This is a genomic window from Methylobacterium sp. E-016 (assembly GCF_022829745.1).
Classification (GTDB): domain Bacteria; phylum Pseudomonadota; class Alphaproteobacteria; order Rhizobiales; family Beijerinckiaceae; genus Methylobacterium.
Genome location: NZ_JAKSYF010000113.1, coordinates 1 through 110,867, shown reverse-complemented (window position 1 = coordinate 110,867; position 110,867 = coordinate 1). Strand labels below are relative to the sequence as shown.

Here is a 110,867-nt window from a genome sequence, read left to right as displayed (position 1 = left end):
CCTCAGCCTCGGGGAAGGCCGCGTCCGGCACGGCGAAGCTGTCGAGCCCCTGGCCGAACCGGTCCTGCAGGTAGGCGTCGGTGCGGCGCTCCATCGCCTTGTCGGACTCGACCGTGAGCGACAGCGAGCGGCCGACGTGCCAGTGCACGACCTCGCCGTCCTCGACGATCGCCACGCCGTCCTTGAGCACGAGCTTGGCGCTCGCAAACATCGCGGTGCGGTTCCTGTCCTCGCGGTAGACCGCGATGTCGGCGCGCGCGCCGGCGCGCAGGTGCCCGCGATCGGAAAGGCCGAGGAGCTTGGCCGGCCCCGAGCGGGTCAGCTCGGCGATCTCGGAGAAGGAGTATTCGCGCTCGATCTCGGGCAGCGACGAGCGCTCGCCGACGACCTTGGGCAGCGTCGCGATCTCGCGGTCGCGCTCCTCCTTGTCCATCAGCAGGTGGATGATGCGCGGATAGGCGGTGAACGGGCCGCCGTTCGGGTGGTCGGTGGTCAGGATCGTGCGCTCGGGCTCGTTCGAGAGCAGCATGATCTCGAGGCCGATCGCCCATTGCAGCGAGCTCGTCGGCCCGCGCGGCTTGTACAGGAACGGCACCACGCCGCCGCCCTCGGCATCGCCCGCGTTCAGCACCCACTTCTTCGGGTTGGCGCCCTTGCGGCCGCCGAACTGGCGCAGGATGTCCATCGAGACCGTGACGGTCTGGCCGAACACCACCTGCCCGATGTCGAGGGTCGCGTTCGGGTTCGCGTGCATTGCGTCGACGATGCGGCGCGCCGCCGAGCGGAAGCCGCCTGTGCCCGGATTCGCGGGGTCGGCCGCGCCGTAGGCGTAGAACTGGGCGTGGGCGAAGTGGATGCGCCGGCCCTCGGCCGCATCCAGCGTCTCGATGAAGCTGTCGTCGGCGCCGGGCAGCCCGAGGTTGTTGCAGTGGACGTGCAGCGGGTGCGGCACGCCGATCGCCTCGACCGCGTCGAGGAGCGAGCCCATGATCTTGCGGGTCGAGAGCCCGTAGACCGGGATCTCGTCGTCGAGGCTGAGCTTGAGCACGCCGTCCTTGAAGGCCGAGGCGCCACCGGCGTTGATGCACTTGACCCCGAGCGCCCGGCTTTGCGCCACGTTGAGCGCCACGAGGTCGCGGACCGCGTCCCGGCTCTCGCCCGCGCGCAGCAGCTGCAGCAGCTGGTCGTCGTTGCCCATCACCGCGAGCGCGCCGCGGTCGAGCAGCGGGATGTCGGCCAATTCGAGCTGCGTCGCGAGCGCGTGGGTCGGCGGCATCGCCGGCTCGACCGCCGTGGTGTAGCCCATCTTGGCGTAGGCCGCGCCGATCCAGGCCGCCGCGCCGCCGGCATGGGCGAAGGGGTGGCCGTTCGGCGCCGTCTCGCTGACGTAGAGGTCGGGCAGCAGCAGCCGCGAGGTGATGACGTTGCCGCCGGCGATGTGCGAGTGCACCTCGACGCCGCCGGCCATCACCACGCAGCCCGTCGCGTCGACGGTGCGGTCGGGGGTCCGCTCGGAGGGGGCGACGACGCGGCCGTCCTCCACCCAGACGTCGCCGACGCCGTCGCGGCCGGCCGTCGGGTCGACCACCCGGCCGCCCTGGATCCGGATCAGCATCAGGAATCCTTCCCAGCGAAATGGTGTTCGATGCGGGCCAGCACGTCGGCGGCCGAAGCGCCGCCCCCCGTGCCGGGTCGGTAGGTGAGGGCGGCGCGGCCCTCGTTCCAGAGGACGCCGCTGGCGCTCGCGCCGGGCACGCCGACCGCGATCACGACCTCGGCGGTGCCGGGGGCGGCCTCGAGGCTGCCCGCGCCGACGATCGCGATCGAGGGCAGGGCGCCGAGCCAGTCGGGGCGCGCGGCCGGAAGCGTCGAGAGCCACAGCGCGGCGTCGGCCTCGCCGGTCGAGACCTGCCGCGCGGCGTCGAAGCGCCAGGGATCGTGCTCGGGGACCTTGCGGCCGAAGCCGGTGCGCGGGGCTTGGCCCGTGGTCCAGGCCGCGACCTGCACCACCGAGCGGTCCTGGTCGGGGCCGCCGAGCGAGAGCGCGAAGCAGCGCGTGATCTCGTTCACGTCGCGCACCAGCCCCTGCACCGTCTCGACGCCGAGCTCGCCGAGCTCGGCCGGGTCGTAGAGCACCGCGCCGTACCGGGCGGCGTAGAGCGCGCGGGCGATCTCGTTGAGCGGGGTGGCGTCCTTGAGGTGCCCCTTGGCATGGGCGCGGAGCAGGGCGAGGTCGGAGGCCAGCGCCTGAGCGGATGCGCCGGCGACGGCGAGCACCTGGCGGTCGGCCCCGGCCGCGAGTCCGCGCACCGGCTTGCTGCCGCGCAGGGCCGAGGCAAGGGTGCTGGTGCCGGCCTTGGCGCCGACGACGAGCACCACGTCGGCGCGCCCCTGGACCTCGGCCGGCGTCGACGTCATCGCGCCGACGCGGCTGAGCGCTCCGAGGTCGGCGTAGGTGCCGGCGGCGCCCTGCGTATCAAGGGAGGCGCCGATCGTGCCGGCGAGGCGGTAGGCAGCGCGAATCGCGGCGACGTCGGCGTTCAGTCCGGCGAAGACCGATGCATGCGCGGCGGCGAGCAGAGCGGCGGCGGCCGCGATGGCGCCCTCCGCATCGGTCGCGTCACCCTTCACCCAGGCTGTCATGCGTCCTCACCCGAACCGTTTCTTGAGGCGTCGCAGATCGTCGCCGTAAGACCGGGGAGGACGGCCGAAGGACCGTCGCAGCCGGAATGGCCTGCCCGGACGGGATGCGATCCCGACCCGGCGGCACTCGGAATGCCTGCGCTGGAGGGCACGTTTGCATCGCTCGGACGCCGCAGGCAACCCTGTCGCCGCGATTTGCGGCCGCTTCGCCCCGACAGGCGGTTGCCCGGCGGGGCGCCTCCATGGGAGAAGCCGGCTCCCGCGGGGACCGATTTCCCGAGAGGTCCGCCGCGACGGCAGGATGAAGCGGCGTGGCGAAGGCGGAGGGGATCGACGTGTCTGAACCCGCACGCGGCCGCTCCGAGGCCGCCTCGCGCTCCGTCCACGTCCACGCGCCGGCGCGCCTGCATTTCGGGTTCCTCGACCTGCATGGCGGCCTCGGCCGCCGCTTCGGCAGCATCGGCCTGGCGATCGACGCCCCCGGCGTCCGACTCACCGCGAGCGCCGCCGACGGGCTGTCCGTCTCGGGACCGGAGGAGGGCCGCGTCCGCGGCTACGTCCACGCGGCGGCGAGCCATCTCGGCGTCGCCGAATCGGTCGCGATCCGGGTCGAGGAGGCGATTCCGGCTCATGCCGGGTTCGGCTCGGGCACGCAGCTCGCGCTCAGCGTGGCCGCGGCCCTGGCCCGCCTCTGGGGCAAGCCGTTCTCGGCCGAGGATTTCTCGAACGCGCTCGATCGCGGCAACCGGTCCGGCGTCGGGCTGTCGGCCTTCACCGAGGGCGGGTTGATCGTCGACGGCGGACGCGACGCCACCGGAGCGCCGCCGCCGGTGATCGCCCGCCTGGCCTACCCCGACCCGTGGCGCGTCGTGCTGATCCTCGACCGCGACGCCACCGGCATCCATGGCTCGCGCGAGCAGCGCGCCTTCGCCGAGCTGCCGCGCTTTCCCGAGCGCCAGGCCGCCGAGATCTGCCGGATCGTGCTGATGCAGGTGATGCCGGCGGCGGTGCTCGCCGAGCCGCAGGGCTTCGGCGCCGGCATCACCCAGATCCAGCGCCTGATCGGCGACCACTTCGCGCCGCACCAGGGTGGGCGCTACGCCAGCCCCGCCGTCGCGGAGGCGCTGCGGACGATCGCCGACCAGGGCGTCGCCGGCTACGGCCAGAGCTCCTGGGGGCCGACCGGCTTCGCGCTGATGCCGTCGGAGGCCGACGCCCGCGCGCTCGTCGCCGGGCTGGACCGGCCGGGCCCGCTGCGCTTCCTCATCGCGCGGGGCCGGAACACGGGCGCCGAGATCACGACCGCCTGAACCGGCACGCTTGACCGCGGGCGTCGATTGCGACTCTCAACGACACCGACCGACGATCCTCGCACCAGACAGGGAATCCCCATGGCCCGCTCGATCCTGCACATGCTGACGCCGCTCAAGCACATGAGCCCGTTCGACGTGAACATGGCCGTCGATGCCGGGTTCGAGACCATCGTCACCTACACCGACGTGACGCTGCCGGACGTGGTCTCGCTCACGCAGGATTCGATCTTCTCGCGCGCCCCCGGAGACGGCGTCCGCACCGGCATCTTCATCGGCGGCAAGAACGCCGAGGACGCCCTCGACATGGTCGACCGGGCCAGGAAGGCCTTCGTGCCGCCCTTCGCCAACCACCTGTTCGCCGACCCGGCCGGCTCCTTCACCACCGGCGCGGCGATGGTGGCGCAGGTCTCGCGGGCCTTGCGCCAGAAATTCGGCACCGGCCTGAAGGACAAGCGCATCGTCATCTTCGGGGGCGCCGGCGTCGTCGCCTACGTCGCCGCGGTGATCGGCGCGCTCGAAGGCGCCAGGACGGTGCTGGTCGGCCATGACGGCGAGGAGCGGGTCTCGAAGATCGCCTTCACGATGAAGTGGCGCTTCGGGATCGAGGTCGGCGCCATCGACGGCACCACGCCGGACGACCGCCGCAAGGCGATCGCGGATGCCGACGTGATCCTTTCGGCCGGCCCCGCCGGCATCCCGATCCTCTCGGCCGAGGATCTGCGCGCGGCCCCGAACCTGCTCGTCGCCTCGGACGTCAACGCGGTGCCGCCGGCGGGCATCGCCGGGATCGACGTCAACGCGGTGGACGTGGCGCTTCCGGTCGGCAAGGGCGTCGGCATCGGCGCGCTCGCCGTCGGCAACGTGAAGTACCAGACGCAGAAGCAGCTGTTCGGGCGGATGCTCGCGGCCGAGGCGCCGCTCTGCCTCGATTTCCGCGACGCCTACGCCCTCGCCGTCGAGATCGCCGGCTGAGACCGGCGAGGCCGGCGGGGCGATCATGGCCGGCGCGGCGATCCTGATCGCGGCCCAGTCGGGGCGGGCCCTGGCCGAGGCCGCCCGCCGCGCCGGGTTGCGCCCGTTCGTCGCCGACCTGTTCGCCGATTCGGACACCCTGGAACTCGCCGCGGCGCATCGCCCTCTCGAGGGCCGGTTCGGCACGGGACGGCTCGCGGAGACGGTGCTCGCCCATCTCGACGCGCTGTCGGCGATGGCCGGCGGTGCTCCGCTCGGCGTGGTGCTCGGCAGCGGCTTCGAGGCCGCGCCGGCGCTGATCGCTGCGATCGCGCGGCGCCATCGCCTGGTCGGCGCGGGGGCCGAGACCGTGTCCGCGCTGAAGGACCCGCTGCGCTTCGCGGCCCTGTGCGCGACGCTCGCCATCCCGCATCCGGCGGTGACGCGGGCGCGGCTCGACGACCCGAAGGCCTGGCTGCTCAAGCGGGCCGGGGGCTCGGGCGGGAGCCATATCCGCGCGGCGACAAGCGGGCCGGCGCCGGCGGGCGCCTATTTCCAGGCCCGGGTCCCGGGCCGCGCCTTCTCGCTCAACATCCTGGCCGACGCGTCGGGCGCGCGCATCCTGGCGCTGACCGAGCAGTGGAGCGTGCCGTCTACCCTACGCCCGTTCCGCTATGCCGGCGCGCTGGCGCCGGGGCGGCGGGAGGCCTCCGCGCTGCCGGAGGCCATCGTCGCCGCCGTCGCGGAGGCGGCCGACGAGCTGGTCCGCGCGACCGGGCTGCGCGGGCTCGCGAGCGTCGACTTTCTGTCCGACGGCGAGGCATGGTGGCTGACCGAGATCAACCCGCGCCCGGGCGCCACCCTCGACGTGCTCGACCGGCGCGGCGTGCCGCTGCTGCACGCGCATGTCGAGGCCTGCCTCGACCACGCGCCCGAGATCGGGCCGGCGCCGGAGGATGCGGCGGCCTCGCAGATCTGTTACGCGGCGCGGGATCACGCCGTCGTCCCGGCGGTCGCCTGGCCGGACCACGTGCGGGACCGGCCCCGCGCCGGTACACGGGTGATGCGGGACGCCCCGCTCTGCACGGTCCTGGCGGGGGGGCCGGACGGGCCGGCGGCACGACAAGAATTGGGGACCCGGATCGCCAGCTTGCGCGACCGGCTGTCCGAGGAGGAAACGCATGAGCACCAACCAGCCGAGCCTGAACGCCATCGCGACGCCCCTGGTGGAGCGCTTCGTCGCTGACGCCGACGTTCTGCGCCTGTCCGTGACCCAGGCGCCGGGCGGCGCGCGCATGGTCGATGCCGGCGCCTCGGCGCGCGGCTCGATCGAGGCCGGCCGCCGGATCGCCGAGATCTGCCTCGGCGGCCTCGGTACCGTCTCGATCAGCCCGTCGGGCCCGATCCCGTCCTGGCCGTACTCGGTGGTCGTCCACGCCGCCGACCCGGTGCTGGCCTGCCTCGGCAGCCAGTATGCCGGCTGGTCGCTCGCCGACGAGGACGGCGATTCCGACTTCTTCGCCCTCGGCTCCGGCCCGGGCCGCGCCGTCGCCGTGGTCGAGGACCTCTACAAGGAGCTCGGCTACCGCGATTCGGCCACGAAGACCGCCCTGGTGCTCGAGGCCGCCGGCGGGCCGCCGGCCAGCGTCGTCGCCAAGGTCGCCGAGGCCTGCTCCCTGCGCCCGGAGGACCTGACCTTCATCTTCGCGCCGACCCAGAGCCTCGCCGGCGCGACACAGGTCGTTGCCCGCGTGCTCGAGGTCGCCCTCCACAAGGCGCACACGGTCGGCTTCGACCTGCACCGGATCGTCGACGGCATCGGCTCGGCGCCGCTGTCGCCGCAGCACCCGGACTTCATCAAGGCGATGGGCCGCACCAACGACGCGATCATCTACGGCGGCCGGGTCCAGCTCTTCGTCGACGCCGACGACGCGGAGGCCAAGCAGCTCGCCGAGCAGCTGCCCTCGACCACGTCGAGCGACCACGGCGCGCCCTTCGCCGAGATCTTCTCGCGGGTGAACGGCGACTTCTACAAGATCGACGGCGCGCTGTTCTCGCCGGCCGAGGCGATCGTGACCTCCATCCGCACCGGCGCGACCTTCCGCGGCGGCAAGCTGATGCCGGAGCTGGTCGAGGCGTCGTTCTCGTAGCGGCAGTCGAGGCCGGCTTTCACGACACGAAGGCCATCGCCCGCGGCTCTCCCGGGGTTTCCCCACCATCGTCATTCCGGGGCGCCGCAGGCGAGCTCGGAATCCAGATCCGCCGTGGCGGCAAGCTCGGGCACCGTCGGCGCCTCTGGATCCCGGGCTCCGCTTCGCGGCCCCGGGATGACGGCGTGGAGCGGGAGGGCAATGCGTGTCGGCGGAACCGGCGGCTTGAACCATCCTTGGGGTGACCGACAGAATGCGCATCGCGCTCGCGGCCGACAACGGCAATTGGCACAAGGCCCGGCTCCTGGCGGCGCTTCGCGCGCAGGGCGTCGAGCCGGTGCTGTTCTCGCTCGCCGACGTGGCGATCGTCACCGGCGGCGGCGAGCCCCTCCAGGTGCCGGGCTTCGCCGGGACGCTGCCCGACGGCGTGCTGCTGCGGACCATCGCCGGCGGTACCTTCGAGGCCACGACGATGCGTCTGGGCGTGCTGCATGCGCTGGTGGCCTCGGACGTCACCGTCTGGAACGGGCCGGTCGCGATCGAGCGCTCGGTCGACAAGGCGGCGACCAGCCTGATGATCGCCCGCGCCGGCCTGCCGACGCCCGACACCTTCGTCTGCTCGAAGCGCACGGCCGCCGCCGAGATCGTCGCGCGCGAGGCCGGCCCCGGGCGTCCCCTGGTGCTGAAGCCGCTGTTCGGCTCGCAGGGCGAGGGGCTGCAGCTGATCGAGCGGCCGGACGACCTGCCGCCGGAGGATGCGGTCTCGCGGGTCTACTACCTCCAGCGCTACGTGCCCCGCAGCGACGGGCTGTGGCGCGACTACCGCGTCTTCGTCTGCGAGGGCAGGGCCATCGCCGGGATGATCCGCGAGGGCGACGGCTGGATCACCAACGTCCACCTCGGCGGCCGCCCGCTGCCCTGGGCGATGCCGGCGCGGGCGGCCGAGCTCGCCGAGGCCGCCGCCGCCGCGGTCGGCGTCGACTACACCGGCATCGACCTCGTCGAGGACGGGGAGGGCGGCTTCCTCGTGCTCGAGGTCAACTCGATGCCGGCATGGTCGGGGCTGCAAAAGGTCTCGGAGGTCGACATCGCCGGGGCGGTGGTGCGCGGCTTCCTCGCCGCCGTCCGGTCCGCGCGCCGGCCGCGGCTCGTGGTCGCCTGATGCGCCTCGCGCCGGAGGCGATCGCGGCCTCGTACCAGGCGGCGTGCCTGGCCGAGCTCGACGCCCTGAAACCCGGCAACGTCCACGCCTACGCCGCCGGCCATCGCATGGCGGTGGCCGATTTCATGACGAGCGCCGCGGTGTCGGCGCCCGCCCTGGCACGCGGCGGAGCCGGGCTCGGCGCACGGGTCCGCGACGCGGTCGCGGCGACGATGACGGCGGTGGGACAGAACACCAACCTCGGCATCCTGCTGCTCTGCGCGCCCCTGGCGCTGGCCGCCGAGCGCGGAACCACCGTGGCCGAGGTGCTGGCCGGCCTCGAACCGGCGGATGCGCAAGGCGTCTTCGACGCGATCCGCCTCGCCAACCCGGGCGGGCTCGGCCGGGCCGGACGGCACGACGTGGCCGCGCCGGCCCCGGATTCCCTGGTGGCGGCAATGCAGGAGGCTGCCCCGCGCGACCGCATCGCCCGCGCCTATACCGACGGCTTCGCCGACCTCGTCCGGGTCGGCCTCCCGGCTCTGGCGGCCGCGCGCGAAAAGGATCTCGAACCGGCCTGGTGCACCACCGCCGTGCATCTCGCCTACCTGCAGGCGTTTCCCGACAGCCACGTGGCACGCAAGCACGGCGCCGACCGGGCGGAGGCCGTGCGGTCCGAGGCCGTGGAGGCGCTTACAGGCCTCGACCTGCGCGCCCGGCCTGTGGAGCGCCTGCTGGCGCTCGACGCGGCATGGAAGGCCGCCGGGATCAATCCCGGCACCAGCGCCGATTTCACCGTCGCCACGCTGTTCTGCGATGCCCTCGCATCCGCGGGCGCCCGCGTCGCGGACCCTGTGGGCGTCCTCTGAAAAAGTTCCCGCCGTCAAGCGCCGGGCCGCACTTTTAATATCGATTTCAGCGCGTTGCCATGGGTTGTGACGGGCCGGACCGCGCTGTAGGGTCCGCGCCGCTATCCGGGCTAACCGGCCCGGCTTTTCCAAGGCCGGGCGTCGCGAACAAGGATGGCTTCCGGCCGCGCCCGACTCGACGGGCCGCGGTCCTTGAGTTTGGAATCCAGGGAGAAAACCCGAATGGCAAAGATCACCAAGGTCCAGGTCGGCGAAGCCCTCGTCGGCGACGGCAACGAGGTCGCCCACATCGACCTGATCATCGGACCGCGCGGTTCGCCGGCCGAGACCGCCTTCTGCAACGGCCTCGTGAACAACAAGCACGGCTTCACCAGCCTGCTCGCGGTCATCGCGCCGAACCTGCCGTGCAAGCCCAACACCCTGATGTTCAACAAGGTGACCATCAACGACGCCCGTCAGGCCGTCCAGATGTTCGGCCCCGCCCAGCATGGCGTCGCCATGGCCGTGCAGGACGCCGTCGCCGAGGGCATCATCCCCGCCGATGAGGCCGACGACCTGTTCATCCTGGTCGGCGTGTTCATCCACTGGGAAGCGGCCGACGACGCCAAGATCCAGAAGTACAACTACGAGGCCACCAAGCTGTCGATCCAGCGCGCCGTCTCCGGCGAGCCGAAGGCCGCCGCGGTCACCGAGCAGCGCAAGTCCGCGACCCACCCCTTCGCCGCGAACGCTTAGATCGGGGACAGTCCTGGGCAGAGCGCGCCTCCGCCCGCACCGCGGGGCCTGCTCCAGCGACTGGCCTCTATCTTCCTCGGACGATAGAAACACGAAGGCGGGACGGCGAAAGCCGCCCCGCCTTCTTTCGTTCGTCGCGTTCCCTTGCGATCCGCCTGCCCCGGGCGAGCCAGATCCGGGCACGCCGACCCCGACCACCCCGACGCGAGGCCCGGCATGAGCGAGACGAGCAATACCTTCAAGAAAGCGCCCAAGCGCAAGAAGGAGAAGGCCCGCACGGTTTCCGTCTCCCCGGAGATGCGGCAGGCCTACGCCGACCTGATCACCGAGAAGGCGACCAAGCAGGAAAGCTACGGGCGCCACCTGCCGGGGACCGAGACGAAGCGTTAGCGCGGACGGTACGCTGCACGACCGGCTCGAACCCTCGTCGGGTCGCCCGTCGCGGACGTGCGGTGCGTCCCCTCTCCTGACCCCCTCACGGGGGCCACCCTCCCCCGCAGAGGGGGGAGGGTGGGCACGGGCGCCTCGACGCGATGCGTGACGATGGCCCGAACGGGAGCGTGCCACGACGCGCCGCGCGCGAATCCCAGGGCCAAAGAAAAACCCGCGCCCCCTGAGGGACGCGGGTCTTAAAGCTTCGAAGAGTTCGCGTCAGCCGCGCGGAAAACCCGCCGCCTCGATCACGTCCTCGACCGTCCGCAGGCCGGCGCGCGGAGAGTTGACGAGGCAGGCCATGTTGCCGGGCGGGTGCTGGTTCTTCCACATCTTGGTATGCGCCTGCGGGATCTTCTCCCAGGGGAACACCTCGCTCATGCACGGGTCGACCCGGCGGTCGATCACGAACTGGTTGGCGGCCGAGGCCTGCTTGAGGTGGGCGAAGTGCGAGCCCTGGATGCGCTTCTGGCGCATCCAGACGTAGCGGGCGTCGAAGGTGATGTTGAAGCCGGTGGTGCCGGCGCAGAACACCACCATGCCGCCGCGCTTCACCACCAGCGCCGAGACCGGGAAGGTCGCCTCGCCCGGGTGCTCGAACACGATGTCGACGTCGTTGCCCTTGCCGGTGATGTCCCAGATTGCCTTGCCGAACTTGCGGGCTTCCTTGGTCCAGGCGTTGAACTCCGGCGAGTTCACCTTGGGCAGCTGGCCCCAGCAGTCGAAGTCCTTGCGGTTGATGACGCCCTTGGCGCCGAGGCTCATCACGTAGTCGCGCTTCGACTCGTCCGAGATCACGGCGATGGCGTTGGCGCCGGACGCGGCGCAGAGCTGGACGCCGAACACGCCGAGGCCGCCCGAGGCGCCCCAGATCAGCACGTTCTGGCCGGGGCGGACGGTGTGCGGCGCGTGGCCGAACAGCATGCGGTAGGCGGTGGCGAGCGTCAGCGTGTAGCAGGCGGCCTCCTCCCAGGTGAGGTGCTGCGGCCGCTTCATCAGCTGGCGCGACTGCACCCGGCAATACTGGGCGAACGAGCCGTCGGGAGTCTCGTAGCCCCAGATCCGCTGCGAGGACGAGAACATCGGGTCGCCGCCGTTGCACTCCTCGTCGTCGCCGTCGTCCTGGTTGCAGTGGACGATGACCTCGTCGCCGACCTTCCAGCGCTTCACCTTGGCGCCGACCGCCCAGACGATGCCGGACGCGTCGGAGCCGGCGATGTGGTACGCGGCCTTGTGCACGTCGAAGGGCGAGATCGGCTCGCCGAGGCCGGCCCAGACGCCGTTGTAGTTCACGCCGGCGGCCATGACGTAGACCAGGACCTCGTCGTCGCCGATGTCCCAGACCGGCAGCACCTCGAGCTGATGCGAATCCTCCGGCGGCCCGTGGCGCTCGCGGCGGATCGCCCAGGCATACATCTTGGCGGGCACGTGACCGAGCGGCGGGATCTCGCCCATCTCGTAGAGGTCCTTGACCTCGCCCGTCCCGGCGCTGGCCGGTTGCAGTGCCGCGCTGGCAGCCATCGTCTCTCTCCTGAATCCGTTTCGTGCCCGCTCGCGGTTCTGACGACGCCGCGGTTCCGGCCTAGCGCTATAACGGCGAAGGATGAGGCGTCCAAGGGTCTGCAAGTCGTCCGAAAGGCCAGGAGTACGGTGTCCGACAAGAAAAAAGGCGCCGGCTCATGCCGACGCCTTCTGGATACAAAATTAACTTGGCGGCCACCCAAAAACTATTCGGCGGCGGCCTTGCTCGTCTCGATGCCGAGACCTTCCGCGACCCCGCGGCCGAAGTCGGGATGCACCCTGTACCAGTGCCCGATCATCCGGTCCTGGATGTGGCGCGGCGAGTCGCCCATCGAGGTGACGATGTTCTCCACGAGCCGCTTGCGCTCGCCGTCGTCGAATACCTTCGTCCATAGGTCCCGCGGCTGGCCGTAGAGGTCGGCGTCGTCGCCCGGCCAGCCGTAGCGGCCGGCATCCCCGGTGATCCGCAGCGGCGGCTCGGCCACCGACGGATCCTCGACCGGCCCGCCGAAGGAGTTCGGCTGGTAGTCGACCTGCGCGCCGTGGTTGCCGTCCGTGCGCATCGCGCCGTCGCGATGGTAGGTCTGGACGGCGGCCTTCTTCGCCTGGTTCACCGGGATCTGCTGGTAGTTGATCCCGAGGCGGTAGCGGTGCGCGTCGCCGTAGGAGAGCAGGCGGTTCTGCAGCATCTTGTCCGGCGAGAAGCCGATGCCGGGCACGACGTTCGAGGGCTCGAAGGCCGACTGCTCGATTTCGGCGAAGTAGTTCTCCGGGTTCCGGTTGAGCTCCATCTCGCCGATCTCGATCAGCGGATAGTCGCCGTGCGGCCAGACCTTGGTGAGGTCGAACGGGTTGATGCGGTAGGTATCGGCGTCGAGCTCGGGCATCAGCTGCACCGAGACCTTCCACTTCGGGAAGTCGCCCTTCTCGATCGCGGTCGAGAGATCGGCGGCCGAGTAGTCCGGATCCTCGCCGGCGATCTTGTCGGCTTCCGCCGCAGAGAAGTTCTGGATGCCCTGCTGGGTGTGGAAGTGGAACTTCACCCAGTGCCGCTCGCCAGCCTCGTTCCAGAGCGAGAAGGTGTGCGAGCCGTAGCCGTTCATGAAGCGGGCCGACTTCGGCGTGCCGCGGTCCGAGTACAGGATCATGACTTGGTGGATCGCCTCGGGGGAGAGGCCCCAGAAGTCCCAGCGGCGCCAATGGGGTTTCAGGTGGGTGCGCGGATCGCGCTTCTGGGTGCGGATGAAGTCGGAGAACTTGATCGCGTCGCGGACGAAGAAGATCGGCGTGTTGTTGCCGACGAGGTCCCAGTTGCCTTCCGAGGTGTAGAACTTCAGCGCGAAGCCGCGCGGATCGCGGGCGGTGTCGGCCGAGCCGGATTCGCCGCCGACCGTCGAGAAGCGCGCCACCATCGGCACGTCCTGCCCGACCTCGGTCAGCACCTTGGCACGGGTGTACTGCGACAGGCTCCGGGTCAGCCGGAAGGTGCCGTAGGCGCCGTAGCCCTTGGCGTGGACGACCCGCTCCGGGATCCGCTCCCGGTTGAAATGCGCCATCTTCTCGATGAGATGGTAATCCTGCATCAGCACCGGGCCGCGGGTGCCGGCGGTGAGCGAGTTCTGGTTGTCGGAAATCGGGTTTCCGAACGCCGTCGTCAGACGGGGCGAGGTGTCTGCCATCGTGCAGGGCTCCTTTGATTGGTGATCCGCGTGGTCGGGCGCGCACGCCGCGCGTCCAGGTCCGAATGCGGCCAGCCAACGCGCGTCGAGCGGTTTGGAACCGTTCGAAACCGCGGCGGTGCCACCGATCCCCGTCAAATTTCCTTGATGTCGACCCTGAGATTTTTGCGGGCGCCTTGCCGTCCGGTGACGGGCGCCGGCCCTTCGCATGAGATGACGGCCCGCGACGGCTTCGCTACGGTGCGCCGCAAGGGGCGGGGCGAGCGAGCCGCGCGACGAACGGATCAGCGGAGACGGGTGACATGAGCGCGAGCGCGAGCGTCGACGGGGTGAAGCGCGACAAGCCTTGGATCATCCGCACCTATGCGGGCCATTCGAACGCCAAGGAATCGAACGCGCTGTACCGGGGCAACCTCGCCAAGGGGCAGACCGGCCTGTCGGTCGCCTTCGACCTGCCGACCCAGACCGGCTACGACCCCGACCACGAGCTGGCGCGCGGCGAGGTCGGCAAGGTCGGCGTCTCGATCGCCCATCTCGGCGACATGCGGACGTTGTTCGACGACATCCCGCTCGTCCAGATGAACACCTCCATGACGATCAACGCCACGGCGCCGTGGCTGCTGTCGCTCTACCTCGCGGTGGCGGAGGAGCAGGGCGCGCCGTTCTCGGGGCTGCAGGGCACCACCCAGAACGACATCATCAAGGAGTATCTGTCGCGCGGCACCTACGTGTTCCCGCCGGCGCCGAGCCTTCGGCTGACCAAGGACGTGATCCTGTTCACGACCAAGGAGGTGCCGAAGTGGAACCCGATGAACGTCTGCTCCTACCACCTGCAGGAGGCCGGGGCGACGCCGGTGCAGGAGCTGTCCTACGCGCTCGCCATCGCGATCGCGGTGCTCGACACCGTGCGGGACGACCCGAACTTCGATGCCGAGAGCTTCCCGGAGGTGTTCGGGCGGATCTCGTTCTTCGTGAACGCAGGCCTGCGGTTCGTCACCGAGATCTGCAAGATGCGCGCGTTCTCCGAGCTGTGGGACGAGATCGCCCAGGAGCGCTACGGCATCGACGACCCGAAGAAGCGGATCTTCCGCTACGGCGTGCAGGTGAACTCGCTCGGCCTCACCGAGCAACAGCCTGAGAACAACGTCCACCGCATCCTGATCGAGATGCTGGCGGTGACGCTGTCGAAGCGGGCGCGCGCCCGTGCGGTGCAGCTGCCGGCCTGGAACGAGGCGCTCGGCCTGCCGCGCCCGTGGGACCAGCAGTGGTCCATGCGGATGCAGCAGATCCTCGCCTTCGAGACCGACCTGCTCGAGTACGACGACATCTTCGACGGCTCGAAGGTGATCGACGCCAAGGTCGAGGCGCTCAAGGTCGAGACACGGGCCGAGCTTGAGCGCATCGGCGGGATCGGCGGCGCGGTCGCCGCGGTCGAGACCGGCGCGCTCAAGCGGTCGCTCGTCGAATCCAATGCCCGCCGCATCTCGGCGATCGAGGCCGGCGACCAGATCGTCGTCGGCGTCAACAAGTGGCAGCAGGGCGAGCCCTCGCCGCTCACCGCAGGCGAGGGCGCGATCTTCACCGTGTCCGAGACGGTCGAGATGGAGGCCGAGGCCCGCATCCGGGACTGGCGCGCGAAGCGCGACGACAACGCCGTCGGCAAGGCGCTCGAGGAGCTCGAGGCGGCGGCGCGCTCGGGTGCCAACATCATGCCGGTCTCGATTGCCGCCGCGAAGGCCGGCGTCACGACCGGCGAGTGGGGGACGCGCCTGCGTGAGGTGTTCGGCGAGTACCGCGCGCCAACCGGCGTCACTCTTCAGACCGTTTCGTCCGGTGCCGCCGAGGAGGCCAAGCTGCTGATCGCCGATCTCGGCGAGCGCCTCGGCGAGCAGCCGCGCCTCGTCGTCGGCAAGCCCGGCCTCGACGGCCACTCGAACGGCGCCGAGCAGATCGCGCTGCGCGCCCGCGACGTCGGATTCGACGTGACCTACGACGGCATCCGCCAGACCCCGGCCGAGATCGTCGCGAAGGCGAAGGAGACCGGCGCCCACGTGGTCGGCCTCTCGATCCTCTCCGGCAGCCACGTCCCGCTGGTGCGCGACGTGAAGGCGAAGATGCGCGAGGCCGGCCTCGACCACATCCCGCTCGTGGTCGGCGGCATCATCTCGCCCGACGACGAGCTGGTCCTGAAGAACATGGGCGTCTCGGCGGTCTATACGCCGAAGGACTACGTGATCGACACGATCATGATCGGCATCGCCAAGGTGGTCGAGCGCGCGATCGACAAGACCAACCGCACCGACGGCGCCGCGAAGGGCAAGGACGCGGCGGCGCAGGTCTATTGAGGCGCGAGGCCGCCGGCTGCAGCGACACGCGCGCACCCGACGGCTTCACCCGGGCGGCCCGGGAGCGTAGAGCGGCACCATGCTCGCCCCCCTCATCGCGGTTCCGCTCGCCGCGGCCCTCAGCGCCGGCCTGATCGTCCGGCTCCGGCCGCTGCTGGTCCGCTACGCGCTGGCCCGCCCCAACGCGCGCTCGAGCCACACCGAGCCGACGCCGCAGGGCGGGGGGATCGCCGTCGTCGCGGCGACCCTCGCGGTGACGGGGCTGCTGCTCGCCGCGCCGGATGCGGGCCGCGACGTGCTGGTGCTCGGGCTCGGCGCCGTGGTGCTCGCCCTGGTCGGCGCCGTCGACGACATCCGCCCGCTGCCGGCGTCGCTTCGCCTCGTGCTGCAGGCCCTCGTCGTCGCCGCCCTGGTGGCGAGCGTCGACGGACGGCTGGTGCCGACCCTGCCGCTCGCGGTGGAACGGGTGCTCGCGGTGCTCGCCGGGATCTGGTTCGTGAACCTCGTCAACTTCATGGACGGGCTCGACTGGATGACGGTCGCCGAAACGGTGCCCGTTACCGGCGCGCTGATCCTGCTCGGCGGGTCCGGCGCCTTGCCGCCGGCGGCGATCCTCGTCGCCGCGGCCCTGCTCGGGGCGATGCTCGGCTTCGCGCCGTTCAACCGGCCGGTGGCGAAGCTCTTCCTCGGCGATGTCGGCTCGCTGCCACTCGGGCTGATCCTGGCCTGGCTGCTGTACCGGCTCGCCCTCGCGGGCGGCCTCGCCGCGGCGATCCTGCTGCCGCTCTACTACCTCGCCGACGCCACCCTCACGCTGATCCGGCGCGCCGCCCGGCGCGAGCCGGTGTGGCAGGCGCATCGCAGCCACTTCTACCAGCGGGCCACCACGAACGGCATCGCGGTGACCGGCGTCGTCGGACGCGTGCTCGCGCTCAACGCGTGCCTGGCCGCGCTCGCCGAAGCGACCTTGTTTTGGCCCTCGCCGGCCATCACCCTCGGTGCCCTGGCGGTCGGATGCGGTCTCGTCGGATCGGTGCTGGTTCGATTCGCGCGGGCGCCGGCCAAGCACGGAGTGACGACGTCTTGAGCCAACTGATCGCGCTCACCGGGGCGACCGGCTTCATCGGCCGGCACGTCATGAGAGATCTGACGGCGCGCGGCTACCGCGTCCGCCTGCTGCTGCGGCGGCCGGTGGACGCGATGCCGGAGGGTGCCTCGAGCGCCATCGTCGGCGACCTGACCCGGCCGATGAACATGGCGGCGGCGCTCGCCGGCGTCGATGCGGTGGTGCATTCGGCCGGCCTCGCGCACGCGATGTCGGGCGCACCGGAGGACGATTACCGCACGCTCAACACCGAGGCGACGCGGCGCCTGGCCGAAGCCGCCGCGCGGGCGCGGGTGCGCCGCTTCGTGTTCCTGTCATCGATCCGTGCGCAGACCGGCCCGACCGCCGCCGGGACCGTGACGGAGGCCGACGATCCGGCTCCCACCGACGCCTACGGCCGCTCCAAGCTCGAGGCCGAGCGGGCGCTCGACGCGATCGGCCTCGATTGGGTCGCCCTGCGGCCCGTCCTGGTCTACGGCGCCGGCGTGAAGGGCAACATGGCCGCGCTGGTGCAGCTCGCCCGCTCGCCGTATCCGCTTCCGCTCGGATCGCTGGCCGGCCGCCGGTCGCTGGTCTCGGTCGAGAGCGTGTCGGCGGCGATCGACACGGTGCTGCGGACCGACGCCGCGCTGGACCGGCCGCTGGTCGTCGCCGACCCCGACGCGCCGACGCTCCCGGAGATGCTGACGGCCCTGCGCGCCGGGCTCGGCCGACGGCCCGGCCTGGTTCCGATACCCTCGGCGGCGATCGGGCTGGCCTGCCGCCTGACTGGGCGAGAGGCGACCTTCTCGCGGTTGGCCGAGAATCTGGTCGCGCGCAGCGACGGTTTGGCGGCCCTCGGCTGGGCGCCGGCCGGCACGACGCGGGACGGCCTCGCTCGGCTCGCGCGCCTGTCGGCCTGATCGGCGGATCAGTCGTCCCGGCAGAACGACGGCGCGGTGCCGTCGTCGATCATCCCGCAGCCCCGGGCGATCTCGGATTCGATCAGGGCGCAGGCATTGTCCGCGTTGCAGGGCGGATGGGTCGCCGGGGAGACCGACATGCAGCGCTCGACCAGCCGCTCGGCCTGACGCGCCCCGACGGCGGCGCGGCAACTTTCGGCGCTTGCGGATAAGGCCCCGGGCAGGACGATCGCGAACGCCGCAGCGGCGACGATGGAGCTTCGGCGAAGCGATGCGGCGGCGCGGGACGGCATGATCGAAGGCAGGCCTCGGCCGAAAGAACGCCCCGGCCGCGAGGCCGGGGCTCGATCCTACGACACCGAGGCGATGGCGTCAGCGGCGAACGTCGATCACGTCGCCCGAGCGGCTGTCCACCACCACCGTGATGTCGTCGCCACGACGATCCGATCCGCGAACGATGATGCGCGGCCCGCGGCGGTCGACGTTGTCGACGTCGGCGAGGCCCTCGCGACGGGCGATCCGGATCGCCTCGCCGCGGCTCAAGTCGATGTCGTCGCGGGGCCCGCGGTCGCGATAGCCGGGATCGACGCGAACGCCGCCCGGTCCGATCTGGATGCCCTGCGCCGAGGCCGGCGCAGCGACGCCGAGCCCGGCCACGCCGAGACCGGCGACCATCGTGAGGCCTGCGAGAAACGTCTTCGTCCGCATGAATTCGTCCTTCCTTCGGCACACTCCCTGTACGGAAACTGCGCTCGGTTCGGTCGTCGCCTCAATCGGCGGGGCGTCGAATGGTTCCCGACCGGGAAAGCTCGCGAATCAACAGAGGCCGGCGTCGGCGGTTCCGAGGGCCGGCGCATCCGGGCTCGCCGGCGCCGCCGCGACCGGCTTGTCGAAGCGCTCGCGGAAATGCGGGATCGCCGCCTCGAACACCGCCTCCGCGGCGGCCCGGTCGCCGGCCTCCACCGCCTCGCGCAAGGCCGCCGTCCAGGCATCGAGCCGGGCGCGGTCGGCGAAGACCGGCTTGGCCGCCATCACGCCGTCGATCCCGTCGAGGCTGACGCGGGGCTCCTCGCGCGCGAACAGGATCTCGTTCAGGCGCTCGCCCGGCCGTGCGCCGGAGAACACCAGCTCGATCTCCGCGCCGGGCTCGAAGCCGGCGAGCCGGATCATGCGCTCGGCCAATTCGGCGATCTTCACCGGCTGGCCCATCTTGAGGACGTAGACCGCGGCGCGCTGGTCGGCCGCGCCCGGCGCGAGGCTGCGCGCCTCGCGGTCGGCATGCGAGGCCGCGGTGAGGACGAGGTCGGCCGCCTCGCGCACGGTCATGAAGTAGCGAACCATGTCGGGGTGGGTCACGGTGACGGGGCCGCCGCGGGCGATCTGCGCCTTGAACACCGGCACCACCGAGCCGACCGAGCCGAGCACGTTGCCGAAGCGCACCGCGATCAGCCGTGTCGGGTGGCCGGGGATCGCGGCCTGCTCGGCATCGCGCGCCTGCGCCACCATCTCGGCGAAGCGCTTGGTGACGCCGAGCTGCGACACCGGCTCGATCGCCTTATCGGTCGAGATCATCACCAGCGCGCGGGCGCCGGCCGCCACCGACGCGTCGGCGACGTTGATCGAGCCGAACACGTTGGTCTTGATGCCCTCGCTCCAGTCGCGCTCGAGATAGGGCACCTGCTTCAGCGCGGCGGCATGGAACACGTAGTCGGGCCGGAATTCGGCGAAGACCGCGTGCAGGCGCTCGCGGTCTCGGATGTCGGCGAGCGTCCCGCCGACCTCGGCCTGCGCGTTGAGCAGCGCCGGCTGGCTCAGGATGCCGTGCAAGGCCGGCTCGGAGCTTTCTACCACCATCAGCGCCGAGGCGCCGAAGGCGAGCGCCCGGGCGCAGATCTCGGAGCCGATCGAGCCGCCGCCGCCGGTCACGAGCACGCGCTTGCCGGCGAGGAACCGCTCCAGCCGCGGCCTGTCGATCGCGACGGTGGGGCGCAGCAGCAGGTCCTCGATCTCGAGCGGCGCGAGCTCGGCGTCGCGCATGCCGTCGCCGAGGCTGACCACCCGGGCGAGCGGCAGGCCGAGCCGCCGGGCGCGGGCGATCAGGTCGTCGGGCTCGGCCTCGGGCGCCAGCGCGCTCGGGGTCGCGACGAGCCGGCGCACCGGCTGCCCGCGGGCGGCGAGGTCGCCGACGACCCGCTCCAGGTCGGCGAAACCGCCGAGCACGGCGACCTCGCGCATCGTCTGCCCGGCCTCGTCGGCGCGCGGCGAGAGGATGCCCTTCGGCGCGAGCTTGCGCACCGAGCCGGATTCGATCGCGCGCAGCAGCGTCTCGATGTCGGCACCGCGGCCGAGCAGCAGCGTCGGCACCGTGGCCGAGCGCGCGCTCGACTGCTTGGAGCGGGCGTATTTCAGGTAGCGGAAGGCGAGGCGCGTGCCGCCGAGCAGGAAGATCTGTAGCACCCAGTACAGGACGATGGCGATCTTGCCGAAGAAGTAGAACCCGTACAGGTCCGACGAGACCAGGACGTAGTCGAGCACCAGCAGCCCGAAGGCGAGCACGCTCGCGGCGCGAACGATGCCGGCGAGATCGGGCAGGGAGGCGAAGCGCCACTTGGTGCGGTAGAGCCTGAACCGTCCGTAGACGAGGCCGGCGACGACGAGGAACGGCGGCAGCAGGACGGGAAGCGCGTGCACGCGTTCGGCGAGGGCGTCGCCGGTGAAGCGGAACACGAAGGTGAGGACCACGGCCAGCGCGGTCGCCACGAGATCGTGGACCACCATCACCGCGGTCTTGTAGGTGCGCTGCTGCATGATGTTCCGCGGCGGTATCGGCTCCGCCTCGGGCGGTGTCAACGCGATCGGTCAGCCGGTCGGGCGGACGGCCCGCGCCACCGCATCGTCGGCCTGGTCGATGTCGGGCGCGTCGATCCGGCGATAGCGGGCCTGGATCAGGCCGAAGGCCCCGAACGCCACGTGGCCGGCCGCGACGATCGCGAGCAGGATCCGGCCGTAGGGCTGGGCGCGCAGGGCCTGGAACGCCCCGGACAGGCCCTTCACCTCCGACGAGGCCTGATACCAGGCCGCGACAACGACGAAGCCGCCGATGATCAGGAACGCGATGCCGCGGGCCGCGTAGCCGAACCGGCCGACCGGCTCCGCCCAGGCCTGGCGCGCCGCGTCGAGGGCGAGGCGCTCGGTCACGTCGCCGCGAACGGCCTTGACCAGGAAGCCGACGCCGCCGCCGGCGACGCCGAGGCCGATCAGCGCCACGGCGAAGCGGCCGAAGGGTTTGGCCAGCAGCCACGCGGTCCAGTCCTGCAGGCCGTCGCCGTCCGACTGCAGGCCGAGCCCGAGGGCGAGGCTCGCGGCCGTGAGCCCGAGGCCGGCATAGATGCCCGCGCTGACGAGGTGGGCGCCCCGCACCACGAGCCCCTTGGGCGAGGTGCCGCGCCGGTCGGCGTCGGTCACCGCCTCGACGAGGCGCCAGGCGGCGAAGCCCCAGAGCCCGAGGGCGATCAGGCCGACGATCCAGGGGCCGAGGGGTCCGAGCAGCACGAAGCGGAGCGCGTTCTCGCTGTCGCCGGCCTTGCCGCCGGCCCCGACCGCCGCGAGCACCGCCAGCACGCCGACGACGCAGTAGACCGCGCCGCGGGCGCAGAACCCGAAGCGCGCCAGCCGCTCGATGGTGTTGCGCCCGGCGAACACGGTGGACGGACCTTGGGCCGAGCCGGTCACGCCGGCTCGCGTTGCGGCTTCCCGGCCAGCGCCACGTAGAACCCGAGCCCGTCCCCGGCCGGGAGCGTCTGCAACCGGTCGACGAGGCCGCGGCGCTTGGCGTCCAGCAGCAGGCGGCCCGCCGGTTGGAACAGGGTCTCGCCGCCGCCCTCAGGCGGCGGATCGAGGCGGATCGCCACGGTCTTGCCCTTGGCGAAGCGGCTCCGCTCCAGCATCTCGTTCAGCGACGCCTCCGCGGTCGCCCGGTTGGCGCCGCGCAGGTCCATCACCGATTCCGCATCGGTGACGCCGAGGCCGCCGCGCAGCTTGTCGGCGTAGAAGTCTTCGAAATGGGGCAAGGGCTGCGACCTGGTGGGTGTTGGCTAGAACGACAGACCGGCGAAGACGGTTGCGACGGGCGAGGCGCTGCCGAACTCGGGAAGCTCGATCGCGCCGTCGAGGCCGAGCGCCTGCTTGCGCCGGGCGTCGCCCTCCTGCCGGCGCCAGACCTTCACCCGCGGCTCGTCCTGATACACGATCAGGAAGACCTGCAGGCTCTCGACGGCACGGTAGAAGTCGGTCTTGCGGCCGCGGTCGGCGCTCATCGTCGAGGGGGACAGCACCTCCGCGACGAGGATGGGATCGGACGCGTAGCCGTCCGGCAGCATCGGGCCGCAACGCACCACCACGTCGGGGATCGGCGCGAAGTCGTCCATGTCCCGGCCGACGACCGCGATGCCGGGGACGACGCGGCAGCCCCGCACATCGGCGAGGTCGCCGAGGCGACGGATGAGGTTGGAGACGATGGTCTGGTGCCGCTCGGTCGGTGGCGACATCAGCACCGGCTCGCCGTCGAGCAGTTCCCAGCGCTCGTCGTCCGGGCGGCCGGCGACCCAAGCCCGGTAGTCCGGGACGCTCATGCGGTCGTCCCGCTTCGCCGCGACTGCCATGCGGGCCTCTCCGAACTGCCTGGGCGAGCGTACCATAGATGGGTCCGCCCGCGACCGGCGTCAGCCGCGGGCGTTCAGAATTCCACCCGGGCGTAGATGTCGGCTACAGCGAGCGTGCCGCCGAGCTCGGGCAGGTCGATCACGTCGCCCCGTCCCAGCATCCGCATCGCCCATCCGGCGTCGCGCCGCCAGACCTCGACCCGGGCATCGTCCTGATAGACGATCAGGAAGACCTGTAGCGCCGCGACCGTGCGGAAGAAATCGGTCTTGCGGCCGCGATCCATGCTCATCGTCGAGGGGGACAGCACCTCGGCGACGAGCAGCGGGTCGCGGGTGTAGCCGTCGCGGGGCAGCGGGCCGCACTGGACCACGATGTCGGGGATCGGCGCGAAGTCGTCCATCTCCGCGCTGAGCACGGCGAGGCCGGGGAGGGCGCTGCAGCCCCTGCGCTCGGCGAGTTCGTCGAGGCGCCGGACCAGGTTCGCGACGATGCGCTGGTGACGCCCGCTCGTCGGCGACATCAGCGTCGGTACGCCGTCGAGCAGCTCCCAGCGCTGGTCGTCCGGCTTGGACGCGACCCAATCCTGGTATTCGGCGACGCCCATGCGCGCGTCGCGTCGTCGGGCAACGGCCATCGCGGCCTCCTCCGGTGAGGCCGCGATGGTAGCAGTCCGGGGCCGGTCCGCAACGGCGCGGACGCTCGGGTTCAGCCGTGCACGAGCACGTTGCGGAACTGCCAGGGGTCGCTGGCGTCGATGTCCTCCGGGAACAGGCCCGGGCGGCCGGCGAGCGGCGTCCAGTCGGTGTAGACGCCGACGACGGGGCCGAGATACGGGGTCTGGACTTCGAGGCAGCGGCGGAAGTCCATCTCGTCGGCCTCAACGATGCCGGCCTCGGGGTTCTCCAGCGCCCAGACCATGCCGGCGAGCACCGCCGAGGTCACCTGAAGGCCGGTGGCGTTCTGGTAGGGCGCGATCCGGCGCGTCTCCTCGATCGAGAGCTGCGAGCCGTACCAGTAGGCGTTCTTTTTGTGGCCGTAGAGCAGCACGCCGAGCTCGTCGATGCCGTCCTCGATCTCGTTCTCGTCGAGGATGTGGTGCTTCTCCTGCACCTTGCCGGCATTGCCGAACATCTCGTGGAGCGACAGCACGGCGTCGTTGGCCGGGTGGTAGGCGTAGTGGCAGGTCGGGCGGTAGGCCGCGCACTCGCCCTCGGGAACCGTGTAGTAGTCCGAGATCGAGATCGCCTCGTTGTGGGTCACGAGGAAGCCGAACTGCGACTGCGCAGTCGGGGTCCACGAGCGCACGCGGGTGTCGGCGCCGGGCTGGAGCAGGTAGATCGCGCAGCGCGAGCCCTTCTCCTGCTCGCGGGCGTTCTCGGGCATCCAGGTCTCGTGCGTGCCCCAGCCGAGCTCGGCCGGCTGGTTGCCCTCCGAGACGAAGCCCTCGACCGACCAGGTGTTGACGAACACGCCCTGCGGCTTCGGATGCTTGGCGCGCTGGGTGTCGCGCTCGGCGATGTGGACGCCCTTGACGCCGACCTCGCGCATCAGCGCGGCCCATTCGGCGCGGGACTTCGGCTCGGGCGTGGTCACGCCGGTGTCCTTCGCGATGTTCAGCACCGCCTGCTTGACGAACCACGAGACCATGCCGGGATTGGCGCCGCAGCACGAGACCGCGGTGGTGCCGCCGGGGCTGGCGGTGCGCGCGTCCAGGATGTCCTGCCGCAGCGCGTAGTTGGTGCGGTCGCCCTGGCTCTTCTCCTTGTCGAAGTAGAAGCCCGGCCACGGCTCGGCGACGGTGTCGATGTAGAGGGCGCCGAGCTCGCGGCACAGCTCCAGGATCGCGCGCGACGAGGTGTCGACCGAGAGGTTGACGCAGAAGCCCTGGCCGCCGCCCTCGGTGAGAAGGGGCGTGAGCACGTCGCGATAATTCTCGCGGGTCAGCGCGACCGTCTCGAAGCGCAGGCCGTGCTTGTCGGCGAGAGACCGGTGCGAATCATCCGGATCGATCACGGTGAAGCGGGCACGGTCGTATTCGAAATGGCGCTCGATGAGCGGAAGCGTGCCGCGACCGATCGATCCGAACCCGATCATCACGATGGGTCCGCTGATGCGGCCGTGGATCGGCCCCCTGGTCGGCCCTTGGTTCGGCGTGTCGGTCATGGCTCGGGCGGTCCTTCGGATGTGCGCGGCGCGCAGGGGCGGCTCGGGTTAGGCGGCCGATGTGACGATGGGGCGACAGGCCGGGCTCGTCCGCGAACGGGCGTCCGCGACGGCCCCCCGGCCCGGGCGCCGATCCCGGTCGGCGATCGATCGCGGCGCAGGGTATGTCCGGCCCTAGTGCCGCCTCGTGCCGTGAGGGTCAACCGCGCAACGCCCGCGCGGTGAGCAGAGTCGTTGACGAAGTGTTGCCGCGGCATGCGATGACTGCATGCGAGCCCCACCAAACCTCGTGTTGCGTGCATCGCACAACGCTCTCATGCTGCACTGCGAAATCGATCACGATCCGTGCCGGATCATTGATCGAACGGAGTCCGCCATGCTGTCCGTCCTCACCGCCCGCGTTCCGGTACCCGCCGACGAGCCGCAGGACCGCGATCCCGGTTTCCTGACCCTCGCCTTCACGGTCGTGCGGGTCCTCCGGCGCGAGGGCCGCAGCGCCTTCGAGCGGCGTTGCGCACGCGCCGCCGGGACGCTGCCGCACGCTTGATCCTGTTGCGGCGCCGGTCGAATCCACCGGCACCGGATTGCGCAGCCTCGGCTTGACCGCTAGGCGGCTTCCTCAACGCCACATCGGCCGAGGGGGCCGTTCTTCGCATGTCGCCGATCCGCGCATCCCGCCGTCCCGCGATCCTCGCCGCCGTCCTGATCGCGCTGTCGATCGGCACAGTCCCGTGCGCCGCACAGGAAGAGGCGCCGGAGGCTCCGCCCGAGGCCGCGCCGAAGGTCAAGCCGAAGCCGCGCCCGCCCGCGCCGAAGCCGGCCCCGAAGGCGACGCCGGCCGCCGCCCCTGCCGCGCAGGCCGCGCCTGCCAAGACCGCGGCGGTCTGGCCGGCCGGCGCACTCTCCATCACCGAGAATTACGGCGACTGGACGCTGAGCTGCAGCCGTGCCGAGCCGGCGACGTCGTGCATGCTGATGCAGTCGCAGGGGGACAACAAGACTGGCAAGCGCCTGTTCGCCTTCGAATTGCAGGCGCCCAAGGACGGGCGGTCCGAGGGGCTGATCCTGATGCCGTTCGGCCTGGCAATCGACCCGGGCATCACCTTCAAGCTCGACGACGTGGTGCTCGGCAAGGGCGCGCCCTACATCTCGTGCGGGTCCGAGGGCTGCCTAGTGCCGATCAGCTTCCCGACGCTCGCCACCGACGCGATGCGGACGGCCAAGACCCTTCAGGTGATCGGGGTGAAGTCCGGGACCAACGATCCGCAACCGATCGCCGTGCCGCTCGGCGGGTTCGCGCCGGTCTGGGACCGGGCGATCGCCCTGAGCAACTGACGCGCGGCGACCAAGGCGACGCGCGGGACATCGACCCGCCGTGCCACGGCACCGGCGAGCGAGACGACGAGGAGAGGCCGAGCATGCGCGACCCGATGATCCTGGCGGCCCTGCTCGCCTGCCTCGCCGGCCCGCTCGCGGCGCAAGAGTCGAGCCCGCCCGGTGCGCCGCCGGACTCGATGCCCGACGCACCGCCGATGGACAAGAAGCGGGTCATGGCCGCGCGGCTCGCCGGGCTGGTCGGCTTCGCCAACACCTCCTGCCCGGACATCCAGGGCGATCCCGCGCTGCTGAAATCGGCCGTCGAGCGCCTCGGAATCGATCCGCAGGACCTGGAGCAGGGCGAGCTGGCGGCGATCTCGCGCTCGTATGTCGAGACTTATCGCAAGGACGTTCCGGCCAATTGCCAACGCGCGATCGAGACGTTCGGCCCGTCGAGCCGAATCGTCCCGAACCTGATCGTCAAGCGCTGAGCGTCGCGCGGCCTCCCATCGGGAATGCCGTTGGGACGTCGGCGGCGACCACGATTAAGCGCACGTTAGCCGCAATCCGGCAGTGTCGGCCCTCAGCGGCGTCGGAGCGTTGCGTCCCTCGTCCGGGGCGCCCGCCGCCCCGGGTGCGGCGTATCGATGGGCGCGAGGCTTGAGACGGGACCAGGGGTCCGCCGCACGCCCCGCAGCGCGGGCCTCGCGCTCGCCGTCCTGATCGGCCTCGGGCTGCCGGCCCAGGCGGCGAAGCTCCTCGCCGTCGCCGGCACCGATGCGCAGGGCTATGCGCGAATCGCCTTCACCTTCGACAGCGCGGTCTCGATCAAGGCGCGGCTCTCGAACGGCGTGCTGGTGCTCGGCTACGGCGAGCGGACCGAGGCCGGGCCGGAGCGGCTGGTCTCGCAGCTGCCCGATTACCTCACCGCCGTCCGGCGCGATCCCGACGGCAGCGGCCTCCGGCTCGCCCTGCAGCGGACCGTGCGCGTCAACGTGCAGGAAGCCGGCGAGAAGGTCTTCGTCGACCTCCTGCCCGAGAGCTGGACGAGCCTGCCGCCGCCGCTGCCCCCGGAGATCGTCGCCGACCTGGCCCGGCGTGCGCGTGCCGCGGAAGCGATCCTGAAATCGCGCAACCCCGCACCCGTGCGCCGGCCGCTCGGCGTCGAGGTCGCGAAGCTGCCGACGCTCACCCGCCTGACGGTGCGGCTGCCCGAGGGCGCCGAGGCGACCGTCGGCCCGGAAGGTGGCGCAACGCGGCTGCGCATCCTGGGGGCCTACAGCTTCGACCTGTCCGAGACCCGTGGCCGGCTGCGCCAGGACATGGCCCGCCTGACCGCGTCGGCCGACGATGCCTCGGCCGGGCTCGTGGTGGCGGCGGGCGATGCTTTCACGGTCTCGACCGACCGCGACGACGACACCGTGGTGTTCGACATCGTCGCCAAGAAGGACGCCGCCGCCAAGGCCGAGGCGGCTGCCAGGGCGGAGCAGGCTGCCAAGGCCGAAGCCGCGAGCAAGGCCGAACCTGCGACCAAGCCCGAACCCGCGAGCAAGGGAGAGCCGCCGAGCCGGGTCGCGCCCAGGACCGGGGATGCCAAAGCCTCCGCCACGGCCGATGTTCCGGCGGCCGCCGGACCACCGGGCACCGCGGCGCCGAACCGGCCACCGGCGCCCGAGCCGCCCGAGCGGCAAGCCGGGTCCGGCCTCGTCTTCCCGTTCGCCAAGCGCCCGGCGGTCGCATTGTTCGAGCGCGGCGGGGTCGCGACCCTGGTCTTCGAGACCGGCGAGCCGGTCGCCCTCCCGACCGGCGGGTCGGGCGGCCTGCGCGCCCTCGGCGAGCCGGTGCGGACGGGTGCGCTGACGGCGTTGCGCTTCGCCGTCCCGGCCGGGACCTTGCTCGATCTCGTGCCCGTGCGTGCCGGGTCCGCCGCCGGCGCCTGGGAGCTGACCGCGGGGGACGACCTCGGCCCGAGCGACACCCTCGCGCCGACGCGCCTGCCCGACGCCGCCGGGCACGGGCGCGTCGCGGTCGGCCTGCCGCAACCCGCCAGCGCGGCATGGCTCGATCTCGACGGCGAGCGCATCGCCGTCGTCACCGCGCGCAGCTGGAAGCCCGCCGGCATCGCGAAGCGCCAGCGCTTCGTCGATTTCGAGCTGCTGCCGAGCCGCTTCGGCCTCGCCGTGCTGGCTCAGGCCGACGACCTCACCGTGCGTCCCGACCTCGACGGCGTGGTCATCGGGCGCGAGGGCGGCCTCGCGGTCTCGTCCGTGGCGCGGCCCCCCGAAGCGCCGCTCGCCGAGGCCTCGAACCTCGCGATCCAGCGCGAGCCCTGGGAGCAGGCGCGCCTCGGCGACGTGCGCGAGACGATCCGGGCACAGTTCGGCGCCTCGATCGCGGCGTCCGCCGGAACGCGCGGCCCGCTGCGGCTCACCCTCGCGCGCACCCAGCTCGCCAACGGCCTCGCGCCCGAGGCCCTGACCACCCTCGACGCGGCCTCGGCCGACGACCCCCTGGTGGCGAGCGGCCGCGACACCGCGATCCTGCGCGCCGCGGCGCTCGCCGCGATCGGCCGAAATGCGGAGGCGCGTCGGGTGCTCGCGACCGAGGCGCTGCAACGCGATCCCGAGGCAGTGCTGTGGCGCGCGGTCGCCGACGGGCAGGCGGGACGCTGGCACGACGCCGAGGCCGGCTTCCAGCGGACCTTGCCGGTGATCGAGCGCTACCCGCTCGCCCTGCAGGCGACGATCCGCACGCTGGCGGCCGAATCCGCGCTCGAGACCGGCGACCTCGACACCGCATTGCAGCGGGTCGCGCGGCTCGCGACCGCCGAACCGACACCGTTGGAGCGGGACCGCGTCACCCTGGTCCGGGCCCGCGTCGACGAGGCGACCGATCGGACCAAGGCCGCGCTCGACGCCTACGATCGCCTCGCCGAATCGGGCGAGCGACCGGCGGCGGCGGCGGCGGCACTGCGCGGCACGCTGCTCGCGCGCGAGACCGGCAAGATCCCCCCCGAGGAGGCGATGGACCGGCTCGAGCGGCTGGCGATCACCTGGCACGGCGGCGAGATCGAGAACGCGATCACCGCCGGGCTCGCCCGGCTCTACATGGCGGCCGGGCGCTATCGCGAGGCCTTCACCGCCGTGCGGGCCGCCGATGCCATCGGCTCCGATGCACCCGAGACCCGCGCGCTGCACGACGAGGCGATGGCGCTGTTTGACGAGCTGTACCTCTCGCCGCGGGGCGATTCGCTCAGCGGGATCGACGCGGTGGCGCTGTACTTCGACTTCAAGGACTTCGCGCCGATCGGGCGGCGGGGCGACGCCGTGGTGCGTCGGCTGGCCGAGCGGCTCGTCGGCCTCGACCTGCTCGATCCCGCCGCCAACCTGCTCCAGTACCAGATCGACAACCGCCTCACCGGACCGAGCCGATCGAGCGTCGCGACGCAGCTCGCCTCGATCCGTCTCATGGACGGCAAGCCGCTGATGGCGCTGGAGGCGATCGAGGGAACCTACCTGCCCGAGCTTCCCCGCGACCTGCGCCGCGCCCGGTCGCTGCTGCGCGCGCGTGCCCTGTCCGACCTGTCGCGGACCGATCTCGCGCTCGAGACGATCGAGGGCGAGGCCGGCCCGGACGCGGCGCGGCTGCGGGCGGACATCCTGTGGTCGGCGCGGCGCTGGCGCGAGGCCGGGGAGGCGCACGAGGCCCTGCTCGGCGACGCTTGGCGCTCCGGCAAGGTGCTCGACGACGCGGCCCGCGCCGACGTGATCCGCGCCGGCATCGCCTACGACCTCGCGGTCGAGCCGATCGGGCTCGAGCGGCTGAAGGCCAAGTTCTCGGATGCGATGGCCGACAGCGCCGATGCCCGCACCTTCGCGCTGCTGACCAGCGCCGACGCGACCAAGAAGCCGGGGTTCCGCGAGATCGCCCAGAAGGCGACGAACGCCGAGACCCTGGCGGCCTTCCTCGCCGAGTACCGCAAGCGCTACCCGGACGCCTCGCTCCCCGCCCGCGGCGAGCCCGAGAAGCGCGCGGACGGGCAGGCGACGCCGCCAGGCTGAAGTCGAAAGCCTCCCGTGATCCACGGATCATCGCGGGAGCCCGGTTCACAGGCGGGACGTGGTTCGGTGTCGAGGCCGTCCGCGTCAGCTTCCCCCGTAGCTCTGCACCAGCGACCCGGCGACGAGCGTCCAGCCGTCGACCAGCACGAAGAAGATCAGCTTGAACGGCAGCGCCACGGTCGCCGGCGGCACCATCATCATGCCCACCGCCATCAGCACCGACGCGACCACGAGGTCGATGATCAGGAACGGGACGAACAGCAGGAAGCCGATCTCGAAGGCGCGGCGCAGCTCCGAGATCATGAAGGCCGGCGTGACGATCTCGAGGCCGACCGCCTCGGGCCCGGAGGGCACCGGCACCTTGGCCATGTCGAGGAACAGCTTCAGGTCCTTCTCGCGGACGTTCTTCAGCATGAACGCCTTGAACGGCGCCGACGCCCGCTCGAAGGCCTGCCCCTGCGTGATCTGGTTGGCGAGCAGCGGCTCGATGCCGGCGCGGTAGGCTTCGCGCCCGGTCGGCGCCATCACGAAGGCGGTGAGGAACAGCGCGAGGCTGACGATCACCGTGGTGGGCGGCGCGGTCTGGGTGCCGAGCGCCGAGCGCAGGATCGACAGCACCACCACGATCCGCGTGAACGCGGTCGCCATCACCAGGACCGAGGGCGCCAAAGCCAGCACGGTGATGAGCGCGACGAGCTGCAGCGCGCGCTCGCTGGCGCCGCCCGCCCCGAGATCCACGGTGAGGCTCTGCGCGGCGGCCGGACCCGCGCCGAGCGCGAGCGCGAAGACGGCGAGCCCGAGACGACGCGGGATCCGGAAACGAGGATGGATGTCGGCGGGCTTCATGGCGGCGGCACCCTGGGGCGGGTTCTCGGGCCGTGCAAGCCTGGAGGACGGATCGAGCCTTGCGGACGGGCCGCGCGCGCTCATGGCGTCGGCGAGCCCACGGTGCCGCGGCGCGATTCGAGGTTCTGCCACACGATCAGGGAGGGCAGGCCGAGCACCACGTCGGGGACGCGCTTGGCGAGCGACAGGGCGATGGCGGTGCCGGGATCGATGCCGAACAGCGCGCCGACGATCACGAAGCCGCCCTCCTGCACGCCGAGCCCGCTCGGGATCGGGAAGGCCGCCGACTTGATCGCCTGGCTCAGGGCCTCGATCATCAGGACCTCGGACACGGTCACGCCCTCGACGCCGATGCAGGCGAGCACGATGGCGATCTCGGCCGCGCCCAGCGTCCAGGCGAGGGCGTGCAGCAGGACCGATTGCAGCAGCCGCAGGCGCCGTCCGCGGCCCCAGACCGCATCGAGCGCATCTTGCACGCTGCCGCCCTCGCCGCGGGCCGGCTCGGCCTCGCGCACGAAGCGCCGCGAGAGCGCGCCGAGCTTGCGCTCGACGAAGCGCGCCGCACCCGTGCGCTGGAAGGCGAAGAAGGCGGCGAGCACGAGGCCGGCGACCGCGAGCGCCCGCAGCACCCAGCGCGCGAGCTCGGCGGCCGGCTCGCCCTCCACCTGCATCAGCAGGCCGGCGCCGAGCAGCGCGAACAGCGCCTGCGTCCCGACCTGGAACAGCATGTCGGCGAGGATCGAGGCGGCGGCGAGCGGCCCGGCGACGCCCCAGAAAGTCAACAGCCGGCCGCCGACCACGTCGCCCCCGACGGAGGCGACCGGCAGAAGCACGTTGATGCCCTCGCGCACGAAGCGCAGGGTGGCGAAGGCGGGAAGGCCGGCCGGCGACAGGCCGTCGAGGATGCGCTGCCAGGCGACCGCGCAGATCGTCACGATGGCCGCCCGCATCATCACGACGGCGGCCAGGCCCAGGAACCCGATCCGGCCGAACGCGTCGGCGACGGCTCCGAGGTCGTTGGTGGCGACGAGCCAGACGGCTAGGCCGAGGCCGAGCACGGTGCCGGCCAGCGGCAGGCGGCGCAGGATCTCCCGCGCGACCCCGGGCCGGCCCGCGCGGGAGGCCCCCGGCGCCGTCACGCGGCCGCGTCCCGATCGTCTCCGGCCTCCGGATCGTGCGACGGCGCGGCCGGTCTCCGGCACGGCAGCAGCTGGGCGGCGATCTCGGCCGCGGGCGCCGTCGGGTCGATCAGCAGGATCCGCCCGCCCGCGACGCTGGCCCCGGTGGCGACGGCGACGAGGCGCTTCGGGCAGGGGCCGAGGCATCCGGTCTCGACGATCCGAAGCTTCGCCCCGGGCCGGGCCTGCTTCAGGCCGGCCTTCACCCGGTCGCGGATCGCTCGCTTGGGCAAGCCCTGGCGCTTGGCGCACTTCGTGCAGACCGCCACCACCTCGGAGAACTTCGCCTTCGCCGTTCGGACGGGTCGGGCAGGTGCGACGTCGGCGGAATCCGTTTTCATCGCACATCGGGTAGGACGGGGACGGGCGGCGCGCAACCGCGGCGGATCGTGCCGGCCGCCGCCGGCCGCGCACCGCCGACGCCTTAAAAAGGGCCGAAAAGAACTGGATTGCGGCACCGCTCCGATCGCGAGCGGGCCTCGTCTCGAAAGCGAGCCGGCGAGGTCGCACGGCGCGGCCGTCTCCGTCACGGCGCGGTCGAACGAGCAGAGCGCAGGAAACCGGAACGGATGAGCGTCGACGAGGTCAGGCAAGGCGATCGGCTCCGCGGCCTTCTGCAGGTCGCGCAGCGGTCTGTGACCGAGCTTCGGCGCGGTGCCGAGACGATCGAGCCGATCCGCGATCCGGCCCGGCGCTCGCTGGTCCAGCGCACCCGCGAGAGCCTCGCCTGGACCCGCCTGCCGGGCCTCGGCCCGGTCGACGTGGAGCCGAAGAGCTACGTCGCCCGGCTGGTCCAGCGCTTCAGCCTGTTCGTCCTGCTGCCGACCGCGGTCGTCGGGTTCTACCTGTTCGCGATCGCCTCGGACCAGTACATCGCCGAGGCGCAGTTCGCCGTGCGCGGCAACGTCGAGCCGATGGAGAACGTGTCGCTCGGCGAGTACACCAGCCTGATTCAGAAGCACAACAGCCAGGACAGCTACATCGTCCGGGACTTCATCAACAGCCAGGCGATGGTCGACGCCGTCGAGAAGAGCCTCGGCGTGTCGCAGATGTTCTCTCGCAAGGAAGCCGACTTCTGGGCGCGCTATCGCACGCCGCAGCCGATTGAGGAGCTGACGAAGTACTGGCAGGAGCACGTCCAGGCGCGGATCGACGCGATCTCGGGCGTGATCCAGCTGTCGGTCCGCGCCTTCACGCCGGAGGACGCCCTGGCGATCGCCAAGGACGTCGTCGCCCGCTCCGAGGTGCTGATCAACGAGATCTCGCGGCGCGCGCAGGCCGACATGGTCAAGCAGGCCGAGATCGATTCGGCGGCGGCGCAGGAGCGGCTGCGCAAGGCGACGCTGGACATCCAGCGCTACCGCAACCACTGGGGCATCATCGATCCGATCAAGTCGGCGGAGGGCACCCTGCTGACGATGATGACCCTGCGCAAGGAGAAGCTGAAGGCGGAGAACGACCTCCAGGTGCTGCGCGGCTCGAACCTCGACGAGAAGTCCCGCTCGATCCAGGTCCTCGCCGCGACGGTGGCGGCGATCGACGGCCAGATGAAGACGCTGCAGGACCAGCTGACCACCGACGGGGGCGCCGCCGGCGGCGCGACCATGACCAACGCGCTGCTCGAATACGAGGGCCTGATGGTCGAGCGCACCATCGCCGAGAAGCTCAACGAGATGGCGAACACGCTGCTCGACCGGGCGCGCGTCTCCGCCGGCAAGCAGCACATCTTCCTCACGGCCTTCGTGCCGCCGATGATCCCGACGGATTCGCTCTATCCCAAGCGCTGGCGCCAGCTCGCGGTGCTGTTCTTCTGCTTCGTCGTGCTGTGGAGCTCGGTGTCGCTGATCGTCGGCGGGATCAGGGACCAGCGGATCTGAGCGGGCGCAGCGCCCGATAGGGCCGGCCCGCATCCGGGTCCGGCCGCCCCCCCCTCGAGCGGACCCGATCGCACGCCCATGCCGGACTTCTCCGACCTCGTCGCCCAGGCGATCAAGCCGACCATGAACCGGGCCGAGCGCGAGGCGGTCTACGGGGTGGTGCGGCAGGCGGTGCTGCGCCTGCGCGAGCGCGAGGGCATGGCGCCCGACGATCCCCGCCTCGCGATCCAGCATCACCTCGTCGAGGAGACGATCCGCGACGTCGAGGCCGACATCGCGCGCTTCGAGGCGATGCGGAAGCTCGACGCGGCGCTCGCGGCGCAGACGCTCGCCCACAACGACGGCGGATCGGGGCGCCGCCGCTGAGGCGATACGCCGTCGCTCCCGCGTTGACCGGAGCGTTGGCCCCCTGTTTGCTGGTGGGACCTGCCGGCCGCGACGACCGGAGCCGAAGGCCTACCGATCCATGCCGTTGCCGCACCCGTCCGCCGAACCTCCGATCGCCCGCGATGCCCACGTCCGCGGCGCGGCCGCCGAGGACCGATTCACGGGCGGCCTGCCGGAGATCCGGCGCTTCGCCGACGAGATGACCGCCTGGCGGCACGACCTGCACGCCCATCCCGAGCTGCTCTACGACGTCACGCGCACCGCCGGCTTCGTCGCCGACAAGCTCGCGGCCTTCGGCTGCGACGCGGTCGAGACCGGCATCGGCCGGACCGGCGTCGTCGGCGTGATCCGGGGCAGGGGAAACGGGGCCGGACACGGCGCGGGTCAAGCCGCCGCCCGCACCCTGGGCCTGCGCGCCGACATGGACGCCCTGCCGATCCAGGAGGTGCGCGACCTCGCCTACCGCTCGACCGTGCCGGGCAAGATGCACGCCTGCGGGCACGACGGGCACACCGCGATGCTGCTCGGCGCCGCGAAGTACCTCGCGGCCACCCGCAACTTCGACGGGACGGCGGTGCTGATCTTCCAGCCCGCGGAGGAGGGCGGCGGCGGCGGCGAGGCGATGGTCGAGGACGGGCTGATGGAGCGCTTCGGCATCGATGCGGTCTACGGGATGCACAACATCCCCGGCCTCGCGCTCGGATCCTTCGCGATCCGTCCCGGCCCGATCATGGCCTCGACCGACCGCTTCACCCTGACGATCGAGGGACGCGGCGGCCACGCCGCCCTTCCGCACAACGCGATCGACAGCGTCGTGGTGGCGAGCCACGTGGTGATCGCCCTGCAATCGATCGTGTCGCGCACCATCGACCCGCTGCAATCGGCCGTGGTCTCGGTCTGCGCGCTCGAAGCCGGCGAAGCCTTCAACGTGCTGCCGCAGACGGTGACGATGCGCGGCACCATGCGCGCGCTCTCGACCGCGGTGCGCACGGCGACGAAGGCGCGGATCGTGGCGATCGTCGAGCAGGTCTCGGCCGGGTTCGGCGCGGTCGGCAGCGTCGACTTCGGATCGAGCTACCCCGTGACCGAGAACCACCCGGCGGAAGCCGCCTTCATGGCCGACGTCGCCGCCGGCCTCGTCGGCGAAGCGCGGGTCGACCGCGCCGTCGCGCCGATGATGGCGGCCGAGGACTTCTCCTACATGCTCGGCCGGCGCCCCGGCGCCTACCTGTTCCTCGGCAACGGCGACAGCGCCGCGCTCCACCACCCGCACTACGATTTCTGCGACGCCGCCGCCCCGCTCGGCGCCTCGCTCTGGGCACGGCTGATCGAGACGGGGCTGCCGCTGGCGGGATGAGACGTGGACGCGCAAGCGTCTCCGGGTCGCGGCTGTCGACGCGGGATGACGAGAGCGCCGCCATTGCTCGATCATCGCGGTCGCGGCGACCGTCGCCGACACGCGCGCTGGTGGAAACCTCGGCGCGCAGGCGCGTGCAGCCTCGTGATCACGCGGCGTAAGGATGTCGGGCATGCGGCAAGCCTGCATCGCGGGCGTCGTCCAGGTTCGCGAGCGGACCGTCGACCGCTACGGCCATCCGGTCGGCGACGAGACTTGACGCTGTTCGCCGAGACCGTACGCGAGGGGACGGGGTCCGATGCGCTCCTCGTCCGTCCCGGCGGCGAGGCGTTCGCCGCGCTCCTGCCCGGCTGCGACCGGCAGCCGGCGCTCAGCCGCGACGCGGCGATCGCGCGCCGGTTCGCTGCGGCGCCGGCGGGGGCGGACGGCCTCGCGATCCACGCCACCGTCAGCGGCGGGCTCGCGGCCCCGGAGGGCCGCGGTCTCGCCGAGAGGCTCGCGAGCGCCGACGGCGCGCTGTACCGGGCAAAAGTCCTCGGTGGGAACCGCATCGAGGCCGCCGGCCCGGAGGCGCTGGCCGCCGCGGCCTAGCGGCCCGGCTCCGGCCCGCGACGAGCCCGGCAGGCGAGCCGACGACGACGTGGGCCATCTTCCCCCACGAAGATCCCGCGTGTCACGCCGCCGGGTAGCGCTCCTTGAGCAGCGCGTAGACCAGGCGCGCGGTCTGCACCTCACCGCCCTCCGGCCGGCCGGGCTTGGCCGAGGGGTTCCAGCCGTAGAGGTCGAGGTGGACGTGGCGCTTGGTGCTCGGGGCGAAGCGGCGCAGGAACAGCGCGGCGGTGATCGCCCCGGCGAAGGGGCCGCCGGAGACATTGTTGAGGTCGGCCACCTTCGAGGCGAGCAGGCTCGCATAGGGCGCGTGCAGCGGCAGGCGCCAGACCGGATCGGCCGCGGCGCGGCCCGCCGCCTCGAACGCGGCGGCGAACGCGTCGTCCTCGGTGAAGAACGCCGGCAGGTCGGGGCCGAGCGCCACGCGGGCGGCGCCGGTGAGCGTCGCGAAGTCGATCAGCAGCTCGGGCGCGTCAGCATCGGCGAGCGCCAGCGCGTCGGCGAGGATCAGCCGGCCCTCGGCATCGGTGTTGCCGATCTCGACGGTGAGACCGGCGCGGCTGCGGATCACGTCGCCGGGGCGGAAAGCCTCGCCGGAGATCGCGTTCTCCACAGCCGGGATGAGCAGGCGCAGCCGCAGGCGCAGGCCGGCGCCCATCGCCATGTCGGCGGCGGCGAGGGCTGCGGCTGCGCCGCCCATATCCTTCTTCATCAGCAGCATGCCGGCCGACGGCTTGATGTCGAGGCCGCCGGTGTCGAAGGCGACGCCCTTGCCGACCAGCGTCACCCGCGGCGCGTCGGCCGGCCCCCAGGTGAGGTCGATCAGCCGGGGCGGCCGGGTCGAGGCGGCGCCGACCGCATGGACCAGCGGGAAATCGCGCTCGAGCTCGGCGCCGGCGATCACCGTGATCGTCGCCCCGTGCCGCTCGGCCAGCGCACGCGCCGCCGCCTCGATCTCGGCCGGGCCGAGGTCGTTGGCCGGCGTGTTGACGAGGTCGCGCCCGAGCGCGACCGCGGCGGCGATGCGATCGGTGTCGGCGGCGTCGATTCCCTCCGGCGCGACGAGGCAGGGGCGCTCCGGCCCGGCGGGGCGGTAGCGCGAGAAGCGATAGGATCCGAGCAGCCAGGCGAGCGCCGCCTCGGCCGGCGCCTCGGCATCCGCGAAGGCGTAGGTGCCGGGCGGCAGCAGGCCGGGGAGCTTGCCGGCGAGAAGCCGATCGTGGCCGGCCGCGTCGGTCTCGCCGAGGCCGAACAGCACGCGGGCGAGCGTCCCGTCGGCGGCGGGCAGCAACGCCACCTGCCCGGGCTTGGCCGCGAAGCCGATCGCCCCCGCATAGGTCCGCTGCGCGGCGTCGAGGCCGGCTTCGATCCTCGGCCACCCGTCCTTCGCGACCAGGGAGATCGGGATGCCGGAGGTTCCGGCCGGCAACAGGGGCGGAAGGGACGGTGCGGTGTCTGTCATGCGGTCCTGGCCGGGCCGGGCGCTTAACCCCGGGTTAGGGTTAACGCTCTATCACCGTCCCGTCCGGCACGGGAAGAACCTCCTGCCGGACCTCGACGGAGCATTCCATGATCGCGGCCCTCCGGCCGAATACGGCCCCGTTCGCCCGGGGTTCGGCCCCCCGCCTGGTCGCCGCCTGCCTGGTCACCCTCGTGGCCGCCGGGTGCCAGTCGCGCTCGCCCGAGACCACCGGCTCGATCGACGCCCCGCGCATCGCGGCCGGGCAGGTCGAGTCGCTCGCCGAATCCTACGCCGCCAACCCGAACGATCTCGGCATCGCGATGCGCTACGCGCAGGCGCTTCGGGCCACCGACCAGCGTGCCCAGGCGAGCGCGGTGCTGCAGCAGGCCGCCCTACGGAACCCGCGCAACACGGCGGTGCTCGGCGCCTACGGCAAGTCCCTGGTCGAGGTCGGGCGGCTGCAGGAGGCGCAGGACGTGCTGCAGAACGCCCATTCCCCGGCGCAGCCCGACTGGCGCATCCTGTCGGCGCAGGGCTCCGTCTCCGACCAGCTCGGCGATCACGCCCGCGCGCAGAGCTTCTACGAAGCGGCCCTCAAGATCCGCCCCGACGAGCCCTCCGTCCTGTCCAATCTCGGTTTGTCCTACGCGCTGGCGCGCCAGCTCGACCGCGCCGAGGAGACGATGCGCGTGGCGGTCTCGCGGCCCGGCGCCGACGCGCGGGTGCGCGGCAACCTCGCCCTGGTGCTCGGCCTGAAGGGCCGGTTCGACGAGGCCGAGGCGATCCTGCGGCGCGACCTGCCGCCCGCGGAGGTCGCCGCCAACCTCGCCTCGCTGCGCAGCCTCGCCGCCCAGTCGAGCCGCGCCGCGGCCGCCTCGGCCCGCAAGCCGGCCGATCGCGGCTAGAGCATCTTCAAGCGAGGTGGATCCCGGCTCGCGTGAAGACAATGCGATCTCTCGACAAGATAGAGCGTTTTTCGTGATCCGGGGATCACCAAAAATCCTCTAGGACGCGTCGTCCGGTCGGCGGTGCGCCCCGCGTTCGAGCGCCTTGAGCGCACCGCGGAAGGTGCGCACGTCCTGGTCGGTCAGGCTCATGCGGTGGAGTCGGTCGCGCATGTTGCGGGCGATGATCTCGCGCTTCTGCGGCGGGTAGAATCCGGCGCGCGCGAGCGTCGCCTCGAGGATGTCGAACAAGGAGAGCAGCGCCTCGCGGGTCGCCTGCGGCGCCCGGATCTCGCCGGTGAAGCGCGGCCGGGCGAGGCCCGCCGCGCGCCGCCACTCGTAGCCGACCAGCAGCACGGCCTGGGCGAGGTTGAGCGACGGGAATGCCTCGGCGACGGGAAAGGTGACGATGGCATCGGCCAGCGAGACCTCGTCGTTCAGGAGCCCGACGCGCTCGCGGCCGAACATCACCCCGACCTTCTCGGCGTTCGCGCCGCGCTCGGCCGCCTCCGTCATCGCGGCGTCGGGCAGCAGCACGCGCTTCATCTGCCCGCGCTCCCGCGCGGTGGTCGCGAGCAGCATGGTGAGGTCGGCGACGGCGTCTGGAAGCGTCGCGAAGACCTTGGCGGCGTCGAGCACGTGCGTCGCGCCGGAGGCGGCCTCGCGCGCGCCCTTCTTCGGCCAGCCGTTGCGCGGTGCAACGAGCCGCAGCTCCGACAGCCCGAAATTCGCCATGGCGCGGGCGGTCATGCCGATGTTCTCGGCCAGCTGCGGTTCGACGAGGATGACGACGGGGGCGCTCATGCGCGGCGCTCTCGCATGGACGTCCGCCGTGCGGAAGGGCCGCCGGCCGGACCGGAGGGTCTCGGCCGCAAGGATCAGATCTTCCCGTCGAGGCCCATCTGATAATACTTGTGCACGATCTTGTCCTGGTTCTCCAGCAGCCAGTCGATCGAGGGCTCGTTGGTCATCGCCTTGCGGATCGCCTCCGTCATGCCGCGGCGCTGGATGTCGAACAACGCTTTGTGGTCGACGGTCTCGGCCTGGATCACGCCGGGGCTGAGCCAGACCGAGCAGATGATGCCGAGGTCGTTGGCCTTCTCCTTGGGGATGTAGCCGGCGCGGACCGCGTCGAGCACGCCGTTGGCGATGGCGAATTGCACCGTGCCCATCAGGATCGAGGTGTACTTCGATTCCGTGACGCTGACCTTGGAGACGCACAGCGTCACCGGCCGCACCATGATGTCGGTGTTCAGCAGCGCGAAGACGCGGGAATGGCCGACGACCTGGTCGCCGGTCAGCGTGGCCAGCGCGGTGCCGACCGGCCCGTCGAGCTCGCCGATGATCACCTCCGGCTCGGATGCGGTGTTCGGCGGCCCGCCGGCGACCAGCGCCTCGCCGGCCCGCAGGATGATGCGCTCGCTCATGGTTGCTCCTCACGCGTGATGGATGCGCGCTGATCCCAGCCGGACGGCCGGATGTCCACCCCTAAGCGCCGCACGGCCGAGCTTGCATGACAGCCCCGGCGGCCTGTCCGCGCCCCCGGCTTTCGCCCGGGAAACGCCCGCGCTATGACCCGCCCCGCGGCCGCACGGCATTTGCATGGGGCCCGCCCGGATTACCACGGAAGGCAGCGGCTCATGGACAAGATCAAGGTGGCGAAGCCCGTCGTCGAGCTCGACGGCGACGAGATGACTCGGATCATCTGGTCCGAGATCAAGAACAAGCTGATCCACCCCTATCTCGACCTGGACCTCGACTATTACGACCTCGGCGTCGAACATCGCGATGCCACGAACGACAAGGTGACGGTCGACGCGGCCGAGGCGATCAAGCGCCACGGCGTCGGCGTGAAGTGCGCCACCATCACCCCCGACGAGCAGCGCGTCGAGGAGTTCAAGCTCAAGGAGATGTGGCGCTCGCCCAACGGCACGATCCGCAACATCCTCGGCGGCGTCATCTTCCGCGAGCCGATCATCTGCAAGAACGTGCCCCGCCTCGTGCCGGGCTGGACCCAGCCCTTCGTCATCGGCCGCCACGCCTACGGCGACCAGTACCGCGCCACCGACTTCAAGGTGCCGGGCAAGGGCCGCCTGACGATCAAGTTCGAGGGCGACGACGGCACCGTGATCGAGAAGGAGGTGTTCAAGTTCCCGGCCGCCGGCGTCGCGATGTCGATGTACAACCTCGACGACTCGATCCGCGACTTCGCCCGCGCCTCGCTGAACTACGGCCTCGTGCGCAAGTACCCGGTCTACCTGTCGACCAAGAACACCATCCTCAAGGCCTATGACGGCCGCTTCAAGGACCTGTTCCAGGAGGTGTTCGACGCCGAGTTCAAGGGCAAGTTCCAGGCGCTCGGCATCACCTACGAGCACCGGCTGATCGACGACATGGTCGCCTCGTGCCTGAAGTGGTCCGGCGGCTACGTCTGGGCCTGCAAGAACTACGACGGCGACGTGCAGTCCGACACGGCGGCGCAGGGCTTCGGCTCGCTCGGCCTGATGACCTCGGTGCTGATGACGCCGGACGGCCAGACCGTCGAGGCCGAGGCCGCGCACGGCACGGTGACGCGCCACTACCGCGAGCACCAGAAGGGCAAGGAGACCTCGACCAACTCTATCGCCTCGATCTTCGCCTGGACCCGCGGCCTCGCCCACCGGGCCAAGCTCGACGGCAACGCCGAGCTCGCCAAGTTCGCGACGACGATCGAGACCGTCTGCGTCGACACCGTCGAGGCGGGCTACATGACCAAGGATCTCGCCCTTCTGGTCGGGCCCGAGCAGAAGTGGCTCTCCACCACCGGCTTCCTCGACAAGGTCGACGAGAACCTCAAGGCGGCGATGGCGGCCTGAGGCCCTATCGTGCCGGGCGGACGGCTCCGCCCGGCATGTCGCGCAACCGATCCGGGAAGCGGCCATCGCGCAGGAAGGCGAGGGCCGCTTCCGCCACGTCGGGATGGTTCATCAGTATTCCTTACCAAGCGACGCAGCGATGGTCGCACTCGGTCCTCGGCGCCGGCATCCTCGCCGGCTTCCCGGTGGTCGACATCAAGGTCGAGCTGATCGACGGCGCCTACAACGACGTCGACTCCTCGGCGCTGGCCTTCGAGATCGCGTCCCGGGCGGCGCTGCGCGAGGCCCTGCAGAAGGGCGGCTCCGTGCTGCTCGAGCCGGTGATGAAGGTCGAGGTCGTCTCGCCGGAGGAGTATACCGGCTCGGCGATCTCAACTCCCGCCGCGGCCAGATCCAGGGCCAGGACATGCGCGGCAACGCGAACGTCATCAACGCCATGGTGCCGCTCTCTGGCATGATCGGATATGATCGACGGCTGCACTCGCTGGCTGGCGGTCGCGCTACGGTGGCCATGAGCTTCAGTCACTATGCTCCGGCATCATCGCCTGGTTGGGCTATCCCCTCCGGCGGCGCCAGCGATGGCGTTGCGAGCATAAGGCTCAATTCGAGCGGCGCACGGCGATTGCGCCCTCGTCATGACGATAATGGTCGGTGCTGATGCCGCCCGACAGCCAGACCGTCGGTCGGGGCCGACGCCGAACACGGCACCGTGACGCTTCTCCACTGCGAGCACCGGAAGGGCGAGAAGGCCTCGGCCAACGCGATCACCTCGGATCTTCGCTTGGACGGGAACCGTCGCGTACCGGGACAAGCTGGACGGCGAAGCGGCGATGGCGCTTACCGTGCCGGGCCAATGACGTCGTCCGGCAGATCATGCAGATGGTCCGGGAAGCGGCCGTCCCTCAGGAAGGCGCCCGTCGCCTCGAACACGTCCGGATGGTTCATCAGCAGCGTATGCGCGGCATCCACGACAATCCAGTCGTGCGGTCCGGCGATGCGCGTGCGGGCGAGACCGACCAAGCCGTCGTGCGGGCCAGCAATGACACGTCCCGTGAACGGCAACCAAGCCCGCGTGCCGGCGATGATCCCGATTGAACAGGGTGGGATCGGCAGCTTGTCGGGCACGCCTGATCTCAGGTCGGCGAGTGCCGGACCAAGCATCGCCCGCGCGAGACGATACTGGAACAGGTGATCGGCCACTTCGCTGCCTCTGTTCGGCGGCGCCAACATCACGATAGCCCGAGAGTCATTCGGATCCGTCGCGAGGCAGCGCGCCACGAGTCCGCCCATCGAGTGGGTGACGAACGCGATGGCTCGACCGGTACGCTGCCGGAAAGCCTCGACCACAGGCTCGAGGCCCGTCGCACACGCATGAACCCCGCGGCTCTGCGAGGGATAGCCCGGGATGAGCGTTTGATGGCCCAGCGCTTCGAGGCGCCGCGCCAGCCGGGCCATGCTCCTCGGCGTCCGCCCAAGCCCGTGAAGCAGCACGATGGGGGTCAGTGACGACATCGCATCGCCTCGATCACCGCTCCTCGATTGCCAACCCGAATTGAATGCGGCGCCGGACCGGCTCGTGCGCGGATGACAGGCATACCCCGCCCGGCCCTCGATTCTGCGCCCGAGAGCGTTTAACGCGGCGTCAAACGACGCGCGAACGCTCGAGGCTCCCCGATGATCTCCTCCCCCCTGATGACCGTGATGGTCGATGCCGTGCGCAAGGCCTCGCGGGGGCTGCGGCGCGACTACGGCGAGATCGAGAACCTTCAGGTCTCGCGAAAAGGCCCCGGCGACTTCGTCTCGGCGGCCGACCGCAAGGCCGAGGAGGTGCTGCGCGACGCGCTGACGAAGGCGCGGCCGGGCTACGGCATGGTTCTGGAGGAATCCGGCATCGTCGAGGGCACCGACAAGAGCCACGTCTGGCACGTCGATCCGCTCGACGGCACCTCGAACTTCCTGCACGGCATCCCGCACTTCGCGATCTCGGTCGGGCTCGAGCGCGAGGGCCAGGTGGTCGCCGGCGTGATCTACGATCCGGTCAAGGACGAGCTGTTCGTGGCCGAGCGCGGCAAGGGCGCCTACCTCAACAACCGGCGCCTGCGCGTCTCGGGCCGGGTCGACATGGCCGACGCGCTGAGCGCCTACGGCACGCCCTATCTCGGCCGCGGCAACCATCCCCGCCTGCTGCGCGAGGTCGCCGCGGTGATGGCGGTCTCCGGCGGCACCCGCCGGATGGGCTCGGCGGCCCTCGACCTCGCCTACGTCGCCTGCGGCCGCCTCGACCTGTACTGGGAGCGCGACCTGCAGACTTGGGACATCGCCGCCGGCATCATCCTGGTGCGCGAGGCCGGCGGCTTCGTCACCTCGGCCGACGGCGCCTCGGAGCCCCTCGCCGCGAAGTCGGTGGCCTGCGGCAACGAGGGCCTGCACCGGGAGCTCGTCGCGATCCTGCGCAAGGTCAACGGCTGAGCGCCGAACTGGCCAGGGTGCGCGCCATCTGCTCTAAGCCGCCGATCACCACGAGGAAGGCCCGCCCGGCATGGAACGCCGCCACATCGCCCTGAAGGAATCGATCCGCTCGATCCCCGACTATCCGAAGCCCGGCATCGTGTTCCGGGACATCACCACGCTGCTCAGCGACCCGCGCGCCTTCCGCCGGGCGGTGGACGCGCTGGTGCATCCGTTCGCGGGCGGGCGGATCGATCAGGTCGCCGGCATCGAGGCGCGCGGCTTCATCCTCGGCGGGGCGGTCGCGCACCAGCTCTCGGCGGGCTTCGTGCCGGTGCGCAAGAAGGGCAAGCTGCCCCACAAGACGGTGTCGATCGCCTACACCCTCGAATACGGCACCGACGAGCTGGAGATCCACGTCGACGCGATCAAGCCGGGCGACCGGGTGCTGCTCGTGGACGACCTGATCGCCACCGGCGGGACCGCGACCGCGGCGGTGAACCTGCTCCGCCAGATCGGGGCCGAGGTGGTGGCCGCCTGCTTCGTGATCGACCTGCCCGAGATCGGCGGTGCGCAGAAGCTGCGCGACCTCGACGTGCCCGTGCGGACCCTGATGGAATTCGAGGGCCACTGACGCGCGCGGCGGCATCGGATGCCCGCCAAAACGTTGACTCGGTAAATCCCATCCGCCATAAGCCGCGCAGTCGCGATGGCGCTCCGTTCGGGCGCCGTCCGCACGTGCATTCACAATTCAAAGACGCGTGAAGGTCGGGTGCGGCGTCAGCCGCCCGCGAGCGCGCCTCGACCTTTGGAGGCTTGAAGAGCCATGAAAAGAACCTACCAGCCGAGCCGCCTCGTCCGGAAGCGCCGTCACGGTTTCCGCGCCCGCATGGCGACCGCCGGCGGCCGCAAGGTCATCGCCCGTCGTCGCGCGCACGGCCGCAAGAAGCTCTCGGCCTGAGCGTGACCGTCGCGCCGCCCATCGCGGCGCGGAGGGTGCCCGAGGCGTGAGCGAGGCCGAGCTTCCCATGCCTATGACCGACTTGCCTGCGACCGACTTGCCGACGACGGATCGCGCGGCGATCGCGCGGCTGAGGCGGCGGCCGGACTTCCTGGCGGCGGCCGACGGGCGCCGCTTCCACACCGAGCGCCTGACGGCGCAGGGCCGCGTGCGCGAGGCGTGCGAGACCCGGGACGGCGAATCGATCGCCGGGCTCCATCTCGGCTTCACGATCACCAAGCGGGTCGGCCATGCCACCGAGCGCAACCGCATCCGCCGGCGCCTTCGCGCCGCGGTCGCCGAACTCGGGCCCGAGTTCGGCGCGGTCGCGGCCGACGTCGTGCTGATCGCCCGTCGCCCGGCGATCGACGCCGCGTTCGACACCCTCAAGGACGACCTGCGCCGGGCGATCCCCGCGGTGGCCAAGCCCCGCGGGCCGAGCGAGTGCGCCCGTCCGTTGCGCTCCGGCAAGCCGGGATCCGCGAAGGGCCGCGGCAAGGGGCCGGCGCCATCCCGGGAAGCGACGCCCCAAAGATCCGATCGCGCAGCGGCACCAGCCCGTGCGCCCTCAGCAACCTCGAACGCGTGCGACGGTGGCCCCGATGGGCAATGACAAGACGAATATGTTCGTGGCCATCGCCCTGTCGCTGGTCGTGCTGCTCGGGTGGAACTACTTCGTCGCCGCGCCGCGGGTCGAGCAGCAGCGCCAAGCCAACATCCAGAACCAGGCGGCCCAGCAGAGCCCCGGCGTGACGCCGGACGGCGTGCCCTCGCCGAGCCCGAAGGAGGGCGGCCCGGCCGCCCCCGTCGCCGGCACGCTGCCCAACGCCGCCACCGGCCCGATCGGCCGCACCGAGGCGCTCGCCCGCTCGCCGCGCATCAAGATCGAGACCCCGGCGCTGGCCGGGTCGATCGCGCTCAAGGGCGGCCGCATCGACGACATCGCGCTGAAGAACTACCACGAGACCGTGGACGACAAGAGCCCGGAGATCGTGCTGCTGTCGCCGGCCGGGACGGAAGCGCCGTACTACGCCGAGTTCGGCTGGGTCGCCGCCGCCGCGGGCCCGCTTCCGACCAACGACACCGTCTGGACCGCCGACGGCCAGACGCTCGGCGTGAACATGCCGGTGACGCTGTCGTGGGACAACGGCGCGGGGCTGGTGTTCAAGCGCATCCTCGCCGTCGACGACAAGTACATGTTCACGGTCCGCGACGAGGTCGAGAACAAGGGCGCGAACGCCGTCACGCTCTATCCCTACAGCCTCGTCTCGCGCTGGGGTAAGCCGCACACCCAGGGCTACTACGTGCTGCACGAGGGTATGATCGGCGTGCTCGGCGGCGACGGCCTGCAGGAATACACCTACGACCACCTCGCCAAGGAGCCGGCCTACGGCGGGGCCGCCACCAAGGGCAAGGCCTGGGCGAACGTCACCGGCGGCTTCGTCGGCATCACCGACAAGTACTGGGCCGCGGCCGCGATCCCCGACCAGACGATGTCCTATACCGGCGCGTTCACCGAGCGCACCGACGGCGCGACCAAGATCTACCAGGCGAGCGTGCGCGGCGACGGCCGCAGCATCGAGCCGGGCGCCACCGCCTCGACCACCCAGCGCCTGTTCGCCGGCGCCAAGGAGGTCAACACGATCAACGGCTACGAGAAGAACCTCGGCATCAAGCAGTTCGACCTGATGATCGACTGGGGCTGGTTCCACTTCATCACCAAGCCGATGTTCCGGGCGCTGGACTTCTTCTTCCACCTCTTCGGCAATTTCGGCGTCGCGATCCTGATCGTGACCTTCTGCCTCAAGCTGCTGTTCCTGCCGATCGCCAACCGCTCCTACGTCTCCATGGCCAAGATGAAGGCCGTGCAGCCCGAGATGACCTCCATCCGGGAGCGGTACAAAGACGATAAGATGAAGCAGCAACAGGCGATGATGGAGCTGTACAAGAAGGAGAAGATCAACCCCGTCGCCGGCTGCTGGCCGGTGCTGGTGCAGATCCCGGTCTTCTTTGCGCTGTACAAAGTCCTGTTCATCACCATCGAGATGCGTCACGCGCCGTTCTTCGGCTGGATCCAGGACCTCGCCGCGCCCGATCCGACCAGCATCGTCAACCTGTTCGGCCTGCTGCCGTTCGCGGCGCCGGACTTCGTCCATCTCGGCATCTGGCCGATCATCATGGGCGTGACGATGTTCGTGCAGATGAAGATGAACCCCGCCCCGCCGGACCCGGTGCAGGCGCAGATCTTCACCTTCATGCCGATCGTGTTCACCTTCATGCTCGGCTCGTTCCCGGCCGGCCTGGTGATCTACTGGGCCTGGAACAACACTCTCTCGGTAACGCAGCAATACGTCATCATGCGCCGCAACGGCGTGAAGGTGGAGTTGTGGGACAACCTGCGGAACACGTTCAAGCGCGGCGGCAAGACCGCGCCTGCGAAGAGCTGACGTGACACAGCAGGAGCAGGAAGATGCGGCGCTCGCCGAGAGCGGCCGCCTGCTGTTCGCGGGTGCGGCCGACTTCGTCGCGGCGGCGCCCTCGCTCGGGACGCTGCCGGCGATGGACGGCGTCGAGATCGCCTTCGCCGGCCGCTCGAACGTCGGCAAGTCGAGCCTCGTCAACGCGCTGACCGGGCGCAACACGCTGGCCCGCACCTCGCACACGCCGGGGCGGACCCAGCAGCTCAACTTCTTCCGGATCGGCGAGCGCCTGACGCTGGTCGACATGCCGGGCTACGGCTACGCCGCGGTCGGCAAGGAGAAGGTCGAGGCCTGGACCGACCTGATCCACGCCTACCTCAAGGGCCGCGCCAACCTCGCGCGGGTCTTCATGCTGATCGATTCCCGCCATGGGCTGAAGAGCATCGACACCGACGTGCTCGACGGGCTCGACAAGGCCGCCGTGAGCTACCAGATCGTGCTGACCAAGGGCGACGCCCTGAAGAAGCCCGAGATCGACGCGCGCATCGCCGGCATCCAGGCCGCGCTCGCCCGGCGTCCGGCGGCCTATCCGCAGATCCTGCTGACCTCAAGCCGCGACGACCGCGGCGTGCCCGAGCTGCGCGCCGCCGTGGCCCGGCTGATGGCCGAGCGCGGCACCTGATGCTTGCCGTCAGGGATCGTGCCCTCGTCGCCCTGGCGTGCCTCGCCGGCGGGCTCGGCGTCGCGGCCAGCGCCGCGGCCGCCCACATCCCGGGGGCGGACAGCCTCAAGACCGCGGCGCAGTTCCTGCTGTTCCATGCCCCCGCGATCCTGGCCCTCGCCGGACTCGCCGCCGCCGGCCTGACCCATGCGATCGCCACCCGGATCGCCGCCTGGGCGCTTGTGCTGGGCCTCGCGCTGTTCTCCGGTGACCTCGCGCTTCGCGCGCTTGCCGGGCAGCCGCTGTTTCCGATGGCCGCGCCGTCGGGCGGCATCCTGTTGATGGCGGGCTGGACCCTGGGGGCGATCGCGGCGTTCATCCCGGCCAGGCGTTGAGCCCCTGCCGGGACAAGCGCGGCTTCGACGACCGCTCTCTACGCCAACGGTGACGACGAGGCCCGATGTCGGGATCCGAGAAACAGAAGATGCTCGCGGGCGAGCTCTACCGCGCGGGCGATCCCGAGCTTCGACGGGATGCCGCCGCCAACATGGCATGGCTCGCGCACTACAACACCACGCTGGCGCTGCCGTCGGCCGAGCGGCACGCGCTGCTGGCCGCCCATCTCGGCGGCGTCGGCCCGAAGGCGGTGATCCGGCCGCCATTCCATTGCGACTACGGCTACAACATCACGCTCGGCCCGGAGGCGTTCCTCAACTTCGGCTGCGTGATCCTCGACGTGGTCGCGGTGACGATCGGTGCGTGCACGCAGATCGGGCCGGGCGTCCAGATCCTCACCGCGGACCACCCGCGCGATCCCGAGGCGCGCCGGTCCGGCCTCGAGTTCGGTCGCCCGATCGCGATCGGCGCCAACGTCTGGATCGGCGGGGCCGCCCTGATCCTGCCGGGCGTGACGGTGGGCGACGACGCGATCATCGGTGCCGGCGCCGTCGTGACGCGGGACGTGCCGGCCGGCGCGACGGCGGTCGGCAACCCGGCGCGGGTCGTGACTCTCCGATGATCGGGGGTTTGGGACGACTCGGCCGATCGCTTCGCATGGCGCAGGTCGGAGCCGGTCAGTCCGCCCGGACCTGCAAAAACCTCAGCGCCGGCCCCTGCGCATCCGAGAACACGCCCGCGGTCAACGCTCCGCCATAGACGGCGCCCGTGTCGAGGTTGGTCCGGAACGGGCGAACCTCCGGGTTGCCGCCGGTCTGCGGCGTGTGGCCGTGGACGACGTGGCGGCCGAAATCGTGATCCTCGGCGAGGAACGGCTCGCGGATCCAGAGGCGGTCCTGCACCTCGGCGGTCTCCGGGTCGGACCCCGGCCTGAAGCCGGCATGGACGAACCAGCGGCGGGCATCCGCGTGGACGGTCTGCAGCCCTTCGATCCAGTCGAGCACGTCGCCGGGGATCGCGGCCGCCTCGTCCACGCCGAACGAGGCCAGCGTCTCCGCGCCGCCGTTGCGCAGCCACAGCGCGTCGGCCCCCGGGGTCGTCAGTGCGGAGAGCAGCATCGCCTCGTGGTTGCCCATCAGGCAGGCGACGCGCCCGGGATCGCTCCAGTGCAGGCGGCTGACCGTCTGCAGCACCCGCGCGCTGTCCGGGCCACGGTCGATGTAGTCGCCCAGGAAGACGAGGCGATAGGGCTCGCCCGCCGCATGGGCCTCGATGCGGGCGAGCAGGGCGTCGAGCAGGTCGGCGCAGCCGTGGATGTCGCCGATGGCGTAGGTCAGCATGTCAGCCGGATCGTTCCGTCGGTAGAAGGCCAGAAGCGCCGCGGACGGCGCGCGCGTCGCCGACGGCCAGAATGCACGGTTTGCCGCCCCGCACCACTCCGCCTGCCGGCGTCGCATTTCTCTCTACGCTGAGATCGCGGATGCCACGAAGCTCCCGATGTCATGGGCTTTCCAATAATCATGATGTCGTGCGAAGTGATTGCGGTTTCGATTCGGAGACTCAAGATGAAACGCGTAATTGCATTTCTTCTGGCGACTTTTTACCTTGGCGTGTCTTCACATATCGCCTACGCACAATTCCTGACTGACCAGGAGCGCGTCGTCACGTCCGGCCAGAGCCAGAAGATCGCTTGGCGCATTTACCTCGATCCGGCCTGCCACTCGATGGGCGCCGGGTCGCTCGGCCTCATCGATCCGCCGCGGCTCGGCAGCGTCACGGTCCGTCAGGGCCGGGAATATCCGAGCTTCGGCTTCTACAATCCGCGATCGCTGTGCAACACGCGGAAGGTGCCGGCGACGCAGCTGATCTACAGCACCGCCCCGGGAACGGTCGGTGAGGACAGCTTCACGGTCGAGTACATCGGGCCGCTCGGCAATCCGTTGCGGCAGCGATACCACGTCGTCGTGCGCTGAGCGCAGCGTTTCACGAGAACTGCGGCGCACCGGTTCGAAACCGATGCGCCGCGCGAGGTCAGTTCAGCGTCACGTTGGCCGGCCGCCGCCGCGGCGCTGTCGCGGTGCCGGCGATGACGAGGCCGTCCGGCCCCACCGCCACCGGCACGCTCTCGCCGTCGTGGATCTTGCCCGACAGCAGCAGCTCCGCCAGCGGGTCCTGCACCGTCTTCTGGATCACCCGCTTCAACGGCCGCGCCCCGTAGGCCGGGTCGTAGCCGCGGTCGGCGAGCCAGGCGCGCGCCTCGGCGTCGACGTCGAGGACGATCTTGCGCTCCTCCAGCAGCTTCTGGAGGCGGACGAGCTGGATGTCGACGATGGCGCCCATCTCCGCCCGCTTGAGCCGGTGGAACAGGATGATCTCGTCGATCCGGTTCAGGAACTCCGGCCGGAAGTGGCTTCGCACCACGCCCATCACGTCGTCCCGCACCGCGTCGGTGTCCTCGCCCTCGCTCTGCGCCACCAGATACTCGGCCCCGAGGTTCGAGGTCATGATCAGCAGCGTGTTGCGGAAGTCGACCGTCCGCCCCTGCCCGTCGGTCAGGCGCCCGTCGTCGAGAACCTGCAGCAGGACGTTGAACACGTCCGGATGCGCCTTCTCGATCTCGTCGAACAGCACGACCTGATACGGCCGGCGCCGCACCGCCTCGGTCAGCGCGCCGCCCTCCTCGTAGCCGACATAGCCGGGGGGCGCGCCGATCAGCCGGGCCACGGAGTGCTTCTCCATGTATTCCGACATGTCGATGCGCACCAACGCGGTGTCGTCATCGAACAGGAAGCTGGCGAGCGCCTTTGTCAGCTCGGTCTTGCCGACGCCGGTCGGCCCGAGGAACATGAACGAGCCGATCGGCCGGTTCGGGTCCTGCAGGCCGGCGCGCGCGCGGCGCACCGCGGTCGAGACCGCTTCCACCGCTTCGCGCTGGCCGACGACGCGCCTGCCGATCGCGTCCTCCATCGCGAGCAGCTTGTCGCGCTCGCCCTCCAGCATCTTGTCCACCGGCACGCCGGTCCAGCGCGAGACCACGCCCGCGATGTGGGCCGGCGTCACCGCCTCCTCGACCATGCCGTCGCGCGCGACCGCGCTCTCGGCCGCGGCCTCGATCTCGGCGAGCCGCTTCTCCAGCCCCGGGATCACGCCGTAGGCAAGCTCGCCCGCGCGCTGGTACTGACCCTGGCGCTGGGCGGAGGCCAGCTCGTTGCGCGCCTCGTCGAGCTTCTTCTTGAGCTCGGCGGCGGCGCCGAGCTTGTCCTTCTCCGCCTTCCAGCGCGAGGTAATGGTGGCGGACTGCTCCTCGAGGTCGGCAAGCTCCTTCTCGAGCCGGGCCAGACGGTCGCGGGAGGCCGAATCGGTTTCCTTCTTCAGCGCCTCGCCCTCGATCTTCAGGCGCACGATCTCGCGGTCGAGGTTGTCCAGCTCCTCGGGCTTCGAATCGACCTGCATGCGCAGGCGCGAGCCGGCCTCGTCCATGAGGTCGATCGCCTTGTCGGGCAGGAAGCGGTCGGTGATGTAGCGGTTCGACAGCGTCGCGGCCGCGACCAAGGCGGAATCCTGGATGCGGACGCCGTGGTGCTGCTCGTACTTCTCCTTGATCCCGCGCAGGATCGAGACCGTATCTTCCACGGTGGGCTCCGAGACGAAGACCGGCTGGAAGCGGCGGGCCAGCGCGGCGTCCTTCTCGACATGCTTGCGGTACTCGTCGAGCGTGGTCGCCCCGACGCAGTGCAGCTCGCCGCGGGCCAGCGCCGGCTTCAGCAGGTTCGAGGCGTCCATCGCCCCGTCGGCCTTTCCGGCGCCGACCAGGGTATGCATCTCGTCGATGAACAGGATGATGCCGCCCGCGGCCGCGGTGACCTCGGAAAGCACGGCCTTCAGCCGCTCCTCGAACTCGCCGCGGAACTTCGCCCCGGCGATGAGCGCGCCGAGGTCGAGGGCGAGAAGGCTCTTCTCCTTCAGGCTCTCGGGCACGTCGCCGTTGACGATGCGCAGGGCCAGCCCCTCGACGATCGCCGTCTTGCCGACGCCGGGCTCGCCGATGAGGACCGGATTGTTCTTGGTGCGCCGGGACAGGACCTGGATCGTGCGGCGGATCTCCTCGTCGCGGCCGATCACCGGGTCGAGCTTGCCCTCGCGCGCGGCTTCGGTGAGGTCGCGGGCGTACTTCTTCAGGGCGTCGTAGGCGTTCTCGGCCGAAGCGTTGTCGGCCGTCCGGCCCTTGCGCAGGGCGTTGATCGCGCCGTTGAGCGAAGCCGGCGTCACGCCGGCGGAGACGAGCGCCTTGCCGGCCTCGGTGTCCTTCTCGACGGCGAGCGCGAGCAGGAGGCGCTCCACGGTGACGTAGGAATCGCCGGCCTTCTCGGCAGCCTTCTCGGCGGTGTCGAACAGGCGCATCAGGTCGCGCGTCGCCTGCGGCTGGCTCGCGTTGCCGGAGACCTTCGGCTGCTTGGCGAGCCACGCCTCGATCTGCGCCAGGGCGACGCGCGACTGGCCGCCGGCCCGGTCGATCAGGCCCGCGCACAGGCCCTCGGGATCGTCGAGCAGCACCTTGAGCAGGTGGCCCGGCTGCAATTGGGGATGGCCCTCGCGCATCGCGAGGTTCTGCGCAGCCTGGACGAAGCCGCGGGCGCGCTCGGTGTATTTCTCGAAATTCATGCGTTCTTGTTTCCTACCGCTTCGGCCTCCGCCGCCCTGGAAGGCGCGATGTCGGCCCGAGACGCCGCCTCCCGACGAGGAACCGCCGCGGAAGGCCCCGGCGCCGATGGCCGCCGGTACCGAGGATGTGGTGTTGCAATTGCGCACCACAAGAGGGGGCAGACCCCTTGCATCGATGTGAAGATCCGGGCCACGGTGCGGGCATGACCGCGACGCTCTCCGCCCTCTACCGCTACCCCGTGAAGGGGTTCAGCCCCGAGCCGCTGGAACGGGCGGACCTCGAGACGTCGGGCTACTTCCCGGGCGATCGGCTTTACGCAGTCGAGAACGGCGATTCGGGCTTCGATCCGAACGCACCGCGTCATCAGCCCAAGACGAAGTACCTGATGCTGATGCGCGACGAGGCGCTGGCGCGCCTGCGCACCCGATACGACGACGCCACCGCGACGCTCACCGTCGAGGCCGAAGGCGAGACCGTCAACGCCAAGCTCGACACCGAAGAGGGCCGGGCGACGCTCGAGGACCTGTTGCGGCGCCTGCTGCCCCACGCCCTGCGCGGCGCACCGCGGGTGCTGGCGGCGGCGGCGCAGACCGGATACCGCTTCACCGATTCCAAGATCGGCTTCGTTTCGCTGATCAACCTCGCCAGCGTGCGCGCGATCGAGGATTACGTCGGCGCGCCCGTCGATCCGCTGCGCTTTCGCGGCAACCTCTTCGTGGAAGGGCTCGCCCCCTGGGCCGAGCTGGAGATGGTCGGCCGCGTGCTCGAGGCGCCGAGCGGGCTGCGCCTCAAGCTGACCCAGCGCACCGTGCGCTGCGCGGCGACCAACGTCGACCCGGTCAGCGGCGTGCGCGACCTCGACATCCCCTGGGCGATCGATGCGCGTCTCGGCCACCGCGATTGCGGCGTCTATGCCGAGGTGATCGCCGGCGGGACCCTCGCGGTCGGCGACACCCTGACGGCGGTCGGCTGAGCCGCGCTCAGGACGCCCGGCGCACGACGACCACCAGGTCGGCTTCGGTACGCCGATGCTCGCACGAGACCTTGAGGTAGCGATGGTCGCCGCCGGGCAGCCCGGCCGCGGCGGCCATGGTCTGGGCGTGCATGATGCACTCCATCGGCGTGCGCGCCGGCGAGACGATCACGTCGAGCGCGGTCTCGCGGGAGCAATCCTGGGCCAGCAGCGTCCCGGCGCAGACGAGGGCAACGGATAACAATTCGGACATGACGGACCCCGTGTTCGAGCGATCGACAGGTCCGCGGGGTGCTCAGGCGTTCGAGCCACCGCGTGTTTCTTGTCCGGGCGTTCCTCGTCGTGACGTTTCTCTTGATGACGCTGTGGGGTTTGCAGATGTCGTGCCAGCTCGGCGAGGCCGGCCGCACCTGTGATCTTGCTGCATCAGCCCCGCGCGGCGAGCCAGACCGGCTCGGGCTCGGGGATCGGCATCAGCGCCGCGACCGCGTCGAGATCGACGATGTAGTTGTCGGTCAGCAGGCGCCACATCTCGGCCGAAGAGGCGGCCTCGCCCTTCAGGCCATCGACCGCCCGCGCGAGCAGGCCGGTATGGGTGAGGGTGGGGCGGGTCAGGAGCGGGTCGGAATGGAGCATCGTCGGCGGTCCCTGGAAGACCTCGTCAACGTTGCAGGTCGTGGTTAAAGGACCGTAAAGCCGACAATCCTCGAATGCTCGGGACAGCCGATCGCCATCGCGTTCGCCGAGGTTCGGAAGCACTCTTCGTCACCGAAAACCGACCGCCCGACCCTAGACTTGTTGATCGACGATCTACAGTCGCTCGATTCAGATCGCGTTGCTTGTATCGATCACTGAAACGGAAAACGCCCGGGCTTCGAACCCGGGCGTCATCGGTCTCGATCGATCGGATCGTCAGCTGCGCTTGGCCAGGAGCTGCTCGATCAGCGAGCCGCCCTTCTCGATGGCGGCGAGCTCCTCGGCGACCGCGGCGACCGTCTCGCGGATCTGCTCGGGCGTGTGCTCCGAGGTCATGAAGAAGCGCAGGCGCGAGGCGCGCTCGGGCACGGCCGGGTGGATGATCGGCTGCACGTTGATCCCGCGCTTGTACAGCCGATCGGACAATGTCACCGACTTCAGCGAATCGCCGACGATCACAGGGATCACCGCGAGCCCCATGCTGGTCCCGGTATCGAGCCCGCGCTTCTTCGCGCAGGCGAGGAACAGGGCGCCGTTCTGGCGCAGGCGCTCGACCCGCTCCGGCTCGTCGTGCATCACCGCGAGCGCGGCCTCGGCGGCGGCCGCGAGCGGCGGGGACATGCCGACGCTGTAGACGAAGCCACCGGCCGTGCACTTCAGGTACTCGATCAGCGTCGAGGCGCCGCAGATGTAGCCGCCGCAGGCCGAGAGCGTCTTCGAGAAGGTGCCCATCCAGATGTCGACCCGCTTCGGGTCGATGCCGGCATGCTCGAACAGCCCGGCGCCGGTTCGGCCGAGCACGCCGAGCCCGTGGGCGTCGTCGACCATCAGCCAGGCGTTGTAGCGCTCCTTGAGGGCGATGAAGCCGGCGAGGTCCGGCGCGTCGCCGTCCATGCTGTAGAGGCCCTCGATCACGATCAGGGCCCGGCGGTGCTCGTGCCGGGTCGCCTGAAGCAGGGTTTCGAGCGCGTCGAGGTCGTTGTGGGCGAAGGAGCGGCGCTGGGCGCCGGACAGCTGCGCGCCGGTGACGATGCTGTTGTGGATCAGGTTGTCGTGGAAGATCACGTCGCCCGGCTCGAGCAGCGCCCCGATCGTCGTGACGTTGGTGGCGTGCCCACTCACCATCACCACGCAGGCCTCGGTCTGGTAATGCGCCGCCAGCGCCTTCTCCAGGCTGAGGTGGCCCGGCCGCTCGCCGGCCACGACGCGGCTCGCCGACGACGAGGTGCCGAACTCGGCGATCGCCGCGCGGGCGGCATCCGAGATGCGCGGGTGGCCGTTGAGGCCGAGGTAGTCATAGGACGAGAAGTTGACGAAGGACCGCCCGGCGATGCGGGTGGTCGCGCCGGCCTTGGTCTCGTGGACGTGGAAGAACGGGTTGTCGAGACCGATCAGCTCGGCGGCCGAGCGCTGCAGCCGCAGCTCGCGGTAGCCGGGCAGGCTCGCGAAATCCTGCACCGAGGGATCGCCGACCTTCTCCGGCGCGCGGAGCGCGGTCGGCCGGGGCGCGTTGCGTCCCAGCCGGTTCGTCACGAAGCCCGCGAGCGCGGCGCGCCCCCCATCCGGCCGTGGCGATTGCGTCATGACAGGATCTCTTTGCTCTCGAGGCTCTTCTTCTCGACGAGATCCTGGAACGGCTGGAGCACCGCCGCATCGACCTCGCTGCCGACGTGCCTCGAAGCGAGGCTCAGGGCGACCCCGGCGGCCTCGTCCATCGGCGCCGAAACCGCCTGAATTAAGGACTCCGACAGCTCGTTGACGGTCATCCCAGAGGACAGGCCCGCCGGCGGCGAATCGAGGCCGAAGCGCTCCTGCAGGCTGGCGCCGAGCTCGACGCCCATCAGCGAGTCGAGGCCGATCTCGGAGAGCTGGCGCACGCGGCTGATGTCGTCCTTCGGTAGGCGCAGGATGCGGGCGATGTCCTCGACGATCGCGTCGGACACGGTCTTGCGCACCGCGTCGATGTCGTTGCCCTTGAGCAGCGTGCCGATGCTGATCGCGGCGACAGCGCCGGCCTCCATCTGCTGGTCGGAGCCGAGGTCGTCGTAGCTCGGCGAGCGCATGGTCGCGAGGCGCTCGCGCGTCTTGCCCCAATGCATCGAGGCGATGGCGAGCACCGCGTCGTCGGGCGCCGAGCCCTGGGCGCCCAGCGCATCGGCCATGAGGTCGAGGCAGCGGCGGGCCTCCATCGGCGTCACGCCGACGCGGCCGGCGAGCCCCTCCATCACCGTCTTGTTGCGGGCGAGCATGCCGACGTCGCCGATCGCGCCCCAGGCGACGGCCAGCGCCGGCAGCCCCCGGCGGCGGCGCTGGCGCGCCAGCCCCTCCATGAAGCCGTTGGCCGCGACGTAGGCGCCCTGGCCGGGATTGCCGATGAAGGTCGTGGCCGAGGAGAACACCACGAAGTAGTCGAGCGCACGGTCGCGCGTCGCGGCGTCGAGGTTCTGGGCGCCGATCACCTTGGGGCCGATCACCGCGTCGAGCGCGGCGGCGTCCAGGTTGGCGATCAGCCCGTCCTGCAGCACGGCGGCCGCATGGATCACGCCGGCGAGCTTGCGGCCCGACGCCTCGATCCCGGCGAGCAATGCATCCACCGCGACGCGGTTGGTGATGTCGCACGGCGTGGCCGCGACCGTCACGCCGCGGGCGGTCAGGTCGGCGACGACGGCCTTGGCCTCGTCGGACTCGGCGCCCTTGCGGCCGACGAGGAGGAGGTTCTTCGCGCCGCGTTCGGCGAGCCAGCGGGCCGCCACGCCACCGAAGCCGCCGAGGCCGCCGGTGATCAGGTGGACGCCGTCGGTCGAGACCGTGAAGGGCGTGTTGCGGGCGGTGAGGACGCGGCCGGGCTTCGGCGGCGCGATCACGATCTTCCCGACGTGTCCCGATTGCTGCATCAGCCGGAACGCGTCCGAGGTCTCGTCGGCGGTGAACGGCTGGTAGGGCAGGGGCTTGAGGCCGCCGTCGTTGAACAGCGCCATCACCTCGCGGAACATCCGTGCGCCGTCGTCGCCCTGGTGCTGCAGCACCTGGTCGAGGTCGACGCCGAAGTAGCTCAGGTTCCGCCGGAACGGACGCAGGCCGATATGGGTGTTGGCGACATAGTCGCGCTTGCCCAGCTCGATGAACCGGCCGAACGGCTTCAGCGCGTTGAGCGAGCGCTCCATCGCCTCGCCGAACAGGCTGTTCAGGACCACGTCGACGCCGGTGCCGGTGAGCGCGCGGATATCGTCGACGAAGGCGAGCGAGCGCGAGTCGAGCACGTGCTCGGCGCCGAGCGCCTTCACCAGCGCACGCTTCTCGCGCGAGCCGGCGGTGGCGATGACGCGGGCGCCCTTGAGCTTGGCGATCTGCAGGGCGGCGAGGCCGACGCCGCCGGCACCGCCGTGGACCAGCACCCATTCGCCGCGGCGCAGCCGGGCGCAGGAGACCAGCCCGTAATAGGCGGTGAGGAAGGCGACCGGCACGGTCGCCGCCGCCATCGGATCGAGGCCGGCGGGCGACGGCGCGACGACCAGCTCGGGCACGACGATGTGGGTCGAGAAGCCGGACTGCGCGAAGGCCACGACCGGATCGCCGACCTTGAACGCCTGGACGCCGGCACCGACCGCGACGACGCGGCCGGCGCATTCGAGGCCGAGGCGGGGGCCGGCGAAGCCGTCCTCCAGGATCTCCTCGGGCAGCATCGAGAGCGCCCAGAGCACGTCGCGGAAGTTCAGGCCGGTCGCCTCGACGGCGATCTCGACCTCGCCGGCACCCGGCGCGCGGCGGATCGCCGGCCCCCAGACCATCTCGTTGAGGCCGCCGGTGTTGCTGCGCTCCAGGCGGGCGGCCTCGGCCGGCACCGCCTCGGGATCGATCCGCCGGAGCGTGTGACCGGGACGGAAGCGGATCACCCGGGTGCGGTCGTCGTCCAGGACGATCTCGGTCTCTTGCGTGCCCGAGAGGATCAGGTCGCGCAGGCGCTCGGCCGCACGCTTCGAGCCGATCTCGGGGGCGAGGTCGATGCGGCGCACGTCGAGCGTCGCGATCTCGTTGGCCAGCGTGCGCGAGAACGCCCAGAACCCGGCCTCGACGGACGCGGCCTGCCCGCCGCCGTCGCGGGTCGCGCCGGGCGAGACCACCCAGAGCTTGGTCTGACGCGCGCCGAGATGCTCGGTGCAGCGCTTCAGGCTGAGGCAGCGTTCGCGCAGCCGCGCCGCGGCATCGCCGCCGCGGGTGAAGGCGCCGGCCAGGAACACCACCGTATCCGGGGTCTCGCGCTCCAGCTCCAGCAGCGAGGCCTCGGAGTCGAGGATGATCGAGACGTGCACGCCGGCGGCGACGAGCAGGGTCGCGAGCGACGAGGCGGTCTCGGCGGCGAACTCGTCGTCCGAGCCGATGACGAAGGCGAAGGTCTGCGCGGCGGCCTTGCCGGGCCGGGGCGGCGCTTCGGCGACGAGCAGGAGGTCGTCGCCGTTGACCGAGGCGGCGCGGTCGACCGCGACACTGACGAGCCCGGTGGCGCTGAGGGTGCGCTGCCAGCCCGGGATATCGTCGAGGCGGCCGACCGGCATGTCGCCGAGCCCGGCCTCGAACCAGCCGGGGATCAGGCCGAAGACGAGGTCGCGGAACAGCGAGGCGCCGGGCTCGACCGCCAGCAGCAGGCCGCCGGTGGCGAGCGCGTTGGCCAGCCGCTGCGGCAGGTCGCGTTCGCCGCGATGCAACGCGCCGCTGGCCAGGATCAGGTCGAAGCCGGCGGCCGGAAGGTCCTCGGCGGCCTCGATCACCGCGACGCCGCGGGGGAGGGCGAGGCGGGCGCGCTCCGCAAGGCGCCGGTCGGTGTCGAACACCGTGAGGCGCGCCTCGGCGGATTCGGCGAAGGCTGCGACCTGGGCGGACAACGGCCCGAAGCCGACCTGGAGCAGGCGGAGCGCCCGGTCCTTCGGCAGCATGCCGCCGCAGGCCTCGGCGATCCCGGCGACGACGTCGGCCGAGGCGCGGGCGGTGGCGCTGCGCAGGGTGAACGCGTCGAGCGCGTTCTGCGGCAGGCTCGGAGCCTCGGTGAGAGTGCCGGCGAGCAGGCGGTCGACCAGGGCGCCGACATCGGCCAGCAGGACCAGCTCGGCCGACAGCTCGGGATGGTCGGCCGCGATCCAGCGCATGATCTCGGTCGGCGCCGGCAGCGCGTCGCCGTCGCCGAGACGCCAGAGGTCGCCATCCTGCTCGGCGAGCCCGCTGCTTTCCAGGGCGTAGAGCGCGTTGACGAGCCACGGGCGCATCTCGTCCGGAACGCGCGCGTCGATCGCGACGGTGGCGCCCTGCTTCAGGCCGGAGGCGAGGCGGTAGGCGAGCGAGGTCGCCCAGCCCTCGAGCAGGAGATGCCCGGGCGAGAGCGGGGCGCCGGATGCGGCGCGGGCAGCCTTGGCGGCCGGCTTCAGCAGCGCGGCGATGCTCGACCGGCGGTCCATCGCGATCGCGGTCGGCTCGGTCGCGAGTTCCGCCGCTTGCGTGATCGCGTAGGCGGCGAGGTCGCCGCCGCCCTTGGCGCGCAGCGCCTGGAAGCGGCCCTCGCGGATGGTGGCGACGACCTCGCCCTCGGCGTCGAGGATGGTGAAGTCGGCCAGGATCGAGCGCTCGTTGCAGCGTCGGGTCCGGATGACGGCCCGCGCGATCGCGGCGCCGGGGCGCAGCAGCCGGACCTCGCCGAAGCGCACCGGGATGTAGGCCTTGCCGGCATTCTCGCCGAGCAGGTCGGCGAACAGCAGGATCAGCCCGTGGAAGCAGGCGTCGAGCCGGGCCGGCACGAGGCCGTAGCGCGGGTCGGCCTCGGCGGGAACGAGGTCGGAGACGATGGTGACGTCGTCGATCCGGGCGCTCGCCGCGACCTGGCGGAAGCTCGGGCCGAAGCCGAGCCCGGCCGCCTCGGCGCGCAGGTAGAGCTCGTCGCCGGTGAGCACGTCCTCGGACGGCATCTCGACGTCGGGCCGCACCGGCGGCGCGAAGGTGCCTTCGACGATCTTGGCCGAGGCATGCAGCTGCCACGGCGACGGGGTGAGCCGCGGGCGGCTCAGGACCTGAACCGCGTTGCCGGAGCCCGACATCCGCACCGCGACCTCGCGAAGGGCCTCCTCGCCGAACACCATCGGGGAGTGGATCTCGAACTCGGCGAGCACGACGTGGTCGCTGCGCAGGGCCTCGCGCACGGCGGCCAGGGCCATCTCGACGAAGCCGGCGCCCGGCATGATCGCCTGGCCCTCGATGCGGTGGTCGTCGAGCTCGGGGATCGTGGCGATGTCGGCGAAGCCGTGCCATTCCAGGCCGTCGACCTGGACGCGCGAGCCGATGAGCGGGTGGTACACGCGCGGGGTCGCCGCACCCAGGCTTTCGGTGGTGTCGCCGAGGCGGAAGGGGCGGCGCTGCCAGGGATAGGCCGGCAGGTTCAGGGCGCCGGCCGGCGCATCGCCGAAGACGGTCCGCTCGTCCACGGCCGCGCCCTGGACCAGGGCGGCCGCCAGCGCGCGGGCGATCGGATCGCCGCCGCTGGCCTTCTTGTGCATCAAGCCGACGGTGGCGTTGTCGATGCCGAGCGGCTCGATCGCGTCGCCGATATGCGACATCAGCGTCGCGCGCGGGCCGACCTCGACGAAGATGCGGGCGCCCTGGCGGGTCGCCTCCTGCACCGCCTCGCAGAAGCGCACCGGCTCGCGGATGTTGCGCCACCAGTAGGTGCCGCCGAACTGGCCGCCGTCGAGCACCGCGCCGGTCACCGTCGAGACCATCGCGGTGGTTCCGGGCGACGGCTTCAGGCCGGCGAGGTCGCGCAGCAGCGGCTTCTCGGTCGGGTCCATGAACCGGCCGTGGAAGGCGTAGTCGAGGTCGAGCTTGCGCCCGCGCCGGCGCTTGCGCGACAGCGCCTTGAGCGCGGCGTCGATCGCGGCGACGGGCCCGGCCACGGTGACGGCCTTGGGGCTGTTGTAGGCGGCGATGTCGAGGGTCGGGTAATCCTCGAGGAAGCCCTCGACCTCCTCGGCCGGCATCAGCAGCACCGCCATGGTGCCCTGGCCGCGCGTCGTCTCCTGATGATGGCTGCGGTAGAAGATGACCCTCACCGCCTGCTCGAGGCTGAGGATCCCGGCAGCCTCCGCCGCGGCGATCTCGCCGACGCTGTGCCCGAGCACGAATTTCGGCGCGAGGCCGGCCGCGCGGAGGGCGGTGGTCGAGGCGCTCTGGATCGCGAAGATCAGCGGCTGCGAGACGCTGGTCAGTGCCAGGCGCTCGTCGAGGTCCTCGGCGTCCAAAGCCGCCTTGAGCGACCATTTCGAGTAGGCGGCGAACAGCGTGTCGATCCGGTCGAAGGCCGCGCGGAACACCGCGTTCTCGGCATAGGCCTCGCGGCCCATCCCGGCCCACTGGCTGCCGTTGCCGGAATAGACGAAGGCGACGTCGGCCGCCCGGTCGATCGCGGTGCCGGTGAGCGCGACGGCCGAGTCCTCGGCCTCGCCGATGGCACGGAGCTCGGCGGCGATGTCGGCCTTGCCGTCGAGGGTGATCGCGAGGCGGGACGACAGGCGCTCCCGACGATGCGCGGCGCCGGCCGCGATCCGATCGGCCTCGGCAGGGCCCGCGGCGTCGAAGCGATCGGCATAGTCGAGGGCGAGCTCGTTGAGGGCGGCGCGGCTCTGGGCCGAGAGCAGCAGCACCTCGGGCGCGCGGGCCGCGGAGGCCGGCGTGGCCACCGGGGCCGGATCGGTCAGCACGACGTGGGCGTTGGTGCCGCCGAAGCCGAAGGAGTTCACGCCGGCGAAGCGCTGACGCGCGCCGCGCGGAATCGCCAGCGCCGTCTGCACCACGTGCAGGTTCATCTCGGCGAAGGGGATGTCGGGGTTGAGCTCGGCCGAGTGCAGCGACGGCGGCACCAGGTCGTGCTCGAGGGCGAGGCTCGCCTTGAGCAGGCCGGCGAGGCCGGAGACCGGCTCGGTGTGCCCGATGTTGGTCTTGATCGAGCCGATCGGCAGCGGGCTTTTGCGGCCCTTGCCGATCTTGCCGCCGATGGCGGAGGCCTCGATCGGGTCGCCCACCGGCGTGCCGGTGCCGTGGGCCTCCATGAAGGCCATATCGTCGAGGTCGATCTCGGCCTCGCGGTAGACCTGCTCCAGCAGCGCGCCCTGCGCGTAGCCCGACGGCAGCGAGATGCCGGTGGTGCGCCCGTCCGAGTTGACGCCGGACGCGGCGATCACGCCGCGCACGGTCGAGCCCCCGCGCCGCGCGGCCTCTGCCGATTGCAGCACGAGCACCACGCCGCCCTCCGAGCGGACGTAGCCGTCGGCGGAGGCCGAGAAGGCCTGGCACAGCCCGGTGCGCGACAGCATCTGCGCATTGGAGAAGCAGATGAAGTTGAAGGGGCTCGCCAGCACGTTGACGCCGGCCACGACCGCGGTGTCGACGCGGCCGGACCGGATCGCGGCGACCGCGTTGTCGAGGGCGACCAGGGAGGACGAGCAGGCGGTGTCGACGGTGAAGCTCGGACCCTTGAGGTCGAAGATGTACGAGATCCGGTTCGACAGGATCGAGAGCGTGTTGCCGGTCGCCGCGTAGGCGTCGCCCGACGGCACGTCGAGGATGCGCAGGTTGCCGTAATCGAGCGACGAGGCGCCGACGTACACGCCGATCGGGCTGCCGGCGACGCTCGAGGGGCGCATGCCCGCATCTTCCAGCGCCTCCCAAGTCAGCTCGAGCAGGAGCCGCTGCTGCGGATCCATCTGCTCGGCCTCGCGCGGCGAGATGCCGAACACCGCTGGGTCGAACGACCAGATGTCGTCGAGGACGCCGGCGGCCCAGGTGTAGCTCTTGCCGCGCTCCTGCGCCCGCGGATGCCCGAAGCGGTCCAGGGACCAGCGGTCCCCGGGAATGCGGCCGACGGCGCAGCGCGCCTCCGTCAGGAGCTGCCAGAGACCGTCGACGCTCGGCGCGCCGGGGAGCCGGCAGGCGCGACCGACGATCGCGATGTCAGTACGTTGTGTCACGTTTGATTCGCACACGCTCGTTAACGGAAAACGGTTCAGTCGCCGGCAAGACAGCCCCCGGGCCGATGCTTAGTATGGCGCTAAATCGCTGTCCAACCTGAGGAAGGGACGACGGCATCGAAGTGGCCGATTTGCGGTCGGCTGTGGCGAACGTTCATCAACCTAAGCTTTGCCGCACACTGATATCACCCCGCATCTGAGCCGATGAAACCGGGTGAATTTGTGTTGAGACCGCTGCATGATTGCCGCACGTCGCAACGACGTGCCGCCTGTCCCCAGGTCGGCGATGCGATCGCCATCGCGGGACGCGGATTGCCGGCTCAATCCAGCCGCGCTCGGCGATCGAACGCACGCCCCACGCCGGCGTAGCGGAAGCCGAGGCGCTCGACGTCCTGCACGCGATAGACGTTGCGAAGGTCGACGAGGACCGGCTCGGCCATGGTGGCGCGCAGGCGTTCGAGATCGAGCGCCCGGAACGCGTTCCACTCGGTCACCAGCACCAGGGCGTCGGCGCCCTCCGCGCAAGAATAGGGATCCTCGGCGTAGGCGATGTCGGGCAGGAGCCGGCGGGCCTGTTCCATCCCCTCGGGATCGTAGGCGCGCACGGTGGCGCCGGCATCCTGCAACCCCGCGACGATGGCGAGCGAGGGCGCATCGCGCATGTCGTCGGTGTTCGGCTTGAAGGTGAGGCCGAGCAGCGCGATCGTCTTGCCCCGCACCGAGCCACCGCAGGCCTGGATCACCTTGCGCGCCATCGCGCGCTTCCGCTGGTCGTTGACCGCGACCACGGTCTCGACGATCCGCATCGGCGTCCCGGCATCCTGCGCGGTCTTCACCAGGGCCAGCGTGTCCTTGGGGAAGCACGAGCCGCCGTAGCCCGGCCCGGCATGGAGGAACTTCGCGCCGATGCGGTTGTCGAGGCCGATCCCGCGGGCGACCTCCTGCACGTCGGCACCGACCCGCTCGCACAGGTCGGCGATCTCGTTGATGAAGGTGATCTTGGTGGCGAGGAACGCGTTGGCGGCGTACTTGGTCAGCTCGGCCGTGCGCCGTCCGGTGACCAGGATCGGCGCGGCGTTGAGGTAGAGCGGGCGGTAGACCTCGCGCATCACGCCCTCGGCGCGCGCGTCGTCGGTGCCGATGACGATGCGGTCCGGCCGCTTGAAGTCGTCGATCGCCGCTCCCTCGCGCAGGAACTCGGGGTTGGACACGACCCCGAAGGCGGCATCGGGCCGCGCCTCGCGGATGATGCGCTCGACCTCGTCGCCGGTGCCGACCGGCACCGTCGATTTGGTGACGATCACCGTGTAGCCGGTGAGCGCGGCGGCGATCTCGCGGGCGGCCGCGTAGACGTAGCTCAGGTCGGCGAACCCATCGCCGCGGCGCGACGGCGTGCCGACCGCGATGAACACCGCATCCGCCTCGGCCACCGCCGCGGCGAGGTCCAGCCCGAAGCCGAGCCGGCCGCTGCGCACGTTCTCGGCGACCAGCGCCTCGAGGCCCGGCTCGTAGATCGGCATGCGACCGGCGCGCAGCGCCTCGATCTTGGCCGGGTCCTTGTCCAGGCACACCACCTCGTGCCCGAAATCGGCAAAGCAGGTCCCGGAGACGAGGCCGACATACCCCGACCCGACCATGACGATTCGCATGCAACCTCCGTCGTCGGCTCGGGTGCGATCGCCGATTGCACTGCAGCATTACCCCGGATCGGACGTCCAGGGAACAGGCCGGAGAGCGCCCGCATCGGAACGCGTGCCGGGGAAGGCCGCAGACCTGCGTCGTCTTCTCGCACGGCCCACGATCCCGGCCACGGCTCAGAGCCGGTAATGCCCGGAAATCCGTGACAGATTGATGTTGTAGTAGGGATCGGCGCGCAGTCGCGCGCCCCAGCGCGCCTGCATCACCGCCGTCTCGCGCTCGAACCGCGTCCACTTCTCCGGAGTGTCCTCCGGACCGCGACTCTTCGACTCGTGGTGGACGAGGGCGGCGAAGGGCGTCCACACGATCCGGTAGCCGGCCGCGCGCACGCGCAGGCAGAGGTCGACATCGTTGAAGGCGACCTTGAGATCCTCGGCGTCGAAGCCGCCTAGGGCGGCGAAGACGTCGGCGCGCATTGCGAGGCACGCCCCCGTGACCGCCGAAACCTCGTGCGCCATCGTCATCCGCCCGAAATAGCCGGGCTCGGTACCATCGAGCCCGAGATGGCTGTGACCGGCGACGCCCCCGATCCCGAGGATCACGCCGCCGTGCTGCAGCGTCCCGTCCGGGTAGAGCAGCTTGGCGCCGACCGCGCCGATGTCGGGCGCGAGCGCGATCGACACCAGCTCCCGGAGCCAGCCCGGCTCGATCACCTCGACGTCGTTGTTGAGGAAGAGCAGCACCGAACCCGTCGCGGCCGCCGCCCCGCGGTTCGACAGGTCCGAGAAGTTGAACGCGCCGGGAACCGGGAGGACACGCAGGCGCGGATCGTCCCGGTATCGTGTGAACAGGGCGTGGGTTTCGGGCTCCCGGCTGTCGTTGTCGACGACGATGACCTCGATCGCCGGATAAGCGGTCCGACCGAACAGGCCGTCGAGGGTCACGCGCAGCAACTCGGCACGGTCCCGCGTCGGGATGATCACCGAGACACGGGGTACAGGATCGGGGAGGGGGCGCACCAGCCGGTTGAAGCCTGCGGGCCCACGCTCGGCCCGGCCGCCCCAAGGGGCGACGACCTCGGCGAGCGCCTGGAGGCGGGCCGCCTCGGCGCGGGCGAGCGCCCGGTCAGAGAAGGTGCCAGAACCGCCCGCCGCCCGCCAGTGATACAGCACCGCCGGGATGTGCCGGATCCGGGCGGGATCGAGCCCGTCGGTGAGGCGAAGGAGCAGGTCGTGATCCTGGCTGCCCTCGAAGCCGGGGCGCAGGCCCCCGACGGCGCGCAGGGCCTCGGTGCGGATCACGGTCAGGTGGTTGATGTAGTTCTGCCCGTACAGCAGCTCGCGATCGAAGTCGGCCTTGAAGTGCGGGTCGAAGCGGCTGCCGCGGCGATCGATCTTGTCCTCGTCGCTGTAGATCAGAACGAGGTCGGGATCGATGCGGATCGCCCGGACAACCTCGTAGAGGGCATGGGCGGGGAGCGCATCGTCGTGGTCGAGGAAGGCGCAGAACGGGCCCTGCGCCGCCGCCAGCGCGTCGTTGGTCGCGCGGGCGATGTGCCCGTTCTCCGACCGGCACGCCACGCGGATCCGGGGATCGGAAGCGGCGAACCGTTCGAGCAGCCTCGGGACCGCTGGGTCGGTCGAGGCGTCGTCTACGACGCAGAGCTCCCAATGCGGATAGAGCTGGGCCTGGACCGAAAGCAGCGCCGTGCGCAGGACCTTCGGAGCCGGATCGTAGACCGGCATCAGGATCGAGATCAGCGGCGGCGTTTCCCAGGCCGAGACCTCCGCCCGGATGCGGCGGCGCTCGGCCGGGTCCAGGGTGTCGGCTCGCCGGATCCAAGCGGCATAGCCGCTCTCGGTCCGGTGCCGCAGCGCCCGATCGAGGAACCCGCGCCCGCGCACCCGTTTTCCGAGGCTGCGCCAGTACACGGCCTGCACCGCGAGCCCAGGAGCACGCGCGAAGGCGCGGGCGACCAGGGCCGGACGCGTGCGGCGTCGAACGGTGATCCGGCTCGGATGCGGCGGCCTGCCGTCGGCGAGGTTCGCTATCCGTAGGGCGCGGATCGCGGCCGGGACCTGGCCGGTCCAGGTGGATACGCCGCCGCCGATGGCTTCGTCGGCGAGCGGCACGCCGGGCCGGGCATCGTCGGTGACGACGAGGCTCATCAGCGGGCGTGCCTCGCGGGGGGCGGCCGGGTCGTCGTACAGCGTGATGGTCACCCAGGCCCCGTCGAGGCCTAACCCTGCAAGGTCGAGGCGCAGCCCGTCCGCGTCGCGTTGCATCGCGAGCGTCCGCGTCGGTCCGCGTCCGAGGACGGTAGCCTCGATCTCCGCCACCTCAGTGATTCCAGCTCTTAGCGAGGGACATCAGCACCGCGTCCGACATGGCGATGTCGAACACCAGCATGTCGGCGACCGCCTTCACCGCGCGGAGGCGGTCGGCCAAGGCCAGCGCCTCGTTCGAGATCGGAACCGGCGCCGGCATCGGCACAATGCCCTCCAGCCCGATCTGGTCGAACAGGGTGGAGGCAAAGGCCTCGAAGTAGGTCCTGTGCCCGACGATGCCGAGGCGCGCGAGGATCTCGATCGCGACGATGGAATTGCCGGGGTGCAGACGGTCGTCGGGTAGGCGCGTGCCGAGCTGGCGGGACAGGGGATTGTAGAGGAGGTGATAGGCCGGCTCCGGGAGCATCCGGAAGAAGCGCTTCAGGCTCTTCGGGTCGGCGTAGTCGTACGCGTTGACGAACAGGGCCGCCTCGGCGTAGCGGCCGATCCGCCAGCCGGCATCCTCCTCGACCGCGGTCCGCGCCTTCAGCCACAGCATGCGCGTCGCCATCTCGACGTACGGGTCCTGGACCAGGATCGCCGACAGCATGCGCTCGGGTGGGAAGTACTGCTCGTAGCGCGGCACCACCAGCGCGCCGGACAGGAGCTGAGACGTCGGCGTCATGTTTCCCAGAACGCTGCTCACGATCTCGTCGGACAGCTTGTGGATGCCGAAGTAGGATTGCTGGAAGTACGGGAACAGCGCGTTCTGCAGGCCGACTTCGGCGTGGATGCCGGTGTTGATCAGGAGCACCCGCCGGTCGATCAGGCGCTCGCGCGGCACGCGCCGGTGGACCAGCACGTTGGTGTCGGCGTCGTAGAGTTCAAGGACCGGCATCGTCGAGAGGCCCGGCACCTCGGCGTCCCGCAGCTCGAAGACGCATTGCCCGGTCGAGTGCCAGCCGTTGTGCTGGAAGGCAGGCTCGGTGATCGTGGCCGCGACCTCAGCCAACCGCCGGCCCTCGACGGAGACCACGACTCGGCTCACCGCCAGAGGGTTGTCCGGGACGATCCAGCCGCGGATCACGTCGCCGTTGTCGTAGTCGATCAAGAACCGCATGTTCCATCGCTGCCGCGCCCGTGCTCCGGGCCCAGTCCTGAGCGAGGCGTCGCGCGCCGCCCGGGACCGCGCCATAGCGCATTTCCGTGGTCGTTGCAGCGCCGCCAGACCGGGCGAGCGGACAGGCGGCCGTCTCAGGTGGCAGGCTTCGCGGCCTCAATCGTCCAATGCGGCTTGCGCCGCCCCACGGCGGAGGCTATAGGCCCCCCACACCGAAGCGAAACGGCTTCGGCGAGGGCGCGTAGCTCAGCGGGAGAGCACTTCCTTGACATGGAAGGGGTCACAGGTTCGATCCCTGTCGCGCCCACCATTCCGCTTTCGTGGAATGATCGACGAACGAAGCGAGGGCTCCGCAGGGGGCCCTTTTTTCTTGGCCGAGGCGTCGTTTCGGACACGTTCCTAGGAGGACGCCGACGATCGCTCATCCCGACATGCGATCGGCTCGACGCACCGGGGGTGCATCGAGCCGGATCCTATCGCGGGGATCGAGCCGACCCGACCCGTCGCGAACGCTCAATCGTCGTCGTCTTCCTCGACGTCGACGAGATCGGTGGTGTCGTCGTCCTCGTCGTCGACCACGAGGGTGTCGTCGTCGGCGGTTTCGCCGTCGGCATCCGGCTCGATGACGTCGTCGCCCTCGGTGTCCGTGTCGGTATCCTTCTCGGTCTCCTCGGCCTCGACCTCGTCGAGGGAGACCAGTTCCGGACCGGCGGCATCGGCCTCGTCGTCGTCGGCGACCGGATCCTTGCGGGCGGCGATCGGCGCGGACCGGCTGGCGAAGGGGGTGAGGGCGGCGGTCGGGACGACCTCGCCGGAATAGGGGGAAACCACCGGATCACGACCGAGGTCGTAGAACTTCCTGCCGGTCGTCGGGCAGATCCGTTTGGTACCGAGTTCGGGACGAGCCACGTGCGCCTTCCTGTGTCAGTGCGATCAAGCCCCGTGATGTCGCGGGTTTTCGCGCGGTGTCAATTCATGTCGCTCGATGCGCGCATGGCGGCCCTGCATCGAAGACCGGAAAAAAGCAGTCCGGAACGCTGTCGGCGTCCCGCTCGTTCGGTCTCCACATCCAAGGAGACCAACGCTCATGAAGATCGCCATCCTCGCCGGCCTGCTCGCCCTCGGCGCGCTCGCCCAATCCGCACCGGCCGAGGCCAAGGGCTGCATCAAGGGTGCCATCGTCGGCGGCGTCGCGGGCCATATGGCCGGCCATGGCAAGATGGGTGCGGCCGCGGGCTGCGCCGTCGGGCACCACAACGCCAACAAGAAGCGCTGAGGGCTTCGTAGCGCTCGGCCCCGCCGTTTCTCGAGACGGCGGGGCTGCGAGCGCACATGCCGGGCCGGGTGGCCTGGCGCATCGAGCACGCGAACGCCGAGGAGAAGGGAAAGGTGGGTCCCAGGGCCGAAGCCCCGGGTTCTGTTTCGACGGTTACCCTACCGCAAGATGCTTACGCCGCGAGGCGGGCATCCATGACAACGTTATCGTTGGCATTTAGGATTTGGTCAGGTGCCCGAAACGGGGGTTGCCCGCGTCGAACCGGTCGAGTCCCTACCGACAGTCGCATCGTACCTCACCGGAGTGAAGCTGAACTCGCGATCCCTTTACCGCCCAGTCGAACCTATTTCGCCCCCATCAGAAACGCAGCTCCGTCAGGCATCGCCCGCTGCGTTCGTGGTGGAGGCGCCGGAGTACTGCCCTCCGGGTCCTGAAACGTTATTACGAACCGGTCATCAACCGCACCCCTGATATAGCCGGTCCCCGGCCGAAAATCCAGATCCCTCGTGCGGCGGCGTGCGGTCTCGCCTTAACCGTTCGCTCACCCCAATGCGCGACGAGCCGGCCGTGGCTTCTCGCGAACAGAGGTTCTTGGATGACCGACACGATTGGGATCGCCGGCGACCGCATCCGCTCCATCATCGAGCGGGTCGAGCAGGTCGACGAGGAGATCAAGGCGCTGATGGAGGCGAAGAAGGAAATCTTCGCCGAGGCCAAGGGTGAGGGCCTCGACGTGAAGATCCTCAAGGAGATCATCCGCCTGCGCAAGCTCGACCAGGATGCGCGCGACGAGCACGAGACGCTGCTCGACGTCTACATGCGGGCCATGGACGCCCCCGCCCCGAAGCCCGAGGCGATGGCAGCCTGACGTCGCGCGATCGGTCGCTCCGACGGGGCCCGCCGCCGGCGCGCCCCGTCGGATCAGGCCCCGCTCAGCACCTTCTCGGCACTGCGCAGGCTGAGCGCCATGATGGTCAGGGCCGGGTTCGCCGCGAGCGAGCTCGGGAAGGTGGAGCCGTCGCAGATCCACAGGTTCGGGACCTCGAAGGATTTCCCGAACGGGTCCACCACGGCCTCGTCGCCGTCATGCCCCATGCGGCAGGTGCCGATGGTGTGGGCGACCCGGTCGAGCGCCCAGATGTCGCGGGCACCGGCCCGCGTCCACAGGTCGATCATCAGCTTCGTCGCGTGGGCGTTCAGCCGCTCCTCGTTGTGGCCGTAGCCGAAATCAATGGTCGCCTTGCCCATGCCCAGGGCGTCAGTCTCGTCGGAGAGCGTCAGCCGGTTGGCATCGCACGGCAGGGTCTCGCCGTTGATGCCGATGCCGGCGACGTGGTTGTAGTCCGCCAGGTAGTCGCCGAGCGCCTTGCCCCAGAGCTTGCGGCCGCGGGCCACCGAGTTGGCGAAGGTCAGCGGCGCGACGCCGAGGCTCTGGACGAGGTAGCCGCCGGCGAAGTCGGCGTCCTTCGGCCGGATCATGTCCTCGGTGATCAGCGATGACGGGTAGCCGCGGTTGGGCCGCGTCTCGGCGTCGAACGTGCCCCAGACCTGGGTCGCGACGTGACCCATGTAGTTGCGCCCGACCTGCCCGCTGCCGTTGGCCAGCCCCGTATGCAGCAGCAGCCGCGCGGTCTCGACCGAGCCGGCGCAGAGGAACACCTGCGCGCAACGCTGGCGGCGGTCGACGCCGCCCTGCCGGTAGACCACTGCGGTGATCCGGCCGTCGCGATCGCGCTCGAACCCGTGGGCCCGCGCCTCGGACCGGATCTCGGCGCCGTGGGCCACCGCCAGGGGCAGGTAGGTCACGTCCATGCTGGTCTTGGCGCCGTTGCGGCAGCCCTGGTGGCAGTAGCCGCAATTGATGCAGGCCGGGCGCAGGCCCCCGCCCTCCTGCGCGAAGTCGCGGGAGACCACGGCCGCGGGCGCATCGGTCGCGCGGATGCCCGCACCCTCGCAGGCCTGCGCCATGATCTGCGCCGACGCGTTGCGGGGCACCGGCGCGAGGGGGTAGCGACGGCTCGCGTCCCACGGATAGCTCTGCGGGCCGGAGACGCCGATGAAGGCCTCGACGCGCTCGTAGAACGGCAGCAGCTCGTCGTAGCTCACCGGCCAGTCGACGCCCTCGCCGGTCTCGGTGCGGATCATCAAATCGCGCTGGTCGGCGCGCGGGCAGAACGCGCCCCAGTGCAGGGTCGAGCCGCCGACGCCCGTGCCGCTGTTGTTGCCGCCGAAGGCTTCCGGGGTCGAGCCGCCGCTCGGGCGCTCGTCGGTCCAGTAGATCTCGTCGGCGAGCGTCTCGTCGAAGGCGAAGCCCTTGGGGTCGAAGTTCGGGCCGGCCTCGAGGGCGACGACGCGCGATCCGGCGGCGGCGAGGCGCGCCATCAGCGGCGCGCCGCCGGCACCGGTGCCGATCACCACCGCATCGACGACGTCGTCGGTCGCGTAGCGCGTCATGGAATCGAGGTTCATCGTCCGTCCCCACCCTGCGCGACGGGCTCCCAGCCCTCGCGCTCGCCCAATCCGATCTTGGTGAAGCCCACCGGCTGCGCACCGTCGCCGCCCGCACCGATGCCGGAGAACCCGATCCAGGCGAGCGCCGCCGGATGGGCGAGCCAAGTGCGCACCACGTCGGCGCGCAGGTCCTCGAACCAGACGGTCAGCTGCTCCGGCGCGAAGCCGAGCGCCGATCCGCCCGGCAGGACGCCCTTCTCGATCGCCCGGAGCAGGTCGTCCTGCGCCGCGCCGTCGAGGGCGAGGAAGCGCCGACCGTCGGCGCCCGCCGCGGCATCGAGGCTGCGAAGCGCGGTCTTGTAGGCCAATGCGTCCGGCGGCAGGGCGGAGAACCGCCAGCCGTCGCCCCGGCCGCTCGCGAGCCGCGCGTCGATGCGGGCGGCGAGGTCGATCCCGGCGGCCTGCGGCAGGACGCGGGCGACGAGGGCGCGCAGGATCGCGAGCTCGATCGCGTCGAGGGCCCGCGGTCGATAGCCGGGATCGTCGGGCTCGGCCCGCGCGTGCAAGGCGTCGCGCAGGCGGCTGTTGACCCGGTCCGACGCGATTAGTCTCGCATACGCCGCGTCGATCACAGGTGCCTCGGCAAACGTCGTGTCGGGTGCGGCCGCATGGGCGCGGATCAGGTCGGCGACCGCGTCGGGCCGCTCGATCGGCAGCAGATGGCCGGCGCCGTCGAGGGTGACACGGCGCGATGAACCGAGATGCGGCGCCATCAGCGCGGCCTGCGCCTCCGGCCCGAGGTCGCCGTCCTCGCCCCCGGCGAGGATCAGGGCCGGGGTGCGCAGGATGCCGATGCGCTCGCACCAATCTTCGCGGCTTCCATCGCTGAGCCAGGCCCGCCAGGCCGCCGGCGCGGTGCGCAGCACGTCGGCGACCGCGGCTTCGGCGCGTTCGGCGGGGAGGGGAGAGCCGACGTTGCTCTCGATGAAGACCTGAGCTTCCGCCTGCCGGGTCGCCGCGTCGGCTCCGATCCAGGCGATCATCGTCTCGCGGCGCGCCTCTTCCATCGGCTCGGGGCTCGGCGGCGATCCCGCGAGCAGCACGAGGCCGGAGAGACCGTCCAGCCCCGCCTCGCCGTCCTCGGCGCGGCGGGCCAGCGCGAGCGCCACCTTGGCACCCATGCTGTGCCCGGCGATCAGCCAGCGCGCCGGGGCCGCCGCACGGATCCTGCCCGCGACGTGATCGGCCATCGCCGCGACGTCGTAGCCCGGCACGTCGGCGGCGTCGCCGAAGCCGGGGAGGTCGATCGGGACGCACGCGACCGCGGCGCCGAGGCGATCGGCGACCTGCGCCCATTCCCGTGCGCTGCCGCCGAGGAAGTGCAGGCAGAACAAGGTCGGCGGCGGGGAGGGGGCGGACGGGACGTTCGGGCTCATGCCAGCAAAGTTGCGCGGGACGCCCGGCAATCAAGCGACCTAATTGCCGCGCTTGGCGCCGAATGCGACGCGCGATGCCCCGCGCGACGTGGACCCGTGGCGCGGGGCCCGCCGCCGCCGGCACGGCGATGGCCGACACCCGGGGGATCGACCGCCGGAACGACCCGAGACCGTGCACCGGGTCGACCCGATCCGCGCGCAGCCGTAAGCAGAGCGGGCTGCGATCCGAAGAAGAAGCCAAGCCCGATGATCCCGACCCTCGACCAGGTTCCCGACGGCCTCGCCACCCGCCACGACCGCTACGCCGACGCGCATATCCGCGCCACGCTGCGGGCGACGCGCACCATCGCCCTGGTCGGCGCCTCGGCCAATCCGGCGCGTCCGAGCTGGATCGTGCTGAAGTACCTGCTCGATCGCGGCTACGCGGTGACGCCGGTCAATCCGGGGCTCGCCGGGCAGACGCTGCTCGGGCGCCCGGTGGCCGCGTCCATCGCCGAGATCGGCGAACCGATCGACATGGTCGAAATCTTCCGCAACTCCGCCGCCGCCGGCGGCCTCGTTGACGAGGCCTTGGCGCTGGACCCGCTGCCGAAGACGATCTGGATGCAGCTCGGCGTGCGCGACGACGCGGCCGCCGCCCGCGCCGAGGCGCGCGGCGTCACCGTGATCATGAACCGCTGCCCGAAGATCGAGTACGGCCGCCTGTCCGGCGAGATCGGCTGGACCGGCGTCAACTCGCGGATCATCAGCGCGAAGAAGCCGGTGCTCGCGGCCAAGGGCGTGCAGAAGTTCACCATCGCCCCGCGCGGCGGCGGAACGGATTGAGGCGCTGCGTCCGCAGCCGGCGTAACAGCACCGGTTCCCGCATTGCGGTATCCTAATACCACCAGGCCGAACCCCTTCCAGAACTTCGCTTTTCGGACGATGCGCGCCCGTGAAACGGCTTGACCTCGAACCTCGGCCCGTCTATCCAGCGCCCAACGCCGCCGCGTCCCCCGACGCGGCGGCGGCTCGTTTTTCGATACACCACCGAGCGCCAACGGAATTCGGCTTATGAAAACCTTTTCGCTGAAGCCCGCCGACGTCGACAAGAAGTGGATCGTGATCGACGCGGAGGGCCTCGTCGTCGGCCGTCTGGCTTCGATCATCGCCCTGCGTCTGCGCGGCAAGCACAAGCCCGCCTACACCCCCCACGTCGATTGCGGCGACAACGTCATCGTCATCAACGCCGACAAGGTGAAGTTCACCGGGCGCAAATACGTCCAGAAGGTGTACTACCACCACACCGGCTTCCCCGGCGGCATTAAGGAGCGGTCGGCCAAGTTCATCCTCGAAGGGCGCTTCCCCGAGCGCGTCGTGGAGAAGGCCGTCGAGCGCATGCTGCCCCGCGGCCCGCTGTTCCGCCAGATCATGGGCAACCTGCGGGTCTACAAGGGCACCAGCCACCCGCACGAGGCCCAGCAGCCGCAGACGTTCGACGTCGGCGTCCTCAACCGCAAGAACGTGAGCGCTTAAGATGGCGACGCTTCAGTCCCTCTCCGACCTCAACCGGTCGAACGCCGGCGGCCTCGACAACGAGCACGCCGCCCCCGTCCACGTCCAGAAGCTCGACGCCCAGGGCCGCGCCTACGCCACCGGCAAGCGCAAGGACGCGGTCGCCCGCGTCTGGATCCGCCCCGGCACCGGCAAGGTCGTCATCAACAAGCGCGCGGTCGAGGTGTACTTCGCCCGCCCCGTCCTGCGGATGATCCTGCGCCAGCCGCTCACGGTGGCCAACCGCGTCGACCAGTACGACATCACCGTCACGGTCGCCGGCGGCGGCCTCTCGGGCCAGGCCGGCGCGGTGCGTCACGGCCTCTCGAAGGCGCTGACCTACTACGAGCCGGAGCTGCGCGCGCCGCTGAAGCGCGAGGGCTTCCTCACCCGCGACAGCCGCGTGGTCGAGCGCAAGAAGTACGGCCGCAAGAAGGCCCGCCGCAGCTTCCAGTTCTCGAAGCGCTGATCGGCCCGGTCGGACAAAGGAAAAGGCGGCTCCTTGCGGAGTCGCCTTTTTTCTTGGTTTGGTCGAACCGCCGGCTCGCTTATCGCGCGGCGCTTCGAAGGGCGTCCGATGGAGCAGGCCGTCGAACCACTCCGTTTCAGGCGTGGACGGCCTTCTCCAGCTCGGCCTTAGACATCTTCGAGCGCCCGGCGACCTTCTGCGCCTTGGCCTTCTTCATCAGGTCGGCCTTGGTCTCGCCGGAGGCAGACTTGCGCGCCGCGGCAGCCTTCTTCGCCACGTCCTTCGGCTGCTTCGAGAACTGCTTGCCCTTGGCCGTGTCGCTGCGCTTCTTCTCGGTCGAGCGGTCGTACTGCTCGTCGGAGACCGCCTCGCGCGCCTTCTTCGGCAGGTAGCGTTCCCCGGTCTTGCCGCTCTCCTTGCCAGACTTCGTGTCCCATGCCTCGTCGGTCCACTGCTTGAGATGGTTGTCGTCGGTCTTCTTGCCGGCATAGCCGCCGCCGGCCTTCTTGTATTCCTGGGTCGCGAGCTGAGCCTTCCGGGCCGACCATTGGCCGGCCTTTCCGCCCTTGTCGCTCTTCGTGACCTTGTCCTTGGTCTTCTCCCAAAGCTTGGGGTCGGTCTTCTTCGCTGTCTCGGACATCGCTCGATCACCCGTCGTCGTGGATTTTGCCAACAACGAGAGCACGCCGGCCCCGTTCCGGCGGTGATGCGATGGCCTGTTGATGACGCCCGGCATTGACAGGCCGGCACGCACCGGCCACCTCCCGCACCGCGACACGACGCGCCGGCGGCGGCCGGATTCGGGGGTGCGACGACGATGGCGGGCGAGAACCACAAGCCGACGGTGTTCATCGACGGCGAGGCCGGCACCACCGGGCTCGGCATCCGCGAGCGCCTGGAGCGCGACGGCAAGGTGACCCTGCGCAGCATCGCGCATGCCGACCGCAAGGATGCCGGCGTGAAGCGGGCGCTGCTCGCCGAGGTCGACCTCGTGGTGCTCTGCCTGCCGGACGACGCCGCCCGCGAGACGGTGGCGCTCTGCGACGCGCTGCCCGGCGGCGGCCCCCGCGTGCTCGATGCCAGCACCGCCCACCGCGTCGCGGCGGGCTGGACCTACGGCTTCGCCGAGATGGCCCCGGGGCAGGCGGAGGCGATCGCCGCCGCGCGCCGGGTCGCCAATCCCGGCTGCTATCCCACCGGCGCGATCGCGCTGCTGCGGCCCCTGGTCGAGGGCGGCCTGATCCCGTCCGACTTCCCCGTCAGCATCAACGCGGTCAGCGGCTACAGCGGCGGCGGCAAGAGCATGATCGAGGCCTACGAGGCCGGCTCCGCGGCCCCGTTCCTGCTCTACGGCCTCGGCTTCGCGCACAAGCACCTGCCGGAGACGCAGGCCTATTCCCGGCTCACCACCCGGCCGATCTTCATCCCGTCCGTCGGCGCGTTCCGGCAGGGCATGCTGGTCTCGATCCCGCTCCATCTCGACGCGTTGCCGGGCCGTCCGTCCGCCGGCGATCTCGAGAACGCGCTCGCACGCTGGTATGCGGGGCAGGCGCTGGTGCAGGTGGTGATCGGCGCCACCACCGGCGCGCACAAGGAGCAGATCGAGCCGGAGGCGTTGAACGACACCGACCGCCTCGAGCTGCGGGTGTTCGGCTCGGCCGAGCACCGTCAGGCGGTGCTGGTCGCGCGCCTCGACAACCTCGGCAAGGGCGCCTCCGGGGCGGCGGTCCAGAACATCGGCCTGATGCTCGGGCTCGGCGCCTGAGCCTGCGCCCGACGCATTGACGTGGCCCGACGGCCCGCGAACAATCGGGTGTCAGCAACAGGAGACCGTTCCAGCATGACCGAGACGCGCCCACCGCTGCCGCCGTTCGACGCCTTGTCCGCGGCGAAGAAGGCGCGCGGCGCCGAGGATGCCTGGAACACCCGCGATCCCGAGCGGGTGTCGCTCGCCTACACCCCCGACAGCTGGTGGCGGAACCGCTCCGAGTTCCTGACCGGGCGGCCGGCGATCGTCGCGTTCCTGACGCGCAAGTGGGAGCGCGAGCGCGAGTACCGCCTGATCAAGGAGGTCTGGGCCTTCCATGAGAACCGGATCGCGGCGCGCTTCGCCTACGAATGGCACGACGCGTCCGGGCAGTGGTTCCGCTCGCACGGCAACGAGCAATGGGAATTCACCGAAACGGGCCTGATGCGCCGCCGCGAGGCCAGCATCAACGACGTCGCGATCGACGCGTCCGAGCGCAAGTTCCACTGGCCGCAAGGGCCGCGCCCGGCCGACCATCCGGGCCTGAGCGACCTCGGCCTGTGACCGCGTTTCGCGGTTCGCCCGCGTTCCTGTAGAAGCCCGCGCGTCGCGATGCCGGCGCGAAAGGATGCCGATGACCGAACTGCCCAACGTGCACGTCCGTGCCGAAGTTTTGGCCCAGGCGCTGCCCCACATGCAGCGCTACGACCAGGAGATCGTGGTCATCAAGTATGGCGGGCATGCCATGGGCGACGCTTCGGCGGCCGAGGACTTCGCCGAGGACATCGTGCTGCTCGAGCAGTCGGGCGTGAAGCCGATCGTCGTCCACGGCGGCGGCCCGCAGATCGGCCGGATGCTCGACCGGCTCGGCATCCAATCCGAGTTCCGCGGCGGCCTTCGCGTCACCGACGAGGCCACCGTCGAGGTGGTCGAGATGGTTTTGGCCGGGTCGATCAACAAGCAGATCGTCGGCTGGATCTCGGCCGAGGGCGGCCGGGCGATCGGCCTGTGCGGCAAGGACGGGAACATGGTCCGCGCCAAGCGGGCGTCGAAGACCGTGATGGACCCCGAGAGCCGGGAGATGCAGACGGTGGACCTCGGCCTCGTCGGCGAGCCCGAGCATGTCGAGCGCGGCGTCCTCGACGCGGTGCTGAAGGCGGAGCTGATCCCGGTCCTGGCGCCGGTGGCGTACGGTGCCGACGGCAAGACCTACAACGTCAACGCCGACACCTTCTCTGGCGCCATCGCCGGCGCGCTGCGGGCCAAGCGCCTGCTGCTGCTCACCGACGTGCCGGGGGTGCTCGACAAGGACAAGAACCTGATCCCGGAGCTGACGGTCGAGGATTGCCGGCGACTGATCGCCGACGGCACCATCACCGGCGGCATGATCCCGAAGATCGAGACCTGCATCTACGCGATCGACCAGGGCGTCGAGGCGGTCGTCATCCTCGACGGCAAGGTCAACCACGCGGTGCTGCTCGAGCTCTTCACCGATTACGGCGCCGGCACCCTGATCCGCCGAAGCTGACGGACGAACGCACCATCGAAAGCGCCCGGGTCGTGCTTCGGCCCGGGCGACCGCATCGCGCCCCGCGGTCATTTTCGGAGACCGGACATCTCGAACAGAACCATACCCGGCGAGAGCCACGTGACGGCCCCGGATGCGCGCGGCTTCGAGGCCGTCGACACCTGGGTGTTCGACCTCGACAACACCCTCTACCCGAGCGACGCCATGGTGTGGCCGCAGGTGGACGAGCGCATCACGCTGTTCGTGATGCAGCTCTACGGCCTCGACGGGCTCTCGGCGCGCGCGCTGCAGAAGTATTTCTACCACCGCTACGGCACGACGCTGAAGGCGCTGATGGTCGAGGAGAACGTCGACCCGCACGCCTTCCTCGACTTCGCCCACGACATCGACCACGCGACGATCCGGCTCGACCCGGCTCTGGGCGACGCAATCGAGCGGCTGCCCGGGCGCAAGCTGATCCTCACGAACGGCTCGCGCAGGCACGCCGAGAACGTCGCGAAGAGCCTCGGCATCCTCGACCATTTCGAGGACGTGTTCGACATCGCCGCCGCCGACTTCGTGCCCAAGCCCGAGCGCGCGACCTACGAGCGTTTCCTCGCGCAGCATCGGGTCGACCCGACGCGGGCGGCCCTGTTCGAGGACATCGCCCGCAACCTCGCGGTGCCCCACCAGATGGGGATGGCCACCGTCCTCGTGGTTCCGGCCGTGATCGACCCCTACCGCGAGGCGTTCGAGCAGGAGGCGGTGCGGGGGGCGCATATCGACCACATCACCAACGATCTCGCCGGCTTCCTGCGCAGCTGCGTCCTCCCGGTGGCAAAGGACGCCGCGTGAGCCTCGCCGCCGCCAAGGCGCCGAGCCTCGCCGAGATCGAGGATCTGGCCCAGGCGGCCTTCGCCGCGCTGCCGGCGGAATTCCGGGCGCTGGCGAAGGACGTCCGCATCGTCGTCGACGATTTTCCCGACGACGACACGCTGACCGAAATGGCCTGCGACTCGGAGTTCGACCTGCTCGGCCTGTTCCGCGGCATCGGGCTGGCCCAGGCGGGCGAGACCGTGACGGGCCAGATGCCGAACACCGTCTGGCTCTATCGCCGGCCCCTGCTGGATTACTGGGCCGAGCACGACGAGACGCTCGGCCACCTCGTCGCCCACGTCCTGATCCACGAGATCGGCCACCATGTCGGGCTCTCGGACGCCGACATGGCCGGCATCGAGGCGGCGGCCGACCTCTGACCCGTCAGGCGCGCGGCGGCTCGCCCGGCGTCGGCAGCTTAAGGCGGCTGACCTTCGGGCGCCGCGTGCGGAACTGCCCGCGCTCGATCGCGACGAAGACCAGGATGGTGATGGCGAGCGTCGTCAGCCACCACACCACCGTGAGCCCGACGCCGATGCAGGCGATGGTGAAGGCGGCGGCGAAGCCCGCCATCGCCCCGGGAACCAGCAGCGGCACGTCGCGGCCCGCCCGGCGAATCGAGGCGTAGAGGGCGAAGGCGGCGGCGAGCGCCCCGACGACGCCGAGCTCGTACCACATGGCGAACAGCGCCGTGCTAGGGGCGTTCACCGGGATCAACCCGAAGACCCGGCCGCGCAGCGCCGTCTCGAAGCCGTGGCCAGTGATCAGCCGGACCGGCTCGGTGGTCACGATTCGCTGCCAGCTCTTCAGCGTCAGCACGCCGGGGCTGAGCGGCCCGAACAGGGCGGCGCCGATCGGTCGCGCCAGGAACGGCAGCAGCGGCGCCACCGCGAGCAGGCCGGCGGCCAGGCCCGCGGTGAGGCCGACGCCGAGGCGCGGCCGGAAGCTCGTCACGGCGAAGGCGAGGGCGCCGATCGCCAGGGCCGCGATCTGCCCGACGTTCGGGGAGACCGCCAGCGCCACGGCGACCACCACGGCGAGGCCCAGCGCCTCGCGGTCGCGCCGGCGCGAGCGCAGCCACGCCACCGAGGGCCAGAGCAGCAAGGCCAGGAGGGTGAGGCCGCGATCGAGCGCGTTGTCGTCGTCGGGCACGCCGCGCATCAGGGTGTCGCCGAACAGGCCGAGCACGATGGCGACGATCGCCGCCGCGGTGACGCCGAGCGGCAGCAGGTAGAGGTTGGCCGAGCGCATCCGGTCCGGCAGCGCCATGTAGCCGGCGAGCGTCAGCAGGATCGTCGCGACGAGGTTGGCGAAGCGCTCGGAGGCGGCGCCGGGGAACGGCGTCCAGACCAGCGACAGCGCCATCCACACCAGCACGAGCAGGCCGGCTAGGAAGGCCGGCGCGCGCAGCAGCCGGGCGCTGCCCGACAGCAGCGGGCGCTGGCGCCCGTCGATGGCGCTGGCGATGATCAGCAGCGCGACCGCGATCGGGGCGAGGATCACCGTGGCGCGGCGCGCCACCTGCGCCACCACCGGCACGATCACGAACAGCCCGAAGAACCCGACGCGGCGCAGGAGCGCGGCCGCATCGAGCGCCGGGTCGATCGTCTGGGTGGATGGGCGCGCCATGGTGCGACTCGAAACCAGCGTGACGGCGACGTGCCCGGGAAACCCGGCCGCGCCCGTCCTTGCCTTCCCGCTTAAGCAAGCCGCGCGCTAGGGGCTGTAGACGCCCGGCCACACAGGGGCGCCGACGTCGCCCGCCTCAGGCGGTCGTGACCTCCGTCTGCGGCCGGCGGCGGACCACGCGGCGACCGACGTCGGACAGCACGCGCCAGCCGCCCCAGGCGGCGAGGAACCCGAGCAGCCCGGCCACCACCCCGTCCGTCGTGGTCGGCAGCGCCGGTTCGTAATTCTGGTAGGTGGCGCGGGCGAGCGGCACGTCCGGGTCGCGGATCACGGCGGCGAGCCGCCCGAGCGGGCTCATGGCCGAGGCCAGCGCCTGCTGCTGCGCCGAAAGCCGGGCGAGCCGCTCGATGTCGTAGCGCGCCGCCTCGCCCCGCCGCGCGATCAGGGTGTCGGGGTTGGTGCGAAGCCGGTCGACCGCCCCGTCGCGGGTGTTGCCGGTGGCCTTGGCGTCGGAATCGAGCGTCGCGATCTCGCGCTTCAGCTCGTCGAGGGCGCCGCCGAGGCGCTGGGCGTATTGCTGGGCGAATTCGGGGCCCTGCGCCGCCAGCCCGCCGCCGAGGAGGCCGAGCGCCAGACCGAGGGTGCGGAAGACACGAAACACGGCATCGCCTCGTCGAAATGGTCGTTGCAGAAGAGCACGGCGACGGCGGCAGTTCCAGAACCCGGTCGGATTCAGGCCGGCAGGGTCAGCAGGCCCGCCGCGCCGTCGACGCATCCGAAGGCCAGCCGCCCGCCCTTCGCGTCCCAGGCGAGCGCCGAGATCGCGCTGCCCTTCACCGCCGGGCGGACCAGCAGCTCCGAGGCGTCGGTGAAGCGCACGAGCAGGATGCAGCCGTCCTCGTAGCCCATCGCCAGCACCAGGGCCTTGGGGTGGAACGCGACGCGCGAGACGCGGGCCGGGCGCACCCCGCACTCCCGCGGGGCCTTGCCGGTCGGGCCCTCCTTCGAATCGAACGGCCAGACGATCGCGGCCTCCGCGCCGCTGGTGGCGAGCCAGTGCCCGTCCGACGACCACGACACCGAGCGCACCTTGGCCGGGTAGCCCGACATCCGCATGTGGCCGCGGTCCGGCTGCAGGCGCCAGCCGTGCAGCGCGTTCTCCTGCATGGTCGAGACGACGAAGCGCCCGTCGGGCGACCACGTCACGTCGATGTGCGAGCCCTTCCACTCGACCATCTCGGCCGGGGTCTCGTGGTTCGGGTACCAGAGCGAGACGCCGTTGTAGTGCGACGCCGCGAGCCGGTAGCCCTTCGGGGCGAAGGCGAGGCCGCGGGCGGTGGAGGGGGCGGTGAGGGTCCGCTCGCGCCCCTTGGCGTCGCGGGCGACCACGCTGCGCCCGGCGGCGTAGGCGACCGACCCGTCGGGGTGCAGCGCCAGCGCATCGATCCAGGCGCCGCCCTTGGCGGTGGCGACCTCGGACAGGGTGCCGTCGGCCCCGATCGCCACGACGCGCCCGTCGTCGCCGCCGGTGACGAGGCGGTTAGCATCGCCGGCGGCAGCGAGGATGCCGGCCTCGGGATGGGCGGCGAGGCGGCTCGAGGTGCCGTCGCGGCTCAGGACGATCGTGCCGTCGCCGAGCGCCAGCAGCAGCGCGTCCTTCACGAAGTGCGCGGCGACGACGTGGGCGCCCGCCTCGATCGGCGCGACGTGGGTGGTCAGCGAGGTGTTGCTCATCGGGCGACTCGATCGGAACGAAGGCGGACAGGACGGGTGCGGAACGGGATCAGGCGGCGGGCGGCTCGGGCATCATCGCGCGGTGGCGGAGCGCGAAGATCGCGGCGACCAGTGCGAGAACGCCCGATATCGCCGCCGGGATCACCAGGGCATAGAGGTCGAGGCGGGCATAGGCCACGGCGCCGGCGAGGGCGCCGACCAGGAGGGCGGCCCAGACCGCCCCGTCCCCGACCCAGCCGAAGGGCGGCCCGGTGCGGGTGAGCGCCTGCGCGATCTTCTGCCCGAGGCTGAACAGCGCCCCGGTGACGAAGGTGGTGCCGGCGCGAAACCCCTTCACCTGCGCCAGCACAGCGTTCTGCGAGCCCATCGCCACCGCCATGAAGAACGAGGCGATGCCGAGCTCCGGGATCGCGAGGCCGACGCCGAGGGCGGCCAGGATCAGCAAGGCCTCGTAGCCGAGCACCGCCGGCGTCGCCCAGGGGAAGGGGACCAGGATCGACAGCCCGCTGCCAAGGACCGCGCCGGCGAGGAACCCGCCGATCAGGACCGCCGGCAGCACCACGTGCGCGAAGTCGGCGTGCCCGAGGAAGACCGAGAGCTGCGTGGTGTTACCGCTCATGAACGAGGTGTAGAGGCCGCCGAGGCGCACGAAGCCGAGGGCGTCGACGTATCCAGCGAGCGCCGTCAGCACGAGGCCGGTGCCGAGCTGCCAGGACCGGCTCACAAAACCTGATCCGGTGCGCGTTCCGTCAACACTCGGTTAACCATTCCCAGCGCCTCGTCCAGGGGCGGGCGGGCAGGGTTAAGGCTTCGCTCACCAAACCTCGGCAATTCGATGCAATCCCGGCGAACGCCGGAGCACAGGGCCCCGTTGGTCTTGCGATCCGGCTGCGGGACCTTCGTTCCGCGCCGGGTGAGTTGGAGTTGCGTCATGATGTCCTTCGCCTGCGCCGCCATCGGCCTGCCGAGCTACCTCGACCGCGCGCCCACCACCGTCTTGGTGGTGGAGGACGAGCCGTTCGTCTGCGAACTGGCGGCGGAGGCGCTGCTCGACGAGGGCTACCGCGTCCTGACCGCCGCGGATGCCTGGGAAGCCGAGGCGATCCTCGCTCGGGAGACCGTCGATCTGCTCTTCACCGATATCGATCTCGCTCGCAACACGAACGGGATCACGCTGGCGCGGGCCGCCCGGGCGCATTGCCCCTCGCTCCCGGTGGTCTACACCTCCGGCGGCCGCGCCTGCCTCTCGCAGGGCGAGGCCGTCCCCGAATCGATCTTCGTGCCGAAACCCTATCGGCCGAGCCAGCTGGTCGCACTCACGAACGACATCCTGCGCAGCCACGCCCACCACGCCTGATCCCGATCCCTCGACGCACGACGCCCGGAACCCTGACGCATGCGCCTCGCTCACGCCGCCCTCCTGATGCTCGCCGCCGGCCTCGCCACGCCGGTCGAAGCCGCCTGCGACGTGAAGGGCGCCAAGATCGAGGAGACGATCGCCCGAAAGAGCGAGCTGCAGGAAGCCGCCAACAAGCAGACGGTGCGCGACCTGCGCACGCTGCGCGACGCGGCGATCGTGCTCGAAACCTATTCCTACGTCACCGAGTGCGAGCGCGTTCTGGAGATCGTGAAGACCCTGGCCGCCGACCCGGAGAAGACGATCGAGAAGGGCGACACCGACGAGGAGAAGGCCGAGGACCTGCAGGAGGCGCGCAAGCCCAAGCCCGCCTTGGAGCCGGCCGCGCCGGCCAAGCCCAAATGATCAAGCCCAAATGATCACGCCCACATGATGGGGAAGCCCGGGTCGGTCCGCCTCTACCAGCCGAACCGCGCGATCCGGGCGAGCTGCGCCTTGCCGGCGGCCTCGTCCCGGCCGAGGAGCGCGACCCGCTCGGACAAGCCGTAGGCGGTCGGCGAGAACGGCAGCGACAGCAGCACGACGCCCTCGGTCCGCGATCGGTTCACCGAGGCGATCAGGCAGGCGATCACGGGATCGTCCTCGGGCGCGCCGACGCAGTCGGCCCGCGGGCTGCCGAACAGGGGCCGGTTCGGCAGCGTCAGCTGGATCGTGGTGCCGCCGCGCCGGTCGGGGGCCGGCGGCAGGCTGTAGCTGCGCACGAACAGGGCCGGGACCAGCACCAGCAGCGCCAGGACGACGAGAGCCTTGCGCATGGCCTCAGCCCGGCTCGTCGAAGCGGCTGCGGAAGAACACCTCGCGCCCGGCGCCGTCGATCACCCGCACCGCCTCCGCCGGCCCGCCCGAACGCTGCGGGACGCGGGCGCGGGCGAACAGGCGCAAGGCGCGTTCCTGCGCGCCCTCGAGCCCGGCGCTGCGCACCGAGATCCGCGTCTGGACGTCGCCCGGCTCGGGGCCGAGGACTTCAATGTGAAAGGTCTCGCGCACCGCCGTGCCTCTGCCCTAACTCGGACGCATCGTCCACCGTCGCGAGACCTTCGCCCGTGAGCCCACTCAAGATCGCTGCCGCGGTCGCCGTCTGCGCCCTGCTGTTCTGGCTCGGCCTGCGCATCACCCGCGTGATGGTCGACCTCGGCATCCGCGCCGGGCATGCCGAGGCGCGCCGGCGCGAGGAGGAGGAGCGCTGAGCCCGTATCCGACGGGCAGCGGCGCGGTGCCGTAGGCCTCCGCCATGCGCGCGATCGCCGCGAGCTTGTCCGAGAGCGCCGACCAGTCGTCGGACGACGCGATCGGCGCCCAGAGCGCCTCGACCTCGTCGATCAGCAGCGTGCACGGCCGCGCCTGCGCGAAGTAGGGGTGGGCGAGGTTCGCCCCGGCGGCCGGCGCCATGCCCTGCAGCGCCGCGCGCACCGGCGCGAAGCTCTCGCCGGCATAGAGCGCGGCGGACGGGCTCGCCGCGGCACGGTCCGCGCTGGCCGTGCCGCCGTACCAGTCGAAGAACGTCTGCTCGAACGGGGCGCCGCTCTCGGCCAGGAAGCGCCAGAAGGCCCCGACCAGGCGATCGGTCGCCTCCTCGCCCGCCTCAGCGAGCCCGAGCCGCGCGAGCAACGCGTCCGCGAACCCCTCCTGCAGGGCCGGGCCGAAGCCCTTGAGCGCGGCTTCGAGATCCGCCTGCGGCGCCAGCGTCAGCAGGCAATCCGCCAGCCGGGCGAGGTTCCAGTACAGCGCCTCCGGCTGCCGGCCGAAGCTGTAGAGCCCTTGCGTGTCGAAGTAGGCCGCGGTGAAGTTCGGGTCGTAGGCCGGCAGCCAGCGCCACGGGCCGTAATCGAAGCTCTCGCCGGTGACGTTGATGTTGTCGGTGTTGAGCACGCCGTGGACGAAGCCGGCCGCCGCCCATTGCGCGCCCATCCGCGCGACCCGCCGCGTGACCTCGCCGAGGAACGCGACGGCCCGCTCGGCCACCGACTCGTGCCAGAGATCGGGCATGTGGGTGGTGATCGTGTGATCGAGCAGCCGCGCGACGTTGCCCGGCTCGTCGAGCGCCAGGAAGCGCTGGAAGCTGCCGATGCGGATGTGGCCGTGGCTCAGGCGCACCAGCACGGCCGAGCGGGTGGGGGAGGGCTCGTCGCCGCGCTCCAAAGCCTCGCCGGTCTCGATCAGGCTGAAGCTCTTGGAGGTGTTCACGCCCTGCGCTTCGAGGAGCGCGGTGGCCAGCACCTCGCGCACGCCCCCCTTCAAGGTCAGGCGCCCGTCGCCGGCCCGCGACCACGGCGTCGTGCCGCTGCCCTTGGTGGCGAGATCGAGCAGGCGCCCGTCGCGCAGGTCGTGCAGCTGCGCAAAGAGGAAGCCGCGCCCGTCGCCGAGATCGGGGTTGTACGAGCGGAACTGATGGCCGTGATAGCGCAGAGCCAGCGGCGCCGGGAACGAGCCGGGCAGGGGCTCGAACCGGCCGAACCGCGCGATCCACTCCGCGTCCGACAGCCCGTCGAGGCCGACGCGCGCGGCCCAGGGCTGGTTGCGGACGCGCAGGATGGTCTCGGGAAAGCGCGCGGCCTCGACCAAGTCGAAGAAGTCGCCGCCGAGGTCGGCATGGCGGCGGGAGGGCCGCGCCGCTTGGGATGGGAGGTCTGACAAGGAAACGGCCCTCGCTGGGTTCCGGCATTCGAACGACACGCAGTGCGATAAGCCGCCCCGGCCCGATCCGTTGCGGCCCAGCGGAAGCGACGCAAACCGGTCCCGAAAAAACCCGGGCTCCATCCCGAAACAGGGCGTTGACACCGCAAGCCGCCGTTCCCTATACCGCCGATCTCCGAACCGGCCGCCTGCCCGAGCAGACGGCCGCGGGCTGGGGCGGGGTAGCTCAGCTGGTTAGAGCAGAGGAATCATAATCCTCGTGTCGGGGGTTCGAGTCCCTCTCCCGCTACCATTTCTTCAACCCGCCCAGTCTCGACGTGGCGGGTTTTTTCATGCCCGCAGGGCACTCCGAAGCCGTGCTGCAAGGCGCGATCGCCGATGCGACGCGGCGGGGGTGATCGCGGCCGCCTCGGGCGGCCGGCGCATCGGGGATCCGGGAGGGACGTCATGCGCTGGATCGTGCCGACCGCGATCGTTCTCGCCGCGCTTCCGGCGGCCGCCCGCGCCGCCGGCGATCCGAGCCGGGACGTGCTCTGGGCGGCGCTGAAGACCTGCGTCCTCGCCAAGAGGCTCGCCGACCGGACCTTTCCCTGCCTCGACGTCGATCTCGGCGACATGGACCGGCCTGGGACGGCGGTGCTGCGCGCGCCGGGCGAGCCGACCCACGTCGTCGTGATGCCGACGGACACGGTCGCCGGGCTCGAGGCGCCGGTGCTGCGCGGGGCGCGGGGGATCGCCTACTGGCGCGCCGCCCTCGCGGCCCGGCGCTTCGCATCCGCCCCGCTGAAGGGCCGCGTGCCGGTGGAGGAGGTCGGCCTCGCGGTGAACTCGGCCCGGGGCCGAAGCCAGGACCAGCTCCACATCCATCTCGACTGCATCAAGCCGCGGGTGCTGGCCGCCCTGCGGACGCACGGCCACGGCATCCGCGCCACCTGGGCGCCGTTCCCGGTTCCCCTCGCGGGCGACCGCTACCTCGCCCTGCGGGTGACGGCTGCCGAGGCGGAACGCTTCAACCCGTTCGCGGCGCTCGTCCGCCTGCCGGGGCGTCGGGACCTGCGGCAGACCAGCCTCGCGGCGGTCGCGACCCCGGCCGGCGATCCGGATCCCGGCTACTACGTGCTGGCCTACCGGGCGCCGCGGGCGAGCGCCGAGGACCTGATGGATCACACCTGCGGGGCGGCTGACAGAGCCGCGACGCCGTAGGCCGCGTGCCGCCGACGTCGACCGTCATCCGCAGGTCGCTCCGTGTCCTCGAGCCGAACCGGATCGGGGCCGACGAGGCGAAGCGTCATCACGCACGAGCGCCTTCGCGCGACAACCAGTTGCCTCGACAAGGCGATCCCGGCGCTTATCCTTCACCGATGCGCTTTCCCGAAGCCAGCCGTCACCACGTCCAAGGCGGCCTGCCGCGTGATCGTCCGAATGCCTGAGACGTCGGACCGATCGCCGCGTTGCGTCCATTACGTCGGCTTCAAGGACGACCGCTACTGGAACGCCGTCCGGATCTTCGGCGGTCCCCGGGTGATCCACCGCCGCTGGGATTGGTTCGCGGTCCACGATGTCGGGCCCGACGACGTGGTCGTGTTCGCCGAGGGCGATGCGAGCCAGCCGATGGCGGCGTGGAACGCGACCGACATCGACGAGCGCTGGCTCACCTGAGCCGCCGGCCGGCCGCACGCCTGACCATGATCGGGCTGCGGCACTCGGAGCAGCGCGAGCGTGCGAACCGAACCCGGATGGCGGCCGTTGATGCGCCATGACCGATCCGACATCCGCCCCAGCGTCCGACGCGATCATCGACGCCCGCCGCCGCGAGATGGCGGTCGAGCACCTGTTGTTCGGCACGATCCGCTTCGTCGCGCAGCGCCATCCGGAGCTCCTCGACGAACTCGACGGCAGCCTCGACCACCTGTGGGACAAGGCCCACGGCGAGGCCCGCGACGACGAGGCGGTGCGCGAGATCGCGCGGCGCTTCATCAAGAGCCTGCACACCGAGAGCTAGCAGCCGCACGGCCGCCCGCGACCTCTCGGGTTCGATGTCCCACAGGGCCGCCTTCGAGGCGGGCGGTGCCGCAGGCGACCGGCACCGCCAGCCCCGGACCGATGCGGTCGGTGGAGAACGCATCCTCGCGCGTCGGCCGCCGTTCGTGCCGGTGCCGTCGGCCTCGGCGCGTGGGGGGCGCCGTCACATAGCCCGCCGAGGTCCGGCCACGGCGAGCGCGAGAACCGCAACCCGCACTTAATTTCTTGCTTTGGGAGTGCCGGCGCGTCCGCCAGCCGACCGGCACCTTGCAGCGCGGGTGCAGCGCGAAACTTCAGGACGTGCGGCACCGCGCAGGCGCCGTGGATCGCATCGATCAGGTCGATCGCAACAACCCGCCTCTGCAGGTCGAGCGCCGTGTCGAGAAGCGGCCCGAACGCGCCCGCGCCGACCTGGACGTCGATCCGACGGAACGGCCGCAAGGGGCTCGGCGGCGATGGCCGCCACCGCCTCGGGATCGGTCGCGTCGGTCGGGATCGCGACCACCTCGTCGTTGCCGACCCGGAACTCGTGACCGCGTGGCATCGGGCCCACCGATACGGCGCGCGGCTGGAACGACGCAGCCCGCGCGCGCCATGAACGCCCCAGCGGCCGCATGGGCGATACCGCTCGATGCGCCGGTCAGGACGACGGTCACCATTTGAGTTTGGACATGCTCGCGCTCCGTCGCGACGTGCTTCGCGAGGCGAGCAGGTCCAGGTTCGCGTCCTGCGCGCGACCCTTACGACATAGGCGTTTGCCGGGTTGGGGTGCCACGGCCAGATCGTGCAGGCGAGAAGAAGCTTGACCGCAGCAACTAGTACGAACGCATTATACTAGGAAATCCGGCCTATGACTTATGTCATATGCGCGTTCTTAAGTTTGTTGAAGTCAAAGGACGGAATTTATCGTAATAGAGCGCAATGCAGGTGCATCTCGTTACGCTCGGCTCACACGGCGACGTTCTGCCGTTCCTTGCGCTCGCCTCCGCCCTCAAGCGGCGCGGTCATGCCGTCGCCCTGGCGGCGCCGGCGCCGTTCGGCGGGCTGGCGAAGCGGGCCGGGGTCGATTTCCACGCTCTCGGCACGCAGGCGGATTACGAGCGCACCATCCGGCACCCGGATCTCTGGCATCCGCGGCGCGGGGTCGCACCGCTTCTGCAGACCCTGTCCTCGGCGACCGAGCCGGTGTTCGACTGGCTGCGCACACGGTGGTCGGCCGAGGGCGGTGTCGTCGTGGCCTCCCCCAACAGCCTCGGCGCCCGCGTCGCGCAGGACAAGCTCGGCTTGCCCCTGGTGACGCTCCACGTCGCGCCGTTCCTGATCGAGAGCCGCCGCGACGCCCCCGTGCTTCCGGGCCTGCCGCTGGTGCACCTCCTGCCATCGCGCACCCGGCATTGGCTCGGGCGGGGCGGGGATCGCTACGTCGTCGACCCGGCGGTGCTGCCCGGCCTGAACGCGTTTCGGGCGACCCTCGGCCTGCCGCCGGTCCGCCGGCTGCGCCACTGGTGGAACAGCCCGACGCGGATGGTGCTCACCTGCCCGGACTGGTTCGCCGAGCCGCAGCCCGATTGGCCCGAGCAGGCCGTGCAGGTCGGCTTTCCGCTCTCGGATCGCTTCGGTGACCGGGACGGGCTCGACCCGGAGGTGGCGGCCTTCCTCGACGCGGGCGCGCCGCCCATCGCCTTCACCTACGGCTCGGGAATGCGCCAGGGTCGGGCGTTCTTCCGCACCGCGACCGCTCTGTGTCGGCGCATGGGCCGCCGCGGCATCCTGCTGGCGCCGCAGGCCGATCAGGTCTCCGACACCCTGCCGCCGGAGATCCGGCACGTGGCCTACGCGCCGTTCAGCGCGCTGCTGCCGCACTGTGCCGCCCTGGTCCATCACGGCGGCATCGGCACCGTGGCGCAGGCGCTCACCGCCGGCATCCCGCAACTCGTCGTTCCGGTGGCGTTCGATCACTTCGACGAAGCCGCCCGCCTGAGGAAGCTCGGCGTGGGGGCGACGCTGAGCCGTCGCCGGTTTACGCCGTCACGCGGCGCGCGCGTCATGGATCGGCTCCTGACTTCCCCGACCGTGGCGCACGCCTGCCGCGAGGCCGCGCAGCGGGTCGCGCACGAAGACGGGCTCGGCGCGACCTGCGATGCCGTCGAGCAGGCGATCGCGGCGTGAGCCCCGGCATGACCACGAAACGTCGGTCGCACCCGGTGACGGGCGACGGCCCGGCCGATTGAGCGGTCGCGACCGTCGGGGCGACCGTCTGCGTGAGGTCAGGCTCGCGACCGCGACCTCCGCGGCACCTGACCACAGGCTCCGAACCGGGTGGCGAACGGACGGTTGGCCTCCCGACCATGGGTGGCATGGGCGGGCTTGCCCGGCATGTCGCGACGAAGGAGGTTCCGGGTGCCGTTTTCACCGAACAAGGCGATCTGCGTCCTCGGCTGCGTCGCCTGCCTACTGGGGCCGGCATGGCCTGCCGCGGCGCAGAGCACGGGCTACGTCACCGGCTTTCCGGGCAAGGATCCGGCCGGCGACGACGAGATCGGGTGGGGGCCGGCCTACAGGCCGGAGACGAGCTTCTCGCAACCCGGCACGCCGCCGACGCCCGGCGATTTCGCGGGCGCGGCCTATCGGGCGCGCACGGGCCGCGGGCCCTACGACGACGTGCAGAACGTCCGTAGCATGCGGCAGGTCCGTACAGAGCCCAGCGAGCGGTTCGCGACGGCATCGCAGCGCATCGTCCGCGCGCGTCGGATCGGCAAGCGGTCAGCGGCCGCACACGGCCACGTCCGACACCGGGCGGCACGGCAGGCGGTCCGATGAAGGGGCCCTTTCGCGTCGACCGCGACGCGTCTTCCGCGCGAGGGCGACGCTACAGGAAGTCGATCTTCCGGGCGAAATAGTCGCTGTGCGGATTGACGCCCATCGGCTCGGACGAGACGAAGGGCCGGGCCGCCTGGAACACGATCATCGCCATGATGGCCGCCATCGACCCTCCGACCGGTGCCGATACGATGGCCAGGACCGGCGAGTATTTCCAGAGCAGCAGAGTCGTGATCGCGAGCCCGACAGCCGACGCCAGCACGATCCGAAAGATGCAGCATTCCGACGGTTGCATGCTTGCCTCCCAACCTGGGCACGTAAATCATAGGTTGTTAACATTGCCAAACATTCAATCGTGCCGTGTGTGCGTACTCATCCGCAAGGCATGACCGCGGCTTACCGCGCGCAGGCTTCGGCCTCGCGGTTTTTCGGAAGGCTGTTGCACCCCGGTCACGCTGGATCACGGCGGGCAACGATCCGCCGGCGGCGTCTCCTGCAATCATCCTGGCACCGACCTTGCTCCGGATGGTGCACCGCGACGTGTTGCGACGCAGCGTGCGCACCGGCACGTCACGGCCGAGGTCGGATCGCCATCTCTGGATCGACGCAGATCGCGGTGCGGCTGCACCGCCGGCGGATCGCTTCGCCACAACCGGTAAGGATGCCAAGCATGAAACTGAAGCTGTTCAGCTACGCGATGATCGGGGCCTTCGCTTTCGGCCTCGTTGCGACCGTCATCGGGACGGCCAGCGTGATTGTCGGCTTCTGACCGAAGGACTTGGGGCGCGATTCGAGGCGTGCGCGAGGGGACCGGGTCCCGCCGCGCGCGTCCCATGCTGGATCGGACCCACGCATTCAGGGCCCTGGTTCGGCGGTGATCGAACGCTAGGTGCGTGTGCCTGAGCGACGGCGATCCGCCGGCGCGAGCCGGATACCGTCCCATGGCCCTGGAAAAGCATTCCGATCAGGATGCGCAACTTTCCGCCACCGATCCGAACATCGTGGTCTTCGCAATGATCGAGGGTGGGCGGGTGATCCACGTCGAGATCCCGGTTGACGTGATGCATGCCGAGTTCGGCGCGACCAAGCTCGGGCCGGTCGACTTCTTCGAGTCGCATCGTGCCGTGATCGAGGGAACCGCGAAGCAGATCTATGAGCGCCTGTCCGAGCCGAGCGACCGCGTTCGGATCGGTGCTGCGGATTTTGCCGCGCCGGGCTCGCGGGCCAATGCGGCGGACGAGGTGACCTGACCGAGGACGACCCGTCGAGGCTCCCCGGCTCGGACGCGATCGGCACCGCGGATCATGCCGCCGGCGCCGCTCGGAACATCGCGACGCGCTTGCGAGAACCGCGACCGATCGCAGGACGTTGCTCTTCCGAACCGGAGAGTCCCCCATGCCCTATCAGGTCGCCAACACCGAAGATCTCGCGAACACCACCTACGACGCCGGCCGTCCCGCCGACGCTGGGGAAACGCGTGATGCGCCAGCCGCCCGGAAGCCGGAGGAAGGCCTGACCGACGCGACCAGTTCCGAGCCGCTCCCGGTGCCGGGAGAGGATGCCGAGGTCGGCTTGGCCCAGAAGGGCACCGGCGAGGCCGCGGTCGTCCGCCGCGAAACCGAGATCTGAAGGACCGCCCGCATGACCGCCGACACAACCGACACCCAGGTCCAGCGGATGCCGCAGGGAAAACCGAAGCCGGACGGCGCGGCGATCACGCCCCAGGACACCGTCACCGGGGAGACCAAGCCGGGCGCGGGCCCGATGGACCGGCCGGGAACGGAGGCCGAGGATAAGGCTCGGCGTCCGTAGGCCGCCAGGCGCGGCTGGACCCGACGACGCGAACTCGCAACCTGTCCCGAACGCGGATCGGCGCGAGCCGCTGGGTTCGCCATGCCATAGGGTTCGATCGGCGAAGCGACGCCGCCACGCGGTCGCGTCGAGGCCGCGAGGCCTCCGGCAGCGTGACGGCATCGGCGCTCTCGGCGAGACGGACCCGATCAGCCGGTCTTCTCGACGGCGCTCGGCAGGACGAGCGGCGGCGTCTGCTGGTGCTGGATCACGCGCCAGACCTCGTGCGACACGCGTCGATAGGTCGAGGTGCAGTTCGCCTGATACGCCTCGTCGTCGCGCGCGGCCTCGACGTGGTAGGCGACCACGATGATGCCCTCCTGCGGCCGGGCGATCTGGCCCTTCGAGAACGCGAGCTCGGTCCATCGCGGCGTATGAGCGACGGCCTCGATCGCCTGGGTGCCGCTGAGCACGAAGGGCGGGTGCGGCAGCACCATGAGGCATTCCTCGTCGACGAGCTCGCGATAATGGTCGGGACTGCCGTCCCAGAGGCTCTTCTCGAAAGACCAGACACGGTCGTCGTCCATGGCATTCACCTCAAGCAGCGGGAAGTCCCTCGGAGAAGTGCGGTCGCACCGCTTCGTTCCGTCGTGCCGCGACCCTGCGAGCGGGTCGACCGCTTGAGGCTCGGGTCTTCCGAAACCGTAAAACAGTATCGTCGACGCGCCCGAACGTGCTTGGCCCGACGTCGCGCAACGATCTTCGGAGAGGGCCATTCCGGCTGGGCGACGTCCCGCACTGTGCTTCGGAAGCCTTGTCGGACCGCGGCCGAATTCTGACGCCGGGCCGGCCGCCGCAGTCGCTTTCCGGTCGTCCGAAGCTCCGATGTCTAAATTCGGCACATCATCGACGGCATCGCTCTTGCCGAAACTTGGTGCGTTCGCCATTTCTTGTCTCACTCACGGACAAGCGGGGGCCCGCGATCCGGGATCGAAACGATGTCCTCATCAACGACGGAACGGCTCCTCGATGTCAACGGCCCCTTGAGCCGCCGATCGACGGTCATCGCCAACGTGCGCTGGTTCCGAAAGCTCGCCGCGCGCGCGCTCCGCGACGGCGCGCCGAATGCGGAGGTGCGGGCGGCCAACGCCCGAGCCGCCGCGCGCATCCTGATCAGTCAGGGGAAGCGCGAAGCGCTGGTCGACCGCATGATCCGTGAGGCGCAAGGGGCCGACGTCTAGGCCTTCCGCACCGATCCACGCCCTTCGCGAACAGTCCGCCGGCGCGCCGCATCCACGCACCGGCGGCCGACGGTCAGTGCCCGGCCGGCGCCGGCTGACCCGGCTGGAGCCAGGTCTTCAGCGCGTCGAGCCAGCCGGCAGGCAGCACGACCCAGCTCGGCAGGGCGGGCAGGACGTTGGCGGCCGAGCCGTTCCAGCGGCTGGCGAGGGTCTGGCGGCTTTCCGCATCCATCTCGCGGATCTTCAGGTCGAGGATCTTCTCCTGGATCGGCAGCGTCTGCATCTGCGCCTGAGCCGACTGGGCGTTCTTCATCGCCACGAAGGTCAGGTCGATCGCCTTTTGGATCTCGGGGTTGTCGAAGGTCAGACCCTCGGCGTAGCCGAGCGTCGTCACCGTGATCCCCATCGGCTCGTAGACGCGCCGGACCTCCTTCTCGACGGCCTCGATGATCGCCGCCTTGCCGTGGATCGCCTCGTCGGTGGTGCGGCGGCCGAACTCCTTGGCCATCGCCGCCTGGACGGTGCGGTGGACGTTCTCGTCGACCACCTCGGCCAGCGACTTGCCCTGGATCACGCTCGCGAAGTTCACCTGCGGGTCGCTCGCGTTGCCGCCGGTGGCGCGCGCGCCGAACCAGTAGACGAACTTGCTCGCATCCTCCTCCTTCACGAAGGCCGAGACGACGACGCCGGTGCGCAGGGTCACCGATTCTGCGGTCTCGAAGCGGATGCCCTGATCCTTGGCCGAGGTGCCGCGATCGGTCGAGCTCACCCATTCGCGCGAGACCGGCGACCGGTCGACGAGCATCAGCCGCGCGGCGGGCACGTAGTAATCGTAGGCCCAACCGGGATTGCGGATCAGCGTGTGCGGGATCTGGACCCGCTTCATCGCGACCTTGCGCTCGTTCAGGAACTGCTCGGACATGAAGGCCGCCTGGCCGGACTTCGATTCGCCGACCTCGGGGATGAGGAAGGCGGTCTGGTTCGGCAGGACCTCGACGAATTCCGGGTAGTCGCGGGTGTCGTAGTAGGCCTGCGCCGGCTCGGGCTGCGCCTCGACCAGCAAGCCCGCGACCGCGAGCCCGGCATATCCGGCCCCGCGCCGGCCGATGGACCAGATCGCGGCGACCAAGGCCAGGGACAGGATTGCCGCGAACGGGCCGGCGCCGTTCAGGGCCGTCGCGGCCCAGGCGGTCTCGGCCGCCGGCCAGTCGACATCCTGGAACTGGCGGGCCGCGATGCGCCCGGCCTCCGCGGCGCCGAGGCGGTCGCCCGGCCCTGCACGCAGGACGAAGACATCCGTGCCGACGACGAGCGTCGTCAACGCGATACGAAGTGTGGTGCTCATGGATGGGGGTCTGCAGCGAGACGTGAGATGCCCCAGATGGCCTGGAGCCGTCACCGTGGGCGGAGGGCACGCCGGAGTCTCGCCGGGGCCGCGTCGCGCGGTGCTCGCCGACCGGGATGGCGGCGAACGACGGTGATCATCGCGCCGCGTCGTGTGCGCCGCAACACCAAAGCGACAGGCGGTGCGTGCGGCGCGGACAACGAAGCCATGCGACTCTTGCAGGTCGCCGGCCTTACCGGCCGAGGGACGGGCCGCCGGCCGCACCGCCGGTGCCGGGCGGTCCGCTGGTCGGCGTCCCGCCGATGTTCACGCTCGGGGTGGTGCCGGGCACGGACGAGTTGCTCGGGTTGGCCTCGTTGCCGCGGGTGATCGAGCTCGGGCCGAGGTCGCGCGCTCCGCCGCCAACACCGCCGGTGCCGGGAGGCGCGGTGACGCCGGTATTGCCGGCGCCGCCCGTGACGATCTGCGCCGAGGCGGGACCGCTTAGGAGAACTCCGAGCGCGGAGGCGAGTGCGATCGTCGAGCGTGTCATCGGGCCGTCCATTTCATGAGAGGTCGCACGGCAACGGACGGATGCAGTCGCGGTTCATCCGAAACCCGGGGGATTCGGCAGGTCGACCACCTGCCTAGCCTCGGCGGCATCGCTGCGAGGTCGCTCAAGTCGCTCTTCGATGGCTGGCACCGCTTCTCGACCGGTCGACGGGGTTGCCCTAGGCTTCGGCGACACGAGGATGTCCGGCATGCGAGGGCACGGGGTGAGGAGCGTGCGTTTCCCGGAGCGATCACGTCCGTCGGCCCCGCCGTCGACGTTCTCTGCGGTGCTCGTGGCGATGGTTGCCCTCGTGCCGGCGGCGTCCGCGGCGCCGCGCGGGGACGGATCTCGGCACGTCGTCGTGAAGTACGGCCTCAGCTTCCTCAATCTCGGCGTCGGCACCGCGGATCTCACGGCCGACCTCACCCCCGAGCGCTACGCGATCGGCCTCACCGGGCGCCTCACCGGTCTCGCCGGCTGGTTCTTCCAGGGCGACGGCACGGCGCGGTCGAGCGGGCGCCTGTCGCCGGCCGGCGCGGTGCCGAGCACCTTTCGGATCGACAGCCGCTACGGCACCGCACCGGTGCGCGTGCTGGTGACGTTCGATGCCGGCACCGTCCGCAAGGCGGAGGTCGAGCCCGAGCCGCAGCCGAAACCCGATCGCGTCCCGGTCACCGCCGCCGACACGACCAACGTCACCGATCCGATCGGCATGCTGGCGGTGCAGGTCGGCCCCGGCCCGCTGGTCCCCGCCATGTGCGATCGGCGCATCCCGGTCTTCGACGGCGCCGCCCGCGCCGACATCGCGCTGTCGCGCGGCACGGTGGTCCAGGTCGCCGCCGGGCCCTACCGCGGGCCCGCGCTCGAGTGCCGGATCCGCTGGATCCCGGTGGCGGGCCACCGCGCCAAGGGCTCGTCCGTGCGCCGGATGTCGGAGAACGACGACATGCGCGTGCGCCTCGCCCCGATCACGGAAGCCGGGCTGCTGCTGCCGCTCTCGATCGCCGTCGGCACCGGCTGGGGCACGGCGCGCATCGAGGCGACGAGCTGGAATGCCGCGCCGGCCAAACCCGCCCTCGCGGATCCATAAGGCCGGCTCGGGGCTTTCGGCATCGCGGCTCATGTTCGGACCCGGCGCCTCGAACGTCGGACGAAGGCTGCAGGAGGACGATGCGATGCGACGCCCACCCTTTGCGATCCAATCGCTCGCGGCCCTGGCGATGATCGTCCTCCCGGTCGCGGGCATGCCCCGCGCCCAGGCTCAGACCGTCGCGGCGCCCCCGTCCGGCTCCGCGGCGGCGACGCCCGACAACGCGATCCTGCTCACGGTCATTCCTGAAGCACGACCAGTCGCGTCCGCTCGCCGAGCTGAACGCGCAGCTCACCCGGCAGGGGTTCTACAAGGCCTTCCCGCCGCCCGGCATCGAGGTGGTGTCGTGGAACGTCGTGATGGGCATCGGCCAGGTCATCGTCCTGCGCCTGCCGGCGAATCGGATCCGCGAGATCAACCGCGTGCTGGAGGATACCGCCTGGGGCGCCTACCGGACCGAGTTCTACCCGACCTACGATTACAGGGCCGTCGGCCTCGGCGAGCACGAGAAGGCGCAGTAGGCCGCACCGATGACGACCGGTCAGGCCCGGCTTCGGCTCGGGCCACGGCGTTGAAGGCCGCTCTCGCGAGCGTGGTCGCAGACGTCTCGCGCTCCCCGCGGGCGTCCCGCGCCGATGCCCGCCGGCGGCATCGGCGCGGCGGACACGTCGCGCGGCGGATCGCCCGATGCGGCATCTCGAGCCGATGTTTTAGACCGGACTTGGTCTGGCTCCCTGTCCGTGGCATAATCGGCGCATGAGCGATACATCAACGAACATCCATCCGTACTCCCTGGAGATCATTCCCCCGAAGGCCGACGGCGGCTCGTATCAGTGGGCCATCCGCAAGAATGGCAAGCTGACCCAGCGCTCCGACCGGAGCCTGCCGAGCGAGGCGAAGGCCCGCGAGAGCGGCCTCGGCCAGATCGAGAAGCTGCTGTCGGGCGTCGGCGACCGCTAAGGCCCGCGACCCTTCGATTTGCGAGACAGGAACGGCGCGGCCCCCCAGGGTCCGCGCCGTTCCGCTTTCCGGGCGTCGTCGTCGCCGCATCCCCGGGCCGGACGACAGGGTTCGACCGCAGGACGGTTGCCATGTCCGCCCCGGCGCCAATGTAAGGCTCATGCTCGAAACGAACCGCCAAGCCCAGACCATCGTCGCCAAGCCGGACGCGCCGCCGACCCTCGACGCGCTGACGCGCCAGCGCCTCGGGCGCCATCTCCAGGCGCTCTACGAGCCGGTGATCGACGAAGCGCTCGATCCACGCCTGGCCGAATTGATGCGGCAGCTCGACGACGATCGACAGGGCGGTTCCTGACGCCGCGTTCCGAAGCGGGGGGAACGCTGCGGTCCGTCATCGGTACGGAACGTCCGACGCTTGCATGGTGCGCCGCAACGCACTATTGGTGCGTTGCGGGATAGCGATGGCGTCGCGGTCCTGCTGCCCATCTTGGGCGTTTCCTCCCTAGACTTCGGGCCGCTCCTTTGGGGGCGGCCTTTTTTCTGTCCGGGCCGTCGCGTCGACCGGGGACGACACGTCCTGGCAAGCACGCTGATGCGCGATCCGGCGGACGGCGTTATCCTCGTCCGGCCGAAGCTGCGACCCGAACCTCGGTCCGACGGAGCGGATGCCCAGCCCCACTGCGTGCGAGGGACTCGACGCATGAGCAACGTGATTCGTCCCACCTTCGGCCGCCAGCCGCATCCCGTCGACGCGGAGTCCGACGAGGCGGCCTATCAGCCGCTTCGGGTCTACGGCGAGGCCGCCGGCCACGTCGTCGCCCTGGTCGAGGATCCCGACGCGCCGGCCGGCGCCGTGCTCAAGGTCGTGGTCGGGCCGCTTTCGGGAAACATCGTCGAGGCCGTCGCGGTCCTGCCCCGGACGGAGGCCGGCGAGATCGATGCCGAGCTCGTCGGCATGGCGGTGCTGCGCACCCTCGCGCTGATGGATTAGGGCGTCGGCCCGGGAAAGCCGCCGTTGCCGGTGCGCCGAGACGCGGCATCCGCATCCCCAAAGGCGCGGCGATCGGGTAGCGTGTCGCCCGATGGGAGGACCGCACCGGCAACCTCCCCCATCCCGGCCACGGACGGGTCGAACCCCATGCCAGCCCTCGGCCCGTTGCGCGACCGCCTCGGGGCGGCCCCGGCGCTCCACGATCCGGACACCGCCGCCGCCCGGCTCGGCGACGTCGAAGCCGCATTCCCGGCGGGGTTCCTCACGCCGCCCCTGCGGGCGCTGCTCCTCGGGATCGCCGACCATTCCCCGTTCCTGTGGCGGCTGATCGCACAGGCGCCGGAGCGCTTCGCCGCCCTGGTCGAGAAGGCCCCGGAAGCGTCCGACGCGGCGATCACGGCGCGCCAGCGCGCCGCCGGGCGCGCGGGCGGCACGAAGCCGGACCTCGTCGCGATCGGGCGAGCGCTCCGGTGGAACCGGGCGGAGCATGCGCTGCTCGTCGCGCTGGCCGATCTCGGCGGGCTCTGGGACCTCCCGACGGTGACGAAGGCCCTGTCGGACTTCGCCGACGCGTCCGTCGGCGCCGCGGCCGACGCGCTCCTGCTCCAGGCGGCCGGGGCGGGGAAGCTGCATCCGCTCGACCCGGGCGACCCGCAGGCCGGTTCGGGGCTCGTCGTCCTCGGCCTCGGCAAGCTCGGCGGGGGCGAACTCAACTATTCCAGCGACATCGACCTGATCGTGTTCTTCGACGCCGCCCGCGCGCCGCTCGCCGACGGCGTCGAGGCGAAGCCCTTCTTCGCCAAGGTCGCGCAGGGCATCGCCAAGCTGTTGGAGGAGCGCACCGCCGAGGGCTACGTCCACCGGGTCGATTACCGGCTGCGGCCCGATCCCGGCTCGACCGCGGTGGCGCTTTCCACCGATTTCGCCTTCGACTACTATCAGTCGCTCGGCCAGAACTGGGAACGGGCCGCCTTCATCAAGGCTCGGCCGATCGCCGGCGATCGCGAGGCCGGCGCGCGCTTCCTGGCCGAGCTGAGGCCGTTCATCTGGCGCAAATACTTCGACTTCGCCGCCATCGCCGACATCCACGCGATGAAGCGCCAGATCCACGTGGTGCGCGGGCACGAGGCCCTCGCCGTCGGCGGCCACGACATCAAGCTCGGCCGCGGCGGCATTCGCGAGATCGAGTTCTTCGTCCAGACGCAGCAGCTGGTCTTCGGCGGGCGGCGCCCGGAACTGCGCGGCAGCCGGACGGTGCCGATGCTGGGCCGCCTCACCGACGCCGGCTGGATCACCGGGGCCGCGCGGGACGAATTGCGCGCGGCCTACGCGTTCCTGCGCACGATCGAGCATCGCCTGCAGATGCGTCGCGACGAGCAGACGCAGCGCCTGCCGCTCGAGCCGGACGATCTCACCGCCTTCGCACGCTTCTGCGGCTTCGCCACGCGCGCGGCGTTCGAGGCGGCGCTCCTGCACCATGCCGGCCGCGTCCAGGCCCATTACGTGCTGCTGTTCGAGACCGCGCCGAGCCTCTCGGCCGAGGTCGGCGACCTCGTCTTCAGCGGCAGCGAGGACGATCCCGCGACGCTGGCCACGCTTTCGGCGCTCGGCTTCGCCGAGCCGGCGCGCACGATCGAGACCGTGCGTGGCTGGCATTTCGGCCGGCGCCCTGCGGTGCGTACCGCGCGCGCGCGCGCCGTCCTGACCGAGCTGCTGCCGAGCCTGCTCCAGGCGCTCGGCGGCACGGCGGAGCCGGACGCGGCGCTGAACACCCTCGACCACGCCTTCGGCCGGATGCCGGACGCGGCCGAGCTGCTGACGATCCTGCTCGCGCACGAACGCCTGCGCCTGCTGTTCGCCGACATCCTCGGCACCGCGCCGCGCCTCGCGGCGACCGTCGGGAGCGGCCCGCACGTGCTCGACGCGGTGCTCGATCCAGACTTCGTCCTGCCGACCACCGATGCGGGGGCGATCGCCGCGCAGTACCGGGCGCTGGTCGGCAGCCCGGGGGACCACGAGACCTTCCTTGACCGCAGCCGCGACGCGGCCCGGCAGCTGCGCTTCGTCACCGGAGCGCGGCTGCTCTCGGGCATCCTGTCGGCGGCCCAGGCCGGCGAGGCCTATTCCGGGATCGCCGAAGCCGCGGTCGCCGCCAGCCTCGCGGCGGTCGAGCGCGGGTTCGCGGCGGAATACGGTACGGTGCCGCAGGGGCGCTGCGCGATCCTCGCGGTCGGCCGCCTCGGCTCGCGCCAGCTCACGGCGGAATCCGACCTTGACCTCATCGTCGTCTACGATTTCGACCCCGAGGACCGCACCACCACGGGCCCGAAGGCGATCGACGCGGTGGTGGCCTACAACCGCCTCGCCCAGCGGCTCTACGCGGCGCTGACCGTCCAGACCCGGCGCGGCGGCCTCTATGCCGTCGACCTGCGCCTGCGGCCGGGCGGCGAGCACAGCCCGACCGCGGTGCAGGTGCGGGGCTTCGTCGCCTATCACCAGGACGAAGCCGAGATCTGGGAGCACATGGTGCTGACCCGGGCACGCGTGATCGCGGGCGATGCCGGCCTCGGCGGCGAGATCGCGGCGCGCATCCGCGAGACCGTGGCGCGGTCGCGCGACGCGACCGCGGTGTGCGCGGCGGTGCGCGACATGCGCGGGCTGGTCGCCCGCGAGAAGGGCCATCGCGGGCCGTTCGACCTGAAGCTGGCGCCGGGCGCCCTGCTCGATCTCGAATTCCTGGCCCAGGCCCTCGTGCTCGGCCACGCGCAGGCCGATCCCGATCTGGTCGGCGCCACCGCCGACGCGGTGCTGGAGCGGGCCGGCGCGCGCGGGATCCTGCCCATCGACACCGCAACCCGGCTCGCCGACGCCTATCGGCTGTTCGACACGGTGCATCATTGGCAGCGGCTGGTCGGCGCGGACGGGTCGGCGCCGTCGCGCGGCGCGCTGGCCCGCATGGCCACGGCGATGGGCGTCCCAAGTGCCGAGACCCTGGTCGCGCAGATTCAGGCCGAGCGGCGCGCGACGCGAAAGATCCTCCTCGCTCTTCGACGTCCGAAGCACTGACGTCGCCGCATCGTTCGACGCCGAACGACTTTGCCGAGCTTCAAGGCGGGTATCGTAGGTTGTGGAAATCTGCCACAACCTTGACCACTCGGCATCACCACTGGTGTCGCGCGGTCGGAGACCATCGTGAACGACGCACCGCGCCCCACCGACCTGAGGACCCTCGCCACAGCGGCACCCGGGGCGGGGCAGCGCCGGTTCGCCGGCCTCGCCTGCGCGGCCTTCACCGCGCTGTCCTTCGCGCTGCTCCCGGTCGCAGGCCGCCCGATGGCCCCGATGCCGGGCTTCGTGGCGAGCTATCAGTCCGCGCTCGTCGTCGTCTACGCGGTGACCACCGTGCTGTTCTTCGCGCAGTACGGCCGCACCCGCTCGGTGCCGCTGCTGGTGCTCTCGGCAGGCAGCCTCTACGTGACGCTGATCGTCGCGGTGCAGCTTCTCAGCTTTCCGAACGTGTTCGGTGCCGACCGCATCCTCGGCTCGAGCCCGGCGACGACGACGTGGCTCTGGACCCTGTGGCATCTCGGGCCGCCGCTGTTCGCGCTCCCCTACGCGATCATGGAGGGCGACGGCCGTACGAGGCTGATCGCACCCGACCGATCCGCGCGTGCCGGGATCGCCACGGCGATCGGCGTCGCGGCGGCGGTAGCCGGCCTGAGCTACCTCGTGGTCGCTCATGTCGATCGGCTGCCGACGACGGTCGTCGGCGACGACTACTGGGCGCTGACCACCTCCGGCATCGGGCCGGCGGTCGTCGCGCTCACCCTGGCCTCGCTGGCGATCCTCTGCTGGACGACGCGCCTGCGCAGCCTGCTCCAGCTCTGGCTCGCGGTCTCGCTGTTCCTGCTGCTCCTCGACAACCTCGTGACGCAGACGGGCGCGGCGCGCGGCACCGTCGGTTGGTTCGCCGGGCGGATCGAGGCGCTGATATCGGGCGTCGTCGTCCTGTGTGCCTACCTGCGCAAGGTCGATCTGCTCTACGGCCATGCCGAGCGCATCGCCGAGGCGCGCGAGCGCCAGCGCGCCGACCTCCAGGGCGCACGCGACCACCTCGCCATCGCGCTGGACGCCGCCGACATGGGCGACTGGGAGTTCGACCTCGCCGCCGGCGCCTCCCGCCGGAGCCTGCGCCATGATGCGATCTTCGGATACGACGCCCTGCAGCCGCGCTGGGACGTCGCGACGACCCTCGCCCACGTCGTCCGCGAGGATCGCGACGTCGCGGAGGCGGCCTTCGCCGCCGTCGCCGCCACCGGATCGCTCGACCTGCAATGCCGCATCCTGCGCGCCGGCGACGGCGCGACGCGCTGGATCGAGCTCAAGGGCCGGGCGGCGCGGGACGAGGCCGGCCGGGCGACCGGCCTCGCCGGAATCGTCGTCGACGTCACCGCCCGCCAGGACGCGGACGAACGCCTGTATCAGGCTCAGAAGATGGAGGCGATCGGCCAGCTCACCGGCGGCATCGCGCACGACTTCAACAACCTGCTGACCATCGTCATCGGCAACCTCGACATGATCGTCCGGCGCCCGGGCGACGCGCAGCGGGTGGAGCGCCTCGCCGGCTCGGCGATGACCGCGGCGCGGCGCGGTGCCGAGGTGACCGAGAAGCTGCTGTCCTTCTCGCGCCGGCAGGTGCTGCGGCCCGAGATGGTGAACCCGAACCGTCTGCTGAAGGATTTCCACACCCTGCTGCAGCGCGCCGTCGGCGAGACCATCGCCGTCGAATTCGACCTCGACCCCGCGCTCGATCCGGTGCGGCTTGACCCCGGTCAGTTCGAGAGCGCGATCCTCAACCTCGCGGTCAACGCCCGCGATGCGATGCCGTCCGGCGGCCGCCTTCTGATCCGGACCGATAACCTGACCGTGACGGGCGAACCGGGTGCCGCGCCGCCGGAACTCGCGCCCGGGCACTACGTCCACGTCGCGGTCAGCGACACCGGCCTGGGCATGGAGGCCGGCACCGCTTCGCGCGCCTTCGAGCCGTTCTTCACCACGAAGGAAGTCGGCAAGGGCACCGGCCTCGGGCTGAGCCAGGTCTACGGGTTCGCGCGCCAGGGCGGCGGGCAGGTCGTGCTGCAAAGCGAGGTCGGCACGGGCACGACCGTGTCGATCTACCTGCCGCATTCGAAGGAGCAGCCCGCATCGGCCCGTCCCGAGGGCCCGATGCCGCTGCGCCGAGCGACCGACGGCGAGGTGATTCTCGTGGTCGAGGACGAGCCGGCGGTGCTCGACATGGCGGTCGAGAGCCTGAGCGAGCTCGGCTACCGCACCCTGACCGCGACCCGTGCCGCCGAAGCGCTCGCCCGCCTGCAGGGGCCGGAGCGGGTCGACATCCTGTTCTCCGACGTGGTGATGCCGGGCGGCATGAACGGGGTACAGCTCTCCGTCGCAGCGCGTCGCCTCCGGCCGGACCTGCGCGTGTTGCTCGCCTCCGGCTACACGGCGTCCGCGTTCGGCGAGGACGGCCTGCCGGCCGACCTGCCCCTGCTCAACAAGCCCTACGGCCGCGAGGATCTGGCCGACAAGCTGCGGGTGGTCATGGGGCGGCGCTGAGGCGCGCCCGGCGGTCGAGGAACCACGCCAGCGCGATCATCGCCGCGAGGCCGCCGAGGTTGACGCCCACCTGCAGCGGCCAGCTCGGCCCGAAGGTGCGGTAGCTGATCCGCCCGATCAGCGCCGCGAGGCAGCCCAGCGCGAACACTTCGAGCGAATGGCGCCCGCACCATTCGAGCGGCCGCAGGCGCGGGCTCGTCGCGAGGCGGTGGAGCACGGGAGAGCCGAACAGGAGGTAGATCAGCGCGAGGATGTGCAGGAGCCGCAGCGGCGAGACCCGGGCCTTGTCCGGCACCGCCATTTCGAACGGCCTCATATCGGGCAGGCCGAAGACGTCCCAGGGGACGGCCTGGAACAGCGAGACGGCGAGATAGGCCCAGCACGCCGCCGTGAGCCAGGCGCGGCGCGGCAGCAGTCCGTCGCCGGCCGCGACCATCACGGCGAGCGCCATCCCGATCGCGAACAGGAACTGCCAGGCGAACGGGTTGAAGTACCAGCCGTCGTCGGCCGCCGCGTTCGGCAGGTTGAGGGCCGGGTCGAGGTTGGCCAGCACCCAGACCAGGCCCGACAGGCTCAGCACCGCCCAGACGCTGCGGCGGATGCCGGCATAGTAGAGCGGAAACGCCGCCAGCAGCACGATGTAGAGCGGCAGGATGTCGAGGTAGTTCGGCAGGGCGTTGAGCAGGAGCCCGCGCCACAGGCCGGACCACAACCCCATCTGCAGCAGCGGCGCGACCCCGAAGCGCGGGACGAGGCCGGTCGCGTCCATCCAGGCGCGCACGATCAGCAGGGTGGCGAGCAGCAGGCCGGCCTGGAACACGTAGATGCGCAGGCACCGCATCGCGATCCGCTTCAGGGTCTCCGGCACGCCCGCCCGCCGGAACAGGCCGCCATAGGCCACCGTCGCCGAGTAGCCCGCAAACAGAACGAACAGCTCCGCGGCATCCGAGAAGCCGAGATTGTGCGGCGTGATCAGCGCCGGCGCGTTGTTCGGGATGTGGTCGATGAAGATGATCAGCAGGGCGAGGCCGCGCAGGACGTCGACGCGCGGGTCGCGCTTACGCGACGCAGGTGCGGGATCGGTCACGCGGGCAGTCGGAGGAGGGCGCAGGGCATCGGCATCTCGGAAGGCGTCGCCGCATGCTCTCGCACGCGGCGGGCCGGTCGAGCCAGCGCGCATCGCGGCGGCGCAGGCGCGATCCGATCACGATCGAACGACGGCCGGCCGGAGCGTCCGCGGGAGACGGCCGCAAAGCGGTCTTCGCGTGAGCCGACCGTGTACGGCCCCTACATCGCCAAGGCGCAATCGCGCCCGGCATTTCAACCGCCTTGCGCGGAGCGGCGTCGGGGCCGAATGACAGAAAGCGGCAGGATAATACGTTTCGCAGGCCTCTTCAGGTCTGGTATATTGCATACCTGCTGAATCGATGCATGATGCAGACACGCGAACAGAGAGTCGCAGGCGGAGGAGACCGGGATGGAACGTCAGGACGCCCCTGCGGCGAAATGGTGGCAGCTCGCCTTCGGCGTGCTCTGCATGGCGATGATCGCCAACCTTCAATACGGCTGGACGCTGTTCGTCGACCCGATCGACGCGGACCACCATTGGGGAAGGGCCTCGATCCAGCTCGCCTTCACCGTCTTCGTCGCCACCGAGACCTGGCTCGTGCCGGTCGAGGCCTGGTTCGTCGACAATTACGGCCCCAAGGTCGTCGTCGCCTTCGGCGGCGTGATGATCGCCCTGGCCTGGGTGATCAACGCCTACGCGGGATCGCTGCCGGTGCTGTATCTCGGCGCGGTGGTCGGGGGCATCGGCGCCGGGTCGGTCTACGGCACCTGCGTCGGCAACGCGCTGAAGTGGTTCCCGGATCGCCGGGGCTTGGCCGCCGGCGCCACCGCCGCCGGGTTCGGCGCGGGCGCCGCGATCACCGTCGTGCCGATCGCGAAGATGATCGCCTCGAGCGGCTACCAGAGCGCGTTCCTCACCTTCGGCCTGATCCAGGGCGCGGTGGTGGTGTTCCTCTCGATCTTCCTGCGCAAGCCGAGGCATGCCGGGCCGATCCAGCGCCGGCGCCACAACCTGCCGCAGAGCCAGGTCGACCGCACCCCGAGCGAGACCGTGCGCACCCCGGTGTTCTGGGTGATGTACGCGATGTTCGTGATGGTCGCGGCCGGCGGCCTGATGGCGGCGGCGCAGATCGCCCCAATCGCCCACGACTTCCACGTCGCCGACGTGCCGGTGAGCATGCTCGGCCTGACCATGGCGACGCTCACCCTGGCGATCTCGCTCGACCGGATCTTCGACGGGTTCGGCCGGCCGTTCTTCGGCTGGGTCTCCGACCAGATCGGGCGCGAGAACACGATGTTCATCGCCTTCTCGACCGCCGCGGTCGCGGTGCTGCTGCTTCTGAGCTACGGCACCACCCCGGCGGTGTTCGTGCTGGCGACCGCCCTCTACTTCGGCGTGTTCGGCGAGATTTACTCGCTGTTCCCCGCCACCTGCGGCGACACGTTCGGCTCGAAGTTCGCCACCAGCAATGCCGGGCTGCTCTACACCGCGAAGGGCACCGCCTCGTTCCTGGTGCCGTTCGGCAGCCTGATCGCCGCGGCGTACGGCTGGTATGCGGTGTTCGGCATGATCGTCGCCCTCAACCTCGCCGCGGCGGCGCTGGCGATCTTCGTCCTGAAGCCGATGCGGAGCCGCTACCTCGCCCTCGACGCCACGCTGCCGGTGCCGAAGGCCGAGCCCGTCCGGATCGCCTGAGGCGGCGGGTCCGTCGCTTCAGGGCCCGCCTCCTTCGACGATCGCTCGATCGACCCGCGCGCGGCGCGGATCCTGCGACCAGCCATCCGGGGCCGAGGCCCCGGAGCGGCCCAACATTCATCCATTCGGGAGGCCGAGATGTCCGCACGCGCCCAAGTCATCGATATGCACACCGCCGACGTCAACATGGCCGAGGCCGACACGCAGCCGGCGCTGACCGACGGCTTCCACCTCGTCATCGACGCGCTCAAGCTCAACGGCATCACCACGATCTACGGGGTGCCCGGCATCCCGATCACCGATCTCGGGCGCCTCGCCCAGGCCGAGGGCATCCGGGTGATCTCGTTCCGGCACGAGCAGCATGCCGGCAACGCGGCCGCGATCGCCGGCTTCCTGACGAAGAAGCCGGGCATCTGCCTCACGGTCTCGGCGCCGGGCTTCCTCAACGGCCTGACGGCGCTCTCCAACGCCACCACAAATTGCTTCCCGATGATCCTGATCTCGGGCTCCTCCGAGCGCGAGATCGTCGACCTGCAGCAGGGCGACTACGAGGAGATGGACCAGCTCGCCATCGCCAAGCCCCTGTGCAAGGCCGCCTTCCGCGTGCTGCACGCCGCCGACATCGGCATCGGCGTCGCGCGCGCGATCCGCGCCGCCTGCTCGGGCAGGCCCGGCGGCGTCTACCTCGACCTGCCGGCCAAGCTGTTCGCGCAGGTGATGGACGCGGAAGCCGGCGTGAAGTCACTGGTGCAGGTGATCGACCCGGCTCCCGCCCAGATCCCGGCGCCGGAGGCGATCGCGCGCGCGCTCGCGGTGCTGAAAGGCGCCGAGCGCCCCCTGATCATTCTGGGCAAGGGCGCCGCCTACGCGCAGGCCGACGCGGCGATCCGCGAGCTCGTCGAGAGCAGCGGCATTCCCTACGTGCCGATGAGCATGGCCAAGGGCCTCCTGCCCGACACCCATCCCCAGTCGGCCGGCGCGGCGCGCTCGACGGTGCTGAAGGAGGCCGACGTGGTGCTCCTGATCGGCGCCCGCCTGAACTGGCTGCTCTCGCACGGCAAGGGCAAGACCTGGGGCGCGCCGGGCTCGAAGAAGTTCATCCAGATCGACATCGAGCCGCGCGAGATGGACTCGAACGTCGAGATCGTGGCGCCGGTGGTCGGCGACATCGGCTCCTGCGTCGCGGCGCTGCTCGACGGGATGAAGGGCGGCTGGCCGGCGCCGCCCGCCGCCTGGACCGACACGATCAAGGCGAAGAAGGACGCCAACATCGCCAAGATGGGCCAGCGCCTCCTGAAGAACTCCACGCCGATGGACTTCCACGGCGCGCTCGGCGTGCTGCGCACCATCATCAGGGAGCGGCCGGACGCGATCCTCGTCAACGAGGGCGCCAACACCCTCGACCTCGCCCGCGGCGTCATCGACATGTACCAGCCGCGCAAGCGCCTCGACGTCGGCACCTGGGGCATCATGGGCATCGGCATGGGCTTCGCCGTGGCGGCGGCCGTCGAGACCGGCAAGCCGGTGCTCGCGGTCGAGGGCGACTCGGCCTTCGGCTTCTCGGGCATGGAGGTCGAGACGATCTGCCGGTACGAGCTGCCGGTCTGCATCGTGGTGTTCAACAACAACGGCATCTACCGCGGCACCGACGTGAACCCCTCGGGCGCCGCCGACGTGGCGCCGACCGTGTTCGTGAAGGACGCGCGCTACGACAAGATGATGGAGGCCTTCGGCGGCGTCGGGGTCCACGTCACGACGCCGGACGCGCTGCGCGAGGCGGTCAACACGGCGATGGATTCGGGGCGGCCGACCCTGATCAACGCGGTCATCGACCCCGCCGCCGGCACGGAGAGCGGCAACATCGGCAGCCTCAACCCGCAGAGCACCGTGAAGCGGAAGTGAGGCGAACAGATCGGGGCTCGTAACCCGTCGATCGACGCCGAGCCCGTCATTCCGGGCTCGGCTTCGCAGCCCCGGAATGACGGGCTCGGCTTCGATCCACGGGTGCGTCGGCGAGAGCACGATGCTCCACCCTCGCCTCATCGGCCGGGGCGGCCTGGCGCCCCGGCCGCCGACGCCGCCGCCGCTGGCGCCGGGGCGGCCCGCGGTTGGGCGGTTTGCGGAGCGGGACGGGAGCCTGCAGGTACCCCCTGGCATCCACCCGCGCCGCGCGACGCCTCGCATGGTCGCTTTTTCCC

General features: G+C 71.0%; 104 protein-coding genes, 2 tRNA genes, 1 other RNA gene and 2 pseudogenes (1 of these 109 running past the window's edge). 64 read left to right on the top strand and 45 right to left on the bottom strand.

Going from position 1 to position 110,867, the window contains the following annotated elements; genetic code table 11:
• Both MKK68_RS14310 and MKK68_RS14305 read right to left on the bottom strand, forming a co-directional pair.
• Window positions 1-1,615: the 5' portion of a formylmethanofuran dehydrogenase subunit A gene (locus MKK68_RS14310; RefSeq protein ID WP_243935658.1), read on the bottom strand. The gene continues 29 nt to the left of window position 1, outside the view; the window shows 1,615 of its 1,644 coding nt (coding positions 1-1,615); its start codon is at window positions 1,613-1,615; its stop codon lies beyond the left edge, outside the window.
• The gene (locus MKK68_RS14305) at window positions 1,615-2,643 is read right to left on the bottom strand and encodes a formyltransferase (RefSeq protein ID WP_244030835.1); all 1,029 of its coding nucleotides are present in this window, start codon (window positions 2,641-2,643) and stop codon (window positions 1,615-1,617) included. Before MKK68_RS14305 ends, MKK68_RS14310 begins: the two co-directional genes overlap by 1 nt.
• A 335-nt stretch (window positions 2,644-2,978) precedes the next feature.
• On the opposite strand from MKK68_RS14305, the gene MKK68_RS14300 reads away from it, so the two are divergent.
• The 8 genes from MKK68_RS14300 (at window position 2,979) to MKK68_RS14265 (ending at window position 10,192) form a co-directional block, all read left to right on the top strand.
• Complete coding sequence (locus MKK68_RS14300; RefSeq protein WP_147728226.1) at window positions 2,979-3,953, top strand: beta-ribofuranosylaminobenzene 5'-phosphate synthase family protein; 975 nt, start codon at window positions 2,979-2,981, stop codon at window positions 3,951-3,953.
• 81 nt (window positions 3,954-4,034) lie between these two features.
• Complete coding sequence (locus MKK68_RS14295; RefSeq protein WP_147842522.1) at window positions 4,035-4,928, top strand: NAD(P)-dependent methylenetetrahydromethanopterin dehydrogenase; 894 nt, start codon at window positions 4,035-4,037, stop codon at window positions 4,926-4,928.
• A 25-nt stretch (window positions 4,929-4,953) separates the two neighbouring features.
• Complete coding sequence (locus MKK68_RS14290) at window positions 4,954-6,153, top strand: ATP-grasp domain-containing protein (protein ID WP_244030833.1); 1,200 nt, start codon at window positions 4,954-4,956, stop codon at window positions 6,151-6,153.
• Window positions 6,089-7,057: a methenyltetrahydromethanopterin cyclohydrolase gene (gene mch / locus MKK68_RS14285; protein ID WP_244030831.1), complete on the top strand. Its 969-nt coding sequence runs from the start codon at window positions 6,089-6,091 to the stop codon at window positions 7,055-7,057. The genes MKK68_RS14290 and mch overlap by 65 nt, the downstream gene beginning before the upstream one ends.
• Before the next feature lie 253 nt (window positions 7,058-7,310).
• A complete protein-coding gene (locus MKK68_RS14280) occupies window positions 7,311-8,219 on the top strand; it encodes a RimK family alpha-L-glutamate ligase (protein ID WP_147842520.1) in 909 nt (302 codons plus the stop codon).
• Window positions 8,219-9,067, top strand: a complete 849-nt coding sequence (locus tag MKK68_RS14275) for a triphosphoribosyl-dephospho-CoA synthase (protein WP_244030829.1) — start codon at window positions 8,219-8,221, stop codon at window positions 9,065-9,067. Before MKK68_RS14280 ends, MKK68_RS14275 begins: the two co-directional genes overlap by 1 nt.
• 222 nt (window positions 9,068-9,289) lie before the next feature.
• The gene (fae, locus tag MKK68_RS14270; RefSeq protein WP_147726855.1) at window positions 9,290-9,802 is read left to right on the top strand and encodes a 5,6,7,8-tetrahydromethanopterin hydro-lyase; all 513 of its coding nucleotides are present in this window, start codon (window positions 9,290-9,292) and stop codon (window positions 9,800-9,802) included.
• 216 nt (window positions 9,803-10,018) lie between these two features.
• Window positions 10,019-10,192: a hypothetical protein gene (locus MKK68_RS14265; RefSeq protein WP_187274654.1), complete on the top strand. Its 174-nt coding sequence runs from the start codon at window positions 10,019-10,021 to the stop codon at window positions 10,190-10,192.
• 261 nt (window positions 10,193-10,453) lie between these two features.
• Here the strand turns inward: MKK68_RS14265 and ccrA are convergent, their stop codons facing one another.
• Together ccrA and MKK68_RS14255 are read right to left on the bottom strand one after the other, a co-directional pair.
• Window positions 10,454-11,755, bottom strand: coding sequence for a crotonyl-CoA carboxylase/reductase (gene ccrA, locus MKK68_RS14260; protein ID WP_147726857.1), 1,302 nt, complete (start codon window positions 11,753-11,755; stop codon window positions 10,454-10,456).
• A gap of 206 nt (window positions 11,756-11,961) precedes the next feature.
• Window positions 11,962-13,434, bottom strand: coding sequence for a catalase (locus MKK68_RS14255; protein WP_147726859.1), 1,473 nt, complete (start codon window positions 13,432-13,434; stop codon window positions 11,962-11,964).
• 302 nt (window positions 13,435-13,736) lie between these two features.
• Here MKK68_RS14255 and MKK68_RS14250 point away from each other — a divergent pair, with 302 nt between their 5' ends.
• The 3 genes from MKK68_RS14250 (at window position 13,737) to MKK68_RS14240 (ending at window position 17,786) form a co-directional block, all read left to right on the top strand.
• The gene (locus MKK68_RS14250) at window positions 13,737-15,779 is read left to right on the top strand and encodes a protein meaA (RefSeq protein ID WP_147726860.1); all 2,043 of its coding nucleotides are present in this window, start codon (window positions 13,737-13,739) and stop codon (window positions 15,777-15,779) included.
• Between the two features lie 79 nt (window positions 15,780-15,858).
• On the top strand, window positions 15,859-16,866 hold the full coding sequence (locus MKK68_RS14245; protein WP_244030828.1) for an MraY family glycosyltransferase: 1,008 nt from the start codon (window positions 15,859-15,861) through the stop codon (window positions 16,864-16,866).
• Window positions 16,867-16,916: 50 nt separating this feature from the next.
• Window positions 16,917-17,786 carry an NAD-dependent epimerase/dehydratase family protein gene (locus tag MKK68_RS14240; protein WP_244030847.1) on the top strand — a complete coding sequence of 290 codons (870 nt, stop codon included), beginning with the start codon at window positions 16,917-16,919 and terminating at the stop codon, window positions 17,784-17,786.
• 8 nt (window positions 17,787-17,794) lie between these two features.
• On the opposite strand, the gene MKK68_RS14235 is transcribed toward MKK68_RS14240, so the two are convergent.
• The 8 genes from MKK68_RS14235 to MKK68_RS14200 form a co-directional block, all read right to left on the bottom strand.
• Entirely contained in the window at window positions 17,795-18,079 is a 285-nt protein-coding gene (locus tag MKK68_RS14235) for a hypothetical protein (protein ID WP_147858210.1), read from the bottom strand.
• A 79-nt stretch (window positions 18,080-18,158) separates the two neighbouring features.
• Complete coding sequence (locus MKK68_RS14230; RefSeq protein ID WP_243935642.1) at window positions 18,159-18,494, bottom strand: PepSY domain-containing protein; 336 nt, start codon at window positions 18,492-18,494, stop codon at window positions 18,159-18,161.
• Window positions 18,495-18,602: 108 nt separating this feature from the next.
• A complete protein-coding gene (locus MKK68_RS14225) occupies window positions 18,603-20,594 on the bottom strand; it encodes an SDR family NAD(P)-dependent oxidoreductase (protein ID WP_147858211.1) in 1,992 nt (663 codons plus the stop codon).
• 51 nt (window positions 20,595-20,645) lie between these two features.
• On the bottom strand, window positions 20,646-21,518 hold the full coding sequence (locus MKK68_RS14220; RefSeq protein WP_244030826.1) for a DUF1206 domain-containing protein: 873 nt from the start codon (window positions 21,516-21,518) through the stop codon (window positions 20,646-20,648).
• Entirely contained in the window at window positions 21,515-21,856 is a 342-nt protein-coding gene (locus MKK68_RS14215; protein ID WP_147728461.1) for a hypothetical protein, read from the bottom strand. The genes MKK68_RS14220 and MKK68_RS14215 overlap by 4 nt, the downstream gene beginning before the upstream one ends.
• A 24-nt stretch (window positions 21,857-21,880) precedes the next feature.
• The gene (locus MKK68_RS14210; RefSeq protein WP_147728460.1) at window positions 21,881-22,447 is read right to left on the bottom strand and encodes a Uma2 family endonuclease; all 567 of its coding nucleotides are present in this window, start codon (window positions 22,445-22,447) and stop codon (window positions 21,881-21,883) included.
• A gap of 74 nt (window positions 22,448-22,521) precedes the next feature.
• The gene (locus MKK68_RS14205; protein ID WP_244030824.1) at window positions 22,522-23,082 is read right to left on the bottom strand and encodes a Uma2 family endonuclease; all 561 of its coding nucleotides are present in this window, start codon (window positions 23,080-23,082) and stop codon (window positions 22,522-22,524) included.
• Between the two features lie 71 nt (window positions 23,083-23,153).
• Window positions 23,154-24,611 carry a homospermidine synthase gene (locus MKK68_RS14200; RefSeq protein ID WP_244030822.1) on the bottom strand — a complete coding sequence of 486 codons (1,458 nt, stop codon included), beginning with the start codon at window positions 24,609-24,611 and terminating at the stop codon, window positions 23,154-23,156.
• Between the two features lie 376 nt (window positions 24,612-24,987).
• Here MKK68_RS14200 and MKK68_RS14195 point away from each other — a divergent pair, with 376 nt between their 5' ends.
• From MKK68_RS14195 to MKK68_RS14180, 4 genes are all read left to right on the top strand, one after another.
• Window positions 24,988-25,158, top strand: a complete 171-nt coding sequence (locus MKK68_RS14195; protein WP_244030820.1) for a hypothetical protein — start codon at window positions 24,988-24,990, stop codon at window positions 25,156-25,158.
• 107 nt (window positions 25,159-25,265) lie between these two features.
• On the top strand, window positions 25,266-25,946 hold the full coding sequence (locus MKK68_RS14190; RefSeq protein ID WP_243935629.1) for an invasion associated locus B family protein: 681 nt from the start codon (window positions 25,266-25,268) through the stop codon (window positions 25,944-25,946).
• Window positions 25,947-26,029: 83 nt separating this feature from the next.
• Window positions 26,030-26,419 (top strand): hypothetical protein, encoded by a 390-nt coding sequence (locus tag MKK68_RS14185; protein WP_244030818.1) that lies wholly within the window; start codon window positions 26,030-26,032, stop codon window positions 26,417-26,419.
• A gap of 156 nt (window positions 26,420-26,575) precedes the next feature.
• Entirely contained in the window at window positions 26,576-29,989 is a 3,414-nt protein-coding gene (locus MKK68_RS14180; protein ID WP_244030816.1) for a tetratricopeptide repeat protein, read from the top strand.
• 84 nt (window positions 29,990-30,073) lie between these two features.
• Here MKK68_RS14180 and fliP read toward each other — a convergent pair whose 3' ends face one another.
• From fliP to MKK68_RS14165, 3 genes are all read right to left on the bottom strand, one after another.
• On the bottom strand, window positions 30,074-30,835 hold the full coding sequence (fliP, locus tag MKK68_RS14175; protein WP_409567244.1) for a flagellar type III secretion system pore protein FliP: 762 nt from the start codon (window positions 30,833-30,835) through the stop codon (window positions 30,074-30,076).
• An 80-nt stretch (window positions 30,836-30,915) separates the two neighbouring features.
• Window positions 30,916-31,974 carry a lysylphosphatidylglycerol synthase domain-containing protein gene (locus MKK68_RS14170; RefSeq protein ID WP_244030815.1) on the bottom strand — a complete coding sequence of 353 codons (1,059 nt, stop codon included), beginning with the start codon at window positions 31,972-31,974 and terminating at the stop codon, window positions 30,916-30,918.
• Window positions 31,971-32,354, bottom strand: a complete 384-nt coding sequence (locus MKK68_RS14165) for a hypothetical protein (RefSeq protein WP_244030813.1) — start codon at window positions 32,352-32,354, stop codon at window positions 31,971-31,973. The genes MKK68_RS14170 and MKK68_RS14165 overlap by 4 nt, the downstream gene beginning before the upstream one ends.
• 228 nt (window positions 32,355-32,582) lie before the next feature.
• On the opposite strand from MKK68_RS14165, the gene MKK68_RS14160 reads away from it, so the two are divergent.
• The 4 genes from MKK68_RS14160 to MKK68_RS14145 all read left to right on the top strand — a co-directional run bounded on the left by MKK68_RS14160 (window position 32,583) and on the right by MKK68_RS14145 (window position 36,225).
• Window positions 32,583-33,890, top strand: a complete 1,308-nt coding sequence (locus MKK68_RS14160) for a capsule biosynthesis protein (RefSeq protein ID WP_244030811.1) — start codon at window positions 32,583-32,585, stop codon at window positions 33,888-33,890.
• Between the two features lie 78 nt (window positions 33,891-33,968).
• Window positions 33,969-34,256 (top strand): hypothetical protein, encoded by a 288-nt coding sequence (locus MKK68_RS14155; RefSeq protein WP_147728782.1) that lies wholly within the window; start codon window positions 33,969-33,971, stop codon window positions 34,254-34,256.
• 190 nt (window positions 34,257-34,446) lie between these two features.
• Window positions 34,447-35,634, top strand: coding sequence for a M20 aminoacylase family protein (locus MKK68_RS14150; protein WP_244030842.1), 1,188 nt, complete (start codon window positions 34,447-34,449; stop codon window positions 35,632-35,634).
• A gap of 255 nt (window positions 35,635-35,889) precedes the next feature.
• Entirely contained in the window at window positions 35,890-36,225 is a 336-nt protein-coding gene (locus MKK68_RS14145) for a GGDEF domain-containing protein (RefSeq protein WP_244030809.1), read from the top strand.
• 82 nt (window positions 36,226-36,307) lie between these two features.
• On the opposite strand, the gene MKK68_RS14140 is transcribed toward MKK68_RS14145, so the two are convergent.
• Complete coding sequence (locus MKK68_RS14140; protein ID WP_244030806.1) at window positions 36,308-37,705, bottom strand: leucyl aminopeptidase family protein; 1,398 nt, start codon at window positions 37,703-37,705, stop codon at window positions 36,308-36,310.
• A gap of 107 nt (window positions 37,706-37,812) precedes the next feature.
• Between MKK68_RS14140 and MKK68_RS14135 the strand changes: the two genes are divergently transcribed.
• Window positions 37,813-38,610 (top strand): tetratricopeptide repeat protein, encoded by a 798-nt coding sequence (locus MKK68_RS14135; RefSeq protein ID WP_147858217.1) that lies wholly within the window; start codon window positions 37,813-37,815, stop codon window positions 38,608-38,610.
• Window positions 38,611-38,709: 99 nt separating this feature from the next.
• On the opposite strand, the gene MKK68_RS14130 is transcribed toward MKK68_RS14135, so the two are convergent.
• Both MKK68_RS14130 and MKK68_RS14125 read right to left on the bottom strand, forming a co-directional pair.
• Window positions 38,710-39,453 carry an RNA methyltransferase gene (locus tag MKK68_RS14130; protein WP_147725868.1) on the bottom strand — a complete coding sequence of 248 codons (744 nt, stop codon included), beginning with the start codon at window positions 39,451-39,453 and terminating at the stop codon, window positions 38,710-38,712.
• Window positions 39,454-39,527: 74 nt separating this feature from the next.
• The gene (locus tag MKK68_RS14125; protein WP_147725869.1) at window positions 39,528-40,076 is read right to left on the bottom strand and encodes a formaldehyde-activating enzyme; all 549 of its coding nucleotides are present in this window, start codon (window positions 40,074-40,076) and stop codon (window positions 39,528-39,530) included.
• 213 nt (window positions 40,077-40,289) lie between these two features.
• Between MKK68_RS14125 and MKK68_RS14120 the strand changes: the two genes are divergently transcribed.
• Window positions 40,290-41,504: an NADP-dependent isocitrate dehydrogenase gene (locus MKK68_RS14120; RefSeq protein WP_244030804.1), complete on the top strand. Its 1,215-nt coding sequence runs from the start codon at window positions 40,290-40,292 to the stop codon at window positions 41,502-41,504.
• A 146-nt stretch (window positions 41,505-41,650) separates the two neighbouring features.
• Window positions 41,651-42,033: pseudogene (gene fusA / locus MKK68_RS14115) on the top strand (elongation factor G); the annotation flags it as partial.
• Window positions 42,034-42,341: 308 nt separating this feature from the next.
• Here fusA and MKK68_RS14110 read toward each other — a convergent pair.
• Window positions 42,342-43,016, bottom strand: a complete 675-nt coding sequence (locus MKK68_RS14110; RefSeq protein WP_147725871.1) for an alpha/beta fold hydrolase — start codon at window positions 43,014-43,016, stop codon at window positions 42,342-42,344.
• Window positions 43,017-43,178: 162 nt separating this feature from the next.
• On the opposite strand from MKK68_RS14110, the gene MKK68_RS14105 reads away from it, so the two are divergent.
• From MKK68_RS14105 to MKK68_RS14070, 8 genes are all read left to right on the top strand, one after another.
• Window positions 43,179-43,973, top strand: coding sequence for an inositol monophosphatase family protein (locus MKK68_RS14105; RefSeq protein ID WP_147725872.1), 795 nt, complete (start codon window positions 43,179-43,181; stop codon window positions 43,971-43,973).
• 70 nt (window positions 43,974-44,043) lie between these two features.
• Window positions 44,044-44,586: an adenine phosphoribosyltransferase gene (locus tag MKK68_RS14100; protein WP_147725873.1), complete on the top strand. Its 543-nt coding sequence runs from the start codon at window positions 44,044-44,046 to the stop codon at window positions 44,584-44,586.
• A gap of 192 nt (window positions 44,587-44,778) precedes the next feature.
• A complete protein-coding gene (rpmH, locus tag MKK68_RS14095; RefSeq protein WP_082643292.1) occupies window positions 44,779-44,913 on the top strand; it encodes a 50S ribosomal protein L34 in 135 nt (44 codons plus the stop codon).
• 67 nt (window positions 44,914-44,980) lie between these two features.
• Window positions 44,981-45,565 (top strand): ribonuclease P protein component, encoded by a 585-nt coding sequence (gene rnpA / locus MKK68_RS14090; protein ID WP_244030803.1) that lies wholly within the window; start codon window positions 44,981-44,983, stop codon window positions 45,563-45,565.
• Window positions 45,555-47,399, top strand: a complete 1,845-nt coding sequence (gene yidC, locus MKK68_RS14085) for a membrane protein insertase YidC (protein ID WP_244030801.1) — start codon at window positions 45,555-45,557, stop codon at window positions 47,397-47,399. Before rnpA ends, yidC begins: the two co-directional genes overlap by 11 nt.
• Window position 47,400: 1 nt before the next feature.
• Window positions 47,401-48,054 carry a ribosome biogenesis GTP-binding protein YihA/YsxC gene (gene yihA, locus MKK68_RS14080; protein ID WP_244030799.1) on the top strand — a complete coding sequence of 218 codons (654 nt, stop codon included), beginning with the start codon at window positions 47,401-47,403 and terminating at the stop codon, window positions 48,052-48,054.
• The gene (locus MKK68_RS14075) at window positions 48,054-48,428 is read left to right on the top strand and encodes a DUF423 domain-containing protein (protein WP_147725876.1); all 375 of its coding nucleotides are present in this window, start codon (window positions 48,054-48,056) and stop codon (window positions 48,426-48,428) included. Before yihA ends, MKK68_RS14075 begins: the two co-directional genes overlap by 1 nt.
• 65 nt (window positions 48,429-48,493) lie before the next feature.
• On the top strand, window positions 48,494-49,051 hold the full coding sequence (locus tag MKK68_RS14070) for a sugar O-acetyltransferase (protein ID WP_147725877.1): 558 nt from the start codon (window positions 48,494-48,496) through the stop codon (window positions 49,049-49,051).
• Window positions 49,052-49,106: 55 nt separating this feature from the next.
• On the opposite strand, the gene MKK68_RS14065 is transcribed toward MKK68_RS14070, so the two are convergent.
• Window positions 49,107-49,769: a metallophosphoesterase family protein gene (locus MKK68_RS14065; RefSeq protein ID WP_147725878.1), complete on the bottom strand. Its 663-nt coding sequence runs from the start codon at window positions 49,767-49,769 to the stop codon at window positions 49,107-49,109.
• 225 nt (window positions 49,770-49,994) lie between these two features.
• Between MKK68_RS14065 and MKK68_RS14060 the strand changes: the two genes are divergently transcribed.
• A complete protein-coding gene (locus MKK68_RS14060) occupies window positions 49,995-50,402 on the top strand; it encodes a hypothetical protein (RefSeq protein ID WP_147858219.1) in 408 nt (135 codons plus the stop codon).
• Between the two features lie 58 nt (window positions 50,403-50,460).
• Here MKK68_RS14060 and clpB read toward each other — a convergent pair whose 3' ends face one another.
• A complete protein-coding gene (gene clpB / locus MKK68_RS14055) occupies window positions 50,461-53,091 on the bottom strand; it encodes an ATP-dependent chaperone ClpB (RefSeq protein WP_147725880.1) in 2,631 nt (876 codons plus the stop codon).
• Window positions 53,092-53,294: 203 nt separating this feature from the next.
• On the opposite strand from clpB, the gene MKK68_RS14050 reads away from it, so the two are divergent.
• The gene (locus tag MKK68_RS14050; protein ID WP_244030797.1) at window positions 53,295-54,065 is read left to right on the top strand and encodes an MOSC domain-containing protein; all 771 of its coding nucleotides are present in this window, start codon (window positions 53,295-53,297) and stop codon (window positions 54,063-54,065) included.
• Window positions 54,066-54,072: 7 nt separating this feature from the next.
• Here MKK68_RS14050 and MKK68_RS14045 read toward each other — a convergent pair whose 3' ends face one another.
• The 7 genes from MKK68_RS14045 to MKK68_RS14015 all read right to left on the bottom strand — a co-directional run bounded on the left by MKK68_RS14045 (window position 54,073) and on the right by MKK68_RS14015 (window position 68,788).
• Window positions 54,073-54,318, bottom strand: coding sequence for a hypothetical protein (locus MKK68_RS14045; protein WP_244030796.1), 246 nt, complete (start codon window positions 54,316-54,318; stop codon window positions 54,073-54,075).
• A gap of 173 nt (window positions 54,319-54,491) precedes the next feature.
• On the bottom strand, window positions 54,492-54,701 hold the full coding sequence (locus MKK68_RS14040) for a hypothetical protein (RefSeq protein WP_244030795.1): 210 nt from the start codon (window positions 54,699-54,701) through the stop codon (window positions 54,492-54,494).
• Between the two features lie 276 nt (window positions 54,702-54,977).
• The gene (locus MKK68_RS14035; protein WP_147842541.1) at window positions 54,978-56,345 is read right to left on the bottom strand and encodes an aminotransferase class I/II-fold pyridoxal phosphate-dependent enzyme; all 1,368 of its coding nucleotides are present in this window, start codon (window positions 56,343-56,345) and stop codon (window positions 54,978-54,980) included.
• Window positions 56,342-63,763, bottom strand: a complete 7,422-nt coding sequence (locus tag MKK68_RS14030) for a type I polyketide synthase (protein ID WP_244030789.1) — start codon at window positions 63,761-63,763, stop codon at window positions 56,342-56,344. Before MKK68_RS14030 ends, MKK68_RS14035 begins: the two co-directional genes overlap by 4 nt.
• Before the next feature lie 320 nt (window positions 63,764-64,083).
• Window positions 64,084-65,412, bottom strand: a complete 1,329-nt coding sequence (locus tag MKK68_RS14025) for a UDP-glucose dehydrogenase family protein (RefSeq protein ID WP_147726145.1) — start codon at window positions 65,410-65,412, stop codon at window positions 64,084-64,086.
• Window positions 65,413-65,577: 165 nt separating this feature from the next.
• The gene (locus MKK68_RS14020) at window positions 65,578-67,686 is read right to left on the bottom strand and encodes a glycosyltransferase family 2 protein (RefSeq protein WP_244030782.1); all 2,109 of its coding nucleotides are present in this window, start codon (window positions 67,684-67,686) and stop codon (window positions 65,578-65,580) included.
• 55 nt (window positions 67,687-67,741) lie between these two features.
• Window positions 67,742-68,788 carry a hypothetical protein gene (locus MKK68_RS14015; protein WP_244030780.1) on the bottom strand — a complete coding sequence of 349 codons (1,047 nt, stop codon included), beginning with the start codon at window positions 68,786-68,788 and terminating at the stop codon, window positions 67,742-67,744.
• Between the two features lie 235 nt (window positions 68,789-69,023).
• On the opposite strand from MKK68_RS14015, the gene MKK68_RS14010 reads away from it, so the two are divergent.
• Window positions 69,024-69,098: transfer RNA gene (locus MKK68_RS14010), tRNA-Val, on the top strand.
• Window positions 69,099-69,301: 203 nt separating this feature from the next.
• Here MKK68_RS14010 and MKK68_RS14005 read toward each other — a convergent pair.
• Entirely contained in the window at window positions 69,302-69,697 is a 396-nt protein-coding gene (locus MKK68_RS14005) for a TIGR02300 family protein (RefSeq protein ID WP_147842056.1), read from the bottom strand.
• A 178-nt stretch (window positions 69,698-69,875) separates the two neighbouring features.
• Here MKK68_RS14005 and MKK68_RS14000 point away from each other — a divergent pair, with 178 nt between their 5' ends.
• The gene (locus MKK68_RS14000; protein ID WP_147842055.1) at window positions 69,876-70,064 is read left to right on the top strand and encodes a hypothetical protein; all 189 of its coding nucleotides are present in this window, start codon (window positions 69,876-69,878) and stop codon (window positions 70,062-70,064) included.
• Window positions 70,065-70,194: 130 nt separating this feature from the next.
• Here MKK68_RS14000 and ssrA read toward each other — a convergent pair.
• Window positions 70,195-70,566, bottom strand: a transfer-messenger RNA (tmRNA) gene (gene ssrA / locus MKK68_RS13995).
• A gap of 93 nt (window positions 70,567-70,659) precedes the next feature.
• On the opposite strand from ssrA, the gene MKK68_RS13990 reads away from it, so the two are divergent.
• Entirely contained in the window at window positions 70,660-70,932 is a 273-nt protein-coding gene (locus MKK68_RS13990; protein WP_243932515.1) for a DUF2312 domain-containing protein, read from the top strand.
• Window positions 70,933-70,985: 53 nt separating this feature from the next.
• On the opposite strand, the gene MKK68_RS13985 is transcribed toward MKK68_RS13990, so the two are convergent.
• Both MKK68_RS13985 and MKK68_RS13980 read right to left on the bottom strand, forming a co-directional pair.
• Window positions 70,986-72,533 carry a GMC family oxidoreductase gene (locus MKK68_RS13985; RefSeq protein WP_244030779.1) on the bottom strand — a complete coding sequence of 516 codons (1,548 nt, stop codon included), beginning with the start codon at window positions 72,531-72,533 and terminating at the stop codon, window positions 70,986-70,988.
• Window positions 72,530-73,951, bottom strand: a complete 1,422-nt coding sequence (locus MKK68_RS13980; protein WP_244030778.1) for an alpha/beta hydrolase — start codon at window positions 73,949-73,951, stop codon at window positions 72,530-72,532. The genes MKK68_RS13985 and MKK68_RS13980 overlap by 4 nt, the downstream gene beginning before the upstream one ends.
• A gap of 246 nt (window positions 73,952-74,197) precedes the next feature.
• Between MKK68_RS13980 and MKK68_RS13975 the strand changes: the two genes are divergently transcribed.
• The 3 genes from MKK68_RS13975 to rpsI all read left to right on the top strand — a co-directional run bounded on the left by MKK68_RS13975 (window position 74,198) and on the right by rpsI (window position 75,953).
• Window positions 74,198-74,776 (top strand): CoA-binding protein, encoded by a 579-nt coding sequence (locus MKK68_RS13975; RefSeq protein WP_147842052.1) that lies wholly within the window; start codon window positions 74,198-74,200, stop codon window positions 74,774-74,776.
• A 228-nt stretch (window positions 74,777-75,004) separates the two neighbouring features.
• Window positions 75,005-75,466 (top strand): 50S ribosomal protein L13, encoded by a 462-nt coding sequence (gene rplM, locus MKK68_RS13970; protein ID WP_147750196.1) that lies wholly within the window; start codon window positions 75,005-75,007, stop codon window positions 75,464-75,466.
• Window position 75,467: 1 nt separating this feature from the next.
• A complete protein-coding gene (gene rpsI / locus MKK68_RS13965; protein WP_147842051.1) occupies window positions 75,468-75,953 on the top strand; it encodes a 30S ribosomal protein S9 in 486 nt (161 codons plus the stop codon).
• Window positions 75,954-76,089: 136 nt separating this feature from the next.
• Here the strand turns inward: rpsI and MKK68_RS13960 are convergent, their stop codons facing one another.
• Complete coding sequence (locus tag MKK68_RS13960) at window positions 76,090-76,593, bottom strand: hypothetical protein (RefSeq protein WP_243932519.1); 504 nt, start codon at window positions 76,591-76,593, stop codon at window positions 76,090-76,092.
• A gap of 177 nt (window positions 76,594-76,770) precedes the next feature.
• Between MKK68_RS13960 and argC the strand changes: the two genes are divergently transcribed.
• From argC to MKK68_RS13935, 5 genes are all read left to right on the top strand, one after another.
• A complete protein-coding gene (gene argC / locus MKK68_RS13955; protein ID WP_244030776.1) occupies window positions 76,771-77,718 on the top strand; it encodes an N-acetyl-gamma-glutamyl-phosphate reductase in 948 nt (315 codons plus the stop codon).
• A gap of 75 nt (window positions 77,719-77,793) precedes the next feature.
• Window positions 77,794-78,264 (top strand): DUF1348 family protein, encoded by a 471-nt coding sequence (locus MKK68_RS13950; RefSeq protein WP_147858225.1) that lies wholly within the window; start codon window positions 77,794-77,796, stop codon window positions 78,262-78,264.
• Between the two features lie 70 nt (window positions 78,265-78,334).
• A complete protein-coding gene (gene argB / locus MKK68_RS13945; RefSeq protein WP_147727765.1) occupies window positions 78,335-79,228 on the top strand; it encodes an acetylglutamate kinase in 894 nt (297 codons plus the stop codon).
• Between the two features lie 120 nt (window positions 79,229-79,348).
• Entirely contained in the window at window positions 79,349-80,062 is a 714-nt protein-coding gene (locus tag MKK68_RS13940; RefSeq protein WP_244030773.1) for a pyrimidine 5'-nucleotidase, read from the top strand.
• A complete protein-coding gene (locus MKK68_RS13935; RefSeq protein ID WP_147727767.1) occupies window positions 80,059-80,463 on the top strand; it encodes a metallopeptidase family protein in 405 nt (134 codons plus the stop codon). Before MKK68_RS13940 ends, MKK68_RS13935 begins: the two co-directional genes overlap by 4 nt.
• Window positions 80,464-80,467: 4 nt before the next feature.
• Here the strand turns inward: MKK68_RS13935 and MKK68_RS13930 are convergent, their stop codons facing one another.
• From MKK68_RS13930 to MKK68_RS13915, 4 genes are all read right to left on the bottom strand, one after another.
• Window positions 80,468-81,712, bottom strand: a complete 1,245-nt coding sequence (locus MKK68_RS13930; RefSeq protein WP_147842045.1) for a peptide ABC transporter permease — start codon at window positions 81,710-81,712, stop codon at window positions 80,468-80,470.
• A 136-nt stretch (window positions 81,713-81,848) separates the two neighbouring features.
• Window positions 81,849-82,373, bottom strand: coding sequence for a DUF2937 family protein (locus tag MKK68_RS13925; RefSeq protein ID WP_244030772.1), 525 nt, complete (start codon window positions 82,371-82,373; stop codon window positions 81,849-81,851).
• Window positions 82,374-82,444: 71 nt separating this feature from the next.
• Window positions 82,445-83,446: a WD40 repeat domain-containing protein gene (locus MKK68_RS13920; RefSeq protein ID WP_147728007.1), complete on the bottom strand. Its 1,002-nt coding sequence runs from the start codon at window positions 83,444-83,446 to the stop codon at window positions 82,445-82,447.
• A 49-nt stretch (window positions 83,447-83,495) separates the two neighbouring features.
• Window positions 83,496-84,170 carry a YoaK family protein gene (locus MKK68_RS13915; protein ID WP_147858227.1) on the bottom strand — a complete coding sequence of 225 codons (675 nt, stop codon included), beginning with the start codon at window positions 84,168-84,170 and terminating at the stop codon, window positions 83,496-83,498.
• Between the two features lie 207 nt (window positions 84,171-84,377).
• Between MKK68_RS13915 and MKK68_RS13910 the strand changes: the two genes are divergently transcribed.
• Complete coding sequence (locus MKK68_RS13910; protein WP_147728008.1) at window positions 84,378-84,803, top strand: response regulator; 426 nt, start codon at window positions 84,378-84,380, stop codon at window positions 84,801-84,803.
• Window positions 84,804-84,842: 39 nt separating this feature from the next.
• Window positions 84,843-85,208 carry a photosystem reaction center subunit H gene (locus MKK68_RS13905; RefSeq protein ID WP_147728009.1) on the top strand — a complete coding sequence of 122 codons (366 nt, stop codon included), beginning with the start codon at window positions 84,843-84,845 and terminating at the stop codon, window positions 85,206-85,208.
• Between the two features lie 53 nt (window positions 85,209-85,261).
• Here the strand turns inward: MKK68_RS13905 and MKK68_RS13900 are convergent, their stop codons facing one another.
• From MKK68_RS13900 to MKK68_RS13890, 3 genes are all read right to left on the bottom strand, one after another.
• Window positions 85,262-85,618 (bottom strand): hypothetical protein, encoded by a 357-nt coding sequence (locus tag MKK68_RS13900; RefSeq protein ID WP_147728010.1) that lies wholly within the window; start codon window positions 85,616-85,618, stop codon window positions 85,262-85,264.
• 4 nt (window positions 85,619-85,622) lie between these two features.
• The gene (locus MKK68_RS13895) at window positions 85,623-85,850 is read right to left on the bottom strand and encodes a hypothetical protein (protein WP_147844422.1); all 228 of its coding nucleotides are present in this window, start codon (window positions 85,848-85,850) and stop codon (window positions 85,623-85,625) included.
• Window positions 85,851-85,973: 123 nt separating this feature from the next.
• Window positions 85,974-87,497 carry a protein adenylyltransferase SelO gene (locus MKK68_RS13890; RefSeq protein WP_244030771.1) on the bottom strand — a complete coding sequence of 508 codons (1,524 nt, stop codon included), beginning with the start codon at window positions 87,495-87,497 and terminating at the stop codon, window positions 85,974-85,976.
• Window positions 87,498-87,712: 215 nt separating this feature from the next.
• Between MKK68_RS13890 and MKK68_RS13885 the strand changes: the two genes are divergently transcribed.
• From MKK68_RS13885 to MKK68_RS13860, 6 genes are all read left to right on the top strand, one after another.
• Window positions 87,713-87,789, top strand: a tRNA-Met gene (locus MKK68_RS13885).
• A 155-nt stretch (window positions 87,790-87,944) separates the two neighbouring features.
• On the top strand, window positions 87,945-88,700 hold the full coding sequence (locus MKK68_RS13880; protein WP_244030770.1) for a CDP-diacylglycerol diphosphatase: 756 nt from the start codon (window positions 87,945-87,947) through the stop codon (window positions 88,698-88,700).
• Window positions 88,701-88,919: 219 nt separating this feature from the next.
• Window positions 88,920-89,156: a hypothetical protein gene (locus MKK68_RS13875; protein ID WP_147726758.1), complete on the top strand. Its 237-nt coding sequence runs from the start codon at window positions 88,920-88,922 to the stop codon at window positions 89,154-89,156.
• Window positions 89,157-89,253: 97 nt separating this feature from the next.
• Window positions 89,254-89,499: a hypothetical protein gene (locus MKK68_RS13870; protein WP_244030768.1), complete on the top strand. Its 246-nt coding sequence runs from the start codon at window positions 89,254-89,256 to the stop codon at window positions 89,497-89,499.
• Between the two features lie 941 nt (window positions 89,500-90,440).
• Entirely contained in the window at window positions 90,441-91,688 is a 1,248-nt protein-coding gene (locus MKK68_RS13865) for a glycosyltransferase (RefSeq protein WP_244030766.1), read from the top strand.
• A 231-nt stretch (window positions 91,689-91,919) separates the two neighbouring features.
• Window positions 91,920-92,339: a hypothetical protein gene (locus MKK68_RS13860; protein ID WP_244030764.1), complete on the top strand. Its 420-nt coding sequence runs from the start codon at window positions 91,920-91,922 to the stop codon at window positions 92,337-92,339.
• A 49-nt stretch (window positions 92,340-92,388) separates the two neighbouring features.
• Here the strand turns inward: MKK68_RS13860 and MKK68_RS13855 are convergent, their stop codons facing one another.
• A complete protein-coding gene (locus MKK68_RS13855) occupies window positions 92,389-92,634 on the bottom strand; it encodes a hypothetical protein (RefSeq protein WP_147726754.1) in 246 nt (81 codons plus the stop codon).
• A gap of 646 nt (window positions 92,635-93,280) precedes the next feature.
• Here MKK68_RS13855 and MKK68_RS13850 point away from each other — a divergent pair.
• From MKK68_RS13850 to MKK68_RS13840, 3 genes are all read left to right on the top strand, one after another.
• Window positions 93,281-93,589, top strand: coding sequence for a DUF1488 family protein (locus tag MKK68_RS13850; RefSeq protein ID WP_244030761.1), 309 nt, complete (start codon window positions 93,281-93,283; stop codon window positions 93,587-93,589).
• Between the two features lie 145 nt (window positions 93,590-93,734).
• Window positions 93,735-93,968 (top strand): hypothetical protein, encoded by a 234-nt coding sequence (locus MKK68_RS13845; protein ID WP_244030759.1) that lies wholly within the window; start codon window positions 93,735-93,737, stop codon window positions 93,966-93,968.
• Window positions 93,969-93,980: 12 nt separating this feature from the next.
• The gene (locus tag MKK68_RS13840) at window positions 93,981-94,151 is read left to right on the top strand and encodes a hypothetical protein (RefSeq protein ID WP_244030757.1); all 171 of its coding nucleotides are present in this window, start codon (window positions 93,981-93,983) and stop codon (window positions 94,149-94,151) included.
• Between the two features lie 188 nt (window positions 94,152-94,339).
• On the opposite strand, the gene MKK68_RS13835 is transcribed toward MKK68_RS13840, so the two are convergent.
• Window positions 94,340-94,717 (bottom strand): DUF4440 domain-containing protein, encoded by a 378-nt coding sequence (locus MKK68_RS13835; RefSeq protein WP_147726748.1) that lies wholly within the window; start codon window positions 94,715-94,717, stop codon window positions 94,340-94,342.
• Between the two features lie 456 nt (window positions 94,718-95,173).
• Between MKK68_RS13835 and MKK68_RS13830 the strand changes: the two genes are divergently transcribed.
• Window positions 95,174-95,371 (top strand): hypothetical protein, encoded by a 198-nt coding sequence (locus tag MKK68_RS13830; protein ID WP_244030756.1) that lies wholly within the window; start codon window positions 95,174-95,176, stop codon window positions 95,369-95,371.
• A gap of 73 nt (window positions 95,372-95,444) precedes the next feature.
• Here MKK68_RS13830 and MKK68_RS13825 read toward each other — a convergent pair whose 3' ends face one another.
• Window positions 95,445-96,716 carry an SPFH domain-containing protein gene (locus MKK68_RS13825; protein WP_244030755.1) on the bottom strand — a complete coding sequence of 424 codons (1,272 nt, stop codon included), beginning with the start codon at window positions 96,714-96,716 and terminating at the stop codon, window positions 95,445-95,447.
• A 232-nt stretch (window positions 96,717-96,948) separates the two neighbouring features.
• Window positions 96,949-97,248, bottom strand: a complete 300-nt coding sequence (locus MKK68_RS13820; RefSeq protein WP_244030753.1) for a hypothetical protein — start codon at window positions 97,246-97,248, stop codon at window positions 96,949-96,951.
• A gap of 298 nt (window positions 97,249-97,546) precedes the next feature.
• Between MKK68_RS13820 and MKK68_RS13815 the strand changes: the two genes are divergently transcribed.
• From MKK68_RS13815 to MKK68_RS13785, 7 genes and pseudogenes are all read left to right on the top strand, one after another.
• Window positions 97,547-98,338 (top strand): DUF3108 domain-containing protein, encoded by a 792-nt coding sequence (locus MKK68_RS13815; protein WP_244030751.1) that lies wholly within the window; start codon window positions 97,547-97,549, stop codon window positions 98,336-98,338.
• Window positions 98,339-98,492: 154 nt separating this feature from the next.
• Window positions 98,493-98,859 (top strand): annotated as a pseudogene (locus tag MKK68_RS13810) (hypothetical protein).
• A 235-nt stretch (window positions 98,860-99,094) separates the two neighbouring features.
• Entirely contained in the window at window positions 99,095-99,298 is a 204-nt protein-coding gene (locus MKK68_RS13805) for a hypothetical protein (RefSeq protein WP_147726737.1), read from the top strand.
• Between the two features lie 160 nt (window positions 99,299-99,458).
• Window positions 99,459-99,653 carry a hypothetical protein gene (locus tag MKK68_RS13800; protein ID WP_147726735.1) on the top strand — a complete coding sequence of 65 codons (195 nt, stop codon included), beginning with the start codon at window positions 99,459-99,461 and terminating at the stop codon, window positions 99,651-99,653.
• A 345-nt stretch (window positions 99,654-99,998) separates the two neighbouring features.
• A complete protein-coding gene (locus MKK68_RS13795; RefSeq protein ID WP_147726733.1) occupies window positions 99,999-100,289 on the top strand; it encodes a hypothetical protein in 291 nt (96 codons plus the stop codon).
• A 147-nt stretch (window positions 100,290-100,436) separates the two neighbouring features.
• Window positions 100,437-103,355, top strand: a complete 2,919-nt coding sequence (locus MKK68_RS13790) for a bifunctional [glutamine synthetase] adenylyltransferase/[glutamine synthetase]-adenylyl-L-tyrosine phosphorylase (RefSeq protein ID WP_244030750.1) — start codon at window positions 100,437-100,439, stop codon at window positions 103,353-103,355.
• Between the two features lie 126 nt (window positions 103,356-103,481).
• Window positions 103,482-105,905 (top strand): MASE4 domain-containing protein, encoded by a 2,424-nt coding sequence (locus MKK68_RS13785; RefSeq protein ID WP_244030748.1) that lies wholly within the window; start codon window positions 103,482-103,484, stop codon window positions 105,903-105,905.
• On the opposite strand, the gene MKK68_RS13780 is transcribed toward MKK68_RS13785, so the two are convergent.
• Window positions 105,889-106,992: an OpgC family protein gene (locus tag MKK68_RS13780; RefSeq protein WP_243937115.1), complete on the bottom strand. Its 1,104-nt coding sequence runs from the start codon at window positions 106,990-106,992 to the stop codon at window positions 105,889-105,891. The two genes, MKK68_RS13785 and MKK68_RS13780, sit on opposite strands and share 17 nt — an antisense overlap.
• Before the next feature lie 390 nt (window positions 106,993-107,382).
• Between MKK68_RS13780 and oxlT the strand changes: the two genes are divergently transcribed.
• Both oxlT and oxc read left to right on the top strand, forming a co-directional pair.
• Complete coding sequence (oxlT, locus tag MKK68_RS13775) at window positions 107,383-108,669, top strand: oxalate/formate MFS antiporter (protein ID WP_147726225.1); 1,287 nt, start codon at window positions 107,383-107,385, stop codon at window positions 108,667-108,669.
• A gap of 138 nt (window positions 108,670-108,807) precedes the next feature.
• Window positions 108,808-110,571 carry an oxalyl-CoA decarboxylase gene (gene oxc, locus MKK68_RS13770; protein ID WP_244030744.1) on the top strand — a complete coding sequence of 588 codons (1,764 nt, stop codon included), beginning with the start codon at window positions 108,808-108,810 and terminating at the stop codon, window positions 110,569-110,571.
• Window positions 110,572-110,867 lie beyond the last annotated feature (296 nt).

What these genes read in the sequence shown, in the direction of transcription:
- MKK68_RS14305 (WP_244030835.1), bottom strand. Translation starts at nt 2,643, where the DNA reads ATGACAGCCTGGGTGAAGGGTGACGCGACCGATGCGGAGGGCGCCATC.
- MKK68_RS14295 (WP_147842522.1), top strand. Translation starts at nt 4,035, where the DNA reads ATGGCCCGCTCGATCCTGCACATGCTGACGCCGCTCAAGCACATGAGC.
- MKK68_RS14290 (WP_244030833.1), top strand. Translation starts at nt 4,954, where the DNA reads ATGGCCGGCGCGGCGATCCTGATCGCGGCCCAGTCGGGGCGGGCCCTG.
- mch (WP_244030831.1), top strand. Translation starts at nt 6,089, where the DNA reads ATGAGCACCAACCAGCCGAGCCTGAACGCCATCGCGACGCCCCTGGTG.
- MKK68_RS14280 (WP_147842520.1), top strand. Translation starts at nt 7,311, where the DNA reads ATGCGCATCGCGCTCGCGGCCGACAACGGCAATTGGCACAAGGCCCGG.
- MKK68_RS14275 (WP_244030829.1), top strand. Translation starts at nt 8,219, where the DNA reads ATGCGCCTCGCGCCGGAGGCGATCGCGGCCTCGTACCAGGCGGCGTGC.
- fae (WP_147726855.1), top strand. Translation starts at nt 9,290, where the DNA reads ATGGCAAAGATCACCAAGGTCCAGGTCGGCGAAGCCCTCGTCGGCGAC.
- MKK68_RS14265 (WP_187274654.1), top strand. Translation starts at nt 10,019, where the DNA reads ATGAGCGAGACGAGCAATACCTTCAAGAAAGCGCCCAAGCGCAAGAAG.
- ccrA (WP_147726857.1), bottom strand. Translation starts at nt 11,755, where the DNA reads ATGGCTGCCAGCGCGGCACTGCAACCGGCCAGCGCCGGGACGGGCGAG.
- MKK68_RS14255 (WP_147726859.1), bottom strand. Translation starts at nt 13,434, where the DNA reads ATGGCAGACACCTCGCCCCGTCTGACGACGGCGTTCGGAAACCCGATT.
- MKK68_RS14250 (WP_147726860.1), top strand. Translation starts at nt 13,737, where the DNA reads ATGAGCGCGAGCGCGAGCGTCGACGGGGTGAAGCGCGACAAGCCTTGG.
- MKK68_RS14245 (WP_244030828.1), top strand. Translation starts at nt 15,859, where the DNA reads ATGCTCGCCCCCCTCATCGCGGTTCCGCTCGCCGCGGCCCTCAGCGCC.
- MKK68_RS14240 (WP_244030847.1), top strand. Translation starts at nt 16,917, where the DNA reads ATGAGAGATCTGACGGCGCGCGGCTACCGCGTCCGCCTGCTGCTGCGG.
- MKK68_RS14235 (WP_147858210.1), bottom strand. Translation starts at nt 18,079, where the DNA reads ATGCCGTCCCGCGCCGCCGCATCGCTTCGCCGAAGCTCCATCGTCGCC.
- MKK68_RS14230 (WP_243935642.1), bottom strand. Translation starts at nt 18,494, where the DNA reads ATGCGGACGAAGACGTTTCTCGCAGGCCTCACGATGGTCGCCGGTCTC.
- MKK68_RS14225 (WP_147858211.1), bottom strand. Translation starts at nt 20,594, where the DNA reads ATGCAGCAGCGCACCTACAAGACCGCGGTGATGGTGGTCCACGATCTC.
- MKK68_RS14210 (WP_147728460.1), bottom strand. Translation starts at nt 22,447, where the DNA reads ATGGCAGTCGCGGCGAAGCGGGACGACCGCATGAGCGTCCCGGACTAC.
- MKK68_RS14205 (WP_244030824.1), bottom strand. Translation starts at nt 23,082, where the DNA reads ATGGCCGTTGCCCGACGACGCGACGCGCGCATGGGCGTCGCCGAATAC.
- MKK68_RS14200 (WP_244030822.1), bottom strand. Translation starts at nt 24,611, where the DNA reads ATGACCGACACGCCGAACCAAGGGCCGACCAGGGGGCCGATCCACGGC.
- MKK68_RS14195 (WP_244030820.1), top strand. Translation starts at nt 24,988, where the DNA reads ATGCTGTCCGTCCTCACCGCCCGCGTTCCGGTACCCGCCGACGAGCCG.
- MKK68_RS14190 (WP_243935629.1), top strand. Translation starts at nt 25,266, where the DNA reads ATGTCGCCGATCCGCGCATCCCGCCGTCCCGCGATCCTCGCCGCCGTC.
- MKK68_RS14185 (WP_244030818.1), top strand. Translation starts at nt 26,030, where the DNA reads ATGCGCGACCCGATGATCCTGGCGGCCCTGCTCGCCTGCCTCGCCGGC.
- MKK68_RS14180 (WP_244030816.1), top strand. Translation starts at nt 26,576, where the DNA reads ATGGGCGCGAGGCTTGAGACGGGACCAGGGGTCCGCCGCACGCCCCGC.
- fliP (WP_409567244.1), bottom strand. Translation starts at nt 30,835, where the DNA reads ATGAAGCCCGCCGACATCCATCCTCGTTTCCGGATCCCGCGTCGTCTC.
- MKK68_RS14165 (WP_244030813.1), bottom strand. Translation starts at nt 32,354, where the DNA reads ATGAAAACGGATTCCGCCGACGTCGCACCTGCCCGACCCGTCCGAACG.
- MKK68_RS14160 (WP_244030811.1), top strand. Translation starts at nt 32,583, where the DNA reads ATGAGCGTCGACGAGGTCAGGCAAGGCGATCGGCTCCGCGGCCTTCTG.
- MKK68_RS14155 (WP_147728782.1), top strand. Translation starts at nt 33,969, where the DNA reads ATGCCGGACTTCTCCGACCTCGTCGCCCAGGCGATCAAGCCGACCATG.
- MKK68_RS14140 (WP_244030806.1), bottom strand. Translation starts at nt 37,705, where the DNA reads ATGACAGACACCGCACCGTCCCTTCCGCCCCTGTTGCCGGCCGGAACC.
- MKK68_RS14135 (WP_147858217.1), top strand. Translation starts at nt 37,813, where the DNA reads ATGATCGCGGCCCTCCGGCCGAATACGGCCCCGTTCGCCCGGGGTTCG.
- MKK68_RS14130 (WP_147725868.1), bottom strand. Translation starts at nt 39,453, where the DNA reads ATGAGCGCCCCCGTCGTCATCCTCGTCGAACCGCAGCTGGCCGAGAAC.
- MKK68_RS14125 (WP_147725869.1), bottom strand. Translation starts at nt 40,076, where the DNA reads ATGAGCGAGCGCATCATCCTGCGGGCCGGCGAGGCGCTGGTCGCCGGC.
- MKK68_RS14120 (WP_244030804.1), top strand. Translation starts at nt 40,290, where the DNA reads ATGGACAAGATCAAGGTGGCGAAGCCCGTCGTCGAGCTCGACGGCGAC.
- MKK68_RS14110 (WP_147725871.1), bottom strand. Translation starts at nt 43,016, where the DNA reads ATGTCGTCACTGACCCCCATCGTGCTGCTTCACGGGCTTGGGCGGACG.
- MKK68_RS14105 (WP_147725872.1), top strand. Translation starts at nt 43,179, where the DNA reads ATGATCTCCTCCCCCCTGATGACCGTGATGGTCGATGCCGTGCGCAAG.
- MKK68_RS14100 (WP_147725873.1), top strand. Translation starts at nt 44,044, where the DNA reads ATGGAACGCCGCCACATCGCCCTGAAGGAATCGATCCGCTCGATCCCC.
- rpmH (WP_082643292.1), top strand. Translation starts at nt 44,779, where the DNA reads ATGAAAAGAACCTACCAGCCGAGCCGCCTCGTCCGGAAGCGCCGTCAC.
- rnpA (WP_244030803.1), top strand. Translation starts at nt 44,981, where the DNA reads ATGCCTATGACCGACTTGCCTGCGACCGACTTGCCGACGACGGATCGC.
- yidC (WP_244030801.1), top strand. Translation starts at nt 45,555, where the DNA reads ATGGGCAATGACAAGACGAATATGTTCGTGGCCATCGCCCTGTCGCTG.
- MKK68_RS14075 (WP_147725876.1), top strand. Translation starts at nt 48,054, where the DNA reads ATGCTTGCCGTCAGGGATCGTGCCCTCGTCGCCCTGGCGTGCCTCGCC.
- MKK68_RS14070 (WP_147725877.1), top strand. Translation starts at nt 48,494, where the DNA reads ATGTCGGGATCCGAGAAACAGAAGATGCTCGCGGGCGAGCTCTACCGC.
- MKK68_RS14065 (WP_147725878.1), bottom strand. Translation starts at nt 49,769, where the DNA reads ATGCTGACCTACGCCATCGGCGACATCCACGGCTGCGCCGACCTGCTC.
- MKK68_RS14060 (WP_147858219.1), top strand. Translation starts at nt 49,995, where the DNA reads ATGAAACGCGTAATTGCATTTCTTCTGGCGACTTTTTACCTTGGCGTG.
- clpB (WP_147725880.1), bottom strand. Translation starts at nt 53,091, where the DNA reads ATGAATTTCGAGAAATACACCGAGCGCGCCCGCGGCTTCGTCCAGGCT.
- MKK68_RS14050 (WP_244030797.1), top strand. Translation starts at nt 53,295, where the DNA reads ATGACCGCGACGCTCTCCGCCCTCTACCGCTACCCCGTGAAGGGGTTC.
- MKK68_RS14045 (WP_244030796.1), bottom strand. Translation starts at nt 54,318, where the DNA reads ATGTCCGAATTGTTATCCGTTGCCCTCGTCTGCGCCGGGACGCTGCTG.
- MKK68_RS14040 (WP_244030795.1), bottom strand. Translation starts at nt 54,701, where the DNA reads ATGCTCCATTCCGACCCGCTCCTGACCCGCCCCACCCTCACCCATACC.
- MKK68_RS14035 (WP_147842541.1), bottom strand. Translation starts at nt 56,345, where the DNA reads ATGACGCAATCGCCACGGCCGGATGGGGGGCGCGCCGCGCTCGCGGGC.
- MKK68_RS14025 (WP_147726145.1), bottom strand. Translation starts at nt 65,412, where the DNA reads ATGCGAATCGTCATGGTCGGGTCGGGGTATGTCGGCCTCGTCTCCGGG.
- MKK68_RS14020 (WP_244030782.1), bottom strand. Translation starts at nt 67,686, where the DNA reads ATGCAACGCGACGCGGACGGGCTGCGCCTCGACCTTGCAGGGTTAGGC.
- MKK68_RS14015 (WP_244030780.1), bottom strand. Translation starts at nt 68,788, where the DNA reads ATGCGGTTCTTGATCGACTACGACAACGGCGACGTGATCCGCGGCTGG.
- MKK68_RS14000 (WP_147842055.1), top strand. Translation starts at nt 69,876, where the DNA reads ATGAAGATCGCCATCCTCGCCGGCCTGCTCGCCCTCGGCGCGCTCGCC.
- MKK68_RS13990 (WP_243932515.1), top strand. Translation starts at nt 70,660, where the DNA reads ATGACCGACACGATTGGGATCGCCGGCGACCGCATCCGCTCCATCATC.
- MKK68_RS13985 (WP_244030779.1), bottom strand. Translation starts at nt 72,533, where the DNA reads ATGAACCTCGATTCCATGACGCGCTACGCGACCGACGACGTCGTCGAT.
- MKK68_RS13980 (WP_244030778.1), bottom strand. Translation starts at nt 73,951, where the DNA reads ATGAGCCCGAACGTCCCGTCCGCCCCCTCCCCGCCGCCGACCTTGTTC.
- MKK68_RS13975 (WP_147842052.1), top strand. Translation starts at nt 74,198, where the DNA reads ATGATCCCGACCCTCGACCAGGTTCCCGACGGCCTCGCCACCCGCCAC.
- rplM (WP_147750196.1), top strand. Translation starts at nt 75,005, where the DNA reads ATGAAAACCTTTTCGCTGAAGCCCGCCGACGTCGACAAGAAGTGGATC.
- rpsI (WP_147842051.1), top strand. Translation starts at nt 75,468, where the DNA reads ATGGCGACGCTTCAGTCCCTCTCCGACCTCAACCGGTCGAACGCCGGC.
- MKK68_RS13960 (WP_243932519.1), bottom strand. Translation starts at nt 76,593, where the DNA reads ATGTCCGAGACAGCGAAGAAGACCGACCCCAAGCTTTGGGAGAAGACC.
- argC (WP_244030776.1), top strand. Translation starts at nt 76,771, where the DNA reads ATGGCGGGCGAGAACCACAAGCCGACGGTGTTCATCGACGGCGAGGCC.
- MKK68_RS13950 (WP_147858225.1), top strand. Translation starts at nt 77,794, where the DNA reads ATGACCGAGACGCGCCCACCGCTGCCGCCGTTCGACGCCTTGTCCGCG.
- argB (WP_147727765.1), top strand. Translation starts at nt 78,335, where the DNA reads ATGACCGAACTGCCCAACGTGCACGTCCGTGCCGAAGTTTTGGCCCAG.
- MKK68_RS13930 (WP_147842045.1), bottom strand. Translation starts at nt 81,712, where the DNA reads ATGGCGCGCCCATCCACCCAGACGATCGACCCGGCGCTCGATGCGGCC.
- MKK68_RS13920 (WP_147728007.1), bottom strand. Translation starts at nt 83,446, where the DNA reads ATGAGCAACACCTCGCTGACCACCCACGTCGCGCCGATCGAGGCGGGC.
- MKK68_RS13910 (WP_147728008.1), top strand. Translation starts at nt 84,378, where the DNA reads ATGATGTCCTTCGCCTGCGCCGCCATCGGCCTGCCGAGCTACCTCGAC.
- MKK68_RS13905 (WP_147728009.1), top strand. Translation starts at nt 84,843, where the DNA reads ATGCGCCTCGCTCACGCCGCCCTCCTGATGCTCGCCGCCGGCCTCGCC.
- MKK68_RS13900 (WP_147728010.1), bottom strand. Translation starts at nt 85,618, where the DNA reads ATGCGCAAGGCTCTCGTCGTCCTGGCGCTGCTGGTGCTGGTCCCGGCC.
- MKK68_RS13880 (WP_244030770.1), top strand. Translation starts at nt 87,945, where the DNA reads ATGCGCTGGATCGTGCCGACCGCGATCGTTCTCGCCGCGCTTCCGGCG.
- MKK68_RS13875 (WP_147726758.1), top strand. Translation starts at nt 88,920, where the DNA reads ATGCCTGAGACGTCGGACCGATCGCCGCGTTGCGTCCATTACGTCGGC.
- MKK68_RS13870 (WP_244030768.1), top strand. Translation starts at nt 89,254, where the DNA reads ATGACCGATCCGACATCCGCCCCAGCGTCCGACGCGATCATCGACGCC.
- MKK68_RS13865 (WP_244030766.1), top strand. Translation starts at nt 90,441, where the DNA reads ATGCAGGTGCATCTCGTTACGCTCGGCTCACACGGCGACGTTCTGCCG.
- MKK68_RS13855 (WP_147726754.1), bottom strand. Translation starts at nt 92,634, where the DNA reads ATGCAACCGTCGGAATGCTGCATCTTTCGGATCGTGCTGGCGTCGGCT.
- MKK68_RS13850 (WP_244030761.1), top strand. Translation starts at nt 93,281, where the DNA reads ATGGCCCTGGAAAAGCATTCCGATCAGGATGCGCAACTTTCCGCCACC.
- MKK68_RS13845 (WP_244030759.1), top strand. Translation starts at nt 93,735, where the DNA reads ATGCCCTATCAGGTCGCCAACACCGAAGATCTCGCGAACACCACCTAC.
- MKK68_RS13840 (WP_244030757.1), top strand. Translation starts at nt 93,981, where the DNA reads ATGACCGCCGACACAACCGACACCCAGGTCCAGCGGATGCCGCAGGGA.
- MKK68_RS13835 (WP_147726748.1), bottom strand. Translation starts at nt 94,717, where the DNA reads ATGGACGACGACCGTGTCTGGTCTTTCGAGAAGAGCCTCTGGGACGGC.
- MKK68_RS13825 (WP_244030755.1), bottom strand. Translation starts at nt 96,716, where the DNA reads ATGAGCACCACACTTCGTATCGCGTTGACGACGCTCGTCGTCGGCACG.
- MKK68_RS13820 (WP_244030753.1), bottom strand. Translation starts at nt 97,248, where the DNA reads ATGACACGCTCGACGATCGCACTCGCCTCCGCGCTCGGAGTTCTCCTA.
- MKK68_RS13815 (WP_244030751.1), top strand. Translation starts at nt 97,547, where the DNA reads ATGGTTGCCCTCGTGCCGGCGGCGTCCGCGGCGCCGCGCGGGGACGGA.
- MKK68_RS13805 (WP_147726737.1), top strand. Translation starts at nt 99,095, where the DNA reads ATGAGCGATACATCAACGAACATCCATCCGTACTCCCTGGAGATCATT.
- MKK68_RS13800 (WP_147726735.1), top strand. Translation starts at nt 99,459, where the DNA reads ATGCTCGAAACGAACCGCCAAGCCCAGACCATCGTCGCCAAGCCGGAC.
- MKK68_RS13795 (WP_147726733.1), top strand. Translation starts at nt 99,999, where the DNA reads ATGAGCAACGTGATTCGTCCCACCTTCGGCCGCCAGCCGCATCCCGTC.
- MKK68_RS13790 (WP_244030750.1), top strand. Translation starts at nt 100,437, where the DNA reads ATGCCAGCCCTCGGCCCGTTGCGCGACCGCCTCGGGGCGGCCCCGGCG.
- oxlT (WP_147726225.1), top strand. Translation starts at nt 107,383, where the DNA reads ATGGAACGTCAGGACGCCCCTGCGGCGAAATGGTGGCAGCTCGCCTTC.
- oxc (WP_244030744.1), top strand. Translation starts at nt 108,808, where the DNA reads ATGTCCGCACGCGCCCAAGTCATCGATATGCACACCGCCGACGTCAAC.